The sequence below is a fragment of the Streptomyces sp. ADI96-02 genome (assembly GCF_003846185.1).
In the GTDB taxonomy this organism is placed as follows: domain Bacteria; phylum Actinomycetota; class Actinomycetes; order Streptomycetales; family Streptomycetaceae; genus Streptomyces.
Genome location: NZ_ML123034.1, coordinates 4,433,850 through 4,544,273, shown reverse-complemented (window position 1 = coordinate 4,544,273; position 110,424 = coordinate 4,433,850). Strand labels below are relative to the sequence as shown.

Annotated in this window: 94 protein-coding genes and 2 pseudogenes; 31 read left to right on the top strand and 65 right to left on the bottom strand. The window is 72.7% G+C overall.

The features are described from left to right. Window positions 1-41: 41 nt before the first annotated feature. On the bottom strand, window positions 42-3,059 hold the full coding sequence (locus EES43_RS20165) for a UPF0182 family membrane protein (RefSeq protein WP_124272074.1): 3,018 nt from the start codon (window positions 3,057-3,059) through the stop codon (window positions 42-44). Window positions 3,060-3,186: 127 nt separating this feature from the next. On the opposite strand from EES43_RS20165, the gene EES43_RS20160 reads away from it, so the two are divergent. Next, on the top strand, window positions 3,187-3,756 hold the full coding sequence (locus tag EES43_RS20160) for a PPA1309 family protein (protein ID WP_241192482.1): 570 nt from the start codon (window positions 3,187-3,189) through the stop codon (window positions 3,754-3,756). A 54-nt stretch (window positions 3,757-3,810) separates the two neighbouring features. Here EES43_RS20160 and EES43_RS20155 read toward each other — a convergent pair whose 3' ends face one another. The 4 genes from EES43_RS20155 to EES43_RS20145 all read right to left on the bottom strand — a co-directional run bounded on the left by EES43_RS20155 (window position 3,811) and on the right by EES43_RS20145 (window position 7,018). Further along, window positions 3,811-4,917 carry a YlbL family protein gene (locus tag EES43_RS20155; RefSeq protein WP_124270002.1) on the bottom strand — a complete coding sequence of 369 codons (1,107 nt, stop codon included), beginning with the start codon at window positions 4,915-4,917 and terminating at the stop codon, window positions 3,811-3,813. Window positions 4,918-5,018: 101 nt separating this feature from the next. Continuing rightward, window positions 5,019-5,189: a hypothetical protein gene (locus EES43_RS30720; protein WP_164493208.1), complete on the bottom strand. Its 171-nt coding sequence runs from the start codon at window positions 5,187-5,189 to the stop codon at window positions 5,019-5,021. 128 nt (window positions 5,190-5,317) lie between these two features. Continuing rightward, window positions 5,318-5,779: a molybdenum cofactor biosynthesis protein MoaE gene (locus EES43_RS20150; RefSeq protein ID WP_124270001.1), complete on the bottom strand. Its 462-nt coding sequence runs from the start codon at window positions 5,777-5,779 to the stop codon at window positions 5,318-5,320. Window positions 5,780-5,875: 96 nt separating this feature from the next. Beyond that, on the bottom strand, window positions 5,876-7,018 hold the full coding sequence (locus tag EES43_RS20145) for an SDR family oxidoreductase (protein WP_124270000.1): 1,143 nt from the start codon (window positions 7,016-7,018) through the stop codon (window positions 5,876-5,878). A 190-nt stretch (window positions 7,019-7,208) separates the two neighbouring features. Here EES43_RS20145 and EES43_RS20140 point away from each other — a divergent pair, with 190 nt between their 5' ends. Then, window positions 7,209-8,720 carry a zinc-dependent metalloprotease gene (locus tag EES43_RS20140; protein ID WP_124269999.1) on the top strand — a complete coding sequence of 504 codons (1,512 nt, stop codon included), beginning with the start codon at window positions 7,209-7,211 and terminating at the stop codon, window positions 8,718-8,720. Then, window positions 8,717-9,274 (top strand): NUDIX hydrolase, encoded by a 558-nt coding sequence (locus tag EES43_RS20135; protein ID WP_124269998.1) that lies wholly within the window; start codon window positions 8,717-8,719, stop codon window positions 9,272-9,274. The genes EES43_RS20140 and EES43_RS20135 overlap by 4 nt, the downstream gene beginning before the upstream one ends. Before the next feature lie 144 nt (window positions 9,275-9,418). Here the strand turns inward: EES43_RS20135 and EES43_RS20130 are convergent, their stop codons facing one another. From EES43_RS20130 to EES43_RS20115, 4 genes are all read right to left on the bottom strand, one after another. Next, complete coding sequence (locus EES43_RS20130; RefSeq protein WP_124269997.1) at window positions 9,419-10,174, bottom strand: AIM24 family protein; 756 nt, start codon at window positions 10,172-10,174, stop codon at window positions 9,419-9,421. Window positions 10,175-10,191: 17 nt separating this feature from the next. Beyond that, entirely contained in the window at window positions 10,192-10,872 is a 681-nt protein-coding gene (locus tag EES43_RS20125; protein ID WP_124269996.1) for an AIM24 family protein, read from the bottom strand. Between the two features lie 11 nt (window positions 10,873-10,883). Beyond that, window positions 10,884-12,488: a TerD family protein gene (locus EES43_RS20120; RefSeq protein ID WP_124269995.1), complete on the bottom strand. Its 1,605-nt coding sequence runs from the start codon at window positions 12,486-12,488 to the stop codon at window positions 10,884-10,886. 130 nt (window positions 12,489-12,618) lie between these two features. After that, window positions 12,619-13,284, bottom strand: a complete 666-nt coding sequence (locus tag EES43_RS20115) for a M48 metallopeptidase family protein (protein WP_124269994.1) — start codon at window positions 13,282-13,284, stop codon at window positions 12,619-12,621. Between the two features lie 247 nt (window positions 13,285-13,531). Between EES43_RS20115 and EES43_RS20110 the strand changes: the two genes are divergently transcribed. Both EES43_RS20110 and EES43_RS20105 read left to right on the top strand, forming a co-directional pair. After that, entirely contained in the window at window positions 13,532-14,686 is a 1,155-nt protein-coding gene (locus EES43_RS20110; protein WP_124269993.1) for a TOMM precursor leader peptide-binding protein, read from the top strand. A 64-nt stretch (window positions 14,687-14,750) separates the two neighbouring features. Then, window positions 14,751-16,256, top strand: a complete 1,506-nt coding sequence (locus EES43_RS20105; protein ID WP_124269992.1) for an ABC1 kinase family protein — start codon at window positions 14,751-14,753, stop codon at window positions 16,254-16,256. A gap of 79 nt (window positions 16,257-16,335) precedes the next feature. Here EES43_RS20105 and EES43_RS20100 read toward each other — a convergent pair whose 3' ends face one another. The 5 genes from EES43_RS20100 to EES43_RS20080 form a co-directional block, all read right to left on the bottom strand. Beyond that, window positions 16,336-16,539 carry a hypothetical protein gene (locus tag EES43_RS20100; protein WP_124269991.1) on the bottom strand — a complete coding sequence of 68 codons (204 nt, stop codon included), beginning with the start codon at window positions 16,537-16,539 and terminating at the stop codon, window positions 16,336-16,338. Between the two features lie 159 nt (window positions 16,540-16,698). After that, a complete protein-coding gene (locus tag EES43_RS20095) occupies window positions 16,699-17,058 on the bottom strand; it encodes a hypothetical protein (RefSeq protein WP_241192481.1) in 360 nt (119 codons plus the stop codon). After that, window positions 17,055-17,423: a WhiB family transcriptional regulator gene (locus EES43_RS20090; RefSeq protein ID WP_124269990.1), complete on the bottom strand. Its 369-nt coding sequence runs from the start codon at window positions 17,421-17,423 to the stop codon at window positions 17,055-17,057. Before EES43_RS20090 ends, EES43_RS20095 begins: the two co-directional genes overlap by 4 nt. A gap of 166 nt (window positions 17,424-17,589) precedes the next feature. After that, window positions 17,590-17,919 (bottom strand): hypothetical protein, encoded by a 330-nt coding sequence (locus tag EES43_RS20085; RefSeq protein ID WP_124269989.1) that lies wholly within the window; start codon window positions 17,917-17,919, stop codon window positions 17,590-17,592. 166 nt (window positions 17,920-18,085) lie between these two features. Beyond that, window positions 18,086-20,305 carry an ATP-dependent DNA helicase UvrD2 gene (locus tag EES43_RS20080; RefSeq protein WP_124269988.1) on the bottom strand — a complete coding sequence of 740 codons (2,220 nt, stop codon included), beginning with the start codon at window positions 20,303-20,305 and terminating at the stop codon, window positions 18,086-18,088. Window positions 20,306-20,584: 279 nt separating this feature from the next. Here EES43_RS20080 and EES43_RS20070 point away from each other — a divergent pair, with 279 nt between their 5' ends. Continuing rightward, window positions 20,585-20,839, top strand: coding sequence for a glutaredoxin domain-containing protein (locus EES43_RS20070; protein WP_030113660.1), 255 nt, complete (start codon window positions 20,585-20,587; stop codon window positions 20,837-20,839). Window positions 20,840-20,985: 146 nt separating this feature from the next. Here the strand turns inward: EES43_RS20070 and nudC are convergent, their stop codons facing one another. The 5 genes from nudC to EES43_RS20045 all read right to left on the bottom strand — a co-directional run bounded on the left by nudC (window position 20,986) and on the right by EES43_RS20045 (window position 31,373). Beyond that, window positions 20,986-21,942 carry an NAD(+) diphosphatase gene (gene nudC / locus EES43_RS20065; protein WP_124269986.1) on the bottom strand — a complete coding sequence of 319 codons (957 nt, stop codon included), beginning with the start codon at window positions 21,940-21,942 and terminating at the stop codon, window positions 20,986-20,988. Window positions 21,943-21,986: 44 nt separating this feature from the next. Continuing rightward, window positions 21,987-23,381, bottom strand: a complete 1,395-nt coding sequence (locus EES43_RS20060; RefSeq protein ID WP_124269985.1) for a dipeptidase — start codon at window positions 23,379-23,381, stop codon at window positions 21,987-21,989. 10 nt (window positions 23,382-23,391) lie between these two features. After that, window positions 23,392-27,075 (bottom strand): ATP-dependent DNA helicase, encoded by a 3,684-nt coding sequence (locus EES43_RS20055; protein ID WP_124269984.1) that lies wholly within the window; start codon window positions 27,073-27,075, stop codon window positions 23,392-23,394. Window positions 27,076-27,288: 213 nt separating this feature from the next. After that, window positions 27,289-30,696: an ATP-dependent helicase gene (locus EES43_RS20050; RefSeq protein ID WP_124269983.1), complete on the bottom strand. Its 3,408-nt coding sequence runs from the start codon at window positions 30,694-30,696 to the stop codon at window positions 27,289-27,291. Between the two features lie 212 nt (window positions 30,697-30,908). Beyond that, window positions 30,909-31,373 carry an MGMT family protein gene (locus tag EES43_RS20045; RefSeq protein ID WP_124269982.1) on the bottom strand — a complete coding sequence of 155 codons (465 nt, stop codon included), beginning with the start codon at window positions 31,371-31,373 and terminating at the stop codon, window positions 30,909-30,911. A 221-nt stretch (window positions 31,374-31,594) separates the two neighbouring features. On the opposite strand from EES43_RS20045, the gene EES43_RS20040 reads away from it, so the two are divergent. Further along, window positions 31,595-34,387 (top strand): lysylphosphatidylglycerol synthase domain-containing protein, encoded by a 2,793-nt coding sequence (locus EES43_RS20040; RefSeq protein ID WP_124269981.1) that lies wholly within the window; start codon window positions 31,595-31,597, stop codon window positions 34,385-34,387. Window positions 34,388-34,595: 208 nt separating this feature from the next. Beyond that, on the top strand, window positions 34,596-36,191 hold the full coding sequence (locus tag EES43_RS20035; RefSeq protein WP_124269980.1) for an alpha/beta hydrolase: 1,596 nt from the start codon (window positions 34,596-34,598) through the stop codon (window positions 36,189-36,191). 105 nt (window positions 36,192-36,296) lie between these two features. Here EES43_RS20035 and moeZ read toward each other — a convergent pair whose 3' ends face one another. From moeZ to EES43_RS20005, 6 genes and pseudogenes are all read right to left on the bottom strand, one after another. Next, window positions 36,297-37,475, bottom strand: coding sequence for an adenylyltransferase/sulfurtransferase MoeZ (gene moeZ / locus EES43_RS20030; RefSeq protein WP_124269979.1), 1,179 nt, complete (start codon window positions 37,473-37,475; stop codon window positions 36,297-36,299). A gap of 85 nt (window positions 37,476-37,560) precedes the next feature. Further along, on the bottom strand, window positions 37,561-38,385 hold the full coding sequence (locus EES43_RS20025) for a spherulation-specific family 4 protein (RefSeq protein ID WP_124269978.1): 825 nt from the start codon (window positions 38,383-38,385) through the stop codon (window positions 37,561-37,563). Further along, complete coding sequence (locus EES43_RS20020; protein WP_124269977.1) at window positions 38,373-39,338, bottom strand: NAD-dependent epimerase/dehydratase family protein; 966 nt, start codon at window positions 39,336-39,338, stop codon at window positions 38,373-38,375. The genes EES43_RS20025 and EES43_RS20020 overlap by 13 nt, the downstream gene beginning before the upstream one ends. 182 nt (window positions 39,339-39,520) lie before the next feature. Continuing rightward, a pseudogene (locus tag EES43_RS20015) lies at window positions 39,521-39,763 on the bottom strand (transferase); the annotation flags it as partial. A gap of 339 nt (window positions 39,764-40,102) precedes the next feature. Next, entirely contained in the window at window positions 40,103-41,515 is a 1,413-nt protein-coding gene (locus tag EES43_RS20010; RefSeq protein WP_124269976.1) for a DUF3152 domain-containing protein, read from the bottom strand. Between the two features lie 8 nt (window positions 41,516-41,523). After that, the gene (locus EES43_RS20005; protein WP_124269975.1) at window positions 41,524-42,489 is read right to left on the bottom strand and encodes an alpha/beta fold hydrolase; all 966 of its coding nucleotides are present in this window, start codon (window positions 42,487-42,489) and stop codon (window positions 41,524-41,526) included. 113 nt (window positions 42,490-42,602) lie between these two features. Between EES43_RS20005 and EES43_RS20000 the strand changes: the two genes are divergently transcribed. From EES43_RS20000 to EES43_RS19985, 4 genes are all read left to right on the top strand, one after another. Continuing rightward, on the top strand, window positions 42,603-42,818 hold the full coding sequence (locus EES43_RS20000) for a hypothetical protein (protein ID WP_124269974.1): 216 nt from the start codon (window positions 42,603-42,605) through the stop codon (window positions 42,816-42,818). Between the two features lie 168 nt (window positions 42,819-42,986). Then, on the top strand, window positions 42,987-43,628 hold the full coding sequence (locus tag EES43_RS19995; RefSeq protein ID WP_124269973.1) for a TetR/AcrR family transcriptional regulator: 642 nt from the start codon (window positions 42,987-42,989) through the stop codon (window positions 43,626-43,628). 141 nt (window positions 43,629-43,769) lie between these two features. Then, window positions 43,770-43,997 (top strand): DUF3107 domain-containing protein, encoded by a 228-nt coding sequence (locus EES43_RS19990; protein WP_124269972.1) that lies wholly within the window; start codon window positions 43,770-43,772, stop codon window positions 43,995-43,997. 239 nt (window positions 43,998-44,236) lie between these two features. After that, the gene (locus tag EES43_RS19985) at window positions 44,237-44,509 is read left to right on the top strand and encodes a hypothetical protein (RefSeq protein ID WP_124269971.1); all 273 of its coding nucleotides are present in this window, start codon (window positions 44,237-44,239) and stop codon (window positions 44,507-44,509) included. A 52-nt stretch (window positions 44,510-44,561) separates the two neighbouring features. Here EES43_RS19985 and EES43_RS19980 read toward each other — a convergent pair whose 3' ends face one another. Then, window positions 44,562-45,308: a ferritin-like fold-containing protein gene (locus tag EES43_RS19980; RefSeq protein ID WP_124269970.1), complete on the bottom strand. Its 747-nt coding sequence runs from the start codon at window positions 45,306-45,308 to the stop codon at window positions 44,562-44,564. 474 nt (window positions 45,309-45,782) lie between these two features. Between EES43_RS19980 and EES43_RS19975 the strand changes: the two genes are divergently transcribed. Both EES43_RS19975 and EES43_RS19970 read left to right on the top strand, forming a co-directional pair. Beyond that, window positions 45,783-48,086, top strand: coding sequence for a DEAD/DEAH box helicase (locus EES43_RS19975; RefSeq protein ID WP_124269969.1), 2,304 nt, complete (start codon window positions 45,783-45,785; stop codon window positions 48,084-48,086). A 110-nt stretch (window positions 48,087-48,196) separates the two neighbouring features. Next, a complete protein-coding gene (locus tag EES43_RS19970) occupies window positions 48,197-49,066 on the top strand; it encodes an alpha/beta fold hydrolase (RefSeq protein WP_124269968.1) in 870 nt (289 codons plus the stop codon). A gap of 29 nt (window positions 49,067-49,095) precedes the next feature. Here EES43_RS19970 and EES43_RS19965 read toward each other — a convergent pair whose 3' ends face one another. Then, window positions 49,096-50,034, bottom strand: a complete 939-nt coding sequence (locus tag EES43_RS19965) for an NYN domain-containing protein (protein WP_124269967.1) — start codon at window positions 50,032-50,034, stop codon at window positions 49,096-49,098. A gap of 212 nt (window positions 50,035-50,246) precedes the next feature. Between EES43_RS19965 and EES43_RS30715 the strand changes: the two genes are divergently transcribed. Then, a complete protein-coding gene (locus EES43_RS30715; protein ID WP_164493207.1) occupies window positions 50,247-50,399 on the top strand; it encodes a hypothetical protein in 153 nt (50 codons plus the stop codon). A gap of 105 nt (window positions 50,400-50,504) precedes the next feature. Here EES43_RS30715 and EES43_RS19960 read toward each other — a convergent pair whose 3' ends face one another. From EES43_RS19960 to EES43_RS19945, 4 genes are all read right to left on the bottom strand, one after another. Then, window positions 50,505-51,110, bottom strand: coding sequence for a MarC family protein (locus EES43_RS19960; RefSeq protein WP_124269966.1), 606 nt, complete (start codon window positions 51,108-51,110; stop codon window positions 50,505-50,507). A gap of 274 nt (window positions 51,111-51,384) precedes the next feature. Beyond that, complete coding sequence (locus EES43_RS19955) at window positions 51,385-52,251, bottom strand: PHP domain-containing protein (protein WP_124269965.1); 867 nt, start codon at window positions 52,249-52,251, stop codon at window positions 51,385-51,387. A gap of 161 nt (window positions 52,252-52,412) precedes the next feature. Next, window positions 52,413-53,102, bottom strand: coding sequence for a DUF6758 family protein (locus EES43_RS19950; RefSeq protein WP_124269964.1), 690 nt, complete (start codon window positions 53,100-53,102; stop codon window positions 52,413-52,415). A 248-nt stretch (window positions 53,103-53,350) separates the two neighbouring features. Further along, the gene (locus EES43_RS19945) at window positions 53,351-53,935 is read right to left on the bottom strand and encodes a suppressor of fused domain protein (RefSeq protein WP_124269963.1); all 585 of its coding nucleotides are present in this window, start codon (window positions 53,933-53,935) and stop codon (window positions 53,351-53,353) included. A gap of 419 nt (window positions 53,936-54,354) precedes the next feature. On the opposite strand from EES43_RS19945, the gene EES43_RS19935 reads away from it, so the two are divergent. Both EES43_RS19935 and EES43_RS19930 read left to right on the top strand, forming a co-directional pair. Further along, window positions 54,355-55,470: a magnesium and cobalt transport protein CorA gene (locus EES43_RS19935; protein WP_124269962.1), complete on the top strand. Its 1,116-nt coding sequence runs from the start codon at window positions 54,355-54,357 to the stop codon at window positions 55,468-55,470. A 13-nt stretch (window positions 55,471-55,483) separates the two neighbouring features. Continuing rightward, window positions 55,484-56,008, top strand: a complete 525-nt coding sequence (locus EES43_RS19930) for a hypothetical protein (protein ID WP_124269961.1) — start codon at window positions 55,484-55,486, stop codon at window positions 56,006-56,008. Between the two features lie 78 nt (window positions 56,009-56,086). Here EES43_RS19930 and EES43_RS19925 read toward each other — a convergent pair whose 3' ends face one another. Next, entirely contained in the window at window positions 56,087-56,854 is a 768-nt protein-coding gene (locus EES43_RS19925; protein ID WP_124269960.1) for a hypothetical protein, read from the bottom strand. A gap of 256 nt (window positions 56,855-57,110) precedes the next feature. Between EES43_RS19925 and EES43_RS19920 the strand changes: the two genes are divergently transcribed. From EES43_RS19920 to EES43_RS19910, 3 genes are read left to right on the top strand one after another with little or no spacing between them, the layout of a single operon-like run. Continuing rightward, the gene (locus EES43_RS19920) at window positions 57,111-58,391 is read left to right on the top strand and encodes a magnesium transporter MgtE N-terminal domain-containing protein (protein ID WP_124269959.1); all 1,281 of its coding nucleotides are present in this window, start codon (window positions 57,111-57,113) and stop codon (window positions 58,389-58,391) included. Then, window positions 58,378-58,938, top strand: coding sequence for a DUF1003 domain-containing protein (locus EES43_RS19915; protein WP_124269958.1), 561 nt, complete (start codon window positions 58,378-58,380; stop codon window positions 58,936-58,938). The genes EES43_RS19920 and EES43_RS19915 overlap by 14 nt, the downstream gene beginning before the upstream one ends. 43 nt (window positions 58,939-58,981) lie before the next feature. Next, window positions 58,982-60,115, top strand: coding sequence for an Mrp/NBP35 family ATP-binding protein (locus EES43_RS19910; RefSeq protein ID WP_124269957.1), 1,134 nt, complete (start codon window positions 58,982-58,984; stop codon window positions 60,113-60,115). Window positions 60,116-60,283: 168 nt separating this feature from the next. Here EES43_RS19910 and EES43_RS19905 read toward each other — a convergent pair whose 3' ends face one another. The 5 genes from EES43_RS19905 to sigE all read right to left on the bottom strand — a co-directional run bounded on the left by EES43_RS19905 (window position 60,284) and on the right by sigE (window position 65,273). Further along, on the bottom strand, window positions 60,284-60,967 hold the full coding sequence (locus EES43_RS19905) for a hypothetical protein (protein WP_124269956.1): 684 nt from the start codon (window positions 60,965-60,967) through the stop codon (window positions 60,284-60,286). Between the two features lie 125 nt (window positions 60,968-61,092). Beyond that, window positions 61,093-61,581, bottom strand: a complete 489-nt coding sequence (locus EES43_RS19900) for a sec-independent translocase (RefSeq protein WP_124269955.1) — start codon at window positions 61,579-61,581, stop codon at window positions 61,093-61,095. 119 nt (window positions 61,582-61,700) lie between these two features. Beyond that, entirely contained in the window at window positions 61,701-63,383 is a 1,683-nt protein-coding gene (locus EES43_RS19895; RefSeq protein WP_124269954.1) for a trypsin-like peptidase domain-containing protein, read from the bottom strand. An 88-nt stretch (window positions 63,384-63,471) separates the two neighbouring features. After that, window positions 63,472-64,515: an anti-sigma factor family protein gene (locus tag EES43_RS19890; protein WP_124269953.1), complete on the bottom strand. Its 1,044-nt coding sequence runs from the start codon at window positions 64,513-64,515 to the stop codon at window positions 63,472-63,474. After that, window positions 64,512-65,273: an RNA polymerase sigma factor SigE gene (gene sigE, locus EES43_RS19885; protein ID WP_206430200.1), complete on the bottom strand. Its 762-nt coding sequence runs from the start codon at window positions 65,271-65,273 to the stop codon at window positions 64,512-64,514. Before sigE ends, EES43_RS19890 begins: the two co-directional genes overlap by 4 nt. Window positions 65,274-65,449: 176 nt before the next feature. Between sigE and EES43_RS19880 the strand changes: the two genes are divergently transcribed. Then, window positions 65,450-66,115 (top strand): O-methyltransferase, encoded by a 666-nt coding sequence (locus tag EES43_RS19880; RefSeq protein ID WP_124269951.1) that lies wholly within the window; start codon window positions 65,450-65,452, stop codon window positions 66,113-66,115. Window positions 66,116-66,292: 177 nt separating this feature from the next. On the opposite strand, the gene EES43_RS19875 is transcribed toward EES43_RS19880, so the two are convergent. Further along, window positions 66,293-66,460 (bottom strand): DUF3117 domain-containing protein, encoded by a 168-nt coding sequence (locus EES43_RS19875; protein WP_003966491.1) that lies wholly within the window; start codon window positions 66,458-66,460, stop codon window positions 66,293-66,295. Between the two features lie 313 nt (window positions 66,461-66,773). Here EES43_RS19875 and EES43_RS19870 point away from each other — a divergent pair, with 313 nt between their 5' ends. Then, complete coding sequence (locus EES43_RS19870) at window positions 66,774-67,586, top strand: 2-cyclohexenylcarbonyl CoA isomerase (protein WP_124269950.1); 813 nt, start codon at window positions 66,774-66,776, stop codon at window positions 67,584-67,586. Here the strand turns inward: EES43_RS19870 and EES43_RS19865 are convergent. Together EES43_RS19865 and EES43_RS19860 are read right to left on the bottom strand one after the other, a co-directional pair. Beyond that, window positions 67,571-68,176 carry a DNA-3-methyladenine glycosylase I gene (locus EES43_RS19865; RefSeq protein WP_124269949.1) on the bottom strand — a complete coding sequence of 202 codons (606 nt, stop codon included), beginning with the start codon at window positions 68,174-68,176 and terminating at the stop codon, window positions 67,571-67,573. The two genes, EES43_RS19870 and EES43_RS19865, sit on opposite strands and share 16 nt — an antisense overlap. Then, window positions 68,173-68,604: a cell division protein DivIVA gene (locus tag EES43_RS19860; protein WP_124269948.1), complete on the bottom strand. Its 432-nt coding sequence runs from the start codon at window positions 68,602-68,604 to the stop codon at window positions 68,173-68,175. Before EES43_RS19860 ends, EES43_RS19865 begins: the two co-directional genes overlap by 4 nt. A gap of 212 nt (window positions 68,605-68,816) precedes the next feature. Between EES43_RS19860 and folP the strand changes: the two genes are divergently transcribed. Next, window positions 68,817-69,689 (top strand): dihydropteroate synthase, encoded by an 873-nt coding sequence (folP, locus tag EES43_RS19855; protein ID WP_124269947.1) that lies wholly within the window; start codon window positions 68,817-68,819, stop codon window positions 69,687-69,689. A 78-nt stretch (window positions 69,690-69,767) separates the two neighbouring features. Here the strand turns inward: folP and EES43_RS19850 are convergent, their stop codons facing one another. Further along, complete coding sequence (locus EES43_RS19850) at window positions 69,768-70,553, bottom strand: LOG family protein (protein ID WP_124269946.1); 786 nt, start codon at window positions 70,551-70,553, stop codon at window positions 69,768-69,770. A gap of 83 nt (window positions 70,554-70,636) precedes the next feature. Then, window positions 70,637-71,716, bottom strand: coding sequence for a succinyl-diaminopimelate desuccinylase (gene dapE, locus EES43_RS19845; protein WP_124269945.1), 1,080 nt, complete (start codon window positions 71,714-71,716; stop codon window positions 70,637-70,639). A gap of 59 nt (window positions 71,717-71,775) precedes the next feature. Between dapE and EES43_RS19840 the strand changes: the two genes are divergently transcribed. Beyond that, a complete protein-coding gene (locus EES43_RS19840; RefSeq protein ID WP_124269944.1) occupies window positions 71,776-72,705 on the top strand; it encodes a hypothetical protein in 930 nt (309 codons plus the stop codon). Window positions 72,706-73,003: 298 nt separating this feature from the next. Continuing rightward, window positions 73,004-73,456, top strand: coding sequence for an ATP-binding protein (locus EES43_RS19835; RefSeq protein WP_124269943.1), 453 nt, complete (start codon window positions 73,004-73,006; stop codon window positions 73,454-73,456). An 81-nt stretch (window positions 73,457-73,537) separates the two neighbouring features. Here the strand turns inward: EES43_RS19835 and dapC are convergent, their stop codons facing one another. Both dapC and fdxA read right to left on the bottom strand, forming a co-directional pair. Next, the gene (dapC, locus tag EES43_RS19830) at window positions 73,538-74,632 is read right to left on the bottom strand and encodes a succinyldiaminopimelate transaminase (protein ID WP_124269942.1); all 1,095 of its coding nucleotides are present in this window, start codon (window positions 74,630-74,632) and stop codon (window positions 73,538-73,540) included. Window positions 74,633-74,777: 145 nt separating this feature from the next. Then, window positions 74,778-75,098 carry a ferredoxin gene (gene fdxA, locus EES43_RS19825; protein WP_007446848.1) on the bottom strand — a complete coding sequence of 107 codons (321 nt, stop codon included), beginning with the start codon at window positions 75,096-75,098 and terminating at the stop codon, window positions 74,778-74,780. 117 nt (window positions 75,099-75,215) lie between these two features. On the opposite strand from fdxA, the gene EES43_RS19820 reads away from it, so the two are divergent. The 3 genes from EES43_RS19820 to EES43_RS19810 all read left to right on the top strand — a co-directional run bounded on the left by EES43_RS19820 (window position 75,216) and on the right by EES43_RS19810 (window position 78,032). Continuing rightward, window positions 75,216-76,229, top strand: a complete 1,014-nt coding sequence (locus EES43_RS19820) for a GNAT family N-acetyltransferase (protein WP_124269941.1) — start codon at window positions 75,216-75,218, stop codon at window positions 76,227-76,229. 96 nt (window positions 76,230-76,325) lie between these two features. Beyond that, window positions 76,326-77,207: a transglutaminase-like domain-containing protein gene (locus EES43_RS19815; RefSeq protein WP_124269940.1), complete on the top strand. Its 882-nt coding sequence runs from the start codon at window positions 76,326-76,328 to the stop codon at window positions 77,205-77,207. Window positions 77,208-77,426: 219 nt separating this feature from the next. Beyond that, on the top strand, window positions 77,427-78,032 hold the full coding sequence (locus EES43_RS19810; RefSeq protein ID WP_124269939.1) for a response regulator transcription factor: 606 nt from the start codon (window positions 77,427-77,429) through the stop codon (window positions 78,030-78,032). A 70-nt stretch (window positions 78,033-78,102) separates the two neighbouring features. Here EES43_RS19810 and EES43_RS19805 read toward each other — a convergent pair whose 3' ends face one another. The 5 genes and pseudogenes from EES43_RS19805 to EES43_RS19785 all read right to left on the bottom strand — a co-directional run bounded on the left by EES43_RS19805 (window position 78,103) and on the right by EES43_RS19785 (window position 85,602). Continuing rightward, window positions 78,103-79,905, bottom strand: a complete 1,803-nt coding sequence (locus EES43_RS19805; RefSeq protein WP_124269938.1) for an ATP-binding cassette domain-containing protein — start codon at window positions 79,903-79,905, stop codon at window positions 78,103-78,105. Next, window positions 79,902-81,719: an ABC transporter ATP-binding protein gene (locus EES43_RS19800; RefSeq protein ID WP_124269937.1), complete on the bottom strand. Its 1,818-nt coding sequence runs from the start codon at window positions 81,717-81,719 to the stop codon at window positions 79,902-79,904. The genes EES43_RS19805 and EES43_RS19800 overlap by 4 nt, the downstream gene beginning before the upstream one ends. A 180-nt stretch (window positions 81,720-81,899) precedes the next feature. Continuing rightward, the gene (locus EES43_RS19795; protein ID WP_124269936.1) at window positions 81,900-82,031 is read right to left on the bottom strand and encodes a SapB/AmfS family lanthipeptide; all 132 of its coding nucleotides are present in this window, start codon (window positions 82,029-82,031) and stop codon (window positions 81,900-81,902) included. A 38-nt stretch (window positions 82,032-82,069) separates the two neighbouring features. After that, a pseudogene (gene lanKC, locus EES43_RS19790) lies at window positions 82,070-84,789 on the bottom strand (class III lanthionine synthetase LanKC). Between the two features lie 453 nt (window positions 84,790-85,242). Next, on the bottom strand, window positions 85,243-85,602 hold the full coding sequence (locus EES43_RS19785) for a hypothetical protein (RefSeq protein WP_124269934.1): 360 nt from the start codon (window positions 85,600-85,602) through the stop codon (window positions 85,243-85,245). A gap of 222 nt (window positions 85,603-85,824) precedes the next feature. On the opposite strand from EES43_RS19785, the gene EES43_RS19780 reads away from it, so the two are divergent. Then, window positions 85,825-86,406, top strand: coding sequence for a sugar O-acetyltransferase (locus tag EES43_RS19780; protein WP_124269933.1), 582 nt, complete (start codon window positions 85,825-85,827; stop codon window positions 86,404-86,406). A 121-nt stretch (window positions 86,407-86,527) separates the two neighbouring features. Here the strand turns inward: EES43_RS19780 and EES43_RS19775 are convergent, their stop codons facing one another. The 5 genes from EES43_RS19775 to EES43_RS19750 form a co-directional block, all read right to left on the bottom strand. Next, window positions 86,528-87,031, bottom strand: coding sequence for a DUF4265 domain-containing protein (locus EES43_RS19775; protein ID WP_124269932.1), 504 nt, complete (start codon window positions 87,029-87,031; stop codon window positions 86,528-86,530). A 232-nt stretch (window positions 87,032-87,263) separates the two neighbouring features. Then, window positions 87,264-89,315 (bottom strand): hypothetical protein, encoded by a 2,052-nt coding sequence (locus EES43_RS19770; RefSeq protein WP_206430089.1) that lies wholly within the window; start codon window positions 89,313-89,315, stop codon window positions 87,264-87,266. A 175-nt stretch (window positions 89,316-89,490) separates the two neighbouring features. Next, window positions 89,491-89,958, bottom strand: a complete 468-nt coding sequence (locus EES43_RS19760) for a DUF6113 family protein (protein ID WP_124269930.1) — start codon at window positions 89,956-89,958, stop codon at window positions 89,491-89,493. Beyond that, window positions 89,955-90,875 carry an N-acetyl-1-D-myo-inositol-2-amino-2-deoxy-alpha-D-glucopyranoside deacetylase gene (mshB, locus tag EES43_RS19755; RefSeq protein WP_124269929.1) on the bottom strand — a complete coding sequence of 307 codons (921 nt, stop codon included), beginning with the start codon at window positions 90,873-90,875 and terminating at the stop codon, window positions 89,955-89,957. Before mshB ends, EES43_RS19760 begins: the two co-directional genes overlap by 4 nt. A 135-nt stretch (window positions 90,876-91,010) precedes the next feature. After that, window positions 91,011-91,205, bottom strand: coding sequence for a hypothetical protein (locus EES43_RS19750; RefSeq protein ID WP_015611142.1), 195 nt, complete (start codon window positions 91,203-91,205; stop codon window positions 91,011-91,013). A gap of 166 nt (window positions 91,206-91,371) precedes the next feature. Between EES43_RS19750 and EES43_RS19745 the strand changes: the two genes are divergently transcribed. Together EES43_RS19745 and EES43_RS19740 are read left to right on the top strand one after the other, a co-directional pair. After that, complete coding sequence (locus EES43_RS19745; RefSeq protein ID WP_124269928.1) at window positions 91,372-93,501, top strand: S9 family peptidase; 2,130 nt, start codon at window positions 91,372-91,374, stop codon at window positions 93,499-93,501. Window positions 93,502-94,050: 549 nt separating this feature from the next. Beyond that, on the top strand, window positions 94,051-94,506 hold the full coding sequence (locus EES43_RS19740; RefSeq protein ID WP_124269927.1) for a hypothetical protein: 456 nt from the start codon (window positions 94,051-94,053) through the stop codon (window positions 94,504-94,506). A gap of 209 nt (window positions 94,507-94,715) precedes the next feature. Here EES43_RS19740 and EES43_RS19735 read toward each other — a convergent pair whose 3' ends face one another. The 11 genes from EES43_RS19735 to typA form a co-directional block, all read right to left on the bottom strand. Continuing rightward, window positions 94,716-96,068, bottom strand: a complete 1,353-nt coding sequence (locus EES43_RS19735; protein WP_241192480.1) for an ABC transporter ATP-binding protein — start codon at window positions 96,066-96,068, stop codon at window positions 94,716-94,718. Further along, window positions 96,058-97,035, bottom strand: coding sequence for an ABC transporter ATP-binding protein (locus EES43_RS19730; protein WP_124269926.1), 978 nt, complete (start codon window positions 97,033-97,035; stop codon window positions 96,058-96,060). The genes EES43_RS19735 and EES43_RS19730 overlap by 11 nt, the downstream gene beginning before the upstream one ends. A 13-nt stretch (window positions 97,036-97,048) precedes the next feature. Next, window positions 97,049-98,026 (bottom strand): ABC transporter permease, encoded by a 978-nt coding sequence (locus tag EES43_RS19725; protein ID WP_124269925.1) that lies wholly within the window; start codon window positions 98,024-98,026, stop codon window positions 97,049-97,051. Further along, complete coding sequence (locus tag EES43_RS19720; RefSeq protein ID WP_124269924.1) at window positions 98,019-98,942, bottom strand: ABC transporter permease; 924 nt, start codon at window positions 98,940-98,942, stop codon at window positions 98,019-98,021. The genes EES43_RS19725 and EES43_RS19720 overlap by 8 nt, the downstream gene beginning before the upstream one ends. A 125-nt stretch (window positions 98,943-99,067) precedes the next feature. Continuing rightward, window positions 99,068-100,699 (bottom strand): peptide ABC transporter substrate-binding protein, encoded by a 1,632-nt coding sequence (locus tag EES43_RS19715; RefSeq protein WP_124269923.1) that lies wholly within the window; start codon window positions 100,697-100,699, stop codon window positions 99,068-99,070. Between the two features lie 166 nt (window positions 100,700-100,865). Further along, entirely contained in the window at window positions 100,866-101,987 is a 1,122-nt protein-coding gene (locus tag EES43_RS19710) for an ABC transporter ATP-binding protein (protein ID WP_124269922.1), read from the bottom strand. Window positions 101,988-102,001: 14 nt separating this feature from the next. Further along, complete coding sequence (locus tag EES43_RS19705; protein WP_124269921.1) at window positions 102,002-103,063, bottom strand: ABC transporter ATP-binding protein; 1,062 nt, start codon at window positions 103,061-103,063, stop codon at window positions 102,002-102,004. 10 nt (window positions 103,064-103,073) lie between these two features. Then, complete coding sequence (locus EES43_RS19700; protein ID WP_124269920.1) at window positions 103,074-104,051, bottom strand: ABC transporter permease; 978 nt, start codon at window positions 104,049-104,051, stop codon at window positions 103,074-103,076. A 105-nt stretch (window positions 104,052-104,156) separates the two neighbouring features. Beyond that, window positions 104,157-105,953: an ABC transporter substrate-binding protein gene (locus EES43_RS19695; RefSeq protein ID WP_124269919.1), complete on the bottom strand. Its 1,797-nt coding sequence runs from the start codon at window positions 105,951-105,953 to the stop codon at window positions 104,157-104,159. Between the two features lie 97 nt (window positions 105,954-106,050). Next, a complete protein-coding gene (locus EES43_RS19690; RefSeq protein ID WP_124269918.1) occupies window positions 106,051-107,088 on the bottom strand; it encodes an ABC transporter permease in 1,038 nt (345 codons plus the stop codon). A gap of 1,145 nt (window positions 107,089-108,233) precedes the next feature. After that, a complete protein-coding gene (gene typA / locus EES43_RS19685) occupies window positions 108,234-110,108 on the bottom strand; it encodes a translational GTPase TypA (RefSeq protein WP_124269917.1) in 1,875 nt (624 codons plus the stop codon). Window positions 110,109-110,424: the final 316 nt, after the last annotated feature.

The following is a 110,424-nucleotide window of genomic DNA, read 5'->3' as shown; positions in this document are numbered from 1 at the left end:
TTGTGTCCAAACCGTACCACGACGCGAGGTGGAGCCTCATCTCAGCTGCCCTGGTCGCCGCCCCCGTCCGCCGCGCCGGGCTTCGTGGCCGCCACGTCGTTCGCGCCGGCTTCGTCGGAACCGGACGGCTTGTCGGAACCGGACGGCTTGTCGGAACCGGACGGCTTGTCGGAGTCGGCGCTCTCGCCCTCGGCGCCCGGCTTGGGCTGCGCGGCGGCAGCCCGCTCCAGGGCGTCCCGCAGGTCGTCCTGGGCCTTGCCGTAGGCGGACCAGTCCTGCTCCTTGAGGGCCGTCTCACCGGCCGTGTACGCCGCCTGCGCGTCCGCGATCGCCTTCTTGAGCGCGGCGCTGCCGGTGGCCGGCGGCTGGTCGGTGTCGCCCGGCGGCTGATCGGTGTCGGGCGGGGTCGTGGACGAGTCGCCCTCCACCCCGAAGACGGCGTTGAGGGCCTCCGCGAGGCTGTTCTCGAAGACGATCTTCGACCCGTACGAGGCGGCCACCTTGCGCAGCAGCGGGTAGTTCTGGGTGCCGCCGCGCGTGTAGACGGGCTCGATGTAGAGGAATCCGCCTTCGAGCGGCACGGTGAGCAGGTTGCCGTACTCGATGTCGGAGTCGGTGCCCTTGAGGTTCCTCACGAACTCGGCGACGTCGTCGTTGCCGTTGAGCTCGCTCTGCACCTGGCCGGGCCCCTTCACCGTACTGGTGACTCTCAGCAGCCTTATCGTCCCGTAGTCCTTGCTGGCCGCGTCCGCGTCCACCGCCATGAAGGCCCCCAGGTTGGGGCGGCCTCTCGGCGTGAACGTGGTGGTCAGCGAGAACTTCTGCGCGTCCTGACCGGGCATCTTCATGCTCAGGTAGTACGGCGGGACCGCGCCCGGCTCCTTGTTGGTCGGGTCGTCCGGCACCTGCCACGCGTCGCTGCCGCTGTAGAACTGCGCGGGGTCCTCGACGTGGTAGCGGGTGAGCAGCTCGCGCTGGACCTTGAACAGGTCCTGCGGGTAGCGCAGGTGGTCCAGCAGCTCCCCCGGAATGTCCGCGCGGTCCTTCACCGTGCCCGGGAACGCCTTGCGCCAGGTCTTGAGGACCGGGTCCTCGGTGTCCCACTCGTAGAGCTTGACCTTGCCGTCGTAGGCGTCGACGGTGGCCTTCACCGAGTTGCGGATGTAGTTGACCTGGTTCTGCTGGGCGACGACCGCGCGCTGGTTGGTGGTCAGCGAGTCGGCCGTGGTGTCGCCGAGCGTCGTCCGGGAGGCGTAGGGGTAGCCGTTGGTCGTGGTGTAGGCGTCCACGATCCACTGGATCCGGCCGTCGACGACCGCCGGGTAGGCGTCGCCGTCGATGGTCAGCCACGGCGCGACCGCCTCGACGCGCTCCTTGGGGGTGCGGTTGTACAGGATCCGCGAGCCGTCGCCGATGGCTCCCGAGTACATGATCTGCGGCTCGCTGAAGGCGACCGCGTACGCGGCGCGGTTGAACGAGTTGGAGAGGCTGACCCCGCTGTCGCCCTTGTAGCTGGTGGTCTTCTCGCCGTCCTCCTCGTAGTCGAGCTCCTTCTGGGGCCCGCCGACGATGGAGTACTGCTCGGTCTTCTCGCCGTAGTAGATCCGCTGCTCGTACGTGCCCAGTTCGCCGGTGGTCGGCAGGCCGGACTCGGTGAAGTCCGGGGAGCCGGGCGGATTGGTGCCGGTGGCGGTGCCGCGGGCCGCGATCGCGCCGTAGCCGTGGGTGTACGTGAAGTGGTCGTTGATCCAGTTCCGCTTGGGCAGGCCCTGGAGGTTCAGCTCGCGCAGACCGATGACGGTGTCCTGCTCCTTGCCGTCCTCGCCCTTGTAGCGGTCGACGTCCAGCGTCTTGGGGAACTGGTAGTAGTTCCTCTTCTGCTGGAGCTGCTGGAAGGCCGGGGAGACGACGTTCGGGTCCATCACGCGGTAGCTCGCGGCGCTGCCGGCACTGGCGCGCAGCTTCGCGTCGTCCTGCGTGGTGGCCTGGCCCTCGTAGTCGTCCACCTGCGCGTCGTCGATGTCGTAGGCGTCACGGGTGGCGTCGATGTTCTTCTGGATGAACGGCGCTTCCTTGGCCTGCTCGTTCGGCTGGACCTGGAACTTCTGCACGATCGCCGGGTAGAGCCCGCCGATCAGGATCGCCGAGAGCACCATCAGGCCGAAGCCGATGACCGGCAGCTGCCAGGTGCGGCGCCACAGCGTCGCGAAGAAGAGCACGGCGCAGATCACGGCGATGCAGAACAGGATGGTCTTCGCCGGGAGGTAGGCGTTGGCGTCGACGAACCGCAGGCCGGTCCAGTTGTCCGTGGCCTTGAAGTCGCTCGACTTCACCGCCAGCCCGTAGCGGTCGAGCCAGTACGCCACGGCCTTCAGCGAGACGAAGATCCCGAGCAGCACCGAGAGGTGGCCGGTGGCCGCCGCGGTGGCGCGGGCGCCGGGGCTCGTGATCCGCAGCCCGCCGTACAGGTAGTGCGTCAGGACGGCGGCGATCAGCGAGAGCACGGTCGCGGCGAAGCCGAAGCCGAGCAGGAAGCGGTACCAGGGCAGGTCGAAGGCGTAGAAGGCGACGTCCAGCTTGAACTGGGGGTCCTTCTGCCCGAACGGCACGCCGTTGACGTACATCAGCCAGGTGCGCCACTGGCCGGACGCGGACGCTCCGGCGATGAGCCCGACGAGCGCGGTGACGGCGAGCAGCACCCACTTCTTGAACGGGGCGACGCTCATCCGGTAGCGGTCCAGGCTCTGCTGCTCCAGCGACATCGCGCTCAGCGGCGGCCGGAGCCGGTGCGCGAGCCAGATGTTCACGCCGACGGCGAGCGCCATCAGCAAGCCGAAAACGAGGAACAGCCCGATCTTGGTCCACAGGGTGGTGGTGAAGACGGAGGAGTACGCGACCGACCGGTACCAGAGCCAGTCCGTCCAGAACCCGGCGAACATGACGAACGCCATGGCGAGGACCGCCAGGACGCCCAAGGTCATGAGCAGGGTACGGGCTCGCCGGGACGGGCGGCCGACTCTGATCCGTGGCCCGGTCGGGCCTCCGCCGCGGTCCGGCATCTGGAAAGCCAACGTGCGCACCTCGAAGTTCGCGGTCGTGTGTAACAGGCCCAGCGATCGTAGAGCCCACCTATGCAACTTACTGAGGCTTTACCTAGTTCCCGTTCCCGGGGCGGAAGGAGGCAGGATGTTGCCCATGCCCAACGTTTCCCCCGCAGGACCTCCGATGGCCGCGAGCCCGCTCACCGTCGCCGTCCTCGAAATCGACGCCTACGCCTCCAACCTCGGCTGGGACCAGCCCGCCCGGCTGTTCGCCCTGGTCGACACCGCCCGGCTGCGGGACCAGGAGCCCGGCCTCGCCGCTCAGCTGGGCCTGGACGACCCCGCGTCCTCCGTCGCGGCCCTGACCCCGATCGAGCAGGACGAGCTGCCCGCCGGCACCGCGCTGGACGACTTCCTCGGCACCATCGCCTGGCCCGAGGCCGTGGTCGGCTGCGCGATGACGGTGGAGCGGCTGATGCTGCCCCCGTCCGCCGAAGCGTCCGTGCCCGAGGGGCTGGGCGACAAGCGGCTGGCGAAGTGGGTGGCCGCCCACCCGGACCGGCAGGAGGTCCGGATGACCGTGGCGGTGCTGCGGGACGGTGCGCGCGAGTCCGCCGTACGGCTGCGCGAGAAGGACTCCCCCACCGAGGTGCTGACCGGGGCCGGACTGGTGCCGGGACTGGCCGAGGCCCTCGCGGCGACGTTCGAGTCCTGAGGAGGCGGCCGTCCGCGCCCGGAGCAGCCCCGCGGGCGGCTCCGGGCGCCGCGGTCAGCCGGCCGAGCAGCTCGGCAGGGCGTCGGTCCGGCCGGCGCGGATGTCCTCCAGGGACTTCTTCGCGTCCTCGATGGTCTTGACCCGTACCAGGGTGAGCCCGCTCGGGGTGTCGGAGGCGGCCGACGCGCAGTTGTCGTCGGGCGTGAGGAAGTAGCGCGCGCCGGCCTGGCGCGCGCCGACCAGCTTCATGTTGATCCCGCCGATCGGGCCGACCACGCCCGCGTCGTCGATCGTTCCCGTCCCGGCCACGAACTTGCCTCCGGTCAGGTTCCCCGGGGTGAGCTTGTCGATGATGCCCAGCGAGAACATCAGTCCGGCGCTCGGTCCGCCGACGTCCGCGAGCTTGATGTCGATCTCGAACGGGAAGCGGGGGTCGGAGCCGGCCCTGATGCCGACGATCGCCCGGTTCTCCTCGCCGCCCTGCCCCGTGGCGGGAGCCTTCACGGTGGTGATGGTGATCTTCTGGGTGCCTTCGGGCGCGCGGCGGGCCTTCTCGGCCGCGGCGGCCTCCTTGGCCGGGACGATCGTGAAGGTGACGTCCTCGCCGGGCTTGTGCCGGGTGACCAGCTCGGCGACGTCCTCGGGCTTCTTGACGGCGGTGCCGTCGACGGCCTTGATCACGTCGCCCGCGTGCAGCTTCCCCTCGGAGGGGCTGTCCTTGACCACGGTGGAGACGATGACCTGCGTGGGCACCGGGATCTTCAGCTCGCGCAGGGCGGCCACCTTGGCGCTCTGCTGCGACTCGCTGAACTCCTCGGCGTTCTCCTGCGTGGACTGCTCCTCCGTCTTGCCGTCCGGATACAGGGTGTCGTGCGGGACGACGACGCTGTCGTGGGCCAGCCAGCCGTGGACGGCCTCGACCAGGTTCATCCGGTAGTCCGCTCCGGTGACGCGGACGGTCGTCATGTTGAGGTGCCCGGTGGTCGGGTAGGTCTTGCGACCGGAGATGTGCAGAACGGGCTCGCCGCGCGCCTCGCCGAGGGTGTTCACCGTCGGCCCGGGAGACATCTCCGAATACGGCACTTTGATCAGCACGCCTGCGCAGAGCAGCGCGATGAGGATGAGGGTGGAGGCGAGCATCGTCGCGGTGCGGCGTGGCATGGAACGACAGTACGGGAAGGGCCTGTCAGTGCACCGCCGGGGCCGGTCCGTACGAGCGTCCGGTACGCGGCGGAAGAGAGGTCACGCGGCGTTCGACGGACTCAGAGAGCTCCGGAACCGGAGTGCGATTTCTCCATCGCATCACGGAACTTCGCGTACCCGGCGAGTTCGGTGACGTCACCGGTCGTGCGGTTGCGTGCGGCCCAGCTCCCCCATATCGCAGCGCCGACGGCGGCGAAAAGTGGAATCAGCAGCCAAGCGAGTGCGGCCATCACGACCTCCCTTCCCCTTGAGCGATCGCGGGTCGACGATCAGCAGGTTAGCGATCCGGAACACCAACGCTCACGGCAGGGGGGCGGTTACGCAAATCGGGGCTGATGCGCCTCCGTTCGGTTTGCGCTCAGCAGGCTCCGACCCACTCCTCGGTTCCGTCCGCGAAACGCTGGTGCTTCCAGATCGGAACCGCGTGCTTGAGGTCGTCGATGAGCTTGCGGCAGGCCGCGAACGCCTCGGCCCGGTGCGGGCAGGCCACGGCGACGACGACGGCCGTTTCGCCCACCTCCAGTTCACCCACTCGGTGGACGGCTGCCAGGGCTCGGACCGGGAAGTCCGCGACGACCTTCTCGGCCACTCGGCGCATCTCCTCCTCTGCGGAGGGATGGCAGGAGTAGCCCAGCGCGCCGACGTCCTGTCCGTGGTCGTGGTCGCGGACGGTGCCCACGAAGAAGGCGGTGCCGCCCGCGGCGTCGTCCCCGACCGCCCGGAAGACCTCGTCGAGGGAGAGCGGCGTCTCCCGGATCGCCAGCAGCCGGATGGGGTCCGCGGCGGCGTGCTCGCCGGGGTGGTCAGGGGTGTGTGGCATGCCTCCATCGTGCCGTACGGCCCCCGAACGGCGGAATCGCCTGTTCGACCGGGTGCGGACCGGCCGGGTCGGAGCCTCCTGCACCCGGGCGGCCGGTCAGAACCTGCGGCGGGCCTTGCGGGCGCGGCGGACCAGTGCGGCGGTGCCGAGCAGGGCGACCGTGGCTCCGGCTGCTCCGGCGGCGGTGGCGTCCTTGCGGCCGAGGCGGCGACCGGCGAGCGTGTGGCGGCCCTCCACCTCTTCGAGCAGCGCCCCGAGGACCTCCTCGTTGGTCCACCGGGGGCGCCATCCCGCGTCGTGCAGCCTGCTCACACTGACCACCCAGGGGTGCATGGTGTAGGCCAGGTCGCCGGCCGGGGACGGGGTGAGGCCGATGCGGTGCAGCCGGGCGGCGGCCCCGAGCGCGACGGCGGACGGCAGCTCCATCCGGCGCACGCCGCTCAGCTCCTCGACCTCCTCCTGCTCCAGCCAGCCGTCGCAGCCGACCGCCAGCTCGCCGTCGATCTTCTCCAGCGCGGCGTACTCCAGGGCCGTGACCAGGTCGTCGACGTGGCAGAACTGCCAGGTGGGACGCGATCCGGCGACGACCAGGAGGCGCGGCGACTCGAAGTAGCGGGTCAGCGCGGTGTCGGTGCCGCCGACCAGGACGGCGGGGCGCACGACGGTGACGTTGAGGCCCGGGTGGGCGCGCGGCGCGCGGCGGCCGAGCCGTTCGATCTCCAGGAGGTCGCCGACGCCGGTGGCCTCCGCGGTGGCGCGCAGTTCGGCGTCCTCGGAGAGCGGCACGTCGTTGTCGGGCAGCGCGCCGTAGACCATCGCCGAGGTGCACAGCACGACCCGGTGGACCCCGGCGGCGGCAGCGGCGGTGAGTACGGTCTGCGTTCCGCGTACGTTGTACGCGGAGCGGGCGGCGGGGTCGGTCTCCAGATCGAGGTCGAGCGCCAGGTGCACGACGACGTCCGCGCCCCGCAGCTTCTCGGCGATGGCCGGATCCCGTACGTCCAGGATGTGCCAGGTCGCCCCGGAGACCTCACCGCGCCGCTCGTCGATCGCGACGACCTCCTTGACCTCGTCGGATGCGACGAGGTGGGCGGTCAGCAGCTCACCGACGCCGGTCGCGGCGCCGGTGACCGCGACGACGGGGCCCCGGTTCCTGGAAGGTTTCTTCTCGGGCGTGCTCTCGGGCGAGGGGTCGGTCAGGTTTCGCGCTGCGCGAACCTGCGGATCTGGGGAACTCACCGGGCGTCTCCAGCGGTTGTCTTCAGTACGTACGCGAATGACGCGTACGTACCAGGTGGCGTCCATCCTGCCGCAGGCCGGGAGTCGGCGGAGCACCGAGGCCCGATGCGGGCGTGGTGTCTACGCTGGATGGTGATGTCGGGCAGTCGCCGCCGGTTCGAACCGGCGGCCCTACGAGCCGAGGAAACCCGTGAGTGACACCCCATTCGGATTCGGCCTTCCGCCGGAGGAGCCGGAGAACGGCGACGAGGGCAAGAAGAAGGACCCCACCGAAGGTGGGAAGAGCGCGGGCGGGCCCGGCGGCCCGTTCGGTTTCGGACCGGGCGCGGGCGGCGACAACCCGTTCGCCGCGATGTTCGGATCGATGAACCCGAACGACCTCGGGGCGGCCTTCCAGCAGCTCGGGCAGATGCTGAGCTACGAGGGCGGTCCCGTGAACTGGGACATGGCCAAGCAGATCGCCCGCCAGACGGTGTCGCAGGGCACGGCGGACGGCACCAAGGACGCCAGCGTCGGCCCGTCCGAGCGCACGGCGGTCGACGAGGCGCTGCGGCTGGCCGACCTCTGGCTGGACGGCGTGACGTCGATGCCGTCCGGTTCGGTCTCCACCGTGGCGTGGAGCCGCGCCGAGTGGGTCGAGGCGTCCCTGCCGGCCTGGCAGCAGCTCGTCGACCCGGTGGCCGAGCGGGTGGGCCTCGCGATGGGCGATGTGCTGCCGGAGGAGATGCAGGCCATGGCGGGCCCCCTGATCGGCATGATGCGGTCGATGGGCGGCGCGATGTTCGGTCAGCAGATCGGGCAGGCCGTGGGCGTGCTGGCCGGTGAGGTCGTCGGCTCCACGGACATCGGGCTGCCGCTGGGTCCGGCGGGCAAGGCCGCGCTGCTCCCGCTGAACGTGGCGCAGTTCGGCAAGGACCTGAGCGTTCCGCAGGACGAGGTCCGGCTCTACCTGGCGCTGCGCGAGGCCGCCCACCAGCGGCTCTTCGCCCATGTGCCGTGGCTGCGCTCGCACCTCTTCGGGGCGGTCGAGGCGTACGCGCGCGGCATCAAGGTCGACACCAGCAAGCTGGAGGACGTCGTCGGCCAGTTCGACCCCTCGCACCCCGAGCAGTTGCAGGACGCGCTCCAGCAGGGCATGTTCCAGCCCGAGGACACGCCCGAGCAGAAGGCGTCCCTGGCCCGTCTGGAGACGGCTCTGGCGCTCGTGGAGGGCTGGGTGGACGCCGTGGTCCACGAGGCCGCGAAGTCCCGGCTGACCTCGGCGGACGCGCTGCGCGAGACGATGCGCAGGCGCCGCGCCTCCGGCGGCCCGGCCGAGCAGACGTTCGCCACGCTCATCGGCCTCCAGCTGCGGCCCCGCCGGCTGCGGGACGCCTCGCGGCTGTGGGCCTCGCTCACCGACGCCCGGGGGCTCGAAGGGCGCGACGCCCTGTGGGCGCACCCGGACATGCTGCCGACCGCCCATGACCTGGACGACCCGGACGGCTTCGTGCACCACGAGCAGCTGGACTTCTCCGAGCTGGACAAGCTGCTCGGCGAGGCGGCGAACGGCCCGCGCACGGATGCGGCTCAGGACGCGCCGGAGCGGACCGACACCACGGAGGACGCCGGGGACGACGGCACGGACGCCCCCGCGAACGACGCCGAGGACGACAAGGGCGGCGAGGACGGCAAGGGCGACCAGGACGGGCGCGACCGGTGAGCCTGCACGACGAGGCCGCTCTCGTCCTCAAGGGCTATGCCCCGGCGGACGCCGACGGCGAGCAGGCGGACCTGCGCCGGCGCTACCTGGACCACCTGGCCGCCCATCCCGACGGCATGTGGAAGGCGTGCGGGGCCGGGCACGTCACGGCCAGTGCACTGGTGGTCGACCCGTCCCGCGGCAAGGTGCTGCTGACGCTGCACCGGAAGCTGCGCAAATGGCTCCAGATGGGCGGCCACTGCGAGCCGCAGGACGCCACGCTCGCCGCCGCGGCGCTGCGGGAGGCGACGGAGGAGTCCGGCGTCACGGGCCTGGCCCTGCTGCCGGGCGGCCCGGTGCGGTTGGACCGGCACGCCATCCCGGCGCCCTGCCACTGGCACCTCGACGTCCAGTACGCCGCGCTCGCCCCGGCCGGCGCGGCGGAGCGCATCAGCGAGGAGTCGCTGGAGCTGCGCTGGTTCGACTACGAGGAGGTGGCCGACGTGGCAGACGCGTCGGTCGTGCGGCTGCTGGAGCGCACCCGGGCCCGGCTGGGCGCGACGACGGGCGGCTAGGACGGGCGGCCGGAGGAGCCGTGGTGCGCGGCAGGCGCACCACGGCCGCCCCGACCGGTCGACGAAGGGGCCGAGGGGCGGTCTCCTGTCGGGCCGCCCCTCGGCCCCCTCTCGTTTCCGCTTCTCCTCGCGTGGAGAGTCCGGTCAGTTCCAGGCGTTGTTCTGGTTCTGACCGTGTGCGCCCTGCTGGCCCATGCCGAACTGGGCGGCGGCTCCCTGGCCGAGCCGGGCGTTCTGCGGCGGCATGACCTCGCTCGGCTGGACCAGGGCGAACCCCTGCCCGAGGAAGCTCAGCTCCCAGCCCTCCCCGGTGGTGCCCCGCCGCCGGAAGACGCCCGCGGAGTGCGTCTGGGCCTGCATCTGCACCCGCAGGGAGCTGGACCAGGCGACGATGGCGTCGGCGTCGACATTGACGTACTTCTCCGGCGTGACCTGCATCATCAGGGGCCGGCCCGAGGTCATGAGGGCGACCTTGCCGCTGCCGGAGATGTTCAGCTGGTACTTGCCGCTGCCGGAGATCCCGTACTGGCTGTCCACCGCGATGACCTCGGTGTGCAGCGAGGAGTCCAGGGCGAGCACGTACGCGCTGTCCACCGTCATGCCGTCGCGGTCGACGTCGACGACGTGGATGTGCTGGGCGAGGTTGGCGAAGTAGACGGTGCCCTGGCCGGAGACCCGCATCAGGTCGAGGCCCTCGCCGGTCTTCGCGCGGGCCCGCCGCCGGCCGTGCGACTCGTACTCGCCGTCGAAGTCCATCAGGCCCTGGTAGGCGACCATGGCTCCCTTGCGCGCGAGGACGTCGTCCTGCCCGGTCAGCGCCACCCGCAGGAGCTGCGGGTTCTGGATCGCGTACCGCTCCTGGGTCTGCTGCTCGGTGTGGCTGAAAAGCGGACTCTGCATGGTGTTCTCCCTCCCGTTCAGTTCCGGATCCGCAGGCGGTCCGTGCTGTCCTCGCTCGGCTGCACGACGACGATGCCCTCGCCGGAGAAGGCCATCTGGTACGCCTCTCCGCTGCCGCGGCCGATCAGCGCGCCGGCCTTGAAGCTGCGCTTGCCCTTCACCTTGAGGTTCGGCGACCAGGCGACCAGGGCGTCCGGGTCGACGTACGTCTCGTCCTCGCCGCGTCCGCAGTCGACGACGACCGGGGTGCCCCGGGAGGTGATGGCGACCCAGCCGGTGCCCTGGACGACGACGTTCCACAGCCCCTGTCCGGTGAACTTGGCGAGCCCCTTGACCTTCTCGACGCCCCAGGTGAGGTGGGCGTCGAAGGCGAGGAGGTTGGTGCCGTTGACGGAGATGGCGTCGTTGTCGAGATTGATGACGACGACGTCGGCGCCGTAGTCGGCGAGGTAGAGCAGCCCGTCGCCGGAGCACTTCATGACGGGCGCGCCCTCACCGGTGACCCACTGGGAGGCGGCCTGCCGGACGGCGGGCGGGTTGGGCTCGTACTGGATGAAGCCCTCGTAGGCGATCATCGAGCCGGTGCGCGCGTAGAGGTCCTGCCCGGTGGCCATGGCGACCTTGAGCATGGATGTGCCGTGGTTCTCCATGCGGGCGGTGACGGGGGTCGGGGCGTGGCCCGCGAGTTGCTGGTTCATGACGGGCTCCCTCAGACCTCGTAGGGCTGGACGACGATGAAGTTGCCGGGGGCTCCCCGGAACTGGAGGTTCACGGTCTCGCCGCTGTGTCCCGGGTAGGCGTTGCGGCGCAGCCGGACCTGGCTGGAGATGATCACCTGGGAGGCGGCCGACCAGGCGACTACCGCGTTGCAGTCGGCGAAGGTGGTGGAGGTGACCGGCAGGACGACCGGGGTGCCGTGCGTCTTGACGATCACCGTGCCGGTCCCCTGGAACTGCATGGTGAACAGGGCCCCGCCGGGAATGCCGTGGCCTTCGATCCGGCGGACCTCGTACTGGAGGGACTCGTCGAAGGCGAGGACGCTCTCGGCGGAGACACAGATCGCGTCACCCTGGAGTTCGACGGGATGCAGATGCGCGCCCTCCTCGGCGAGGAAGACCTGACCGCGGCCGGTGCAGCGCATGAGCTGCATCTCCTGGCCGGTGGCGCTGCCCACGGCACGGCCGACGAAACCGGCGCTCTTGTAGCCGAAGTCGACCTTGCCCTGGTACATCACCATGCTGCCCTGGCGCGCCAGCACCCCTCCGCCGCCCATGGTCAGGTCGACCCGCATGAGCTGCTGGTTCTGCGGGGTCCAGCGCTGTCCGGTGGCGGTCTCCTTGTACGGCTGGAGGGCCGCCCGGAGACCGGCGCCGGTGGGCGGGACGCCCTGCGGCACCCCGTGGGAGGCCCCGGGAGGCATCCCGCCGGGGGCGGGCTGCCCGTACGGAGCGGGAGCGGGCTGCCCGTAGGGCGCGCCGGGCGGTGCGCCCTGACCGGGCACTTGGCCGAATTGGGGCTGCGCCTGACCGTACGAAGGCGGCGTCTGACCGTACGGGGACGGGGCCTGGGGCGCGGGTGGGGCGGTCGGCGTCGCGATGGTGGGCGCGGAATGCCCCGGCTGCTGCGGTACGGGAGCCTGCGGGGCGCCGAAGGCGGGCGGGGGCTGCGGGGCCGGTGCGGGCGGCGCGTCGAAGGCGGGCGCGGGCGGCGGGGCGAAGGCCGGGGGCGCGGAGGTCTGTGCCGGCGGGGCGAAACCCGGGACGGCCTGCGGGGGCCCCGGCTCCTCCTCGGCGACCTCGCCGCCGAAGTTCTTCAGGAGGGCGTCGAGGCCGCCGTCGAATCCCTGGCCGACCGCGGCGAAGCGCCAGACGTCCTTGAGGTAGAAGTCGCCGAGCATGACGGCGCGCTCGGTGGTGAACTCCGAGCCGGTGAAGGCGTACCTGACCACCTCCTCGCCGCCCGCGACGATCCGGATGTACCCGGGGCCGATCTGCGACATCTCCCCCGGGCCGTCGAGTGTCGCGGTGAAGGACAGCTTGTGGATACCGGCCGGAACACGGTCGAGCGTGACGCGGAAGGATTCGGTGTCGCCGGACTGCGCGCCGAGGAGCTGAACGGACTCCTCCGGCGATTTCGGCTGGTTGAAGAAGATGAAATACCGGTCGTCCGACAGTTGCTCGTCGGCGTCGAGGCCGAAGCAGCTGATGTCGAAGGTCAGTCCGGGGGCGGCGATCTGTACACCTACGTACAGATCGGTCCCTGGCGTGAGATCACTGATCTTGGCCTTGTGGCCGCGTTGGAATTCCCTGGCCATGCGTAACGACCGTCCCCCATCCCGAAGGTGTATGCGTCGCGTCAGGCTAACGGCAAACGACGGCATCGGGCCAAGCCGGTACACACCCGGTACAGAATCACCGAAAGTGACGTGCCGTCCGCGCCCGCTCCTACTCCTCCCGGGCGGCCGGCCGGCGGGGCAGCTGGTCGGCGGCCACCACCCCCTCCAGGAAGCCGCGGGCCCGCTCGGTGCGCGGGTACGCCTCCAACAGCCGCCAGAACTCCGGCCCGTGCCCGGGGACGAGCAGGTGCGCCAGCTCGTGCAGAAGGACGTAGTCGACGACGTACTCCGGCAACCCCTGGAGCCGGTGCGACAGCCTGATGCTGCCCTCGGCGGGGGTGCACGAACCCCACCGGGTGTTCTGGTTGGTCACCCAGCGCACCGACACCGGGCGGGCGCGGCCGTCGAAATACTGGGCGGACAGGCGCTCGGCCCGCTCCACCAGGCCGCTGTCGCCGAGAACGCGTCTGCCTTCCTGCGCCGCGAGCTTGTCGAGCATCACGCGGACCCAGCGACGCTCCTCCGCCTCCGACATCCGGGCGGGAATGAGCACGATCGTGCGGTCGCCCTCACGGTAGGCGGAGACCGTACTGCGGCGGCGGGTGCTGCGGCGGACCTCGACCTCGCGCGCCGCCGGGGAGCCGGGCGGAGCCACGGGCGGGCCGGGCGGAGCCGCCGGAGAGCCGGGCGGACGGGCGGACGCACCGGACCGATGGCTTCCGGCGCCGAGCGCGCGGGGCTCCCCGGCGAAACGGGATGACGGGTCGGCGGGCACGTCTCGACGTTACCCGCTGTCCGCGGCGGAAGTCGCACCTCCGCAACCCTGCCGACGATTCATACGACTAATGGCACCACTCTGTGGACAACTCGGCGCACATTTCTCCGCGGGCCCGCATTCTGGCCATGCGTCCGCGGAACGGCTTCGCGGATCCTCGGTTCGCGGAGTGCGTCCCGCGGATCGTGCGAGGCGGCCGGGAATCGTCCCGCGCACGTGGTCGCGACACCGATCGGAGGGAGAAGTCATGTATCCGATGTTGAAGCCCGCGCTCCGCCGGGCATGGCGCGGACGGAACACGGTGCAGTTCGGCGTGACGCCCGCGCACGCGGTCTCGCTCGGTCCGATGGACATCGCGACGGGGAGCTTTCTGGAGCTGCTCGACGGCACACGCGGCCTGCCCCTGCTGCGCGAGGAGGCCCGTGCCCTGGATCTTTCGGACCGCCATGTGGACCTCCTCATCGGCCGGTTGGCCTCGGCGGGGCTGCTCGACGACCCGCGGGCGGGCGGGCCGGAGGCGGAATCCCTGCGCCGCCGGGCCGAGGTGATGGATCGTCAACGCCCTGATGTGGCCTCGCTCTCCGTCGTCCACCACGAGCCGGGCAGCGCCCTGCGCCGGATGGTCGCCCGGCGGGCGATGCGCGTCCAGGTGCGGGGCGCCGGGCGGGTCGGGGCTGCGATCGCCGCGGTGCTGTCGGGCTCGGGGGTGGGGCAGGTCGAGGTGCTGGACGGCGGGCGGGCCGAGCCGTGGGACGTGTCGCCCGCGGGGCTGCCGGCCGCGTCGGTGGGCGAGCGGCGCGACACGGCGGCCAGGAGACTGGTGCGCCGGTCGGCTGCCGGGCCGGCTCCCCGGTCCGCCCGGTCGGCGGAGGCGGAGCAGGCGGCGGCCTGTGGACAGCCGGGCCTCTCCCTGATCGTCGTCGCGCCCCGGGACGGCCTCGCGGTGTACGCACCGGCGGCGGACACCGCCGCCCCGTGGATCGCGTCGGGCACTCCGCATCTCTACGCGGGGGTGATCGAGGCCACGGGTGTGGTCGGTCCGCTCGTGCTGCCGGGAGGCACGGGCTGTGCGGGCTGCCTGGAGTTGCGTCGCGCCGACGCGGACCCGCAGTGGCCGCGCATGCTGGCCCAGTGGCGGTCCGGGCGGCGGGGAGCGGTCGCCGCCTGCGATCTGGGGCTGGCCACGACGGTGGCCGGTATGGCGGCGGCGCACGCCCTGTCCTTCCTGGACGGCGAACTGCCCGCCAGCGCGGGGGCGCGTTGGGAGGCGGCGCTGCCCGTGCTGGACTGGCGTTCCGAACGCGTCGGCCCCCATGCCGACTGCTCCTGCGGCGCGGCCGAGCGGACAGAGGGGGAACGGGCCTTCGACAGCGGTACGGCGCAGGACACAATGGCCGGGTGACCGCCGCCGACGGAGAGACACCCGAGGTTCAAGCGGCACGGCAGTCTGGGAACAGGAGGGGCACATGTCTGATCTTCCCCGGAAGGCGGTTACTCGCACCGCCAAACTGGCCGCGCTCCCACTCGGCTTCGCCGGCCGTGCCACGTGGGGCCTGGGCAAGCGGATCGGCGGGAAGTCCGCCGAGCTGGTGGCCCGCGAAGTGCAGCAGCGCACGGCGGACCAGCTCTTCAAGACGCTGGGCGAGCTGAAGGGCGGGGCCATGAAGTTCGGTCAGGCCCTGTCCGTCTTCGAATCGGCTCTTCCCGAGGAGATCGCCGGTCCCTACCGGGCCGCCCTCACCAAGCTCCAGGAAGCGGCGCCGCCGATGCCGTCCCGGACGGTGCACGGCGTGCTCGCCGAGCGGCTCGGCGACGAGTGGCGGGAGCTGTTCCTCGACTTCGAGGACCAGCCGTCGGCCGCGGCCTCGATCGGGCAGGTGCACCGGGCGGTCTGGCACGACGGCCGCGAGGTCGCCGTGAAGGTGCAGTACCCGGGCGCGGGCGAGGCGTTGCTCTCCGACCTCGCGCAGCTCAGCCGCTTCGCCCGGCTGCTGGGCCCGCTGATCCCGGGGATGGACGTCAAGCCGCTCATCAAGGAGCTCCGCGAGCGGGTCGCGGAGGAGCTGGACTACGAGTTGGAGGCCGAGGCCCAGCGGGCGCACGCGCAGGAGTTCGCGGACGATCCCGACGTGGTGATCCCCGGCGTGGTCCACCAGTCGGACCAGGTGCTGGTGACGGAGTGGATCGGCGGGATTCCGCTGGCCCGGATCATCGCCGACGGCACGGAGGAGCAGCGGGACCGTGCCGGGCAGTTGCTGGCGCGCTTCCTCTTCTCCGGCCCGGCGCGCACCGGGCTGCTGCACGCCGATCCCCATCCGGGGAACTTCCGGCTGCTGCCCGCCGACCCGGCCGCCGAGAGCGGGGCGGGCGAAGACGGGGCGGGTTCGGAGGGCGGGGAGGCGGGGGCCTGGCGGCTGGGGGTGCTGGACTTCGGCACGGTCGACCGGCTTCCGGGCGGGCTGCCGCGGACCATCGGGACCTCGCTGCGGATGACGCTGGAGGGGGATGCCGGGGCGGTGTACGCGCTGCTGCGCGAGGAGGGCTTCGTGAAGGAGTCGATCGACCTCGACCCGGACGCGGTCCTCGACTACCTGCTGCCGATCATCGAACCCGCGCAGGTGGAGGAGTTCACCTTCAGCCGGGGGTGGCTGCGTGACCAGGCGGCCCGCATAGCGGATCCACGCTCCCCGGCCCATCAGCTCGGCCGGCAGTTGAACCTCCCGCCTTCCTACCTGCTGATCCACCGGGTGACCCTGAGCACGATCGGGGTGCTGTGCCAACTGGGCGCGGCCGTCCGGCTTCGGGACGAGCTGGCCTCCTGGCTTCCGGGATTCGTCACGGAAGCGGACCCAGAGGCGGAGCAGGAGGCGGAGCAGGAGGCGGAGCGGGACGAGGAGAGTCTGGCGGGGTCCGGTGATGTCGTGGAGTCCGGCGGTGCGGTGGAGTCCGTCTCCGGCAGGGACGGCGTCTGAGGCGGCGGGGAGGCCGCGGCGCAGCGGTGGTTCGTGTGGCCCTCGGCCCCCGTCCGTCCCGCGTCGCAGGGGGCGGCGGTCACCACCAGAGCGAGTCGAGCCTGCTCTCCACCGCTCTGATGTGGAGGCGGGCGCAGTCCTCGCAGAAGTGGAGGCGCCGGCCGTCCTCGACGGAACAGAGCCAGGTCGCCGGTGGAGGGTCGCCTTCGGTGGCGGTGCCGCAGCGGGCGCACACCACGTGTGAAGGGGGTGCCTGTTCGGGGGGATGCGTCTCCTCGTCCACCTCACGACGATATCCCCGCCGCGGACGGCACGGCAGCACAACGCACCGCGGGGCCGTCCGGTCGGAACGGCCCCGCGGTGAGGGTGGTGGCTGCGCTGCTCATCGGGTCGAGCGGTGCCCCGGTGAGTCGAACCGGTGTGACGCGGAGAGGGGAACCTCTCAGTGCATGACCGCCATGGCCAGCGCGCGGCGGGCGCGCAGCGAGGCGCGCTCCGCTCTGCGCTGCATCCGGCGGGCGGCGATCAGGCGCACCGCAGGGCGGTCCGCCTGAGCCTCCCGCAGGCGGTCGTGCATATGAGCACGCGCCAGGGCTTCTGGGATGAGTTGCATTTCGCGGGTCCTGTTCTGACGCGAGTCGTTCGCGCCGCTGATGGTGACGTCGGGGGTGGCGGAGCCGACGGGCTCCTTCGTGGGGGTGATCATCGGTGCCTGATTCCGGGGGTCATGGGTCTGGGGACGGTCGATGGTTCCGAGGCGCTTCACGCGGGTGGGGGTGGGGACCCCGAAGTCGGTGATCACGCTGCGACCGGGTTCTTGCGCGGACGGCCGCGGGGCCGCTTGCGGGCCACGACGACACCCTGGACGAAGAGCTCGCCGCCCCAGACGCCCCACGGCTCGCGCCGCTCCTTGGCTCCGGCGAGGCACGCCTCGACGAGCGGGCAGGCCCGGCAGAGGGACTTGGCGTACTCGACGTCGGCCGGCGACTCGGCGAAGAAGACCTCGGGGTCATAAGTACGGCAGGGGACGGCCACACCGAGGTTCTCGATGGCGTCGTCGAGCGCGGTGAGCGTGGTGAGCGGGAGCAAGGCGGAGTCCTCCGTGGAGCCAGGCGGGGCGATCGGGTCGGAAGGCGGTACTGACGGGGCGTGCGCTTCGAGTTGCACGGCGGGTGATGTCCTCGTCTGGTCGTGCCGGCCTGTGGGCCGGTTGGCGGCTGGTACTGCTGGTCCCGAGGCTCCTTCGTTCCGTCTCGTCCGTTCGGACAAAACAAAAGGGCCGCGGATCCCGAGTGGGGTTCCGCGGCCCTGAAGGCGCCGGCCTGATGCTGGATCAGGCTGGATCGCTCCAGGGTTCAGGCCCACGGAAGGCCCACATCATGTGGTGCTGCTGCGTCTTCTTCTCGGCTCCGGCACCGGCTGCCGCAAAGGCATAGGCCAGGGCCTGCGCTGCCTTCACTCCTGCTGCCACCGGTGCCTCGATCGGTCGCTCAACGCGCTCCCGCACCACAGGGAGGTTCGCCGAGGACAGCGGGCTGACGGCAGGAGTGCCGGACAGACCGGTGCCACGAAGCGAAGACTCCGGGGAGCAGGCGAGGCCGAGTGAGCGTGCGGAGACGACCGAAAGATCGGTCAGTTTGTTGGTCTCGATGATGCTGATCACTTCAATCGCCTCCTCTCGGCGTCTCGGGGGACCGGCCGGGGCCGGTCCTGCGTATTCGGATAAGTACAGCACGGATTCAGGGCTTCAGAGAAGTCGCTGTTCCCGTGGTTAAGAACCTATGGTGACGACTGGTGCGGGCGCAAACCATTTTCTGGACGAGTTTCCCTCAGGTGTCGGCGATACCCTCCCGGGGCTCCTCGGCAACCGTCTCACCTGCGCAGATGGCCAGGACCTCGGTGCCGAAGCGGATCAACTTCCGGTTGCCGACCCCGGGGATGACGACCAGCTCGCCCTCGGTGGACGGGGCCGCCTCCGCGATCGCCATGAGCGTCTTCTCGGTGAACACGCAGTAGTCCGGCTGACTCAGCCCGGCCGCCCGGTCCGCGCGCCAGTCGAGCAGCCGCCCGTACAGTGCCTCGTCCATGTCGGACGGGCACTCCTCGCAGCGCATCAGCTTCACCTCGCCCGCGTCGGTGAGCGAGCGACCGCAGACCCGGCACCGCACCGGCCCGCGGTGCTTGCGCTCGACGGCCGGAGCCCGGCCCGCGCCCGCCGTCGTGCCGGAGCCGCGGTCGATGCCTCCGCCGCCGCCCGCCCCGCCGCGAGCGCCGAGCGGGGCCGAACCCGGCCGGAGCCCGTTCAGGAAGCGCGTCGGCCTGCGCCCGGCGCGACCGCCCGGCGAACGGGCCAGGGCCCAGGAGAGCGAGAGGTGGAGGCGGGCGCGGGTGACGCCGACGTACAGCAGGCGGCGCTCCTCCTCGACCTGCTCGTCGGTCTTGGCGTAGGCGATCGGCATCATGCCCTCGGTGAGACCGACCAGGAACACCGCGTCCCACTCCAGGCCCTTGGCGGAGTGGAGGGAGGCCAGGGTGACGCCCTGGACCGTCGGGGCGTGCTGCGCCGCGGCCCGTTCGTCCAGCTCGCGGACGAGGTCGGAGAGGGTCACCCCCGGCCTGGCCGCCTCGAAGTCCTCCGCGAGCCGCACCAGGGCGGCCAGCGACTCCCAGCGGTCCCGCACCGCGCCGGACCCGGCGGGCGGGCGGCCGGTCCAGCCCTTGGTGGAGAGAACCGCCCGCACCTGCGAGGGCAGGCCCTCCGCTCCGTCGAGCAGGGAGTCGTTGCCCCCCGCACGGGCGGCGCCCCGCAGGGCGGTGCCCGCCTCGCGCACCTCCGCCCGTTCGAAGAAGCGCTCGGCGCCGCGCAGCTGGTAGGGGACGGAGGCGTCGGCGAGAGCCTGTTCGTAGACCTCGGACTGGGAGTTGACCCGGTAGAGCACGGCGATCTCACCGGCCGGGACACCCGCCGCGATCAGATCCCGGACACGCCGGGCGGTGCCCTCGGCCTCGGTGGGCTCGTCGGCATACTCCGCGTAGACCGGCTCGGGGCCCCTGTCGCGCTGCGAGACCAGTTCGAGCCGGTGGTCGGCGGCCCTGCCGCGGGCCTGGCTCAGCAGGCCGTTGGCGAGGTGGACGACCTGCGGGGTGGAGCGGTAGTCCCTCACCAGCTTGACCACCGTCGCACCGGGGTGGCGGGTGCGGAAGTTCAGCAGGTGGTCCGGGGTGGCCCCGGTGAAGGAGTAGATCGTCTGGCTGGCGTCGCCGACGACGCAGAGGTTGTCCCGGTCGCCCACCCACAGGTCGAGCAGCCGCTGCTGGAGCGGGCTGACGTCCTGGTACTCGTCGACCACGAAGTGCTGGTACTGGCCGCGTACGTGATCGGCGATGTCGTGCCGGTCCTGGAGGATGCCGACCGTCAGCAGCAGCACGTCCTCGAAGTCGATCACCGAGCGGTCGCGCTTGAGCTGTTCGTACATCGCGTAGATCTGGGAGAGCACGGCCGGGTCGCGGGGCACGTCGCGCTGGATCTTGGCCACCGCAGCCGGATAGTCGGCGGGGACGGTCTGGGTGACCTTGGCCCACTCGATCTCGCTGGTGACGTCGCGCAGCTCGTTGCGGTCGAGCCGGATCTCGCAGCGGGCCGCGGCCTCGGCGACCAGCTGCACCTTGCGTTCCAGCAGCCGGGGCAGCTCGCCGCCGACGGCCTTGGGCCAGAAGTACTGGAGCTGGCGGAGCGCCGCGGAGTGGAAGGTCCGCGCCTGCACCCCGGAGGCCCCCAGCTGCCGGAGCCGTCCGCGCATCTCGCCCGCGGCCCGGTTGGTGAAGGTGACGGCGAGCACCGTCGCCGGCTGGAGGATCCCCGCCCGCACCCCGTACGCGATGCGATGGGTGATCGCGCGCGTCTTGCCCGTGCCCGCGCCGGCCAGCACGCACACGGGCCCGTGCAGCGCCAGGGCCACCTCGCGCTGCTCGGGGTCCAGCCCGTCGAGCACGGCGTCCGGGGTCTCGGGAACCTGCGGGAAGAGGGTGGAATGCGTTGCTGCTGTCACCCCGCCATGCTGCCAGGTCGTGTGGGACCGGTGCGGCCGTTGTCCACAGGGGCGGACATTTCATCGCACCGGGCGCACCGGGCGCACCGGGCGCACCGGGCGCACCGGGCGTACCGGGGGAAGACGGCTGAGGCCCGACGCCCGTGCGGCCGGGGAATGGTGGCCGCGTCCCGTACGTTCCATCCCGTGCGGGACCGCGGGCCGTGACGCGGCGGCGGGACCGCAGGTGACGCTGCCGGCCGCGCAGCGGGACGGACGAGACGAAGGAGCGCCAGCGACATGGCGGGCACTGTGACGATGTACAGCACCACCTGGTGCGGCTACTGCCGTCGGCTGAAGAGCCAGATGGACCGCGAGGGCATCGCGTACAACGAGGTCAACATCGAGCACGACCCGGAGTCGGCGGCCTTCGTCGAGAAGGCGAACGGCGGAAACCAGACCGTTCCCACGCTTCTGATCGTGTCGCCCTCCGGCACCGAGTCGGTCATGACGAACCCGTCGCTGGCCCAGGTGAAGCAGGCGCTCGCCGCCTGAGGCCGGACCTGGTTCGCCGCCTGAGGGCGGGCCTGGTTCACGATGCCTCCGGTCCCCGGCCGCCGTCTGCGGCCGGGGCCCGGCACGTCCGGTCGGTCGGTCGTCCGGGCGGTAGGTCGTCCGGTCGGTCGGTTCGGGCGGTCGGTTCAGTTCGGGCGGTGCAGGCTGCCCGGACGGGGCAGCGGCTTGCCGTACCAGAGCTCGATCAGGCGGGACGCGATCGAGATCCCGAACGGCGGCATGACCTCGCCGGACGCGAAGGCGGCGGTCAGGTCCTCGCGGGAGAACCAGCGCGCCTCCTCGATCTCCTCACCGTCGACGGTGATCTCGAACGTGGTGGCCCTCGCCATGAAGCCGAGCATCAGGCTGGAGGGGAAGGGCCAGGGCTGGCTCGCGATGTACTCGACCTCGCCGACCGTGATCCCGGCCTCCTCGTACACCTCGCGGGCCACCGACTGCTCGATGGACTCCCCCGGCTCGACGAATCCGGCCAGCGTGGAGAAGCGGCCCTCCGGCCAGTGCACCTGGCGGCCGAGCAGGGCCCGGTCCTGGTCGTCGGTGATCAGCATGATGACGGCCGGGTCGGTGCGCGGGTAGTGCTCGGCCCCGCACGCCTGGCAGCGGCGGATGTGCCCGGCCGCCGCGATGACCGTGCGCTCTCCGCAGCGGGAGCAGAAGCGGTGCAGGCGCTGCCAGTTCTCCAGGGCGACGGCGTGCACCATGAGGCCGGCGTCGCGCGGGCCGAGCAGCAGACCGGCCTCGCGCAGTCCGGCCGGGCGGGCCGACTGGTCCATGCGGCCGGGCAGCGAGTCCTTCTGGAGCGCGAAGTAGCTCACGCCGTCCTCGTCGGTGCCCAGGAAGTAGCGGTGGGTCTCGGTGACCGGGGCCTCGAAGGCCGCCGTCATGACGATCGACGTACCGCCCTCAGGGGTGTCGTCGATCAGCACCTGCCCGCCCGAGACGACGAAGACACGGGTCGTGGGGTGGCTCCACGCCACGGCCAGCCACGCCTCGTCGAGGCGGTGGTGCGCGGCGCGGTCGATGCCGCTCGGCGCGGTGAGACCGATCGGGCGGTCTGCGGTGGCGTTGTCGAAGGTGCTCACAGGTGCTTCCTACTCCCCCGGGATGGATCGGGTGTTCAGAGGATTCAGCGAAGTGCCGAGGCCAGTTCGCTCCACAGGTGGGCGGTCGTCTCCACGCCCTTGAGCAGCAGGTCGAGCTCGACCTTCTCGTTCGGGGCGTGCCAGCCGTCGGAGGGTACGGAGATCCCGAGGAAGAGGACCGGGGCGCCGAGCACGTCCCTGAGGTCGGCGGCGGGGCCCGAGCCTCCCTCGCGGGTGAAGCGGACCTTCGTGCCGAAGGCGCGGCCCATCGCGCGGGCCACGGCCTGGAGCGCGGGGTGGTCCAGCGGGGTCAGGCAGGGGCGGGTGGCGGGCTGGAAGGCGATCCGGTGGCGTACGCCCGTCGGGATGCGGGCCTCGGCCCAGGCGCGGACGGCCCGCTGCACCCGGTCGGGGTCCTGGCCGTCGACCAGCCGGAAGCTGATCTTGACCAGGGCGGACGCGGGGATGACCGTCTTGCTGCCGGAGCCCTGGTAGCCGCCGCCGATGCCGTTGACCTCGGCCGTGGGCCGGGCCCAGACGCGCTCCAGCGTGGAGTACCCGGCCTCGCCGGAGGCGGCCCGCGACTTGGCGGTGCGCAGCCAGGTCTCCTCGTCGAAGGGCAGCTCCGCGAACAGGGCCCGTTCGGCGTCGGTGAGGTCGGTGATCCCGTCGTGGAAACCGGGGATCGCGACCCGGCCGTCCTCGTCGTGGAGGGCGGCGACCAGGCGGGCGATCTCGGTGGCCGGGTTGGGGACGGCCCCGCCGAACGATCCGGAGTGAATGTCCTGCTCGGGGCCGTACAGCTCGATCTCGCATTCGGCGAGGCCGCGCATGCCGGTGCAGACGGTCGGGGTGTCCTCGTCCCACATGCCGGTGTCCGAGACGATCACGGCGTCGGCGGCCAGGCGGGCCGCGCGCTGCTCGACGAGGGCGCGGAAGTGCGGCGAACCAAACTCCTCCTCGCCCTCGATCAGCAGCTTGAGGTGGACGGCGGGAGCGGTGCGGCCGGTGGCGGCCAGGTGCGCGCGGACGCCGAGGGTGTGGAAGAACACCTGGCCCTTGTCGTCGGCCGCCCCGCGCCCGTACATCCGGCCGTCCCGGACCACCGGTTCGAACGGGTCGGTGTCCCAGCCGTCCTCGCGGGCGGCGGGCTGCACGTCGTGGTGGCCGTAGACCAGGACGGTCGGCGCGTCCGGGTCGTCGCTGGGCCACTGGGCGAAGACCGCCGGGGCGCCCAGGGTCTCCCAGACCTCGGCGACCGGGAAGCCGGTCTCCTTGAGCTTGGCGCTCAGCCACTCGGCACTGCGCCGTACGTCCCCGTCGTGCTCCGGCTGCGCGGATACGGACGGGATGCGCAGCCACTCCGCGAGGTCGTCGAGGAAGGCTGCGCGGTGCTGCTCGGTGTACGTACGGACGGCGCTGTCCGGGGTCTCGCTCATGGTCTTGAGCCTATCCGTCCCGCGGGTCCGGTTCGTCCAGCAGGATCCGCTCCAGCCCGGCCCGGCCCGGCAGCCCCTGCGGACGCACGGTCTCGCCGCTGCGTACGTAGAGGAACGTGGCGGTGACCGCGTCGAGCGGCAGGCCGTGCAGTTCGGCCCAGGCCAGCCGGTAGACGGCGAGCTGGAGGGGGTCGGCGGTGCGGTGGCGGCTGGTCTTCCAGTCGACGATCTCGTACTCCTCGCCGGTGCGGTAGACGGCGTCGATCCGGCCCCGGACGACCCGGCCGGCCAGGGTGATCTGGAACGGGGCCTCCACCCGGTACGGGGTGCGCCGGGCGTACGGGGTGCGCTCGAACGCCTCCTTCAGTTCGGCCAGGTCGCGCTCGTCGGCGATCTCCGCGTCGCTCCCGTCGCCCCCGGGCAGCTCGTCGGGGCCGAGCAGGGGCAGCGGCAGCTCCTCGTAGCGCGACTCCACCCAGGCGTGGAACCGGGTGCCCCGGCGGGCCGCGGGCTGCGGCGGACGGGGCATGGGCCGGGCCAGCTCCCGGGCGAACGCGTCGGGGTCCTCGGCCAGGCGCAACAGCTGGGTGGCGGAGAGCGAGGAGGGGATGAGGACGTCGTGCACGGTGGCGCGGGATCGCCGGAGCTCTCCGGCCAGGGACTCCAGGTCCCGGTCCCAGGAGGCGAGGGCACGGGCCTCCTCGGGCGTGAGCGCGCCCCCGGTACGGGCGGGGGCGGCATCCGGTGGCGCGGGGTGACGGGCGGCCGGGATGTGCGGGTTCAGGTGAGAGAGCGGGTGCGGGTGAGAGAGCGGGTGCGGGTGAGAGAGCGGGTGCGGGTGCGCGCCGGAGTCCGGAGCCGGGCCCTGCTCGCCCTGGCCCTGCCCCATCGGGCCCTGATCCGTCCGGCCCTGATCCATCGGGCCCTGATCGACCGGACGCTGATCGACCGGGCGCTGATCCGGAGCGGTGGCCGGGGTGTCGCCCCGGGGGCGCTCGGTGGGGAGGTCGTCCCAGTCGATCGGCGGCGCGTCGGGCTCGTCCCCGTACCCGGGCCCGTCCCCGTACCCGGGCTCGCCCCCGAACCCGGGCTCCTCCTCATCCCCCGGAAGGCCGTCCTCCGGAGGTACGTCCTCCGGGAAGCCGACGGGTGCGCCCGCATCCCGGTGGTCCGACGCGGCCAGGCTCTCCAGGTGCGCCAGCACCGTGTCCCGGGCGGCGCGGCGGCGGGCCAGGGCGTCGGCGTCGAGCGGCAGCGGCCAGGCCAGGTCGGCGTCCCGCTCGGCGAGGGCCGGGTTCTCCGCGTCCTCGGCCGGCTCCTCCGCCCAGACCTCGATCTCGCCGTGGCCCGCGGCGCAGTGCTCGTACAGCGCCTCCAGGAACGCCGAGGGGCCGCGCGTCCGCTTCTGGGAGGGGCCCCACCAGTGGCCGGAGCCGAGCAGCAGGCTGCGCGGGCGGGTGAAGGTGACGTAGCCCAGGCGCAGTTCCTCGGTGTGCTGGTGCTCCTTCATCCGGGCCTTGAACTCCTTCATCGCCCCGGCGTCGAAGCCCTCCAGGCGCGGAAGCGTCGCCGCGTCGCCGCGCAGGGCGTGCGGCAGCACCTTGGCCTGGGCGGTCCAGGCGTCCCGCGACCGGCCGCTCGGGAACTGCCCCGTGACGAGTCCCGGCACGGCGACGACGTCCCACTCCAGGCCCTTGGACTTGTGGGCGGTGAGGACCTTCACCGTGTTCTCGCCGCCGGGCAGGGCGTTGTCCAGGCCCTTCTCGTACTGGGCGGCGGTGCGCAGGAAGGCGAGGAAGGCGAGGAGCGTGGCCTCGCCGTCCAGGGAGGCGAAACCGGCCGCCGTGTCCAGGAAGTTGGCCAGGGTCTCGCGGCGTCGGGCGGCCAGGGCCCGCGGGGAGGCGGACAGCTCGACATCGAGGCCGGTGGTGGCCAGCACCCGGTGCAGCACGTCCATCAGCGGGTCGGCGAGCGACCGTCGCAGATCGCGCAGCTCCCGGGCGAGACGGGAGAAGCGCACCCGGGCCGCCGCCGAGAACGGCAGCCCGTCGTCCCGGCCGTCGCCCGCGATCAGGAAGGTGTCGAGGGCGTCGGCGAGCGATATCACCTCGGCCGGGTCGGTGCCCTCGACGGCCTCCGCGAGCCGCAGGTCCGGGTCGGCTCCGTCGTCCGCCCCGCCGGAGCGGTGCACCAGGAGGCGGGCGCGGCGGCCGAGGAGGGCGAGGTCCCGGGGGCCGATGCGCCAGCGCGGGCCGGTGAGCAGCCGGACCAGCGAGGCGTTGGCCCCCGGGTCCTGGAGGACTTCGCAGACGGCGACCAGGTCGGCGACCTCGGGCAGGTGGAGCAGTCCGGCGAGGCCGACGACCTCGACGGGGACGTCCCGCGCGACGAGGGCGGCCTGGATCTGCGGGAAGTCCCCGGCGGTGCGGCACAGGACGGCGATCTCGCCGGGCGGGGTGCCGGTGCGCACGAGATGGGCGAGCGCGTCGGCGATCCAGTCGATCTCCTCGCTGTGCGTGTCCAGCAGGGCGCAGCGGACCAGTCCGTCGCGTTCGGCCCCCGGCGCGGGGCGCAGCGCCTCGACGCCCTCGTGCATCGCCCGCAGGGGTTCGGCGAGGCCGTTGGCGAGCTGGAGCAGCCGGCCGCCACTGCGCCGGTTCTCGCTGAGGCTGTAGCGGGTGGCGGGGGTGCCGTCGGCGTGCGGGAAGTGCTCGGGGAAGTCGTCGAGGTTGGCGACGGAGGCTCCGCGCCAGCCGTAGATCGCCTGGCAGGGGTCCCCTACGGCGGTGACCGCGTGGCCGGTCGCCCCGGCGGACTCCGTTCCGCTGCCGAAGAGCGCCGAGAGCAGCAGGCGCTGGGCGACGGAGGTGTCCTGGTACTCGTCGAGGAGGACCACCCGGAACTCCTCGCGGAGGATGGTCCCGACCTCGGGCCGGGTCAGGGCCAGCTCGGCGGAGAGGGCGATCTGGTCGCCGAAGTCGAGGACGTCCCGGCCGCGTTTGGCGGTGCGGTAGCGCTCGGTGAGGCCGAGGAGCGAGCGGCGGGCCTCGGCCGCCTCGGGGATTCCGCGCAGGTCGGCGTTGCTGAGCCGGGCCGTCTCCAGGGTGCGGAGCAGCTCGGTGTCGTACCGGGCGAGCTCGGCGGGGGGTACGAGGTGTTCGGCCAGCTCCCCGTCGAGCGCCAGGAGGTCGCTGACCAGGGTCGGGAAGGAGCGGGTGAGCGCCGGGTAGGGGCCGGGGGCCTCGCGCAGCACCTTGGCGGCGAGCTGGTAGCGGGTGGCGTCGGCGAGGAGGCGGGTGGTGGGTTCCAGGCCGATGCGCAGGCCGTGGTCGGTGAGGAGGCGGCCGGCGAAGGCGTGGTACGTGGAGATGGTGGGCTCGCCCGGCGGGTCGTCCGGGTCGATGGCGTCGGGATCGGTCACGCCGGCGGCGACGAGCGCCTTGCGGACGCGCTCGGCCAGCTCGCCCGCCGCCTTGTTGGTGAACGTGAGGCCGAGCACCTGCTCCGGTGCGACCTGTCCGGTGCCGACCAGCCAGACCACCCGGGCGGCCATCACCGTCGTCTTGCCCGAACCGGCTCCGGCCACGATCACCTGCGGGGCGGGCGGCGCGGTGATGCAGGCCGTCTGCTCCGGGGTGAAGGGGATGCCGAGGAGCTGCTTGAGCTGCTCGGGGTCGGTGAGGCGTGGGGACACCCCAGAACGGTAACCGGCCACGCCGACAACCCGTTCCGGCAGCCGGTACGGCAGCCGGGCGCGGGCGGCGGGCCCGGCCCCGACGTGGCCCCGCGACCCGCCGTGGCCCCGCGATCCGCCGGGGCCCCGCGACCCGCAGGTGGGCCCGATCCCCCGATCCCTCGATTTACCGGTGGGCCCCGGCCCCGGCCCCGCCGTCAGCAGGCGGGCCCCTCACTCCACGATCTGGCGGCCCTCCGGCTGCGCGCTGCACGAGGCGCGGAAGGTGCAGTGGGCGCAGTGCTGGCCGGTCGTGGGGGTGAAGCGTTCGTCCAGGACCTTGCCGGCGGCGGTGGCGAGCAGGTCGGAGACCCACTGGCCCGCCGGCGGTTCCTGGGCCTGGACCTTGGGGAAGGCGTCGCCGCCCTCCTTCTTGGGGGCGGGTTGGCGGAGCTGGACGAGTTCGGCGCCGCCGGACTCCGGGCGGCGGCCGCCGAAGACGTCGTCGACCGCGCCTTCCCGGACGGCGAGCTGGTACACCGCGAGCTGCGGGTGCGAGGCCACTTCGTCCTTGGTCGGCGCGCCCTTGCCCGTCTTGAAGTCGACGACGTACGCCCGTCCCTCCGCGTCCTGTTCGACCCGGTCCATGGAGCCCCGGATGCGGACGGCGTACTCGCCCGCCTCCAGCGTCACGTCGAAGTCGTGCTCGCTCGCGGTCGGCGTGCGGCCCGCGCGGTCCAGGACGTGCCAGCGCAGGAAGCGTTCGAGGGCGGCCCGGGCCTGGCCCTTCTCCTGCTCGGACTTCCAGGGGGCGTCGAAGGCGAGGCCGTTCCACACGGAGTCCAGGCGTTCCATGAGGACGTCGAGGTCGGCGGGCGTCCTGCTGGAGGCGACCTCGTCGGCGAGCACGTGGATGACGTTGCCGAACCCCTGGGCGGCGGTCGCCGGGACGTCGGCCTTCACCTCGCGCCCCAGGAACCACTGGAGGGCGCAGGTGTTGGCGAGCTGGTCGAGGGCGCTGCCGGAGAGGGTGACGGGCCGGTCGCGGTCGCGCAGCGGGACGGCCGACCGGGTCGGTTCGTCCAGGCCCCACCAGCGGGACGGGTGGGCGGCGGGCACCAGGGCCTGGCCCTCGTCGTCGGTGAGCGCGGCGAGGCGGGCGAGCCGCTGGGCGGCGGCGTCGCGCAGGGCGTCGGAGGCGGCCGGGTCGACGGTCGTGGCGCGCAGTTCGGCGACGAGCGCGGCGACGGCGAGCGGCCGGCGCGGGCGGCCCGTGACGTCGCGCGGCTCGACGCCCAGCTCGGTGAGGAAGCGGGAGGGCTGGTCGCCGTCGTCGGCGGGGGCCTTGACGGCGGTGACGATCAGGCGCTCGCGGGCGCGGGTGGCGGCCACGTAGAAGAGGCGTCGTTCCTCGGCGAGCAGGGCCCCGGGCGTGAGGGGTTCGGCGAGGCCGTCGCGGCCGATCCGGTCGGCTTCCAGCAGCGAGCCCCGGCGGCGCAGGTCGGGCCAGAGCCCTTCCTGCACCCCGGCGACCACCACCAGCCGCCATTCCAGGCCCTTGGACCGGTGGGCGGTCATCAGGCGTACGGCGTCGGGGCGCGCGGTACGGCGGGAGAGGGTGTCGGCCGCGATGTCCTGGGCGTCGACCTCCTCCAGGAAGTTGAGCGCTCCGCGTCCGCCGGTGCGCTCCTCGGCGCGGGCCGCCGCGTCGAAGAGGGCGCAGACGGCGTCGAGGTCGCGGTCGGCGTTGCGTCCGCCCGCGCCGCCGCGCAGCGCGGCCCGCTCCAGCCGGCCGGGCCACGGGGTGCCGTTCCACAGGGTCCACAGGGCCTCCTCGGCGGTGCCGCCGCCTTCGAGGAGTTCGCGGGCCTTGCGCAGGAGCGCGCCGAGGCGCTGGGCTCCCTGGGCGTACGCCGGATCGTGGGTGACCAGCCGTTCGGGTTCGGCCAGCGCGCGGGCCAGCAGATCGCCGGACGGCGCGGGCACCCGGACTCCGGCGGCCCGTTCCTCGTCGCGCAGGGCCCGGCCGAGGCGGCGCAGGTCGGCGGCGTCCATGGAGCCGAGAGGCGAGGCCAGGAGCGTGAGGGCCGTCTCGGTGTCGAGCCGGACCGCCTCGGGGTCGTCTCCGGTGGTCCGGACGTCGTGGCGCAGGGCCGCCGTGGCGACCGTCCGCAGGGCGGTCAGCAGCGGGGCCACGGCCGGTTCGTGGCGCAGCGCGAGGTCGTCGCCGTCGACCTCCAGCGGAACGCCCGCCGAGGTGAGGGCGCGGCGGACGGCGGGCAGCGAGCGGCCCCCGGCCCGTACCAGTACGGCCATCTCCTGCCACGGCACCCCGTCCTCCAGATGGGCGCGGCGCAGCAGGTCCGCGATGTTGTCCAGTTCGGTGGAGGCGGTCGGGTACGTGTACGCCTCGACCCGGCCGCCCTCGCGGACGGCCTGCGGTTCGCGGTGGGCCCGGACGGTGTCGGCGGGCAGCCGGGTCAGCGGCATGCGGCGGGTGAGCAGCCGGGTCGCGGCGAGCAGTTCGGCCCCCGAGCGTCGCGAGGTGGTCAGCACGCCCACGGGCGCGGGCGTACCGTCCGCGCGCCGGAAGGCGTCCGGGAAGTCGAGGATGCCGTTCACGTCGGCCCCCCGGAACGTGTAGATGGACTGGTCGGGGTCGCCGAAGGCGATCAGCGTCCGGCCGCCGCCCGCCCCGGCCCCGCGCCCCTGGTTCGCTCCCGTCCCGCGCCCCTGCCTCGCTGCGGACCCGCGCCCCCGGTTCGCTCCGGCCCCGTGCCCCCGGTTGCCGGCCAGCGCGTGCAGCAGCCGTACCTGTGCCGGGTCGGTGTCCTGGTACTCGTCGACGTACACCGCGTCGTAGCTCCGGGCCAGGAGCGCGGACACGTCGGGCCGCTCGGCGAGCAGGACGGCCCGGTGGACCAGCTCGGCGTAGTCCAGCACGCCCTGGGCGTCGAGCACGTCCAGGTACTCGGCGAGGAACTGGGCCGCCGCCGTCCAGTCCGGGCGGCCGGTGCGCCGGGCGAAGGCGGCCAGCGCGTCGGGGCCGAGGCCCAGTTCACGGCTGCGCGCCAGCACCGCGCGCACCTCGTCGGCGAAGCCGCGCGTGGTCAGGCAGGCGCGCAGCTCGTCCGGCCAGCGGACGTGGGCCAGGCCCTCCTTCTCCAGCTCGACCTCGCCCGCCAGGAGTTCGCGCACGGTGACGTCCTGCTCGGGCCCCGACAGCAGGCGCAGCGGATCGGCGAACAGGTCGGCGTCCTGGTGGGCCCGGACCAGGGCGTAGCAGTACGCGTGGAAGGTGGTGGCCTGGGGGGCGCGGGCGGCCCCGAGCCGGTCGGCCATCCGGTCGCGCAGCGCGGCGGCGGCCTTGCGGCTGAAGGTGAGGACGAGGACGCGGGCGGGATCGGCCCCCCGGTCCACGCGGGCCGCGACGGACTCGACGAGGGTGGTGGTCTTGCCGGTGCCGGGACCGGCCAGGACCAGCAGCGGTCCTTCGCGGTGCTCAACCACGGCGCGCTGGTCCGCGTCCAGGAGAGGAGGGTCCACGGAGCCCGGCGGGGTGCGCACCAGGCGGTACGCGCCCGTGGTCCGCCGCCGCGTCGCGCGGTGCGGACTGTGCCGGGTGGTGGAGGAGGAACTCACGTGGATCGCCGGTTCTGGTGGAAGTGCGGGTGATGGGGGAGCGGAGCGCGCCGCGCGGTGACGACGCTACTCCCGCGGTGACGCGGCGGGCGGCGGGTGCGGCGCGTCCTTCGTCACGTGGCCGCTCCCCCGCACCAGCCGTGACGCCTGCCGTGACGCGAGCGCCGTACGGGCCGGGCGCCGGTGTGCGGCGGGGCGGATGGCGGAAGCTGTCAGGTGTGAGCCTTCACGCCCGAACCGCCGGATCCGCCGCCCCGCGGACCGTCGCCGCCGCCTCCGCCGCCTCCGCCCCCGTCCAGGTCCTGGCCGCCGGTGCCGTCCCAGCGCGCGCGGCGCATGTCGAGCCGCGGCAGGTGCCCGTCCGCCCGGCTGGACGCCTCCTTCAGCGGGGTGCCCTCCACGCGGTAGTGGTCGAGCGCGCGCAGCTCGTGGCCGGGGAGCAGCGCCCCGTCCGCCCGCACGACGCGCCACCACGGCACGGCGGAGCCGTACAGCGCCATGGCCCGGCCGACCTGGCGCGGCCCGCCGTCGCCCAGCCACTCCGCGACGTCGCCGTACGTCATGACCCGGCCCGGCGGGATCAGGTCGGCGACGTCGAGCACTCGCTCCGCGTACTCCGGCAGCTCGCCGGTCGGGGCGGCGGAGGCCCCGCTCCCGTCCGTCTGGTCCTGGCTCATCCGCTCCATCCTGCCGTACGCCACCGACACCGCGCTCGAATCCGTGTCCGCCCCGGTACGGAGCGTGCGCGCGCGGGCAAAGCAGCGTATGTTGCGCATCCCGCGCCCGTGCGACGCACCCTGATGCCCTGCTCCGTCTACGGGCCGTGCCACCATCATGCGGGCGGTGACCGGTGATACGAGAAAACGAAGACGAACCAGAGGCGACGAAGGAGCAGGGCGTGCAGCCACCGAAGGCGGCGGACGCCTCCGATGCCGGGGAGCGCCCCGAGGACGCGCCGGAGCCGTCGGACGCGCCCCGTGCCGAAGGCCCCGCCGAGGCCACGGGCGGCCGGCTCGCCGGCTCGACCCTGGCTTCCGCGAAGGCCGCCCTCTCCGACCGGGTCTCCGGCGACGAGCCGCTGCTCCCCGCCCGGGTGCACCGCCCCTCGGACCTGCTGCGGCTGCTCATCGGGATCGCCGCGATCGTCCTGCTGTTCACGATCGCGGCGTTCGCCCAGGGCACCACGACGGGCCTTGAGGACGACATCTCCAAGGGCACCGAGCAGGCGCCCGACCTGCTGATCAAGATCGCCGGTCTGGTCTCCAGCATCGCCGTGCTGCTCGTGCCGGTCGCCTTCGCCATCGAGCGGCTGATCAAACGGGACGGGCTGCGCATCGCGGACGGCGTGCTCGCCGCCGTGCTCGCCCACGGAGTGACCCTCGCCACCGATCTCTGGGTCTCGCGGTCCGCGCCCGGCACGATCCAGGAGGCGCTGACCCAGCCGCAGCCCGGCGCGGGGCTGACCGACCCGGTCCACGGCTATCTGGCGCCCGTGATCGCGTACATGACGGCGGTCGGGATGTCGAGACGGCCGCGCTGGCGGGTCGTGCTGTGGGCGGTGCTGCTGCTGGACGCGTTCGCGATGCTCGTCGGCGGCTACACCACCCCGTTCTCGATCGTCCTGACCGTGCTGATCGGCTGGACGGTGGCGTACGGCACGCTGTACGCCGTCGGCTCCCCCAACGTGCGTCCCACCGGGCAGCATCTGATGGCGGGTCTGCGGCACGTGGGTTTCCGCCCGGTCGCCGCGATGCGCGCCGACGACGCGCTGGAGAACGCGGACCAGAGCGACCGGGGCCGGCGGTACCTGGTCACCCTGGAGGAGGGCGCTCCGCTCGATGTGACGGTCGTCGACCGGGAGCAGCAGGCCCAGGGGTTCTTCTACCGGGCCTGGCGCCGGCTGACGCTGCGCACCCTCACCCAGCGCCGCTCGATCCAGTCGTTGCGCCAGGCGCTGGAGCAGGAGGCGCTGCTGGCGTACGCGGCGATCGCCGCCGGGGCGAACGCGCCCAAGCTGATCGCCACCTCGGAGCTGGGCCCCGACGCGGTGATGCTCGTCTACGAGCACATCGGCGGGCGGTCGCTGGACGCGATGGAGGACGAGGAGATCACCGACGATCTGGTGCGCAGCGCCTGGCGGCAGGTGAAGGCCCTCCAGTCGCGGCGCATCGCCCACCGCAGGCTGACCGGGGACGCCATCCTGGTGGATCGTTCCGGCAAGGCGTTCGTGACGGATCTGCGCGGCGGCGAGATCGCGGCCGGGGACCTGGTGCTGCGGATGGACGTGGCCCAGTTGCTGACCACGCTGGGGCTGCGGGTCGGCGCCGAGCGGTCGGTGGCCGGGGCGCTGGCCGTACTGGGGCCGGACGCCGTCGCGGACTGCCTGCCGCTGCTCCAGCCGATCGCGCTGAGCCGGTCCACCCGGGCGGCTCTGCGCCGGATCGCGCGCGAGCGCGCGCAGCGTGAGCGCGAGGCGGTCATGGAGGCGTCGCACGCGGCCAAGCAGGTGAAGGCCGAGGAGGCCGCACGGGCCGCCGCCGAGCGGAGCCCGGAGCCGCGCGGCGCGGAGCCGAAGGCGGAGCGCCGGGCGGAGCAGAAGGCCGAACGCAAGTCGCAGCGGACCGAGAAGCAGGCCGAGAAGCGCGCCATCGACGACGCGATGGACGAGGCGCGCGAGGAGGACCTGCTCGCGCAGATCCGCCGCGAGGTCCTGCTGATCCGCCCGCTGGCGCCGGTCGAACCGGTCCGCCTGGAACGCATCAAGCCGCGCACCCTGTTCAGCTTCATCGCGGGCTCCATCGCCGCGTACTTCCTGATCTCCCAGGTCACCCAGGCCGACTTCGGGACGGTCGTGGAGCAGGCGGAGTGGGGCTGGGTGGCGGCAGCCCTCGGCTTCTCGGCGCTCAGCTACGTGGCGGCGGCGATGAGCCTGCTGGGCTTCGTGCCGGAGCGGGTGCCGTTCCGCCGGACGGTGCTGGCGCAGGTGGCGGGCTCCTTCGTGAAGATCGTCGCCCCGGCGGCCGTCGGAGGCGTGGCGCTGAACACGCGCTTCCTCCAGCGCGCCGGAGTGCGCCCCGGGCTCGCCGTCGCGAGCGTCGGAGCCTCGCAGTTGTTCGGACTGGGCTGCCACATCCTGCTGCTGGCCCTGTTCGGCTACCTCACCGGTACGGAGAAGACCCCGGACTCGCTCACGCCGTCCCGTACGGTGATCGCCGGTCTGCTGACGGTCGCGGTGCTGGTGCTGGTGGTGACGGCGATCCCGTTCCTGCGCAAGTTCGTGGTGACGCGGGTGCGTTCGCTGTTCGCCGGTGTCGTGCCGCGCATGCTGGACGTGGTGCAGCGACCGCAGAAGCTGATGACCGGCATCGGCGGGATGCTGCTGCTGACCGGCCTGTTCGTGCTCTGCCTGGACGCCTCGATCCGGGCGTTCAGCGGCCCGGACGTCCCGCAGCTGAGCTACGCGAGCATCGCGGTGGTCTTCCTCGCCGGCAACGCGATCGGCTCGGCGGCTCCCACGCCGGGCGGGATGGGCGCGGTCGAGGGGGCCCTGACGCTGGGGCTGATCGCGGTCGGCCTGCCGAAGGAGGTCGCGGCCCCGGCGGTGCTGCTGTTCCGCGTGATGACGCTGTGGCTGCCGGTGCTGCCGGGCTGGATCTGCTTCAGCCAGCTGACCCGCAAGGGCGAGCTCTGAGAGCTGTTTCCGCCGTCCCCGGCCACCGGTCGGCGCGCGGGGCTGAGACGCGCGTACCGTCGGGCGCGTGCGGCGTCGGACGCGCGTACCCGTCCGGCGTGAGACGCGCGTACCGTCCCGCGCGGCGCGCGCTCCCGGCGTCCGGAGCGCACCACCCGCATGGACCGCGCCCCGCGCGCTCACCGGTGCGCCGACGCACGATGAGGTCATGAGGTCCTCCCCCGCCCTGCGCGCCGCCGCCCTCGCCGCCACCGCCGCCGTACTGCTGCCGCTGGCCGCGTGTTCGGACGGCGACGACGGCGCGGAGGGCCGGTCGACGCCCACCGGCGCGTCGACCGCCGCTCCGTCCTCGACGGCGCGGGAACTGGCCTCGCAGAAGCTCGACTGGTCGCCCTGTCCGCCGCCGAGCACGGCGCAGGGCGGCGGGGAGTCGCCGTCCCCGCTGCCCGGCGGCAGCGTCTGGGAGTGCTCCTTCATGGACGTGCCGCTCGACTACGCGGAGCCGGACGGGCGGACGATCGAGCTGGCCCTGGTCCGCGGCAAGGCCCGGGACCAGAGGCGGCGGATCGGTTCGCTGGTGTTCAACTTCGGCGGCCCCGGCGCCTCCGGGGTGGCGACTCTGCCCGCCTTCGGCACCGAGTACGACTCGCTCCGCACCCGGTACGACCTGGTGAGCTTCGATCCGCGCGGGGTCGGCCGCAGCGAGGGCGTGGAGTGCGCGGACGACGCCCAGCTGGACGCCTTCTACCAGGAGGACTCCACGCCGGACGACGCGAAGGAGGAGAAGGAGTTCACCGACGGCCAGCGGGACTTCATCGCGGACTGCGAGAAGAACTCCGGCCCCGAACTCCCCTTCGTGGGCACGACGAACGCGGCACGCGACATGGACCTGATGCGCACGGTCCTCGGCGACGACCGGCTGCACTACTTCGGCATCTCGTACGGCACCGAGCTGGGCGGGGTCTACGCCCACCTGTTCCCGGACAAGGTCGGCCGGGCGGTCTTCGACGCGGTGGTCGACCCCACCGAGGACGCCGAGCAGTCCTCGCTCGGCCAGGCCGAGGGGTTCCAGCTGGCCTTCGACAACTTCGCGAAGGACTGCGCGGAGCGCGACGACTGCGCCCTGCCCGGAGCGACCGGCAAGGAGGTCGAACAGGGCGTCGCCGACCTGCTGAGCCAGTTGGAGGAGGAGCCCATCGACGGCCTGGGCGACCGGGCGCTGACGCAGACCCTGGCCACGACCGGCGTCGCCTCCGCCCTCTACTCCAAGGAGACCTGGCCGCTGCTGGAACAGGGACTGGACGAGGCGGACGGCGGCGACGGCGGGCTGCTGCTGGCGCTGGCCGACTCGCTCAACGGCCGTTCCGAGGACGGGCGGTACGACAACTCGAACGCCGCCAACATCGCCATCAACTGCGCCGACGGCAAGCAGCGTTTCACGCTGGAGCAGACGAAGGCGGCGCTGCCCGCGTTCCGCAAGGCGTCCCCGCTGTTCGGCGACTACCTCGGCTGGGGCCTGATGAGCTGCACCGGCTGGCCGGTCGCCGGCGCCTGGGAGACACCGGACGTCAGTGCGAAGGGCGCGGCCCCGATCCTGGTCGTCGGCAACACCGGGGACCCGGCGACGCCGTACGAGGGCGCGCGGGCCATGGTGCGCGAACTGGGCGCGGGCGTCGGCGTCGAGCTGACGTACCGGGGCGAGGGCCACGGGGCGTACAACAGCGAGAACAGGTGCGTGCAGCGGGCGGTCGACGGCTACCTGTTGGACGGCGCGGTGCCGAAGTCCGGCACGACCTGCTCCTGACCGGCCGGCCAGGCGACGCGCGGAAGGGGCCGGTCCGCGCGGCGCGGTCCGGCCCCGTCAGCGTAGGGAGGTGTCCCGTTCGTCTCAGTAGACGGGCTTCTCGGTTCAGTAGACGGGCTTCTCGGGCTCGATCTGGTTGACCCAGCCGATCACGCCTCCGCCGACGTGCACCGCGTCGGCGAATCCGGCCGACTTGAGGACCGCGAGGACCTCGGCGCTGCGGACGCCGGTCTTGCAGTGCAGGACGATGCGCCTGTCCTGCGGGAGGTCCTGGAGGGCGTTGCCCATGAGGAACTCGTTCTTCGGGATCAGCCGGGCGCCGGGGATCGAGACGATCTCGTACTCGTTCGGCTCGCGGACGTCGATGATCTCGATCTTCTCGTCCCCGTCGATCCACTCCTTGAGCTGCCGGGGAGTGATCGTGGAGCCGAGCGCCGCCTCCTGGGCCTCCTCGGACACGACGCCGCAGAACGCCTCGTAGTCGATGAGTTCGGTGACGGTCGGGTTCTCGCCGCAGACCGCGCAGTCGGGGTCCTTGCGGATCTTGACCTGGCGGTACTGCATCTCCAGCGCGTCGTAGATCATCAGGCGGCCGACCAGCGGGTCGCCGACGCCGGCGAGGAGCTTGATGGCCTCGGTGACCTGGATCGAGCCGATGGACGCGCAGAGCACGCCCAGCACGCCGCCCTCGGCGCAGGAGGGGACCATGCCCGGCGGCGGGGGCTCCGGGTAGAGGCAGCGGTAGCAGGGGCCGTGCTCGGACCAGAACACGGACGCCTGGCCGTCGAAGCGGTAGATCGAGCCCCACACGTACGGCTTGTTCAGCAGCACCGCGGCGTCGTTGACGAGATAGCGGGTGGCGAAGTTGTCCGTGCCGTCCACGATCAGGTCGTACTGCGCGAAGATCTCCATCACGTTCTCGGCTTCGAGCCGCTCTTCGTGAAGGACCACGTTGACGTACGGGTTGATGCCGAGCACCGAGTCCTTGGCGGACTCCGCCTTGGACCGGCCGATGTCGGCCTGGCTGTGGATGATCTGGCGCTGCAGGTTCGACTCGTCGACCTCGTCGAACTCCACGATGCCCAACGTGCCGACTCCGGCCGCGGCCAGGTACATCAGGGCCGGCGAACCGAGACCGCCCGCGCCCACACAGAGCACCTTGGCGTTCTTCAGGCGCTTCTGCCCGTCCATCCCGACATCGGGGATGATCAGGTGACGGGAGTACCTGCGGACCTCGTCGACGGTGAGCTCGGCGGCCGGCTCGACCAGGGGTGGCAGCGACACAGGAACCTCAACAATGCAGGTGGTCGGATTCTACGTACTTCGACTACGTACGGTTGTTCTTGCCGTAACACTGCCACGCCCCCTCTCATTCCGAGATACCGGGTCCGATCCGCGAGACGATTTCGTCCCAGTACCTGGGCAGCGCCGCGTATGGATCGGTTTGTCCGCTTCGGTCGTCCCGGTCGGTGAAGAAGATCGTCCCGGCCCCCTGCCAGCGGGCGATGCGCATCGCCTCGTCGAGGTGGGTGCGCGGGACGCCGTGGACGAAGTGGGCGAACCGTCCCGGCGGGTAGTCGGCCGTCCACTGCGCCACCTGCGACCAGCGGTAGTCGGCCCACGGGCCCTGGAAGGTGACCAGCTGGTCGGCGGCCTCGGCGTAGCCCGGATACGGCTGGACTCCGTGGCCCAGGACGATCCGGCCGCCCTCGCCGGCGCTGCCGCGCTCCTCCAGCAGCGCGTACAGCGTGCTGGTGAGACGGCGTACGGCGGCGAGGCCGGCCCGTTCGGCGGGACAGCGCGCGAGGTAGAAGCCGCCGACCCGGTACCAGTCGGCGAACGCCCGTGCGTCGGTGATCAGCTCGTCGAACGGCCGCGCGCCGAAGGCCAGGTCGAGGTGGCCGAGGAGCCGGCCGCCGCAGGCCCGCACGGAGTCGTCCGGGGTCTCGCCGTGCAGCGCGCGTTCGCGGGCGTTGCGGAGCCGGCCCGCGGCCTCCAGGCAGTGCGGGTCGGGCCGGGTGCCCGGACCGTCGGCGATGTTGAGCACCGCCCAGTGCAGCGGGGTGCCCGGCCGGACCAGCTCGGCCCATTCGGCGGGGGCCAGCAGCGGGTGGGCGTATCCGGGGACGCCGAAGCCCAGCCGCTCGCCGCCCGCGGTCCGGCGGGCGGCGTCCGGGACGGTCAGATGCGGCACGCCGCCTCCATCCAGATGTCCGCCAGGGACTCCTCCAGATTGATCCGGGGCCGCCAGCCGAGCCGGTCGCGCGCGGTGCGGACGTCGGCCTGCTGCCAGGCGCCGCAGCCGTCCGGGTACGGGGACGGGGTCGCCGAGAGGTGTTCCATGACGGATTCGGCGGAGGTGCGCGGGGCCCCGATCGGGAGCCGCGGAGGCGGTGAGTCCAACTCGTGGAGCGCGCCCGCGTATCCGGCGACCCGGGCCAGTACGGCGGCGGTGTCGCGCAGCCGGACCGCGCGCCCGGTGCCGATGTTGACGACGCCCTGGGCCGCAGAGAGCGAGGCGGCGTGCACGGCGCGCGCGACGTCGCGCACGTCGACGAAGTCCCGCTGCACGCCCAGGCCGCTGAGCTTCAGCTCGCCGTCGCCGGACTGCATCGCGCGGCGCATCGCCTCGGCGAGCCGGCCGAGCGGGGATCCGGCCGGGGTGCCGGGGCCGACGGGTGAGAAGACCCGGAGCACGACGGCGTCCAGGCCGGAGCCGAGGACCAGCTCGGTGGCGGCGAGCTTGCTGACGCCGTACGGGCCGCCGGGGCGGGGGACGGCGTCCTCGGCCGTGGAGGAGCCGGGCTGCGAGGGCCCGTATTCGGAGGCGCAGCCGACCTGGACCAGCCGGGCGCCGCAGCCGCTGCGGCGCAGGGCCTCGCAGACGGTGGCGACGGCGACGGTGTTGTGGCGGGTCAGCTCGCGCGCGCCGCCGCGGGTCGCGCCCGCGCAGTTGACGACGACTCCGGGGTGGACGGCGTCCAGGAAGCGGGTGAGCGCTCCGGGGCTGCCGCCCGCGAGGTCGAACCGTACGTCGGCGTCGTCGCCGCGGCCCAGGGCCGTGAGGTGGACGGCGGGGTCGGCGAGCAGGCGGTCGGCGACGAAGCGGCCGAGGAATCCGTTGGCTCCGAGCAGCAGCACCCTCATCGCGCACCGCCTCGGTGCCGACGGCGGGCTGCCGGTGCGGGGGATTGGGGGGTCATGTCCGGTTACTCCTTGAGAAGTCGCGGTGCTGGGATGAAGGGGCCGCGGCGTCGGCTCCACGGGTCCGGGCCGTGCCCGGCGACCAGGAGCGGCACGCCGAAGAAGCGTTTGGCCAGGCGTCCCGGCAGCCCGCGTGCGCCGCTGCCGCGCAGGGTGGCGTCCTCCGGCGTCCGGAGCGGGGCGGTGCGGGCCAGGCTCACCCGTTCGGGCGGCCGGAGCCGGCCCCGGTCCTCCTGGCGGGCAGAGCGGCTCAGGGTGAAGGGGTCGAACTCACGCTGCGGCAGACCGCGCACCAGTCGGTCGCACCGGAGTCTGAACTCACCTTTCGCACACGGGTGGCCACCTTCGGTGAGCAGTCCGATCCGCACGAGTACACCCCCGATCTCCCTTGTGGCAGCCGCCGTTGGAATGGCGACCCGCAGCGGAACGACCGTAAGCGGATACGCCGGTGACACGACGGACGGTTGTCCGTCACGCCACCGAAAGGGGTGAACCGTCGTAACTTTCCCGCACCCGTCGCGTTCCGTCGCGATATAGCGGCCGGTCATGACGCAGGGTCAGGCTGCGGCCAACCCCTGGCGGACCGCCGGACGCGCCGCCGGACGCGCCGCCGGACGGACCCCCGAGCGGGTGGGCCACGGCGAAGGGCCGCCCCGTCGCCGCCGGAGCGGGGACGGGGCGGCCCTCTCACGCCCGGGAGGCGGCGCTCAACCGCCGGGGTGCGCCCACGGGTTGGGCTCGCACCGGATCCCCTCCAGGTCGAGGGACTTGGTCTGCTGCTGCATGACCGGCGCGAGCGTGCCCGGCGTACGGCAGCTCACGTGGTTGTGCCCCAGGCGGTGGCCGACCTCGTGGTTGATGAGCATCTGACGGTAGGACAGCATCTTGTCCGGGCCGAACGTGGCGGAGCCCTGCGCCCACCGGTAGGCGTTGATCATGACGCGGTCGGTCGCGGCGGAGTCGCAGGAGACGTTGTCGATCGTGGTGTCCAGACCGGACTTCGCGCACCACGCGCCGGTGGTCCCGGGGCTGGCCAGCGTGATCACGAAGTCCGGGCTGCCGGTGGAGATCCGCTCGAAGGTCATGGCCCCGTCGTGCGCCCAGCTCCGGTCGTCGTTCAGCGTCTTCTGGACCGCTTCGGCGAACAGCCCGGCGTCGAGGCCGAGCCCCTCCTCGACGTCGACGCGATAGCGGTACTTCCGGCCCTCCCCGGGCGCCTCCGCCAGCCCCGGAACGGCGTCGAACTCGCCGTCGGCGGTGAGGTCCGCCGAGAGCGGGTAGGGCCGCGCCATCCGGTCCGCGTACGACAGGGGCTTGACCTCGGGAGGCCGGGAGGCGGGGTGCTCCGGGGCCGACCGCGCGTCCGAGCGCGAAGCGTCGGAGCTGCCGTCCCGGTCCACTCCGGTCGCCCGCGCCCCGGCCGTCCGGCGGGCGGAGTCGTCCGCGACCTGCCCGGCCACGACGACCGCGAGCACCGCGGTCACGACAGCCGCGGCGATCCCGGTGAGCGTCCGGCCCCAGCCGCCCCGGGCGTCCCGGCGCGGGCCCGGTCCGCCCGCGACGCCGTCCGCGCCGGTTCCGGGACCCTCTCCGGGCGCGTCCGGCCCGGTGGTGGGCGCGTCGGCGTCGAAGGCGTCGATGAACTCCCGGCGGGGGCCCGGCATCACGCCGGCGTCGGCGGCCGGCTGCTGCGCGGTCCGCCCGTCGGAGACACGCTGCGCCTCCCGCTGCGCGGACACCTGGCGGGCCACGGCACGCTGCCGGGCGGTGGCGTCCCGCTGCGCGGCGGGCGCGCCGTCGCCCGGCGCGGGACGCGGGTGCGGCCGGTCGTGGGACGGCGCTCCGGCCGCTGCGGCCGGAGCGCCGTACACCTCGCCCGCGCGGGGCTGCGGCCCGGTCCCCCATCCGCCGCCGGGCTCGTGCTGCTCGGGGTGGCCGCCGCGGACATGCGGGGCGTCGGGGAAGGGGGCGGAGGGGCCGCCGTTGGGCGTCGCCGGGGCGACGCGCCTGCGCCGGCCGCTCCCCGCGGCGGGCGCGGACGCCCCTCGTTCACCGCCCGGTTGCGCCGTCGACGCGTCCGGGCTGACGGCCCCGGGGCCCTTTCGACTGTGTCGTCCCACGCCCCGGATCAGCTCCCGCCGCAATCGTCCAGCAGTTCCCGGAACGCCTGGGCGACCGTCTCCGGGTACTCCATCATCGCCACGTGCCCGGCGTCGGGCAGCGTCAGCAGCCGGGCGTCGCGGAAGGCCGCGGACGCCCTGCGTGCCATCCGGTACGAGACGAGCTGGTCCCGTCCGCCGTACACGAGTTGGGTCGGTGCGAGCACCCGCTCGGCCTGACGCCACAGCCCGTGCTGCCCGCCCAGTGTGTAGGCGTCGACGATGCCACGCGCCGAGCGCGTCATCGCGTCCCAGAAGTACGGCAGTTCCAGCCGTCGCTCCATTTCCGCCACCGCGTTGCGGAAGGCTTCCTCGGAGACTCGCGCCGGATCGCCGTAACAGAGTGCCATGACTCCCCGCGTCCGCTGCTCGGCGGTCAGCCCCTTGGTGAGCCGGGCGAACAGCGGGGCGACCCCCGGAACGGCCAGCAGCCCGGTGGGCACGGCGGGCCGCTGGACCCGCCACTCGGGCAGCGCGGGCGAGATCAGGGTCAGGGTGCGCACCAGGTCGGGGCGGACGGCGGCCACCCGGGTGGCGACCGCTCCGCCCAGGGAGTTGCCGAACAGGTGGACGGGGCCCCGCCCGCCCGCGTCGAGCAGCCGGATCACGGCGCGCGCGTGGCCGGTGACCGAGTAGTCGCCGTCGTCCGGCGGCGGCGAGTCGCCGAATCCGGGCAGGTCGACCGCCTCGCCGTCGACCAGGTCCGCGAGCAGCGGCATCAGCGCCGACCAGTTCTGCGAGGAACCGCCGAGGCCGTGCACGTAGAGCGCCGGCGGCAGCCCGGTCCGCTGGGCCGGCCGGCAGCGGACGGTGAGACTGAGCCCCGGCAGCGTCGCGGAGCGCAGCCGTTCGCCCTCGGCGACCCGGACGGCGCTGACGGTGGGAGCCAGCGCCGCGGCGGCGGCTCGGGTACCGGGCAGCTCGGTCGAAGACATGCGGGCAATGTTACGAGACGATCACGCGCCGGTTCGTGTGTTCGCGGTCACAGGCCGCATCGCGGGGTACGCGGGATGCTCCTACGCTTCAGAGGACGGAAGGGAGCCCACCCATGACGGTCGACCCGAGCGACCCGGAGGTCTTCGAGAACGGCGAGCCGGAGGCGCCCGGCCCCGAGGCCCCGGAGGCGGACGCGGCGGAGCAGCGGACGGACGTGCGCCCCGAGGACGACGAGCCGGCCGAGGGGACGGAGCCGGGTCTCGCCGACGAGGCGGATGTGGCGGAGCAGAGCCGGGTCGTCCCGCTGGACGAGGACGATTACCGGTAGTACGTCCTGGTTGTGCCGCCGATCAGGGCGACCTGCGGCTTCCGCAGCCGTCCGGTCCGTGAAATTCTGCGTCCGCGCCGCGCGCTCCGGGGTTACCCGAAAGTACGATGGCTGTACGGCGCGGCATGTACGGATCGGCTGTGCTGGAACACACATTTGGGAGGCGGCGTGACAGCCATCGAGCAGACAGAGGCGGCGCGCCCGCGGGGCACCCGCCTGCCCCGCCGCGCCCGACGCAATCAGCTGCTGGGGGCCGCGCAGGAGGTCTTCGTCGCGCAGGGCTACCACTCCGCCGCGATGGACGACATCGCCGAGCGGGCCGGAGTCAGCAAGCCCGTGCTCTACCAGCACTTCCCCGGGAAGCTGGAGCTCTACCTCGCCCTCCTGGACCAGCACTGCGAGTCGCTGCTGCAGGCCGTGCGCACGGCGCTGGCCTCCACCACGGACAACAAGCTGCGCGTCGAGGCGACGATGGACGCGTACTTCGCGTACGTGGAGGACGAGGGCGGGGCCTTCCGGCTGGTGTTCGAGTCCGACCTGACGAACGAGCCCGCCGTGCGCGAGCGGGTCGACCGGGTCTCCCTCCAGTGCGCCGAGGCGATCTCCGACGTGATCGCCGGCGACACGGGCCTGTCCAAGGAGGAGTCGATGCTCCTCGCGGTGGGCCTCGGCGGCGTCTCGCAGGTGGTGGCCCGCTACTGGCTCTCCAGCCGCTCCGCGATCCCGCGCGACACCGCGGTCCAGCTCCTCACCTCGCTGGCCTGGCGGGGCATCGCGGGCTTCCCGCTGCACGGCGCCGAGCAGCACTGAGCCCTTCGCCGGACGTCCTGGCGCGCCGTGTTCGCTGCGGGCGTTGCCCACTGGGCCGTGAGCGCTGGTTCCCCCGGGCTAATGTGGCTGCGTACGGCGCGGTTTCGCCGCGCAGGGACTGACCGTCGGAGGGACATAGCCGTGGAGGTCAAGATCGGGGTGCAGCACACGCCCCGCGAGATCGTTCTGGAGAGCGGGCTTTCCGCCGAGGACGTCGAGAGCGCGGTCGCCGCTGCACTGGGCGGCAAGGCGGAGCTGCTCAGCCTCACGGACGACAAGGGCCGCAAGGTCCTGGTGCCGGCCGACCGGATCGCGTACGTGGAGATCGGCGAGCCCAGCACCCGGCGTGTGGGGTTCGGCGCGCTGTAGTCCACGCGACGAGGTGGTCACAGGAGCGGCCCGGCGGGATGTCCCGCCGGGCCGCTCCTGTGTGCGCGCCGCACCCGTGCGCGGGCCGCTCCTGTGCGCGCTCCGCGCGGATCGTGCCTGGCCGGGCGGCCACCCGGAAGGGTTTCCGCAGCGTGGCGGAGGGTTGCGCGGAGTGACCTGCGGGTAGTACGGCCTACGACCGATTTGCCCGCCCCGCACACCCCGCGAGGTGATCGTCTGTGATCTGGGAATCCTTCGGCTCCGCCGTGCTCGGCCTCGCCCTCTCCTGGGCGGCGCTCCACTCGCTGGCCGACCGGCTGCCGTCCGGCCGTGCCGTTTATCTCACCGGAGCCCTCGGTGCGCTCTTCGGGGCGTTCCTGACGCACATGGCGCTGGGTCCCGGTTCCGTGCTCGCCTCGCTGATCGGCGCGGCGGCCGTCGCCTCGGTGACGCTCTCGCTGCTGATCCGTCCGCGGGGCCGCCGCCTGACCAGGTCGGCGCCGGCCCAGTAGCCGCGAGGGCCGGGCCCCGAGCGGCCCGGCCTCGAAGGTGGTCCCGCAGGCCCTAGGCGGCCAGTCCCAGTGCGGCCATGCGCTTGGTGTGGGCCTCGGTGATCCGCGAGAACATCCGGCCCACCTCGGCCAGGTCGAATCCGTCCGCGACGCCGCCCACCAGCATCGTCGAGAGGGCGTCGCGGTCGGCGACCACCCGCTGGGCCTGCGACAGCGCCTCGCCCATCAGCCGTCGGGCCCACAGCGCGAGCCGGCCCCCCAGCCGCGGATCGGCCTCGATCGCGGCGCGCACCTTCTCCACGGCGAAGTTCCCGTGGCCCGTGTCGTCGAGCACGGCGAGGACGAGGGAGCGGGTGTCGGTGTCGAGCCGGGCGGCGACCTCCCGGTAGAAGTCGCTGGCGATCGAGTCGCCCACGTACGCCTTGACCAGGCCCTCCAGCCAGTCGGACGGGGCGGTCTGGCGGTGGAAGTCGTCGAGCGCCTTGGCGAACGGCTCCATCGCCGCGGTGGCGTCCTCGTCGACGGCGGTCAGCCGGTCGGACAGTTGCTCGAAGTGGTGGAACTCCGCGGCGGCCATCTTCGCCAGCTCCGCCTTGTCGCCGAGGGTCGGCGCGAGTTTCGCGTCCTCGGCGAGCCGCTCGAAGGCCGCCAGCTCGCCGTAGGCGAGGGCGCCGAGCAGGTCCACGACCGCGGCGCGGTACTGCGGCTCGGCGGAGGCGGTGGCCCAGTCCTGGGCGGCGATCCCGGTCGCTTCGGGAGCTTCTCCGGGGTGTTCTGCGGCGTTGTCAGGCGTCTCCATGAAGCGCACAATAGCCCGCTCGGCGGGTGGGGTAAGGGCCTGGTCAGCCGGGGCCGTCACACCGTTCCGATGAATTCGTCCAACACACATGCGCGAATCCGGGGTACAGTGGTATTGCGCTTGCTGAGCATTTTCCTGTGCCAGAGGCGCGCCCTTGAATGAGGATGCCCGGTCGGTGGCCCGATCGGCTCCGACCCGACAGCCCTCCAGGCGGGGCGTACGAAACGTACGACCGCAGATGAGGGGCCCCCTCAGCGGCACGAGCGCTCGAGCGACGGCAGTGGTCCCGCGCCACCCGGCCCATCCACGGCCGGATGACCAACCCCGGCACGGTACGACCCCCAGCGTTCGCCTCGGACCGCGTCTCACAGAAGAGGCAGCACCCTGACTACGTTCCGCGACCTCGGGATCCTTTCCGAGACGGCCGAAGCCCTTGAGGCCGTCGGCATCACGTCCCCCTTCCCCATCCAGGAGCTGACGCTCCCCGTCGCCCTCTCCGGCTCCGACGTCATCGGCCAGGCCAAAACCGGCACCGGCAAGACGCTCGGCTTCGGTCTGCCGCTCCTGGAGCGCGTGACCGTCCCCGCCGACGTCGAGGCGGGCCGGGCGACGCCCGAGCAGCTGACCGACGCGCCGCAGGCGCTCGTCGTCGTCCCCACCCGCGAGTTGTGCCAGCAGGTCACCAACGACCTGCTCACCGCCGGCAAGGTACGCAACGTCCGGGTGCTCGCGATCTACGGCGGCCGGGCCTACGAGCCCCAGGTCGAAGCCCTCAAGAAGGGCGTCGACGTGATCGTCGGCACCCCGGGCCGGCTGCTCGACCTGGCGGGCCAGCGCAAGCTGGACCTCTCCCACATCCGCGGACTCGTCCTCGACGAGGCCGACGAGATGCTGGACCTGGGCTTCCTGCCCGACGTCGAGCGCATCATCACGATGCTGCCGGCCAAGCGCCAGACGATGCTCTTCTCGGCCACCATGCCCGGCGCCGTCATCAGTCTCGCGCGCCGCTACATGTCGCAGCCGACCCACATCAACGCCACGTCGCCCGACGACGAGGGCACGACCGTCAAGAACACCGTGCAGCACGTCTACCGCGCGCACTCGATGGACAAGCCCGAGATGGTCTCGCGGATCCTCCAGGCCGACGGCCGAGGACTGGCGATGATCTTCTGCCGGACCAAGCGCACGGCCGCCGACATCGCCGAGCAGCTGGAGAAGCGCGGCTTCGCCTCCGGCGCGGTCCACGGCGACCTCGGCCAGGGCGCCCGCGAACAGGCGCTGCGCGCCTTCCGCAACGGCAAGGTCGACGTCCTGGTCTGCACCGACGTGGCCGCGCGCGGCATCGACGTCGAGGGCGTGACCCACGTCATCAACTACCAGTCGCCGGAGGACGAGAAGACCTACCTCCACCGCATCGGCCGCACCGGCCGCGCGGGCGCCAAGGGCATCGCGATCACGCTGGTCGACTGGGACGACATCCCGCGCTGGCAGCTGATCAACAAGGCGCTGGACCTGAAGTTCCCCGACCCGCCCGAGACGTACTCCACCTCGCCGCACCTCTTCGAGGAGCTGGGCATCCCGGCGGGCACCAAGGGCGTGCTGCCGCGCGCCGAGCGGACCCGCGCGGGTCTGCGCGCGGAGGAGGTCGAGGACCTCGGCGAGACCGGCGGCCGAGGCCGCAAGTCCGCCGCCCCGGCCCCCGTCCGCGAGGAGCGCGAGCCGCGCACCCGCACGCCGCGCCAGCGCCGCCGCACCCGCGGCGGAACCGGTGCGGAGGACGCCGCAGCCGTGCCGGCCGCCGTGCCCGCCCCCGCCAAGGAGGCCGCTCCGGTCGCCCCGGCCGGTGACGAGGCCCCGGCGGAGCCGCGCACGCCGCGCCGCCGCCGCCGTACGCGCGTCAGCGCCCCCGAGGGTGTGACCGAGGCCGCAGTCGCCGTCGCCGAGGCCCCCGCGCCCGCGGCTCCCGCCGTCGTGGCCGTGGCCGAGCCGGTCGCGGAGGCCGAGCCGGTCGCGGAGGCCAAGCCGCGTCGCCGCCGCAGCCGCGCCGCCGTGAAGCCGGTGGCCGAGGTCGCGGCGGAGCAGCAGACCGCGCGGGTCCCGGCCGCCGCGGCGAACGCCGTCGCGGAGTTCCAGACCGTGGCCGTCGCCGCGGGCGTCGCCGAGCCGGCCGCCGAGCCGGTGGCCGCGGTCCGGCCGCGCCGCCGCGCCCGGATCGTGAAGCCGGCCGACGAGGTCGACTTCCAGATCGCCCCCGCCTCAGAGCCGGAGCCCGAGGCGAAGACGCGTCGCCGCCCCGCGCGCGCCACGACGAAGCCGAAGGCGAAGGCGGAAGCCAAGGCGAAGGCGGAAGCCAAGGCGAAGACGGAAGCCAAGGCGAAGACGGAGACCAAGGCCGAGGCGAAGACGAAGACCGTCGCCGAGGCGGAGTCCGAGCCCGTGGCCCAGACCGAGTCGCCGGCCGAGCCGAAGATCGCGTCCAAGCCCCGGACGGCCGCGAAGAGGTCCCGGGCCAAGACGGCCGCTCCCGCCGCCGAGGCCGAGGCCGAGGCCGTGGCCGTGGCCGTGGCCGTGGCGGAGGCTCCGGCCGCCGAGGCCGTGGCGGAGGCCAAGCCGCGCCGCCGCCGGGCGACACGCAGCGCCACGTCCGCCGCGGCGACGGAGGCCGCCGTGGTCTCCGAGGCCGAGGCCGTGGTGAGCGAGGCTGCCGCCGAGGCGAAGCCGCGCCGCCGCCGCGCCACCCGCGCCGCCGGGGCAGCGGCGGCCACCACCGAGAGCTGAGGCTCCCGCTCCGGATGCACCACGGCCCCGGCCCCCGCGACACAGCGGGGGCCGGGGCCGTTCGGCTGCCCGGCCGTGCCCTCGCCGGGCCCCGGCGATAACCTCGGGCCATGAGCCGGCCGCCCACCTTCACCCCGCCTCCCTGCGCCCGCGCCCGTGTGCTGGACACCGCGCGGGGCGCGTTCGCCGTCCTGGACGCCCTGCCGCCCACCCCGGCGCGGGCCACGGCCCTGCTGCTGCCCGGCTACACCGGCAGCAAGGAGGACTTCATCGCCCTGCTCGAACCGCTCTGCGCGGCGGGCTACCGGGCGGTCGCCGTCGACGGCCGGGGCCAGTACGAGACGGAGGGGTCGGACCGCCAGGAGTCCTACGCGCAGGAGGAGTTGGCCCGTGACGTGCTGGCGCAGGCCGCGGCGCTGGCCGGGCGCGAGCGCGGTCCGGCCGCGCCGCTGCACCTGCTCGGGCACTCCCTGGGCGGTCAGATCGCCCGCGCCGCCGTGCTGCTGGACCCCGCCCCGTTCGCCTCCCTGACGCTGATGTCCTCCGGCCCGGCGGAAGTCGTCCCCGCTCAGCGGGACAAGGTGAAGATGCTGAGCGACGCGCTGGCTGTGCTGTCCATGGAGGAGGTGTGGCAGGCGATGCGGGCCCTGGATCCGCCGCAGGACGCGGACACCGGGGACGGCGAGGAACTGCGCCGCCGCTGGCTGCGGCACCGTCCGGCCCAGCTGATCGCCACCGGGGCCCAGTTGGCGGCCGAGCCGGACCGGGTGGACGAGCTGGCCGCCCTCGGCCTGCCCGTGCACGTCCTGTCCGGCGAGCGCGACGACGTATGGCCGGTGGAACAGTTCGACGCGATGGCGCGCCGCCTGCGGGCCCGGCGCACCACGGTCGCGGGGGCCGAGCACTCCCCCAACACCGCCCGGCCGCAGGAGACGGCCTCGGCGCTCGCCGCGTTCTGGGACGGCCTGCCCGGCTCCTGACCTCGCGCCGTGGGTACGGCGACCGGGTGTCAGTACTGCGACTGGAGGTGCTGCCAGAATCCGTCGCGCAGCGCCCGGCGCAGATGCGCGTGGCCGCGCAGGGAGTGCTGGAGCAGCCGCTCGGCCTCCACCAGCAGGTCCTGGTCGACCGAGCCCGGCAGATAGGGGTGGCCGGGCAGCAGGTCGGCGAGCGAGGCTCGGCCCCGGGCGGCGAGCCAGGCGGCGGCGATCTGCGCGCCGACGAAGCGGACGTCCTCGCGGGAGGGGGCCGGGGTGTCGTCCTCGTACGTCGTGACCGGCCGCCTGGTGACGTAGGGGCGGCAGAAGTCGAGGTCGAAGGTGCGCTGGCTGTCGACCTCCCACAGCAGGGGCTCGGCCTGGTTGCGGCCCTCGGCCGCCTCGATGCCCCAGAGATGGACCCGGGCCCCGTAGCCCTGCGCCGCCTCGACGGCCGAGACCAGGTCCTCGTCCCCGCCGACCAGGGCCGCGTCGCTGATGGCGCGGTGCCGGGCGAGGGATTCGAGGTCGGTGCGGATGAGGGAGTCGACGCCCTTCTGCTGGTTGTTGGCGTTGAGGTTGCCGAGCCGCACCTTGACGTCGGGGAGTTCGGCGATCGCCTGCTGCTCGGTGGTGTGGATGCGGCGCCGGGCGCCGTCGTACCAGTACACGCGCAGCAGCCTGCTGTCCGCGAAGATCGTGCGGGCCCTGTCGATGAACGCCTCGATCAGTCCCTCGGCGTCGAGGTCGAAGGAGCGGCGGTCCTCGGTGCCGGTGACGAGCAGTCCGGCCGCGGCGTAGACGTACCCGGCGTCCACGAAGATCGCGTGGGTCGAGGGCGTCTTGGATACCTCGCCGAGCACGCGCTGGAGCAGTTCGTTGGTGCGGTCCAGGCGTTCGGCCACCTCGGCCAGGTCGACCGCGTCGGCTGCGTCGGCCGGGTCGGGGGACTGCGGGTCGGCCTGGTTCATACGGGCCTCGGGGTCTGTGCGGGCACGGCTGCCGGTGGGTACTTAGACATCCAAAAAATTTCCTTAGCGTAGGGAATGTTTGCATGGGGCACGCCGTTGTACCCCCTGTGGAGCGCGAGGCGAGGACGCCGTGCGCTCCCCATCCTCGTGGACGGGTGGACCCGTTCTCACCAGTAGTTCTCCAGCAGGAGGATCAGACGAAGGGAAGCCGTATGCGCTTCGAGATCATGCGACTCGACGATGTCGACGGTACCGCCGTGGACAGCACCGTCGTGGACGCCGCCTCCGTCAACCGGATCGTGCGGCAGGCCGCGGCCATAGGCCAGCGCATCTACATCCGGCCGGCCGACACCTCGGCCTCGTAACGCTCATGGGTTGATGACGCCCGGCCGCCCAAGGCGCGGCCGACGACGAAGCGCCCCCGCACGCGAAGGTCCGTGCGGGGGCGCCGTGGTGTCCGCTCGCGGGCCTCAGGAGCCCTGGACGACCTGGGTGACGCCGTTGATGATCTGCTGCACCGCGATGGCGGAGAGCATCATCCCGGCGAGCCGGGTCACCAGCACCACACCGCCGTCCTTGATGATCCGGATGATCACCAGGGAGTAGCGCATGGTGAGCCAGAGGACCACGTGCATGGCCACGATCGCGGACCACACCGAGAGCTGACCGCTCACGCCGTCGGCGTGCTGCACGGCGAGGATGACCGAGACGATGGCACCGGGCCCGGCCAGCAACGGCATGCCCAGCGGTACGAGCGCCACGTTGACGTCCTTGGTCTGCGTCGGCTCGTCGGTCTTGCCCGTCAGCAGATCGAGCGCGATGAGGAGCAGCAGGAGACCGCCCGCGATCATCAGGGCGGGCACGGAGACGTGCAGGTAGTCGAGGATCTGCTGGCCGAGCAGACCGAAGACGGCGATCACGCCGAACGCGACCATGACGGCCTGCAGCGCCATCCTGCGCTGCACCTTTACTGGGCGGCCCGCGGTGAGGGCGAGGAAGATCGGGGTGATCCCGGGCGGATCCATGATCACGAAAAGGGTGAGGAAGAGGGATCCGAAGACAGCGGCGTCGAACACGGTGAGCCTTGCGAGAGAGGTGCGGGCGGTACGGGAGGGATGGCGCGGGCCGGGCTGAAGTCCGGCCCGGTCCGGCCCGGTTCGGTCCGGTTCGGTCCGGTTCGGTCCGAGGTCCGGACGGACGGACGGCGGGCGCGGGTTGCCCAGGGCACCCCGTTCGGTGATCGGCCGGCCGTAGGGGTCCACCCCAGGGCCTGTCTGACCATTCCCGTCGTCGCCCGCAGGGCGGCCGCGCGGCGTCAGGTGCGTGCTCTCGGCGTGCCGGCCCCAGGCCCTAGAGGCGGGCGGCTCCGCCCGCGCCCGGCACCGGGAAGGCTCCCGTGGCGCGCCGGATGATCTCGCCGTAGATCTCGGGATCGGTGGTGTACGCGCCGAGTTCCACGGTCTTGCGGCTGCCGTGGTAGTCGCTGGAGCCGGTCGTCAGCAGCCCCAGCTCGCGGGCGAGGCCGCGCAGCCGGGCCCGGGTCGGTCCGTCGTGGTCCATGTGGTCCACCTCGATGCCGTCCAGGCCGGCGGCGGCGAGGTCGGCGACGGTGGCCTCGGGCACCACGTCGCCCCGCTTCACGGCGGCCGGGTGGGCGAAGACGCTCACGCCGCCCGCCGCCTTGACCAGCCGTACGGCCTCGAACGGGTCGAACTCGCGCTTCTCGGCGTAGGCACGGCCGCCGTTGCCGAGCCAGTCGGGCGTGAAGGCGTCGGAGACGGTCGGCACCACGCCCAGTTCGACGAGCGCGGCGGCGACGTGCGGGCGGCCGACCGAGCCGTCCCCGGCGATGCGGGCGACCTGCTCCCAGGTGACGGGCACGCCCAGGGCCCGGAGCTTGCGGACCATCTCCTGGGCGCGGGGCACGCGGTCGTCGCGCACCAGCTCGCGCATCCGCGCCAGTTCGGGCTCGTCGGGATCGAAGAGGTACGCCAGCAGGTGCAGGCCGACCCCGTCGATCCGGCAGGACAGTTCCGCGCCGGTGACCAGGGTGAGCCCGTCGGGCAGTGCGGCGGCGGCCTCCTGGTGGCCGGCGACGGTGTCGTGGTCCGTGAGCGCCACCACGTCGAGGCCCGCCGCCGCGGCGTTGGCCACGAGTTCGGCGGGGGTGTCCGTGCCGTCCGAGGCGGTGGAGTGGGTGTGCAGGTCGATGCGCACGACGCGTGACTCCGGGGGCTCGCGGGCGGACGGGGGACGCTCAAGCGTAACCGGCGCGCGTCCCGACGCCCGCGCGCACCCGGCGGCGGCCCCTGGCGCGCCCCGGCGGCCAGCCCTGGTGCGCCGGTCTCCCGGTCCTCACCCGGCTCGGCGCGCGGCGCTCATCCCGCGCCGACCTCCCCGCCGGTCTCCCCGTGCGCCGGCGGCTCCGGGGCGGCGAGGAGGCGCGGGGTGAGGGCTCCGCACGGGACGAGGTCGACCTCCGCCCCGGCGTCGCGCAGGTCGGTCAGGACGAGTTCGTCGTAGAGGAGGACGCCCGACTGCTCGGGCCACAGGATCGCCCACAGCCACAGGCCCCGCGCCTCGCCCGCGAAGACGGCGCGGTCCGCCGGGGCGTTGCGGACGTGCCACAGAGGGGTGGGCCGGCCGGCCGCGTGGACCTTCGCGTCGGGCGCGCCGCCGACGTCGAGATGGCGGCCGGGGTCCGGGCCGTCGATCCCGGCGTAGCGGGCGCCGAGCCCGACGCCCAGTTCCTCGGCGACGAGCAGCAGCTCTCCCATGCCGCCGAGCGGTCCGGGACCCGAGCAGGCGACGGCGGTCGCCCGTCCGCCGCTGCGGTCGTCGCCGGCGCCGGCGGCTCCGGTGAAGAGCCAGCCGACCGGGAGCGGCCAGGGCATCCATACGGGCACACGGGCGCGGTGCACGACGACTCCGAGCGCTTCGACGCTGGGCGGGACCACCGGCTGCATCGGGTGGACCTGGCCGTGCTCGGAGCACTGCCAGGCGTCGGCGAAGAGGCCGGGCGCCCTGACCCGGCCACCGCACTTCGGGCAACTGGGTTCGCCCCTCATACCCGTCAACGGTCCTCCCCGCCGGTCTCCGCGTCAAGGACGATCACCCGTCCGCAGTGGGCGGAACCCCGCCACGCCGCCGAGGACGGCCTCGCGGTCTCCGCCGGCCGAGGCCGCGCACCACCGCGTACCGGCCCGCCCGCGGCGCGCTCCCGGCCGTGCGGCGGGGTTTCCCGTGCGCGGGCGTGCGCCCGGAGCCCGGACCGCCTTCGTCCCCGGCCTCGGCCCTGGCCCGTGCCCCGGCCCGCTCAGTCCAGGGCCACGGACGTACGCAGCGGGTCGCGCAGGTCCGTACCGCGCGAGAGCCACCGCTCCTGGAGCTCCTGTGCGCCGTGCACCCGCTTCCAGGCCGCCTCGTTGGGCGTCATCGGCAGCAGCGGCAGGAAGCGCACGGGCTCCATCGGCTCCGCCAGCTCCAGGTCCTCCACCAGCCCGCCGGGCTCCGCCACCAGCACCGAGGTGAACGGGGCTCCCGTCCACAGCGGCTGCCCCACGTCCAGCGACGCGCCGGGGGCCACGACGACCCCCTCGACCTGCGGGGACGCGGCCAGCACGGCGAGCGGGCGCAGCACCTGGTCGGTGTCGGCGAGGCCGGCCCGCACCGACAGGACCAGCTCGGCCCGGGGGCCCTTCACCGGGTCGGCGAGCGGCGCGGTGGGATCGGCCATCGGCTGCCCCGACATGCCGAGCGTGGCGTAGCGCACCACGTCGCCGTCGACGAAGCGCAGCACCTCGACGCGGTCGGTGCCGAGGAACGTCACCTGGGCGCGGGCGTCCGGTTCTCCCAGCGCCGAGCGCAGCCGCGCCTCGACCAGAGCAAGAATTTCTCCCATGCCGCGAGCATAGATCGACCAAGGAATGGGCAATGTAGGGGATTGGGCTCGGGCGACTGGTAGCCTGGCCGCCGGTCGGGACAGCGCGCAGAAGCGTCGCTCTCTTGTCCCGACGACACGTCGTCCCCCACGGGGGACCGGCCGGAGGAGGTGGGGACTGCCATGGATCCAAGTCGACCGTGCAGTACCGACCGCTCTTCCGCTCCTCGCCTTTCCCGTTGATCCGACGCTTCGTCGGTCATCCCCGGATGACGTCCCAACAGCGGTTCGCGACGGAAGAGCCTTTCGTCTTTCCCTGTCTGTAGCGAACGCCGTCATCGCGCCCGCGCGGTGCCGCCCGCTTTGCGGACGTGAGCGCACGTCCCCATTCCGGGCTGTTCCACGCCCTCGCCCGACGGCCCTCCGTGAAGGAGCCAGCCATGTCGATGATCCGTGACCTGCGCGCAGCCGTGCGCCCGACCTTCCGCAAGAACAGCGCCCCGTACAGCGGTTACGACACCACCCGCGACCCCTCGGCCTCCAGCGCGGTCGTCGACTGCGCCGTCTACCGAGGCGGTCACCGGCTGGTGGCGCCCGCCTGCCCGACGCCGCACGAGGCGATGCTCCAGGTACGCGAGAAGGGCGGCTTCGCCTGGATCGGCCTGCACGAGCCGACGGAGGAGGAATTCGCGGGCATCGCCCGGGAGTTCGGCCTGCACCCGCTCGCGGTGGAGGACGCCGTACACGCCCATCAGCGGCCCAAGCTGGAGCGGTACGACGACACGCTGTTCACCGTCTTCAAGACCATCCACTACGTGGAGCACGCCGAACTGACCGCCACCAGCGAGGTGGTGGAGACCGGCGAGGTGATGTGCTTCACCGGCCGGGACTTCGTGATCACCGTCCGGCACGGCGGGCAGGGCTCCCTGCGCGCCCTGCGCCACCGCCTCCAGGAGGACCCGGAACTGCTCGCCAAGGGCCCCTCCGCCGTCCTGCACTCCATCGCCGACCACGTCGTCGACGGGTACATCGCGGTGGCGGAGGCCGTGCAGGACGACATCGACGAGGTGGAGATCGACGTCTTCTCCACACCGGCGAAGGGCTCCCCGCGCGGTTCGGACGCCGGGCGGATCTACCAGCTCAAGCGCGAGGTGCTGGAGTTCAAGCGGGCCGTCTCGCCGCTGCTGCGCCCGATGCAGCTGCTGAGCGAGCGGCCGATGCGGCTGATCGACCCGGACATCCAGAACTACTTCCGCGACGTCGCCGACCACCTCGCCCGCGTCCAGGAGGAGGTCATCGGCTTCGACGAACTGCTGAACTCGATCCTCCAGGCCAACCTGGCACAGGCCACCGTCACCCAGAACGAGGACATGCGCAAGATCACGTCCTGGGCGGCGATCATCGCCGTGCCGACGATGATCTGCGGCGTCTACGGCATGAACTTCGAGTACATGCCCGAACTCCGGTGGACCTACGGCTATCCGATGGTGCTGGGCGTCATCGGCGTGGTCTGCTTCTCCATCCACCGCATCCTCAAGCGCAACGGCTGGCTCTAATAGGCTCCCGCCCATGACTGCTTCTGCTCCGGACCCGCTGCTGGACCTGGCCCTCGTCGAGGAGGCCGTCAAGAAGTCCGGCCTCATCTGGGTCCGGGCGACCGGGCCCTCGCGCGCCGTGTGGCACGTCTGGCACGACGGCGCGGCCCACCTCGTCGGGGACGGCCCCGGCGAACAGCCGCTGCCCGCCGGGCTCGCCGGGGCGGACACCGCCGGGGTGACCGTGCGCAGCAAGGACAAGGGCGGCCGGATCGTGGAGTGGAGCGCCGCCGTGAGCGTCCTCGCCCCGCACTCCGAGGAGTGGGAGGCGGCGGTCGCGGAGCTGAAGGGCAAGCGGCTCAACGCGCCGGACTCCGAGCGGATGACGGAGCGCTGGGCGCGGGAGTGCACGGTGGTGCGGCTGACGCCCGGTGAGATCAGCACCGACCTGCCGGACGGCTCGCTGGCCGCCGTCCCGCTGCCGACCGACGCCACCACCCGGCGGCCGGCGCCCGCCGCGCTGCCCCGGCTGCTGCTGAAGCGCCGCCGCGCGCGCTGACCGCCGCCGCCGGGCTCCCGCGTGGGCAGGGCCGGGCGGCCGTCGAGAGGCGCGGCCGGTCCCGCCGGCGGCCCGGCCTCAGCCCGAGGACTTCGGGAGCTGGCCGCCGTAGTCCACGGTGTCGTCCTCCGCCGGAGGCTCCAGATCGAAGGCGCGCCCCCAGTCGGCGAGCGACACGGTGCCCCCGCCGCCGCCCCTGGCCACCCGCATCGGGTACGGCTTGTCCTCCAGGGAGACGTCGAGCGCGCCGCCCTCGCCCTTGCCGCCGAGGATCTGGATGGTGCGGTGCCCGGCGACCGTGGCGCGGCTGCCCTTGTTGACCGTGCCGTGCAGTGCGAGCAGTCCGTCGAGCAGCACCTTCTTGTCGGTGAAGCCACGCAGCTGGCCGTAGCTGGGGTCGCCCTCGGGGACCTTCACGTACTTGCCGCCGAGCTTGTCGGCGGCCTCCTCGTCGGCGGGCCCCGTGCCCGCCTCGCCGCCCTCCTCATGGCTCCAGAACTCGGCGTCGGCCTTGAGGTAGAGCTCGTCCCCGATGCGCAGCAGGGCGAAGCTCCGCTTCTTGGAGGAGACCGAGCCCACGCCGCCCTTCGCGTTGAGCCTCATGTTCAGCAGGTAGGTGCCGCCCTTGCTCACCAGCGTGCCCGCGAGCCGTACCGCGTCGGCGCCGTCGGCCGCCGCCCTGGCCTTCTGATCGATCTGCTCGGCGGAGAGTTTCGCGACGCCGTTGGTCCCCTTGTCCAGGTCTTCGCCCGCGCAGGCCGTGAGGGCGGCGGTGAGCCCCCCGCAGAGCACGAGAGCGAGGGCGGTCCGGCGGAGGTTCCGGACGGCGGGGGCGAAAGAGGTCACGGGCGCACTGCCTCTCAACGGCGATCGTGGGTGGCAGACCGCAGCGTACCCGGGCGGCCGGGGCCGTCCCGCAGCCAGCCGTACGGACGGGTCCACCCGGGCGCGGTCCGACGCCACGGGCTAGCCTGATCCCGCACGTACCCGCGAAATCCGCTGGTCGGCACGGGCCGCCGACCCGACCGGCCGGACCGCTGGACACCCGTACGGGCGGTGCACGGACAGCAGGCGGACAGCGCACGGAAAGAGGAGGCGGAGCATGGCGGCAGGTGCCCCGAGGGTCTTCGTCTCGCACCTGTCCGGGGTGCCGGTCTTCGACCCGAACGGAGACCAGGTCGGCCGGGTCCGCGACCTGGTGGCGATGCTCCGGGTCGGCGGACGCCCGCCGCGCATCCTCGGCCTGGTCGTCGAAGTGGTCAGCCGGCGGCGGATCTTCCTGCCGATGACCCGGGTGACGGGCGTCGAGTCGGGACAGGTCATCACCACCGGCGTGGTCAACATGCGGCGCTTCGAGCAGCGGCCCACCGAACGCCTGGTCCTCGGCGAGTTCCTGGACCGCCGGGTCCTGCTGGTGGAGAGCGGCGAGGAGGTCACCGTGCTGGACGTGGCCATCCAGCAGCTGCCCGCCCGCCGCGACTGGGAGATCGACAAGTACTTCGTCCGCAAGGGGCGCGGCGGGGCGCTGCGCCGCAAGGGCGAGACGCTGACGGTGGAGTGGTCGGCGGTCAGCGGCTTCTCGCTGGAGGAGCACGGTCAGGGCGCCGAGAGCCTGGTCGCCACGTTCGAACGGCTGCGCCCCGCCGACGTGGCCAACGCCCTGCACCACCTCTCCCCCAAGCGCCGGGTCGAGGTCGCCGCCGCGCTGGACGACGACCGGCTCGCCGACGTACTGGAGGAGCTGCCCGAGGACGACCAGGTGGAGATCATCGGCAAGCTCAAGGAGGAGCGGGCCGCCGACGTCCTGGAGGCGATGGACCCGGACGACGCGGCCGACCTGCTCTCCGAGCTGCCGGAGGAGGACAAGGAACGGCTGCTGGCCCTGATGCGGCCGGACGACGCCGCCGACGTGCGCCGCCTGCTGTCGTACGAGGAGCGGACGGCGGGCGGTCTGATGACGACCGAGCCGATCGTGCTGCGCCCGGACGCGACGGTGGCCGACGCGCTGGCCCGGGTGCGCCAGTCGGACCTGTCGCCGGCGCTCGCCGCACAGGTGTACGTCTGCCGCTCGCCGGACGAGACGCCGACGGGCAAGTACCTGGGCACCGTGCACTTCCAGCGGCTGCTGCGCGATCCGCCGTTCACCCTGGTCAGCTCCATCGTCGACAGCGATCTGGTGCCGTTGTCGCCGGACACCCCGCTGCCGACGGTCACCAGCTACCTGGCCGCGTACAACATGGTCTCGGTGCCCGTCGTGGACGAGAGCGGTTCGCTGCTGGGCGCGGTGACCGTGGACGACGTGCTGGACCACCTGCTCCCCGACGACTGGCGCGAGACCGACCTGCACCACGGCGAGGAGGGGATCGGCGATGGCGGGCGATGACCGCGCCAAGGCGGCGTCGAGCGGCGCGTCCGGGCTGGTGCGTCCGCCGCGCGCCCGGATCGACCAGCCGAAGGATCCCCGGCGGCGGCTGCTGCCGGAGTACGACCCGGAGGCGTTCGGCCGGTTCTCGGAGCGCATCGCCCGCTTCCTGGGCACCGGGCGGTTCATCGTCTGGATGACGCTGATCATCATCCTGTGGGTGGTGTGGAACGTCTTCGCGCCGACGGCCCTGCGCTTCGACGAGTACCCGTTCATCTTCCTGACGCTGATGCTGTCGCTCCAGGCGTCGTACGCCGCTCCGCTGATCCTGCTCGCGCAGAACCGGCAGGACGACCGGGACCGGGTCACCCACGAGCAGGACCGCAAGCAGAACGAGCGCTCCATCGCCGACACCGAGTACCTGACGCGGGAGATCGCCGCGCTGCGGATGGGCCTGGGCGAGGTGGCGACCCGCGACTGGATCAGGTCGGAGCTCCAGGACATGGTGAGGGACATGGAGGACCGGCGGGTCCCCTCCCCGTCCGAGAGTGACGAAGGCGACCGCTGAGGGACTGCCCGCACGTACGGCCGCGCGCCGTAACATCGTCGGTATGGCTACGGAAGACGCGGTGCTTGAGGCACTGGCGACAGTGAACGACCCGGAGATCCACCGCCCGATCACCGAGCTGGGCATGGTGAAATCGGTCGAGATCGATCCTGACGGTGTGGTCGCTGTCACGGTGTATCTCACCGTCTCCGGCTGCCCGATGCGCGACACGATCACGAGGAACGTCACCGACGCGGTGGCCCGGGTCGAGGGCGTCTCGCGCGTCGAGGTCACCCTCGACGTCATGAGCGACGACCAGCGCAAGGAACTGGCGAGCTCGCTGCGCGGCGGCACGGCCGAGCGCGAGGTGCCGTTCGCCAAGCCCGGCTCGCTGACCCGGGTGTACGCGGTCGCCTCGGGCAAGGGCGGCGTCGGCAAGTCCTCGGTGACGGTGAACCTGGCGGCGGCGATGGCGGCCGACGGGCTGAAGGTCGGCGTCGTGGACGCGGACATCTACGGCCACAGCGTGCCCCGCATGCTGGGCGCGGACGGCAAGCCCACCCAGGTCGAGAACATGATCATGCCGCCGTCGGCGCACGGCGTGAAGGTCATCTCCATCGGGATGTTCACGCCGGGCAACGCGCCCGTGGTCTGGCGCGGGCCGATGCTGCACCGGGCGCTCCAGCAGTTCCTCGCCGACGTGTACTGGGGCGATCTGGACGTGCTGCTGCTCGACCTGCCGCCGGGCACCGGCGACATCGCGATCTCGGTGGCGCAGCTCGTGCCGAACGCCGAGATCCTGGTCGTCACGACCCCGCAGCAGGCCGCCGCCGAGGTGGCCGAGCGGGCCGGGTCGATCGCCGTGCAGACGCACCAGAAGATCGTCGGCGTCGTGGAGAACATGTCCGGCATGCCGTGCCCGCACTGCGACGAGATGGTCGACGTGTTCGGTTCGGGCGGCGGCGCGCGGGTGGCCGAGGGGCTGACGCGGACGGTCGGCGCCGAGGTGCCGGTGCTCGGCTCCATCCCGATCGACGTACGGCTGCGCGAGGGCGGCGACGAGGGCAAGCCCGTGGTGCTGTCCGACCCGGACTCGCCGGCCGGCAGCGCGCTGCGGGCGATCGCCGAGAAGCTGGGCGGGCGTCAGCGCGGCCTGTCCGGCATGTCACTGGGCATCACGCCGCGCAACAAGTTCTGAGCGGCACGGCTCCCGGACGGCCCCGGGCCGGGAGCGCCGGACGGACCGGATGATCACGGTCCGCCCGGCGCCCTCCCGGCGTAGGAGGGCTTCAGGCCGGTACGGAGGGCTTCAGGCGTACGGCGAGCTCCAGGCGTACGGAGGGGGCTTCAGGCGTACGGAGGGGCTTCAGGCGTACGTGGCGATGTCGTCGATGACGGCGAAGCCCAGACCGTAGGCGCTCATGCCCCGGCCGTAGGCCCCGATGTGCACGCCGGTCCGCGCCGATCCGGCGAGCACCCAGCCGAACTCGGACTCGCGGTAGTGGAACTCCACCGGAACCCCGTCCACCGGCAGCGAGAGCGTCGACCAGGGCGCGCCGCCGAGGTCGTCGGCGAGCGTGAACGCCGTCTCGGTCTGCTGGTCCAGCCAGTCGTCGCGCCGGGTGTGGTCCATCTGGGGCGGCCAGGTGTACGCCAGGAGGCCGGAGCCGGCCAGCCAGGCCGCCGAGGAGGCCGTGGTGGCGTCCAGGACGCCCGTACCGTCGCCGCTGCGGCGCACCGGGCTGGCGGCCACCGTGATCACGGCGGCGAAGCGCTCCTTGTCGCCGGAACCGTCCGTCTTCACCGACGGCTCGTCGCCGTGGCCGGTCGCGCCGTGCTGCACGGTGCCGTCCGCAGCGGTGCCGACCTGCATCAGCCAGCGCGGACCGGTGAAGGCCTCGTCCAGGCCGTACCAGGGGAAGGGCGCGTCCCGGTAGCCGTCGAGTGAGCGCCGGGACGCCGGCGCCGCCTCCTCGGTGACGGTGTCCGGCGCCTCCTCGGCGACGGTGCCCGGGGCACCGTCCGTATCCACCCGACTCGTCGTCTCCATCTGCGCGGCCGCCTCCTCGATCAGTCAAGATCCGGAGCGGCCCGCCCCCCGCGGGCGTGGGCGTCCTCGCAACCGGACAGATGGAGAATAGCCATACCGTCCCGGCGAGTCGGGATTGACCGGGGTCAGGTGGCGTCTGCGTCGAACGGCGGGCGCTCGGCGCGATCCGCCTCCGGGGCCTTCTTCAGCAGGTCAGGAGTGCTGTCAGCGGTCTTGGCCAGGCTCGTCGCGGCGACACCGGCCGAACCGTTCGCCGCACTGTTGGCGGTATCGTCCGCGGCTGCGGAGCGGCCGTTGACCGCGTCGGTGACGTCGGCCAGATCCTTGCGGAGGTCGAAGCTCTCGCGGATCTCCTTGAGCCCCAGGTCGTCATTGCCGTCCATCAACTGCTTGCGGACGAACGTCTTGGGGTTGAGGTCCTCGAACTCGAAGTCCTTGAACTGCGGACCCAGCTCCGAGCGGATGTCCTCCTTGGCGCTGTCCGAGAACTCACGGACCTTGCGGATGGTCCGCGTGACGTCCTGGATGAGCTTGGGCAGCTTGTCGGGGCCGAAGACGAGCACGGCCAGCACCCCGAGCGTGAGCAGCTCCAGTGCTCCTATGTCATTGAACACCTTGCTGCCTCCTCGTGTTCTCCGCGTGTTCTCCGTGGGATCCCGACCAGGTCCGACGCGCGCCCGGACCGGTCAAAGGTACCTGTCGAACCTGTCCGGGCGGTACCTTGCGGTGGCCGTCAGGTGCCGCTCGCCGAACCGAGCGTCAAGGTGACCGACCGTTCCTCGCCGCCGCGCGTCAGCCGCAGGGCGAGCCGGTCGCCCGGCCGGTGGGCGCGGATCTTCACGATCAGCTCCTCGCCGCTGTGCACCCGTTGGTCCTGCACTTCGGTGATGACGTCGCCGGGCTTGATGCCCGCCTTGTCCGCGGGTCCGTCCACGGTGACCGCCGGTCGGCCGTCGGCCCCCTCCGTGCCGACCCTGGCCCCGTCGCCGTTGTACTTCATGTCGAGCGAGACGCCGATGACCGGGTGGGTCGCCCGGCCGGTGTTGATCAGCTCCTCGGCGACGCGCTTGCCCTGGTTGATCGGTATCGCGAAGCCCAGGCCGATGGAGCCCGACTGGCCGCCGGACTCGGGTCCGGTCCCGCTGTCGGCCGCGCGGATGGCGCTGTTGATGCCGATGACGTGGGCCCGTGTGTCGACCAGCGGACCGCCGGAGTTGCCGGGGTTGATGGGGGCGTCGGTCTGGAGGGCGTCGACGTAGCTGACGTCGGTGCCGTCGCCCTTCTCGCCGCCCGCGGTGATCGGCCGCTGCTTGGCGCTGATGATGCCGGAGGTGACCGTGTTGGAGAGGTCGAAGGGCGCGCCGATGGCCACCACCGGGTCGCCGACCCGCACGTTGTCGGAGTTGCCGAGGGGCAGGGGCTTGAGGCCGGAGACCCCGGTGACCTTGACGACGGCGAGGTCGTAGCCGCTGTCCTTGCCGACCAGCTCGGCCGTCGCCGTCTCGCCGCTGCTGAACGTCACGGTGATGTCGCCGCCCGGTCCGGCCGGGGCGACGACGTGGTTGTTGGTGAGGATGTGGCCTCGGTCGTCGAGGACGAAGCCGGTTCCGGTGCCGGACTCCGCGGTGCCGCTGACGTGCAGCGTGACCACGCTCGGCAGGGCGCTGGCCGCGATGCCCGCGACGCTGTCCGGGGCCCGTCCGCCGGTGTCGCGGCCGGCCTGCGGCAGTTCGACCGCGGTCAGTCCGCCGTTGCGCTCGACGTACGCGCCGATGCCGCCGCCGATGCCGCTCGCGACCAGGGTGAGCAGGAGCACTCCGGCGAACGCGGCGCCCTTGCGACTCCTGCGGCGGACCGGCTCGGCCCCGGGCGGCGGGCCCGGCCGGGTCAGCGGCTGTCCCGGCGCGCCCCACGGGTCGTACTGGAGCCACTGCGCGGGCTGCTGCCCGGCGGGCTGCTCGTGGACCTCCGGCGGGGTGCCGGGCCGGGCGGGCGGCGCCTGCTGCCCGTGCGGGGGCGGGAAGGCGTCGGCGGGTGCCGCGCAGGGCGCCGGAGCGGGAGCCGGGATACCCGCGCCGTCCACCGCCCCGTACGGCCCGGAGGGCGGCGGGGCCTGCTGCGGTACGGGAGTGCCGTGGGCCGGTGTGGGCCGCTGCACCGGCGGTGCGGGCGCCCACGGGCCGGGGCCGCCGTAGGGCGGGGTGCTGTACGAGTCGGGCTCGTGCAGCGGCTGCGCGGGTGGCTGCGGCCGGTGCTGCGACTCCGCCGCGCCGGTGCTCGCCGCCGTGTCCGCCGCACCGGCCGCGGACGGGTCCTCGACCGCGGCCCCGCCCTCCGGCTCGGTGCGGGCGGAGCGCGCCGTCGTGGGGCGGCTCCACCACTTCGCCTGCGGCCCGGTGGGCTTCCCGTCGTCCATGCTCTCTCCGCAACTGGCCTCTGCACGCCCCACAGAGGCGTCCTCCCCGGAATTCAACCAGGTTTGCGAACGGGCGCGCAGGGTCCGGTCAGCGCCGAGGGGGAAGCCGGCTCGCGAGGTCGGCGGCGGACGAGTCCTGGACCGGCGCCGAGGGCGTCGGCGCGGCCTTCTTCGGCGCGGCGCCGCCCGCCGTCGCCGCGAGCAGCGGTGTGCCGGCCTGGCGTATCAGGGGCGGCGCGGACACGTTCAGCACGGGGAGCGTGAACGGGTGCCCGCCGAGCGCGGAGCCGCCGCCGAACAGCGAGGGCGTCGTCGTCAGCACCTGCGGCTTCAGCGGCGGCGCTCCGACCGGGACCAGCACCGAGGGCGCCTTGCCGAGCGAGGGGGGCACGGCGTTGGAGGCGGCGGGGACGGGCTGCCGGACGGCCGGGCCCTCGCCGCCGACCGCGAGCGCGCCGCCGCCCTGCCGGCTCGCGGTGCCGGTGCCGCCCGTGGCGCGGGTCTCCGCGTCGAGCGGGGTCATGGTGTTCCCGCTGCCCTCGGCGCGCGGGGCGGGCTCGGGACCGGTGTCCAGCGGGAGCGTCCCGCCGAGGGCGATGGCCGCCAGGGAGACGGCGCTCGCCGCGGCGAAGGCGAAGCGGCGACCGCGCCAGGGGGAACGGTCCGCCTCGCGGGCCACGTCGTGGATGCGGAAGAAGTGGCGGGAGCCGCCGGTCAGCACGGCGGTGGAGCCGTGCACGGCGGGGAGGTAGCCGAAGCCGTCCAGCGGGGAGGAGGGCGCGCCGGAGTCGGCGCGGGTGCTGCCGCCGGGGGTGCGCACGGACGGGAAGAACTCGTCCGCGAAGGGCCGGCCGTCGCCGAACGGTCCGCCGGGCCGGGAGCCGTCGCCGCCGGGACCGCCGGGAAGGCCCTGCAACCGGGCCAGGAACCCCTCGGAGGGCGAAGGTGAGGCGGACATGGCGAAGGCGCTCTTGAGGCGGCGCTGGGCGTCGGCCTCGGCCTTGCACTTGGCGCACGTCGCCAGGTGGGCCAGGACCCGCTCTCGGGCGTCGTGTTTCAGCTCGCCGTCCACCAGGGCGGCGAGCCGGTCCCCCAGATGAGCCTCCGCGGGGGTCGGGCCTGTGCCGCTCACGCCGAGCCTCCCTCCCCCGCCAGGACCGCGTCCGCCAGCGAGCGCTGCTCGGCGCGGGCCTCGGGCGAACGGTGCTTGAGCGCCTTGCGCAGGTGCGACCGGCCGCGGTGGATGCGGCTGCGCACGGTGCCGAGCTTGACCCCGAGGGTGGCGGCGATCTCCTCGTAGCTGAGGCCCTCGATGTCGCAGAGGACCACGGCCGCGCGGAATTCGGGCGCGAGGGTGTCCAGCGCCTGCTGCACGTCGGCGTCGAAGTGGGTGTCGTTGAAGACCTGCTGCGGGGAGGGCTCGCGGCTGGGCAGCCGCTCGGCCGCGTCGTCGCCGAGGGAGTCGAAGCGGATGCGCTGCTTGCGCCGGACCATGTCCAGGAAGAGGTTGGTCGTGATGCGGTGCAGCCAGCCCTCGAACGTGCCGGGGGTGTACGTCGACAGCGATCGGAACACCCGGACGAAGACCTCCTGGGTGAGGTCCTCGGCGTCGTGCTGGTTGCCCGTCAGCCGGTAGGCGAGGCGGTACACGCGACCGCTGTGCGTGCTGACGATCTCTTCCCAGGAGGGCGGGGTCCACGCCGGGGATTCCGCATCGGATGCGAAGGTCGCGGTTGGTGCGGAGTCGGTGGAAGAACGGTCAGCGATGTAGGTCACGGATTTCGGCTCACCCGCCGACCTGAGCAAGCGCCTCAGCACTCCTCCCCGGTCCACAGGCGCAGCCGCACCTCCCCTGTCGGCTCTGGTGGTGTCCAGCGGAGCCCCTACCATAGCCACCTCGCCCGTTAGCTCCGGATAAGCCTTTTCCCTGATGGGGCCGGGCGTCGCCCGGAACTTCCCGCCCCTCGCCGGTCCGATCCGCGGCCCGGTCCGCTGCGCTTTCCCCACTCCTTGCACAACGCCCGGTCCCATCTGCGGGTTCCCGGGTCCAGCGGATACAGTCACCGTTGCGCCAACTATGGGGACGGGAGAGGGTCATTACCGCCAACCGGCAGACGAGCTGGGCGTTCGCCGACGCCTTTGTCGCCGAGGACGAAGCACTGCACCGGGCCCGGGAACGGGCCCGTGAGGCAGGGCTGCGCTCGGTGTCCCCGGGCACCGGCGCCGCGCTGCGCCTGCTGGCTGCCGCCGCGGACGCCAAGGCGGTGGCGGAGATCGGGACCGGCACCGGCGTGTCCGGCATCTACCTGCTGCACGGCATGCGGCCGGACGGGGTGCTGACCACGGTGGATCCGGAGCCCGAGCGGCAGCAGTTCGCCCGGCAGGCGTTCCGCGAGGCGGGCTTCGCCTCCAACCGGGCGCGCTTCATCCCCGGTCGGGCGCTGGACGTCCTGCCCCGGCTCGCGGACGGCGGGTACGACCTCGTCTTCTGCGACGGCGACCGGCTGGAGAGCCTCGACTGCCTCGCTGAATCGTTGCGCCTGCTGCGCCCCGGCGGGCTGGTCTGCTTCGAGGGCGTCTTCGCCGACGGCCGCACGGTCGACTCGGCGGCCCAGCCGGCCGAGGTGCTGAGGCTGCGGGAGCTGCTGCGCGCGGTGCGCGAGAGCCAGGAGCTGATGTCGACGCTGCTGCCGGTCGGCGACGGGCTGCTCTGCGCGGTCCGGCGCGGCTGACCCCGTACGGTCGCGGCTGACCCCGTACGGTCGCGCGGCTGACCCCGTACGGTCGCGCGGCTGACCCCGTACGGTCGCGCGGCTGACCCGTGCGGTCGCGCGTCCGGGCCCGGACGCACCACTGCCCCGGCACGTCATCCGTGCCGGGGCAGTGGTGCAGGTGATGGGCGTTCCGCGTCAGCCGACGACCTTCTTCAGCGCGTCGCCGAGGGCATCGGCCTCGTCCGGAGTCAGCTCGACGACAAGCCGACCGCCGCCTTCGAGCGGAACGCGCATGACGATGCCCCGCCCCTCCTTTGTCACCTCGAGCGGGCCGTCGCCCGTCCGCGGCTTCATGGCCGCCATGCTCGTTCCCCTTCCTGAAACCAGCTCATCGCAACCGGCGGCCCCATGACAGGCGCTGCCTCACCGGCATCGAACACATTGCTTCTTCGCCATTATCCCGCATCAACGACCCCGATGACCAACATCGGTCTGCATCGCTTCCGCAACGCACTCTCTCAAAACCACTCAATTCGGCGATCCGGCTGCGATACTGCGCCACCCCGCACCCCTGGGCGGAAGCCAATTGTTAGACGCAGGTCACATCTCCGCCCCGCCCGCGGTCGGCCATGCTTGCGTGCAGGGCAACGATGCCCGGCAGCGAGGGGATACCGCAATGGCAGACGAACCGGCGACCAGCGTGCTCTACGACGTGAGCGACGGTCTCGCGACGATCACGATCAACCGGCCCGACGCGATGAACGCGATGAACACGGCGGCGAAGGCGGCGCTCCGGGACGCGCTGCGGGACGCGGCGGCGGACCGGGGCGTGCGGGCGGTCCTGCTCACCGCTACCGGGCGCGCGTTCTGCGTCGGCCAGGACCTCAAGGAGCACGTCGCCACCCTCGCGGCCACCCGTGAGGCGGGCAGCGGCAACGCGCTGAGCACCGTGCGCGAGCACTACAACCCGATCGTCCGGGCGATCACCGAGATGCCGAAGCCGGTCGTGGCCGGGGTCAACGGCGTCGCGGCGGGCGCCGGGTTCGGCTTCGCCCTGGCGGCCGACTACCGCGTGGTGGCCGACACCGCCTCCTTCACCACCTCCTTCGCGGGCGTCGCGCTGACGGCCGACTCGGGCGTGTCCTGGACGCTGCCCCGGCTGATCGGCCAAAGCCGCGCCGCCGACCTGCTGTTCTTCCCGCGTTCGATCTCCGCGCAGGACGCCTACGACCTGGGCGTCGCCAACCGGGTGGTGCCCGCCGCCGAGCTGGCGGAGCGGGCCCGGGAGGTGGCGCGGGCGCTGGCCGAGGGGCCGACGGTGGCGTACGCCGGGATCAAGGAGTCGATGGCGTACGGGGCCGGGCACACGCTCGCCGAGACGCTGGAGAAGGAGGACGAACTCCAGACGCGGGCGGGCGCCTCGCTGGACCACACCATCGCCGTGGAGGCGTTCCTCGCCAAGGAGAAGCCGGTCTACCGGGGCGAGTGAGCGCCTTCGGGTCCGCCGCGCGCCACGCAGTCGGCGAGGTGGTCGTCGACCAGCCCGCACGCCTGCATCAGGGCGTAGGCGGTGGTGGGGCCGACGAAGCGGATCGACCGCTTCTTCAGCTCCTTGGCGAGCGCGATGGACCCGGGGGTGACCGCGGGGACGTCGGCCAGGGCGCGCGGGGCGGGCCGGCCGGCCGGGTCCGGGGCGTAGGACCAGATCAGTTCGTCCAGCTCCCCGGCCGGCCAGTCGGCGAGCACCTTCGCGTTGGCGAGGGTGGCGTCGACCTTGGCCCGGTTGCGGATGATGCCGGGGTCGGCCAGCAGCCGCTCCCGGTCGGTGTCGGTGAAGCGGGCGACCTCGGCGATCCGGAACCCGCTGAAGGCCGCCCGGAAGGTCTCCCGGCGGCGCAGGATCGTGATCCAGGAGAGGCCGGACTGGAACGCCTCCAGGCTGAGCCGTTCGAACAGGGCGTCGTCGCCCCGGACCGGGCGGCCCCACTCGGCGTCGTGGTAGTCGAGGTAGTCCTCGGTGGACAGGGCCCACGGGCAGCGTAGGCCGCCGTCGGGTCCCGCCACGGCGTCGCCGCTCATCGTCCGTCCTCCTCGGTGCGGTCCGGACCGCCGGACGGGCCGTGCGGCGGGGCGGGCCGCTCGTCGCCGCGGCCCGCGCCCTGCCCGCCGGGCTGCTCGAAGAGGTCGGGTCCGGTCACCGCGGACGCCTGCGCCCCGGCCAGCGCCGACTCCAGCTCCGCGATCCGGGCGTCCCGCTCGGCCAGCTCCGCGCCGAGCCGCGACAGCGCCTCGTCGACGTCCGTCATCCGGTAGCCGCGGACGGTCATGGGCAGGCGCAGCGCCTCGACGTCGGCGCGGCCCACCGGGCGGTTGGCGGGCAGTGGATCGGTGAACCGCTCGGGGGTCACGTCCTGGAGCACCGCGCTCCCGCCGCCGCCGACCACCGCGAGCGTGACCGCGGTGACCACCACGACCATCGTGAGCAGCAAATACCAGAACACGCGCATCTCCTCGGGGCGGAAACCTCGTCGGCCCCGATCGTGCCATGCGGCGTCGGCGGTGCGTGTCTTTCACCCGGATCGCGGCGGCCGGCGGCGGTGGGGGCGGCCGGGCCGGGGCGGGTGCGGGGCGCGCGGTACGGTTCCGGGGCACGCGGGCCCGGCATGATCCACAGGGGAGACTTCGAGGCGCTGCCGGGCCACTGAGGAGGAGACAGGGGATGCGAGAGGGTGCGCTGAGGCTGGGGCGGCGGGAGTTCGGCCCGCACGAGCCGGTGATCATGGCGATCGTGAACCGGACCCCGGACTCCTTCTACGACCGCGGCGCCACGTTCCTCGACGAGCCCGCGCTCGCCCGGGTCGAGCAGGCGGTCGCCGAGGGCGCGGCGATCATCGACATCGGCGGGGTGAAGGCCGGGCCCGGCGACGAGGTGACCGCCGAGGAGGAGGCGCGCCGCACGGTCGGGTTCGTCGCCGAGGTCCGCCGCCGCCACCCGGACGTGGTGATCAGCGTCGACACCTGGCGCCACGAGGTGGGCGAGGCGGTCTGCGAGGCGGGGGCCGACCTGCTGAACGACGCGTGGGGCGGGGTCGACCCGCGGCTGGCGGAGGTCGCCGCCCGGTACGGGGCGGGGCTGGTGTGCACGCACGCGGGCGGCGCGGAGCCGCGGACCCGGCCGCACCGGATCGCGTACGAGGACGTGATGGCGGACGTCCTGCGGGTGACGGTGGGCCTGGCGGAGCGGGCGGTGGCGCTGGGCGTGCGGCCGGACGGGATCATGATCGACCCCGGGCACGACTTCGGGAAGAACACCCGGCACTCGCTGGAGGCGACGCGGCGGCTCGGCGAGATGGCGGAGACGGGCTGGCCGGTGCTCGTCTCGTTGTCGAACAAGGACTTCGTCGGGGAGACGCTGGACCGGCCGGTGAAGGAGCGGGTCGTCGGCACGCTGGCGACGACGGCCGTCTCCGCCTGGCTCGGGGCGCGGGTGTACCGGGTGCACGAGGTGGCGGAGACGCGGCAGGTGCTGGACATGGTGGCGTCGATCGCGGGGCACCGGGCTCCGGCGGTGGCGCGCAGGGGGCTGGCGTAGGGTCCGCCGCCCCGGCCGGGCGGGGGCCGGGGCGAGGCGCGCCGGGGCGAGGGCGGGGCGCGGCCGGAACGGGGCGGCCTAGCGGCCGACCTCCTTCGTCACCATCATGACCGCCTCCTCGACGTCGTCGGTGACGTGGAAGAGCAGCAGGTCCTTCTCCGACGCCTTGCCCTGGCCCACCACCGTCCCGCGCAGCCAGTCGACCAGGCCGCCCCAGTAGGCGGAGCCGAACAGGACGATGGGGAAGCGGGTGACCTTGCCGGTCTGGACGAGGGTCAGCGCCTCGAACAGTTCGTCCAGGGTGCCGAGGCCGCCGGGCAGCACGACGAAGCCCTGGGCGTACTTCACGAACATCGTCTTGCGGACGAAGAAGTAGCGGAAGTTGACGCCGATGTCGACGTGCGGATTGAGCCCCGACTCGAACGGCAGCTCGATGCCGAGTCCGACCGAGACGCCCTTCGCCTCCCGGGCCCCCTTGTTGGCGGCCTCCATCGCGCCCGGTCCGCCGCCGGTGATCACCGCGAAGCCCGCGTCGACCAGGGCGCGGCCGATCTCCACGCCCGCCTCGTACTCCGGTGTGCCGGCCGGGGTGCGGGCCGAGCCGAAGACGCTGATCGCGCTCGGCAGTTCGGCGAGCGCGCCGAAGCCCTCGACGAACTCCGACTGGATGCGCATCACCCGCCAGGGGTCGGTGTGCACCCATTCGGAGTCGCCCTCGGAGTCCAGCAGCCGCTGGTCGGTCGTGCCGGGCTGGACCTGCTCCCGGCGGCGCACCACCGGGCCCAGCCACTGCTCCTCGGGCCCGACCGCGCCGTCGGGGACCTCCGCGCCCTCGGGGATCCGTGCGTCCTCGGCGTTGCCCATGTTCCGCTCCCTCCACCGACCTGCGTGTGCTCTGTCCGGCCAGCGTAGATCCACGGAGGTGGCGTGCGGGGGAATGCCGGGTGTCAGCCCGTGAGCCAGGAGCGCAGCCGGTCCTCGCAGTGGGTGATCTTCTCGACGGCCACGTGCTCGTCGCGCTTGTGGGCGTACATCGGGTCGCCGGGGCCGTAGTTCACCGCGGGGACGCCGAGGGCGCCGAAGCGGGAGACGTCGGTCCAGCCGAACTTCGGCCGGGCGGTGCCGCCGACGGCGGTCATGAACGCCTGGGCGGCCGGATGCGAGAGGCCGGGCATCGCGGCCCCGGAGTGGTCGTCGACGACGAACTCGTCGACGCCGCAGTCCGCGAAGACCTCGCGGACGTGGGCGACGGCCTCCTCCTCGGTGCGGTCGGGGGCGTAGCGGTAGTTGACCACGACGGTGCAGGCGTCCGGGATGACGTTGGTGGCGACCCCGCCCTCGATGCCGACGGCGTTCAGCCCTTCGTGGTATTCGAGGCCGTCGACGACCGGGCGGCGCGGTTCGTACGCGGCGAGCCGGGCGAGGACCGGGGCGGCGGCGTGGACGGCGTTGGACCCCATCCAGCTGCGCGCGGAGTGGGCCCGCTCCCCCGTCGTCCGCAGGTGCATCCGGAGTGAGCCCTGGCAGCCGCCCTCGACCTGCGCGTCGGAGGGCTCCAGCAGCACGGCGAAGTCCCCGCTGATCCAGTCGGGGCGGGCGGCGGCGATGTGGCCGAGGCCGTTGAGGTGCCCGGCGACCTCCTCGTTGTCGTAGAAGACGAACGTGAGGTCGCGGTTGGGCTCGGGCACCGTCGCGGCGATCCGGAGCTGCACGGCGACCCCGGACTTCATGTCGGAGGTCCCGCAGCCCCAGAGGATGCCGTCGCCGTCGAGCCGGGAGGGGACGTTGTCGGCGATCGGCACGGTGTCGATGTGCCCGGCGAGCACGACGCGCTCGGCGCGGCCGAGGTGCGTGCGGGCGACGACGTTGTTGCCGTGCCGGTCGACGGTCAGGTGGGGCAGGGCGCGCAGGGCCGACTCGATCGCGTCGGCGAGGGCCCGCTCCTCTCCGCTGACCGAGGGGAAGTCGACCAGCCGGGCGGTGAGCGCCGGGCCGTCCAAGGTGAGGTCAAGCGTGCTTTCGGCCATGCCCCCGACCCTAGCGACTTCTACGGCGGTCATCGCGCGCCCTCCAGTACCGTGAGCGCGTGCCCCGGACAGCGAGACCCGCCCGACGCAGCCGTCTTCTCCGCTGCCTGGCGGGCCTCGTCGCGCTCGCCGCGCTCGGCGGTTATCTGGCCGCGCAGTACGCCACCGGTACGTGGGACCCGCCGCGTTGCACCGTGCGCGGGCCGGACGGCTCCGGCGACGGCGCCCGTACGCACGAGGTGACCCTGGAGCAGGCGGGGAACGCGGCGACGATCTCCGCCGTGGGCACCACCCGGGGCCTGCCGGAACGGGCGGTGACGATCGCGCTGGCGACGGCCCTCCAGGAGTCGACGCTGCGCAACCTCCCCTACGGGGACCGGGACTCGCTGGGCCTGTTCCAGCAGCGGCCGTCGCAGGGCTGGGGCAGCGAACGGCAGATCATGGATCCGGTCTACTCGGCCGGGAAGTTCTACGAGGAACTGGCCGAGGTCCCCGGCTACGCGCGCCTCCCGCTGACGGTGGCGGCGCAGCGCGTCCAGCGCAGCGCCTTCCCGCTGGCGTACGCGCGGCACGAGCCGGACGCGGCGCTGCTGTCGGCCGCGCTGACCGGGCGCAGGCCGGCGGCGCTGGACTGCACGCCGTCCACGGCCGCCGCGGCCGGTCCGGGCGACGCGGACCGGGTGCGGGCCGAGCTGGTGCGGGCCTTCGGCAGGGAGGTGCTGCCGGCGGCGCGGGCGGCGGGTTCCGCCGCGGCCGGCGCGGTGTCGGTGCCGGTCCCGGCGGAGGCGGAGGCGCGGGCGAAGAGCGGGACCTCGGTGCGGCGCGGCTGGGAGCTGGCGCACTGGGCGGTGGCGCGGGCGGACGCGCTGCGGATCGAGCGCGTCAGCTACGCGGACCGGGTCTGGGACGCCGCGTCGGGCTGGCGGACCGAACGGACGAAGGATGAGGAACCGGGCACGGCGGCGGTCGGAATCCGGCTCGCTCAGTAGTCCGTCCCGTCACCCGTACGGACCCTTGGGAGCGGGCCCTCGGACCTTCTCGGGGGCGCTGCGCGCAGCTCGCGCCTCCACGACCGTTCTCCTTGGCGCCCAAGGGAAGTGACGGTTCTCCCGGCGGCTGCGGAATGCATTGTTTGCCCGGGTTCTTCCGCTGCGGATTATCGGACGCATTGCTCAGTCTTTACCTTCGTTCACCGCAACCTCCCCCGCCCCCGGACCGGTTGTCAGGGCGTCCGAGTCACCGGACAGAGCCAGATCCCGAACAGCTGAAACCCGTCGAAGGAGCATCATGTCCCTCCCCCTGACCCGTCGGATCGCTCGTACCGCGCTGCTGATCGCCGCGGGTGCGGCCCCCGTGGTCGGTGCGGCCGGCGCCGCCGGCGCCGCAGAGCTCCCGCAGACCTCGGACCTGGGCGGCCTCACCGCGCTCGACGGGGCCGGCCTCGGCAACACCGTGGACAGCGTCGCCCAGCAGAGCACCAAGGCCGCCGGCGACACCGGCGGGCGTCTCGTCGGCACCGCCCTGCCGGCCGCCGGCAAGGCCGTCGGCAGGACCGCCGCCGTCGCGGCCCCGGCCGCCCAGGAGACCGTCGGCAAGACCGCCGGCCAGGCGGGCGAGCTGGTCGGCGAGGCGGCCGGCGCCGCCACCGAGGGCGGCGTGGTGCCGGCCAAGGGCCTCGGCGGCCTGCCCACCGGCGGTCTCGTGGGCGGTCTGCCGCTCAACGGCCTGCCGATCGGCTGATCCACCGGCCCACCTCGTGCCGAGGGCCTCGGGAGCGCGCTCCCGAGGCCCTCGGCATGTCCGCGCGCGGGCGGGCGGCGGTCAGGACAGGCGCTTGACCGCCGCGGCCACCCGCTCGTCGGTGGCCGTGAACGCCACGCGGACGAAGCGCTCGCCCGCCGGTCCGTAGAAGTCGCCGGGCGCCACCAGGATGCCCAGTCCGGCCAGGTGTTCCACGGTCCGCCAGCACGGCTCGTCGCGCGTCGCCCACAGGTAGAGGCTCGCCTCGCTGTGCTCGATCCGGAAGCCGTGCGCCTCCAGGGCGGAGCGCAGGGCGAGGCGGCGGTCCGCGTACCGGGCGCGCTGCTCGGCCACGTGCACGTCGTCGCCGAGCGCGGCGACGGCGGCGGCCTGGACCGGGGCGGGCGTCATCATGCCGCCGTGCTTGCGGATCGCCAGCAGCTCCCCGAGGACGTCCGCGTCACCGGCGATGAAGGCGGCCCGGTAGCCGGCCAGGTTGGAGCGCTTGGAGAGCGAGTGGACGGCCACGACGCCCTGGTGGCCGTCGCCGCACACGTCCGGGTGGAGCACCGAGACCGGTTCGGCGTCCCAGCCCAGCTCCAGGTAGCACTCGTCGCTGAAGACCAGCACCCCGTGCTCGCGCGCCCACGCCACGATCCGGGTCAGCTCGTCCTTGGCCAGCACCCGGCCGGTCGGGTTCGACGGCGAGTTGAGCCACAGGAGCCGCAGCCTCGCCGGGTCCAGCTCGGTGGGGTCGTCGTAGACGACGGGCTCGGCCCCGCAGAGCCGCGCGCCGACCTCGTACGTCGGATAGGCGAGCCGCGGGTAGGCCACCTGGTCGCCGGGGCCGAGCCCGAGCTGGGTCGGCAGCCAGGCCACCAGCTCCTTGGAGCCGACGACCGGCAGCACGTTCTCGTGCGTCACCCCGACCGCGCCCAGGCGGCCCTCCAGCCAGCCGGTGATCGCGTCGCGCAGGGCCTCGGTCCCCCACACCGTCGGGTAGCCGGGGCTGTCCGCGGCGGCGGTGAGCGCCTGCTGGACCACGGCGGGCACCGGGTCGACCGGCGTGCCGACCGACAGGTCCACGATGCCGTCCGGATGGGCCTGGGCGGTCTTCTTGTAGGGCGCGAGCCTGTCCCAGGGGAAGACCGGGAGGCGGGAGGAGACTGCGGACACGGGACTCTGCTTTCTCGTGGTTCTCGTGCTTCTCGTGCTTCTTCGGCGGGCGGCCACCGTGCGCCGGGGCGCGGGCCCCGGGAACGCCTCGGTCCCGTACGGTGACGAGCCGTACGGGACCGGACTGCGCGGTGGTGGTGGCCGACTACTGGTTCTGCGGCGGCAGACCGGCGATGAACGCGTGGTCGCGCTCGATCAGGCCGAGCTTGGAGGCGCCGCCGGGCGACCCGAGGTCGTCGAAGAACTCCACGTTCGCCTTGTAGTAGTCCTTCCACTCCTCCGGGGTGTCGTCCTCGTAGAAGATGGCCTCGACCGGGCAGACCGGCTCACAGGCTCCGCAGTCGACGCACTCGTCCGGGTGGATGTACAAGGACCGCTGGCCCTCGTAGATGCAGTCGACGGGGCACTCTTCGATGCAGGCCTTGTCCTTCACGTCGACACAAGGCTGCGCGATGACGTAGGTCACGCTGTCGTTCCTCCTCGGTAGGGCGTTGGCTCTCGCGCGGGAGCGCGGCGTCGTCGATGCCCGCCTCTAGTATCTCCGTTCTCCGGCACGATCCGAACATGAGGGGCGGACAGAGCTGTGGAATTCACCATCGGCGGACGGCTGGAAGTCCGTGTGACACCGGCTGACGTGGGCAAACGCGTATCTGTTCGACGGCGGTCCGCGGGGGGCGGCGCGGGCGCCGGGTTCACCGATACGGTTGGCGTTCTCACATCATGGGACGACGGCGTGCTCTCCATCACACGAAGGAACGGAGAGTCTGTCACCATCGCGGAATCGTCGCTCGTCGCGGGCAAGGCGGTGCCGGCCGCGCCGGCCCGCCGCCGGGGCCCCGCCGCCTCGTTTCCGGAACTGGCCGCCGTCACGGCGCGCGCCTGGCCGCCGGTGGAGAGCGAACCGCTGGGCGACTGGCGGCTGCGGGCCTCCGGCGGCTTCACCCGGCGGGCCAACTCGGCGCTCGCCCTCGGCGATCCGGGCCTGCCCGCGGCCGAGGCGTTCGCCCGGGTCCGCGCCTTCTACGAGCGGCGGGGACTGCCGCCGTACGTCCAGGCGGCCACCGGGGCCGAGGGGACGCAGGAGGTGCTCTGCGCGGAGCTGGAGCGGCACGGGTGGCGGCGCGAGGTCTCGGCCGAGGTCCGGATCGCCGCCCTGGCGCCGGTCGGCGACCTGGACGCGGACGTCTCCCCGGTGCGCCTGACCCGGACGCCGGACGCGGCGTGGCTGGCGCGCTACCAGCGCCTGGGGACGCCGGGTCCGCACGTGCTGCGGGTGCTGGGCGGCGGGCCGTCGGTCTGGTTCGCCGCCGTGCCCGGCGAGGCGGCCGACGGCGCGTCGGGCACGGCCCCGGCGGCGATCGGCCGGATGGTGGTGGACGGGCGCTGGGCGGGCTTCATGGCCGTCGAGGTCGCCCCCGAGCACCGGCGGCGCGGGCTGGCCACCGCGGTGATGGCGGCGCTGGCGCGCCGGGCCCTGGAGGAGGGCGCCTCGGCGGCCTGGCTCCAGGTGGAGGAGGACAATGAAGGTGCGCGGGCGCTGTACGACGGCATGGGCTTCGCGGCCCACCACCGCTACCACCACTTCCGCGCCGGGTAGCCCGCAGGGCGGGCGTCGTACGTCCGGCGGGGAGCACGGGCGGCGTCGAGGACGGCGCGGCCGGACAGCGGGGACGAGCAGGAGCATGGGTCGCATATGAGTGCGCAGGATTCCGGCAGGGCCGAGCGGCGGCGGCAGTTCACCGAGGAGGCCCGGTCCGAACGGCCGGACCTCGCCCTGCTCTGCCTGCTGCTGGGCGCGGAGGCGGGGCCGGTGGACCCGTCGGAGCCGCGCCCGGTGACGCCGGGCGAGGTCGCGCCGGACCCGTACGGCATCGACGCCGCGCAGATCGAGCTGGACCGGCTGGCGGGGCTCGTCCCGTACGGGTCCCGCTCGGCCGCCGACTGGGCCTCCTCGCTCGCCGAACTCCTCGGCGGGCGCTGCGGGTTCGCCGGGTCGTCGGCGGACTACCAGCGGCTGGACTCCTCGCTCCTCCAGCAGGTGCTGCGGCGGCGGCGCGGGCTGCCGATCCTGCTGTCCGTGGTCTGGATCGAGGTCGCGCGCCGCGCGGGCGCGCCGGTGTACGGCGTGGCGCTGCCCGGCCACTTCGTGGTGGGTTTCGGCGATCCGGCGCGTCCGGTGCTCGCCGACCCGTTCGCCGGCGGGGTCCCGTTGACCGGTGGGGACGCGGAGTCGCTGGTGACGGCGGCGACGGGTGCGCCGATGGATCCGTCCCTGCTCGTGCCCGCCCGGCCCCTGGAGGTCGTGCTGCGCATCCTGAACAACGTCAGGGCCTGGGCGGCGGCCCGGCCCGAGCGCACGGACGTCGCGCTGTGGGCGCTCGACCTCTCGCTCCTGCTGCCCGCCCATCCGGCCCGGCTCCGCTACGAGCGGGCGCAACTCCTGGTGCAGCGGGGCGAGTTCCTGCACGGGGCGGCCGAGATGGAGGAGTACGCGGATGTGCTCGACGGCATCGAGCCGACGATGGCCGCGACGATCCGGCACAAGGCGCGGGCGGCCCGCTCCCTGCTGAACTGAGCCATCCCCGCCGTACGGGGGCGACGGCACGAACCGGCCACGTGCGCTCCCGGTGTACCCCTGAGCGCCCCCTTCCGCGCCCACAAGCCACGTCAATCCGCCATTTCCTCGGCGTACCCGAATGGCCGTGCGTTCCACTGGAAACCCGTCACCGGACGCACACGCGCCATCGCGTTCTGCCATGCGCGCATGCCACGAGAGAACACCGAGGGCAGCTTCATGACTACCGTTCTGCTGGTCCACACCGTGCCGCTGTGGCGCGCTTCGCTGGCCTCCCTGCTCGGCACCGGGCAGGGAATCGACGTACGGACGGCCGAACGGGAGGAGATACGTTCGGCGCTGACCGGAAAGGACGCCGACGTGCTCCTGACCGATCTCGACTGTCCGGACGCGATGGACGTCCTCCAGGAGATCGGTTCGCTGACCGCGCCGCACGGCAGACGCTGCTCGCTGGCCGTGCTCACCGAGGGCCTGCGGCCCCGGGGGCTGCGACGGGCGTACGAGGCGGGCGCCCGCGGTTACATCGACAAGTACCGCCCGGCCGACGACCTGTGCGAGGTGATGCACAAACTGGGCGACGGCGGGCGGCACATCGACGAGTCGCTGGCGTTCAGCCTCTTACAGGTGGCCGACATGCCGCTGTCGCCGAGGGAGTTGAGCGTCCTCTCGCTGGCCGAGGGCGGCGAGACGGTGGCCGGGATCGCGGCGCGGCTGCATCTGACGGCCGGAACGGTGCGCAACTACCTCGCCGCCGCCATCCGCAAGGCGGGAGGGCGCAACCGGCTGGACGCGATCCGGCTGGCGAAGGAGGCGGGCTGGATCTGAGCCCGCGTGCGGCCTTCGGCGTACGGCCTTCGGCGTCGGGCTTCGGCGTGCGGGCTGCGGCGTCGGGCCTTCAGTGTTCGGCCACGTGGGTCCGGGCGCTCGCGTCCAGGCCGGTCCGCGCCCCGCCGTCGGGCGTCCAGAGCCCGGCGAGGTCGCGGTAGAGCTCGCTGGAGTCGAGCAGTTCGGCGGCGGTCCCGCACTGGGTGCGCGGGCCGTCCACCACCAGGATGCGCCCGGCGCGCTGGGCGGAGCTGAGCCGGTGGGCGATGACCACCAGGGCTCCGGGGCGTGCGGCCAGGGCGAGTTCGGCGCGGGTCTCGGCGACCGGGTCGAGCCGGCTGGTGGCCTCGTCCAGGATGAGGAGCGGCGGGCCGGCCAGGTAGGCGCGGCCCAGCGCGACGAGCTGGCGTTCGCCGTGGGAGAGCCGGGCCGGCTCCACCGGCGCGTCCAGCGAGCCCAGCCGGGTCAGCAGCGGGTCCAGGCCGAGCGCGTCGATCATCGCGGCGAACTCCCGCTCCCGGGCGTCGGGGCGCAGGTAGCCGAGGTTCTCCCGCAGCGTGCCGGTGAACACGTACGCCTGCTGGGGCAGCAGGACGCGCAGGGCGGTGGCGTCGCACGGGCGCGCGGGCCGTCCGCGCCAGCGCACCGCGCCCTCCGTGGGCGGCTCCACGCCCGCGAGGACGGCGGCCAGCGTGGACTTGCCGCTGCCGCTCGGCCCGACGACCGCCAGGTGCTCCCCCTCGCCGACCGCCAGCGAGAGCCGGTCCAGGACGGGTTGCGCGCCGGGGCCGTAGGCGAAGCTCACCCGGTCCAGCTCGGCGACCGGGGCCCGCCCGTCCGGTACGCGCGCGGGGGCGGCGGCCCGAGGCGGGTCCTCGGCGGGCGGGCCCGGCGCGTCCGTGAAGCGGTCCAGGACCACCACGAGGCGTCCGCCCACGGTGGCGAGCACCGTCATCAGCGCCTGGACGGCCGGGGCGAGGGCCTGGGTGAGATAGGTCAGCGCACCGGCCAGTTCGCCGGCCGTGAGCCCGCCGCGCAGCAGCCAGGGCGCGGCGAACAGCAGCAGGAGCGGCGGGAAGCGCCCGCACACCGTGAGGGCCAGCACCCGCACGGCGGACCAGCGGGCCAGCGAGCGGGCGGCGCGCACCTGCGTGTCCGCCAGGTCCCGGGACTCCGCCAGCACGCGGTCCCCGGCCCCGGCGGCGGCGACGTCCCGTACGCAGGAGGCGAGTCGGCCCGCGTGGGCCGCGTACCGCTCGTCGGCGGTGAGGTAGTCGCGCTGCCGTGCGGCCATCGGGCGGAGCGTGGCGAGGAACAGCGCCGCGCCGAGGAGCAGCGGCGGCAGGACGACAGCGAGGAGGGCGGGGGCGAGGGAGAGGAGGCCGGCGACGGCTCCGGCCGCCGTGAACACGAACGACCGGAGGGTCAGCACGAGTCCGGCCCAGCTGTCCCGGGCGATCTCGCTCTGGTGGGTGACCTGGGAGAGCGACGCGGTGGTGGCGTCCGTGCGGTGCGGGGCGGCGGCGAGGGCGCGGGAGACCGCGCGGCGCACCAGGCCGTCCCGCAGCGGCTCGACCAGGTCGGCGAGGCGGCCGAAGACGCCGCGGGTGGCGAGTTGGGCGGGCAGGACGGCCGCCGCGGCGACGCCCAGCCAGAGCAGTCCGGTCAGCGGGCGGCCGGGGAGGAAGCCGTCGTCGAGCGCGCGGGCCACGCCGTATCCGGTGAGGAAGGTCTGCGCGAACTCCAGCAGCGACCAGCCGGAGAGCCGGGCGACGGCTCCGGCGCGGGCCCGCAGGAAGGGCCGCGCGTCGCCCATGACCCGGGCGAGCGCCCCGTCGCCCTTCCGCCGCTCGGCGGCCTCGGGTGCGGTCATCGGGGCTCGCCTCCGAGGGCGGGGGCGGGGCGGAGCGCGGCGGTGGTCGGGCCCGCAGCGGTGGTCGGGCCCGCGCCGGGGGCGGTGGCCTCCCGCTGCCGCGGCGCGTCCGGCGGGGCCGTGCGGAAGACCGCCCGGTACTCCGGGTCGGCCCACAGCTCGTGGTGCGGGCCGGTGGCCCGTACGCGGCCGTCCTCCAGCCATACGACGCGGTCGGCGCGGGCGGCCGAGGAGAGCCGGTGGGTCACGACGATCCGGGTGGTGCGGCCGTCCCTGCGGTCCAGCGCGCGCTGGACGTGGTGCTCGGTGAGCGTGTCGAGGGCGCAGAGCGCGTCGTCCAGGATCAGCAGCCGCCCGGGGTGGGCGAACGCGCGGGCCAGGCCGAGGCGTTGGCGCTCGCCGCCGGAGAGCGGGGCGTCGGCGAGCGCGGTGGCGTAGCCGTACGGGAGCCGGCGGGCGAAGTCGTCCGCGCGGGCCTCGCGGGCCGCGGTGCGCACGGCGTCGGGCGGGGCGGTCCACGGGCCGAAGGCGATGGTGTCCTCGACCGTCGCGCCGGGCAGGGCGGGCCGTTCGAAGGCGTAGGCCACCTCGCGGCGCAGCCGGGCGGGCTCCATGCCGTCCAGCGGTACGCCGTCCAGCAGCACGGTGCCGGTGTCCGGGTCGAGCAGGCGCCCGGCGACGGCGGCGAGCACCGATTTGCCGGAGCCGGAGCGGCCGACGACGGCCAGGGACGTACCGCCCGGAACGGTCAGCCGCACTCCGCTCAGCAGCGGCCGGCCGTCGTGTTCGACGCCGACGTCGCGCAGTTCCAGGCGGCCGGGGCCGTCGGGCGGCGGGGCCAGGGAGCGGTGCGGCAGGGGCGCGAGGGCGAGGAGCGGTTCCAGCGTGCGGGCGGCGGCGCGGCTGCGGGCCAGGGCGCCCAGCGCGCCGGTCAGGGGGCCGACGCCGACGGCGAGGCCCGCGTAGCGGGAGGCGGCGATCAGGTCGCCGACGCCGATCGCTCCGGCCGCGAGCCGGACCCCGGCGATGGCGAGGACGAGCAGCATGAGCAGCGGCAGCAGCAGGGCGCTCTGGCCGGTGGCGCGCCCGTACACGCTCCAGGTGCGGCGGCCGTGGTCGGCGAGCGCGCCGAGCGGTTCGAGGATGCGCCGGTATTCGCGGGCCCCGGTGCGGGCGGCGCGGATGGTGTCGGCTCCGTCCAGCGCCTCGGTGAGCCGGTGGGCGATGAGGGCCTGGGCGCGCTGGTAGTCGGATCCGGCGTCGGCGGTGCGGCGGGTGAAGGTGCGCAGCAGGACGAAGAGCAGGGGCGCGCCGAGGAGGAGGGCCGCGGCGGTCCACGGGTCGATGAGGAGGAGCCCGACGACCGCGCCGGCCGGGAGCAGGACGCCGGCCGCGGCGGTGACGGCGGTCACGGGTGCGGCGGCGGCGTCGGCGGTGCGCGCGGTGAGGCGGGCGGTGAGGTCGCCGGCCGGGACGGCCAGCACCTTGCGGGGTTCGGCGGCCAGGACCCGGCCCGCGGCCGAGGTGCGCAGCCACGCGGTGAGCCGGGCGGTGGTGCCGGCTCCGACGACGGCGGCAGCCGCGTCGAACCCGGCCTCGCCGAGGGTGAGCGCCGCGCACAGCAGCAGTCCGGACCAGGGCACGGGACCGCCGTCGATGAGGCCGTCGACCGTGCGGCCGAGGGCGGCGGGCAGCGCCAGGGCGGCGAGCGCCCCGCCGGTGGTGCAGAGGAGGAGGACCAGGAGGGCGGCCGGACGCCGCCGGGCGAGCTGCCCGGCGGAGGACGCCGCTTCGGGGCGTGGGCGGTCCCGCACGTGGTTCCCTTCCGCCCCGGGCCGGCGCGGCCTGCGGCTGTTCGTGTTCCGGGGCGGCGCTCCCGGGGAGCGGTGGCCGGGTACGGCATGCCGCCGGTCCCGGGCGAACGAGCCGCGCGGGACCGGCGGTGCGCCGTCCGGTCGGGCGGTGGGATCACCGCGCGGCCGGACGGCCGGGTGTCACGGGGTGCAGAGCGTCACGCTGAGCGAGCTGAACTCGCAGATCAGCAGGGAGACCTGGCTTCCGGTGGCCAGCTCGCCGAAGGTCTCGTCGGCCGGGGTCTCCATCGCCTGCAGGTCGAGAAGCGCCATGATGGTGTCCTTTCTGGACAGTTGTGTCGGACGGTGCGTTACGACCCCTGAGGGGGCCGGTTCATGGGGCCGCGTGCGCGGCCGGGGCGGGCCGCCGGAGCGGCAGGAAGGGAAGCGTGGCGGGGGTGCCGTGCGCGCTGCCGAGGGCGAGCAGGCAACCGGCGGTGCCGGTCGCCAGGTCCATGGACAGGCGCATCAACTGCTCCCCCGGGAAGGCGAGTTCGCCCGCGTACGGTACGGCGTGGCTGCCCAGCAGCTCGGAGTGGAGCCGGAGGGCGCGCTCTCGCTCCGCTTCGTCGCACAGCGGTGTCGTCGCCAGGTGCATGAGGAGTCCGGCCGCGCCGCGCAGGAGTCCGGGCTGGATGTAGAAGGCGGAGAGCGCGGCCGGGAGCAGGGCGCGGCCCGCGGCTTCGAGGTCCGGGTCCGGGCGGTGGGCGAGGTAGGCGTCGATGACGGCGGCGATGCCGACGCTGCCCGAGGCGAGGTACGGCATGAGCCGTTTGCCCTCGACGACGAGGAGTTCGCCGTCGTGTCCCGGGCGGCACCGCTCCAGATCGCGGCGCAGCGCGGCTGCCGCCAGGTCGAGCAGGGCGGTGTCGCCGGTGGTCTCGTAGCGGCGGACGAGGAGCAGGGCGATCCCGCTCGCCCCGTGCATCAGGCCGGTGCGCGCGGACGGCGGGCCCTGGACGAGGGCGCGGGCGGCGAGGGCGGTGCAGCGGGCGGCGGCTGCCGCCAGCTCGGTGGCGTCGGCGGCGGAGGCGTCGGCGGTGGAGGCGTCGCGGGCCAGGTCGTCGAGGGCCAGGCCGATACCGGCGTATCCGCTGTGCAGGCCGGGCGGCAGCCCCTCCAGGGGCTGTTCGAGGACGGTGCGCAGGAGGTCGGCGGCCTCGGCGGTGCGGCCGGTCCGGTGCAGGGTCCAGGCGATGCCGGTGAGGCCGTCGTAGAAGCCGAGCGGGCTGCCGGAGGCCGGGGCCTTGGCGTGCCGCAGCAGCCAGTCCTCGGCGGGCGGGCACGGCGGGGCGCCGGTCTCGTGCAGGGCGTAGAGCACGCCGGCCGCGCCGTAGCCGAAGGACTGGCCGCCGGTCACCGTGGCGAACTGCGCGATGTCGCCGGGGAAGCACCGGTCCTCGCGCTCCGGCGTACAGGAGGCGGCGATGGCGCGGGCCATCGAGTCGCGGCTGCGCGGCCAGTCGCCGGGCGCGGGCGGGGCCTCGGCCGGGGCGGGCCGGTGCGGGGAGGCGGCGGGCGCGGAGGGGAGCGCCGAGGTGCGTTCGGCGGCGGGCCCCAGCGTGCCGGACGTGCCGGACGCGCCGGTGTCCGCGCCGCGCAGGATCTCCTCCACGGCGGGCCGCAGGACCTCCTCGCCGACCGGGAAGATTCGCGCCACGTCCCGGGCCAGGCCCACGGCCTTGGTGCGGTCGATGCCGAAGAGGGTGGTGAGCGGGAGGTGGAGGGCGAGCCGCAGGCAGGCGAGGGCGTAGCGGTCGATCTCGGTGCCGCGCCGGTCGGACGGGGCGACGAAGGCCGGGTTGGCGACGATCTGGCGGCGCCGGTCGGCCGCCGGGGAGGCGGCCTCGAAGTCGAGCAGGACGACGCGGTCCGGGTCCTCGTCCACCATGACGTTGCTCATGTGCAGGTCGCTGATGACGACGCCCCGGGCGTGCACGGCCTCGACGGCGCGCTCGACCGCCGTGTACGTCCGGTCGGCCCAGGCGGCGTGTTCGGCGAGCAGTTCGGGCGCGGGCCGCTGCCGGGCGAGCGGGAAGCGGCGGGCGAAGACGGTGTTGAGCGTGGAGCCCGGGATGTGCTGGAGCACCAGGAAGTGGTGGCCGCCGGTCTCGAAGACGTCGTGCACGGCCGGGACGCAGTCCAGACCGGCCAGGCGCTCCAGCGCGGTGCGCTCGCGCTCCAGCCGGGCGACGGCGTCGGCTCCGTCGGCGGCCAGTCCGGCGTACGGGCGGGCCTCCTTGAGGACGACCTGTTCGCCGGTACGGGTGTCGCGGGCGAGGTAGACGCCGCCTCCATTGGAGAAGTGGAGCGCCTTCTCGACGGTGTAGGGCAGGCCGCCGAGGCCGACGGCGGAGCGCGCTTCGAGATACGGGCGCAGCATGTCGGGCGGTGTCACCCAGGCGGGTATCCGGAAGGACGGGCCCCGCTCGTCGGGCACGAGATGGCCGTGCGGGTCGGCGACGGCGGGCACGGGCCGGCCGTCCGGACCGGGGCAGAAGCGGGCGGCGAACGCCCCGTACCGGGTGTAGACGGGTCCGTTCCCGCACCGCAGATCGCTCAGGATGTACGGGCCGTGCTCGCCGTCCAGCAGGGCGGTGAGCGCGGCGCACACCTCGGGGAACGCCTCGTCGGAGTGCGGGTAGACCGTGATGAACTTACCGCTGCCGGCCCGGTCGGCGTACTTGGCGTTGCGCAGGTGCAACAAGCCGGGCGACGGCACGCACTTGAAGGGCAGCCGGTGCTCCAGGCAGTGGTCGGCGACCCGGCGCAGAACGGATTCGGCGTTGTCCAGGGCGGCCGATATGTGGATCTTCCAGCCCTGGGCCGGGAGCCGGAGCCCGTCGGGGCTGTAGGAGAGCCAGTCGCCGCGCCGCGAGCGGGTCCACCCCGCGGGGGCCGTGCCGCGGACGGGGGCGTAGAACGAGCTGTCCGCGTCGGCGCTTTCGGGCGAGGAACCGGCGGGCGAGCGGTGCGGTGCGTCGTAGAAGTGGCGGTCCGCCTGGCAGTACGCGGCGTACTCCGGATTCACGCACGTTCCCCTCGCTCAGGCTTCCTTCGTGGCGAGGGAAAAATTGTCACAACGAGGACGGCCGCCAATAGTCACCGTTGTCACGACTCATACATGCGCGCGATGCATGCGGACCGCATCGCGGCGCGGTGCGGTGACCGCTGCGGAAGCGTGCGCGGCGGCTGCGCCGGACCGTCGGGCCGAGGAAGGCGGCGCGAGGGGAGGCGGGCGCGTCGGAGCGGTCGGCGCGTCGGAGCGGCGGCCGGGACGATCCCGATCCCCGGCCGCCGGCTGTCCGCCGAAAAGCCACCGAGAATGGCACCGCGCGAAAGGCGCGCCCGAAATGCGCACACCGAATGAGCGTTTGCCGGCCGGGGCCGAGAGGCGTCCCGTAATTACGCGGGAGGGATAGGCGCCAGGGAATTCATGGCCGCAACGGAATTCGACGGCGGCCGGAGCGACCGGCCGGAAGGGCTATCTGTCCGCCGGGACCTTGGTCCGCAGCAGCACGACGGCCAGCCCGACCGAGAGGGCGACCACCAGGAAAGCCCCCGGCACATGCACGTTCAACGTGTCACCGCTGCCGAAGGAGGACTGGACGAACGAGAATCCGAAAAGCAGCACCGCCGCCGCGGTCAGCGACCAGCCCACCGCCCTGCGGTACGACAACGCCGCCGTGACCGCCGCGAGCAGACCGGACGTGACGTGAAGGACGACGGCCCCTGTTCCGTGAAGATCCTCGGCCTGGTGTTCCTGCACAAGAACACCGGCCGTCCCGAAAATGAGAGTAACGGCGGCGACGGTCAGGACGGCGAGTCCTCTGGCGACTGCCATCAGCCGACTCACCGGGGGAAAGTGAGCTTTTCTTTCGGTGGTAGTCATGGAACACAGTATTGCCGATCGCAAGCCCATTCACACGGCCTGGAAGGGAAAAGCCCGACCGGCAGGGCCCAGGGTCGTTCCGCGGTCCGGGGCACACTGCTGAGCGCTGTCCCGTAATCCATCACCTGAGCGCTGTCCCGTAACCCATCACCCGGACCGAGGGAAGACGACCTCATGACCAGCCAGAAGGAAGCCATGCTCGCCGGCGGACCCTACCTCGCCGACGACCCGGAACTGGCGGCCGACGCACTGCGGGCCGCCCTGCTGAGCGAGCGCTTCAACGCCACCTCCGCCGCCGACCCCGAGGCCCGCCGCGCCGCCCTGGCGGAACTCCTCGGCGAGGTGGGCGAGGGCGTCGAGATCCGGCCGCCGCTGCGGGTCGACTACGGGCACCACATCTCCGTGGGCCCGCGTACGTTCATCAACTTCGGCGCGGTGCTCCTGGACGTCGGCCGGATCACCATCGGGGCCGACGTGCAGTTCGGCCCGAACGTCCAACTGCTCACCCCGACCCACCCCATCGACCCCGAGCAGCGCCGCGCCAAGTGGGAGGGCGCTCGGCCGATCACGATCGGCGACAACGTGTGGCTGGGCGGCGGGGTGATCGTCTGCCCGGGGGTGACCATCGGCGAGGACACGGTGGTCGGGGCGGGGGCGGTGGTGACCAGGGACCTGCCGGCCGGAGTCGTCGCGGTGGGCAATCCGGCCCGGGTGATCCGGCGGATCGGCGAGGAGGCCGGCGAGGAGGGGTCCTGAGGGCGGCCGGGCCGTCCGGCGGCCGGGCGCGGCGGGCCCGTGCGCGGCGGGCGGTGCGCGGCAGGCCCGTGCGCGGCGGGCGGTGCGCGGCAGGCCCGTGCGCGGCGGGCCCGTGGGCCGGTCAGGCGTCCCGCCACTCCTCGGTGGCGCACGAGACCTCGAAGTGCCACCAGCCCTCGTCCCGGCCGCGCTCCAGCAGCTCCTTGATCGCCCGGAGGTCCGCGCCGCCCGGCACGGTGAGCGCCACCAGCGGAAACTCCGCGCTGAAGACCTCGCCGCCCAGCCCGAACGGCGACAGCCGCTCGTGCACGGCGCGGGCGTCGCGCCCGAGCGGGCCGTCCGGCACGGGCAGCACCCGCACGGTGCAGTTGCCCGACTCCGCCACGCGTCCGGCCGCCCGGTGGACCCCGTCCGCGTCGGTCGTGAACCGTACGGTCTCGCCCTCGGCGACCCCGTCCCGGAGGAAGGGCACGTTGTCCAGGCGCGCGGTGTCCGCGCCCAGCCGCGTCGCCCACAACCCCTCGCTCGCGTACGGCGACCAGCCCTCGCGCGGCGCGCAGCGGAACCAGATCTTGATCCGGTCGGCGTCGCCGGCCGCGCGGCCGGGATCGGCGGGCGGGGTCATGGCCCCATGGTCCCCCCTGCGCACCGCAGCCGCCCGTCCGGGAGGCGGGCGGCTTCCGGTGCGTCGCGGGCGCGCAGGCCCCCGTACGGGGTCGCTCAGCCGCGCAGGACCGGCGCGCTCCCTCCGAGGAGCGCGGGCGTTCGCGCCGCCGCCCCCGCCCGGAGGTTCCGGACGGGGGCGGCGGGCAGGCGGTGGCGCGTCGGGCGGGGGTGCTGCGGCGCGGTGCGCGGGGTCAGCCCTGGCCGGTCAGGTCGATGGTGACCGTCCGCTCGGCCTCGGTCTTCCCGGTCAGCGCGGTCTTCATGGCCTGCGCCACGTCGTCCGGGCCCACCGGGTGCTGCTTTCCGTCTCCCTTGACCGCCGTGATGCCGTCGAAGACGCCGTCCAGAAGGGTCTCGATGGCCTTCTTGTCGTAGACGTCGACCAGTCGGCCGTCGACCGGCTTCATCGACAGGATCTGCGGCAGGGACCTCGCCGGACCGAACTGGATCTGCTTCGGCCCCGCCTTGATGGTGATCAGACCGGACATCGCGGGCTCGGCGAACTCCTTCATCGCCCGGTCCAGTTCGGCCTTGGTGATGGTGGGTTCCGTCCTGGCGACGGGGAGTTCGACGACGTTGGCCCGGCCCGTCTGGACCTGGGCGCGGTAGGCGTCGCGGACGGAGACCAGCGACTGGCCGACGTCCAGCGAAGTGCCGGGCTTCCCCGGCACCGCCACGGCCTTGTTCGGCTCGAACCGGATCGTGCCGTCGTTGGCGGAGCCGGAAGCGCCCGCCAGACCGGCCAGCGCGACGCCCAGCTTCTCCTCGTCGACCGGGATGACCGGGTCCGCGGGGCGCGCCCCGCCGAAGAGCGAACCGATCACCGAGACCGGGTTGTAGTCGCTGCCCGCCGCGCCCCGCACGGTCTCCTGGCTGTCCAGGATGAGACCGGCCTTCTCCGGGTCCAGCTTCTGCCGCTTGCCGCCCACCGAGAGCTGGAGGGGGGCCTGAGCGCGCTCGGCGAGTGCGGTGTCGAGCTTGGTGACCGCCTCCTCCTTCGTGCCGCCGCCGATGTCGACGCCGAGCACGGTGGTGCCCTTGGGCACCTCGGAGTGGTTCAGCAGGAGGCCCGCGCCGTAGGCGACACCGGCCAGCACGACGGCGGCCACGCCGAGGAGGACCAGCTTGGAGCGGCCCTTCTTCGCCGGGGCCGGAGCCGGCTGCGCCGGACCCGCGGCGGCGGATCCGGGCACGGGCGCGCCGGGAGCACCGCCCAGCGGGCCGCCCGGACGGCCCGGGAACGTCGAGCGCGGTTCCCCGGGCACGACCGGGATGCCGCTGGTCAGCGTGTCGCCCGAGACGGGCCCGTGGCCGGGCTCGGGCGCCGGGGACTGCGGCGTCAGGATCGCGGTGTCGTCCGACATCCGGGGCGGTCCGGGCGGTCCGCCGGCGGGCGCGCCCGGGACCATCGGACCGGGACCGCCGAGCCCCGGGACGCCGCCCAGGTTCGGGGTCAGCGACGAACTGCCCGTGACCGGGCCCGTGGTGGGGCCGGAGGGTCCGGGCGTACGGACGCCGAGGTCCGGCGTGGACCGGGGGCCGGGGGCCGGGGGCGCGGTGCTGTAGCCGTCCAGCGCGCTGCCGCCGCCGGAACCGCCCGCGCCCGGACCGTCGCCGGACTGCGGGGCGTCCGAGAAGTACGGCAGGTCGGGACGAGGCCTGCCCGCGCCGCCGTCCGGGCCGGGGCCGCCGCCCGCCGCCGGGGAGCCGCCGCCCGCGCCCGGCGCGCCGCCGGTGGCCGCCGGAGCGGTCGGCGGGGCGGCGGGCGGGGCCTTGCGCGGTGCGAACCAGTCGCTGCCGCTCTTCTCCTTGGCCGGGCGGTCGCCGGCCGCCGGTTCGCCGGACGGGCCGCCGTCCCGCGCCGGAGCGGACGGCGCGCCGGGCGCGCCGCTCGCCGGGGGCGCCGGGGGCGGCGTGCCGGGGCGCGGCGCCGGACCGGGGCGCTCGGCGTCGGGACGGCCGCCCGGTACGGCGTCGCCCTCGCCCATCGGCGTGCGCATCACGACCGGTGGGATGGGGCGCGACCCGGGGATGTTGATCCGGATGCGCGTCGTCAGCGTCGTCTCGGTCCTGGGTTCCTCGGGCCGGGGCGGTTCCACGGATTCCGGGGTCTCGTCCGAGCCGTCCTGCGACGGGTGCAGCGACGGATACTGGCGTGATCCGTACGGCGGCGTACCCGACGGGTACGCGGCTCCACCGCGCCCCTGGGGCCCGGAGGACGAACTGTCAGTTTCACGACTCAAAGCAGGTTCTCCCGATTGGCTCCGCCGCCCGTACTTCCCCCATGCCGCAGGCCAGGGGACGGCTCGGCGCGCGCACCACCATACTGGCCGTGGCCGCCGGGCACGCCGCGACCGGGGGAAACCGCTCCCCTCGCGTCATGTGCGCGGGGGCGGTCGCGGGCTGGGACATGGCACTTCAGATGACGGTCCGGCTGTTGCGGATGGCTGATTGCGGCACTCTGGACGTGGTGGCGCACATCACAGCGACGCCGGTTCCGCCGAGCATGAAGAGCACCAGGCCGAGTTCGTCGCCGAACACGTAGTCGCCTTCCGGCCGTCCGCTCAGCAGCAGGAAGACGGTGACGAACCAGCCGGCGGCCGGGGCGAGCGCCCCGATCTGGGTGCCGGTCAGGATACGGCCACCGTAGAAGAGTCCCGCGGCGGCGGCCAGGGCGAGGACCAATCCGCCCGGGAACCAGGCCGCTTGGACGAGCGTTCCGGCGATCGCCGCGAGCACGCCGAGGACGGCGAGGCCGCAGTATCCGGCGATCCGGGCCGCGTTGAGCGGGGCGGCGGCTCCGGTGCGTTCGGGAGCGCGCGAGGGCGCGTCGGTACGGGGCGCGTGGGCGCGGTCGCGGCCCCCGCCGCGGGCTGCGGCGCTCATCCGGCCGCTCCCGCCGGGCCGCCCGCCGCCTCGGCCTCGGGCAGGCCCGCGAACAGGTCGTCCTCGTGGTCGCCGGCGGGTACGCCCGCGACGCCCCGCGCCAGCTCGTAGTACTCGGTGGTCAGCAGTGGCTGGCCGAGGCCGTTGGAGAGGGCGAAGAAGGGGCCGTCCACCGCGATCTGGGTCGCGTGGGCGCGCATCGCCGCGGACTTGGCCCCGGCGTACGCCGTTCCGTCGATCCGGGCGGTGATCCGCTCGGCGTCGACCACGCCCGGCACGTCGTCCACGGCGGCGACGCCGGGGAAAACGTCCGGCGCGGTGGCGCGCAGCCGCTCGAAGGCGGCCTCGACCGCGGAGCGCTCCGCCCGGTTCCAGTAGATCTTCGCCACGGAGTGCGGCGCGCCGGAGCCGTACGACGGGTCGGCGGCCAGGTCGGCGGCGCGCATCGCGACGCGGTGGGCCTGGATGTGGTCGGGGTGGCCGTAGCCGCCGTCGGGGTCGTAGGTGACCAGGACCTGCGGGCGGACCTCGCGGATCACCTCGACGAGGTGGGCGGCGGCCTCGTCGACCGGCGCGGCCCAGAACGCGCCGGGCCGGTCGTTCTGCTCGGCGCCCATCATCCCGGAGTCCCGGAAGCGGCCCGCGCCGCCGAGGAAGCGGTGGTCGGCGACCCCCAGCTCCTTCATCGCGGCGGCCAGCTCGCCGACGCGGTGGGGGCCGAGCGTGTCGTCCCGGTCGGCGGCGAGGGAGGCGAGGGCGGGCGGGATGACCTCGCCCTCCTCGCCCAGCGTGCACGTGACCAGCGTGACGTGGACGCCCTCGGCCGCGTACCTGGCCATGGTGGCGCCGTTGTTGATCGACTCGTCGTCCGGATGCGCGTGCACCAGCAGCAGACGGCGGGCGGGAAGGTCCTTCATGGGGACCACCCTACGAGTCCCGCGGACGCGCCCGGTCGTCGGCGGCGGGCGGAGCGGTCAGGACTCGGTCGGGACGTGGTCAGAACGCGGTCGGGGCACCGTCAGGGGCGCGGTCAAGGCGCCGTCGACGCGCGGTCAGAACTTGATGCTCCCGATCATCCCGGCCACGTTGGACGTGAGGTCCGAGATGGTCGGGGCCACGGACGAGCTGGCGATGTAGAACCCCAGCAGCATGCAGACCACCGCGTGTCCGCCCTTGAGTCCGGATTTCCGGATCAGCAGGAAGACGATGATCGCCAGCAGCACCACCGCCGAAATCGAAAGCGCCACGGCGGTTCACCTCCATCAGTACGGTCGGGACGGTCAGCACATGCGGAGCCAGCAGGTTCTTACCCACCGAGCGCTACGGATCATAACTATCCGTGCCAACGCATTGTTCGGAGCACGGCAGCACAAGGGGGCGCACAGACCGCGCCGCGGGGCTAGGTTCAGAGCCATGACCTCGCAGAAGCTGTCTTTTCCCCGTCAGAACGCACGGACGCAGCGGTTCACTCTCGGCGCACCGCGGGCCTTCACCGTCTCACCGGATGAGACGCGGGTGATCTTCCTGCGGTCCGGTTCGGGCGCCGACCGGACCAACCGGCTCTGGGTGCTGGATCCGGCGACCGGCGAGGAGCGGGTCGCCGCCGATCCGGAAGCCCTGCTGGGCGGTTCGGCCGAAAAGCTCTCCCCGCAGGAGCGCGCCCGGCGCGAGCGGGCCCGGGAGGGCTCGTCCGGCATCGTCGGCTACGCGGTGGACGCCGCCGCCGAGTTGGCCGCGTTCGCGCTGTCCGGAAAGGTGTACGTGGCCGAACTGCGGGCCGGCACGGCGCGGGCGCTTCCGGTGCCGGGGCCGGTGCTCGATCCCCGCCCCTCCCCCGACGGCCGGCACATCGCGTACGTCGCCAGGGGCGCGCTGCGGGTCGTGGACGCGGGGGGCGGCGGGGACCGGGCGCTCGCCGAGCCGGAGGACGCGCATGTCACCTACGGCCTGGCGGAGTTCATCGCGGCCGAGGAGATGCGCCGCACCCGGGGCTTCTGGTGGTCGCCGGAGTCGGACCGGCTGCTGGTCGCGCGGGCCGACGACCGTGCCGTGCGGCGCTGGTGGATCGCGGATCCGGCGCACCCGGAGCGTCGGCCGGCCGAGGTGGCGTACCCGGCCGCCGGGACGCCCAACGCGGAGGTGCGGCTCTTCGTCGTGGACCTGGAGGGCGACCGCACGGAGGTGGTCTGGGACCGGGCCGCGTTCCCGTACCTGGCGCAGGTGCACTGGTCGTCGGCGGGTGCGCCGCTGCTCCTGGTGCAGGCCCGCGACCAGCGCAGCCAGCGGTACCTGGCGGTCGACACGGCGACCGGGACGACCCGGACCGTCCATGTCGACGAGGACCCGGTGTGGCTGGATCTTTTCCCCGGGGTGCCCGCCTGGGCGCCGGACGGCCGGCTGGTGCGGATCGCGGACGAGGGCGGCGCACGGGTGCTGGCGGTCGGCGACCGGCCGCTGACCGGGGCGCAGTTGCACGTCCAGGCGGTGCTGGACATCGGCGAGTCCGACGTCCTGGTCTCCGCCGTCGCCGGCGAGGACGCGGCCGAGCCGGAGACCGGGCAGGTCCATGTGTACCGGGTGAACGAGCTGGGAATCGAGCGGATTTCCGAAGGGGTGGGTGTGCATTCGGCGGTCCGCTCCGGCGGTCTGACGGTGCTGGTGTCGGCCTCCCTGGACGAGCCCGGCACGGCGGCGTGGGTGGTGCGGGACGGCAAACGACTGGTCCGCGTCACGAGCACGGCCCAGGAACCGGTGCTCTCCGCCCGGGTCACCCTCACCGAGGCAGGCGCACGGCGGATTCCGTGCGCCGTGCTGCTCCCCGCCGGGTACCGGGAGGCCGACGGTCCGCTTCCGGTGCTGATGGACCCGTACGGCGGTCCGCACGGCCGCCGGGTGGTGGCCGCGCACAACGCCCATCTGACGTCGCAGTGGTTCGCGGACCAGGGGTTCGCGGTGGTCGTCGCGGACGGGCGGGGTTCGGCGGGCCGCTCGCCGGGCTGGGAGAAGGCCGTCCGGGACAACCTGGTCCTCACCATGGAGGACCAGGTGGAGGCGTTGCGTGGGCTCGCCGGGCGCTTCCCGCTGGATCTGTCGCGGGTGGCGATCCGCGGCTGGTCCTTCGGCGGCTATCTGGCCGGGCTGGCGGTGCTGCGGCGGCCGGACGTCTTCCACGCGGCGATCGTCGGCGCGCCGGTCACCGACCAGCGGCTGTACGACACCCACTACACGGAGCGCTATCTCGGCGACCCGGCCGAGCGGCCCGAGGTGTACGCGTACAACTCGCTGGTGACCGACGACGGGCTGTCGCAGGCGGCGGACCAGGTCCGGCCGATGATGATCGTCCACGGACTGGCGGACGACAACGTGGTCGTCGCGCACTCGCTGCGGCTGTCCTCGGCGCTGCTGGCGGCCGGGCGTCCGCACGAGGTGCTGCCGCTGAGCGGCGTGACGCACATGACGCCGCAGGAGCAGGTCGCGGAGAACCTGCTCCTGCTCCAGGTGGACTTCCTCAAGCGGTCGCTGGGGATGTCCGGGGCGGCCTGAGCCCCGCCGGCGCCCGGGTGACCGGCCGGGGCGACAAGACGACGCCCCGACCGGCCCACGGCACCCGCACGGCCGTACGGTGTTCATCATGGGGCGTCCGTATATCGGTGCGGCGTCGGTGGAGTTGCCTGCTTGTTAACCTCGCCGACCGCCGCGGTCCTGCCGAGTCATCGTGCTCCCCGAGCGACCGCTCCTCGGTTTCCGGCGCGGCTCCTCCGGCGGCTGTGTCTATCGCCGACCCGCCCCGGAGACGCGATTTCGCGGGCGGCTGCCATCGCGTTGCCGCCCTCACCGAACCTGTCGGCCGGCCAAAAATTGTCCCGATCTCTCGACGGCTGAAATTCAACGGCGAACCATCAGACGCGGAACGACCGTTTCAAGCCCCGCTCAAGAAACCCGTTGATCCACATTCGCAGATCCTGGAATACTCGGCGACGCACCGGGGCCAAAGCCCTCGGCGTGCAGGAGTTCCGGACCGCCCGAGCAGGGGATTGACCGGCCGAACTCCTGCTGCCTTTGCACCATTTGCGAGAGGTCGCGAGGAGAAATATGCGCATCTTCAAGAAGAACACCCTCACGAGCGCTGTCGGTCTGACGACCACGGCCGTCGCATCGCTCGTCCTCACGGCACCGGGGACGGCGCAGGCCGCGCCCGTCCCGGCTGCCTGGAGCGTCGACTGCGACAAGTGGACCGCCCCCAACGATCCTGGCGCCAACGACATGGTCGCCTCCATCTGGAGGTCGAACGACTCGACCAAGGCCGCTCGCGCTTCCTTCAAGGGCAGCAGCGAGAAACTGTCCATCAGCAACTGGTCCGGCGCCATGATGGGTTACCAGCTTCAGTGGACAACGGCGAACGGGTCGACGATCGAGAAGAACTGGGAGCTCGACCTCGGCTCCGGCAAGTCGGATGAGATCGACTTCAATATCCCCGACGGCCGTACGGTTTACTTGTCCGTCGGGACCCCCGGCGGAAGCACGGCCTACTGCACGGGCAAGGCCTGAGTTCCAGGCCTCACCGCTTCGATCGGTGCGAGATCGAATGCATAGCCACATTATGAAAGCCCCTTCCCCGTCGACACGATAACTCTCTTCAAGAGTTCCTTTCGGCCGGACAGAAGGATTTCCACAGAAGGAATTTCTCACATGAAGGAGATTCCGCTCTCGCCGCACACCCCCTTCATCGCGGCCAGTTGAAGGAACCGTGGACCGAGTCACGGGTTCGAGGGGTCGTCCCGGCCCGCGGAGGGCGGCCCGGGGGGACCGTCCTCCGGGGTGGACAGGGGGCCGGTGTCGGCCCGGCCCAGCGGCTCGGGCGGGGGCGGGGGGACGTCCTGGACCGGTCGGCCGCGGGTCGTCGTGCCCGGGGCCTCCACGTCCGGGCCCGGCGTCCGGCCCGGGGCCTCCCGTTCGCCCTCCGGCGGCACCACCCGCTTCTCCTCGGCGAAGTGGCACGCCGAGTCGTGCCGGGCCGGGGTGTCGACGAACCGGAACTCCGCCGGGACCGCCAGCAGCGGCACCTCCAGCGTGCACCGCTCCTGAGCCTTCCAGCACCGGGTGCGGAAGCGGCAGCCGGAGGGGATGTTGGCGGGCGAGGGCACGTCGCCGTGCAGGATGATCCGCTCCCGGTACGCGCGGGCCGTCGGGTCCGGCACGGGCACGGCCGAGAGCAGCGCCTGCGTGTACGGGTGCGTCGGGTGGTCGTAGATCTCCTCGTCGGTGCCGATCTCGACGATCCGGCCCAGGTACATGACGCCGACCCGGTCGGAGATGTGCCGGACGATCGAGAGGTCGTGGGCGATGAAGAGGAAGCTCAGGTCGAACTCCGCCTGGAGCCGTTCCAGCAGGTTGACCACCTGGGCCTGCACCGACACGTCGAGGGCGGAGACCGGCTCGTCGGCGACGATGATCTCGGGGTTGAGCGCGAGGCCGCGGGCGATGCCGATGCGCTGGCGCTGGCCGCCGGAGAACTGGTGCGGATAGCGGTTGATGTACTCCGGGTTGAGCCCCACGACGTCCAGCAGGTCCTGCACGCGCTGCCGCCTGCTGCCCTTCGGGGCGACCTCGGGGTGGATCTCGTACGGCTCTCCGATGATGTCGCCGACCGTCATGCGCGGGTTCAGTGAGGTGTAGGGGTCCTGGAAGACCATCTGGATGTTGCGCCGCACCGCCTTGAGCGCGCGTCCGGAGAGCTTGGCGATGTCCTCGCCCTTGTAGCGGATCACCCCGGCGGTGGGGCGCTCCAGGTGGACGAGCATCTTGGCGACGGTCGACTTGCCGCAGCCGGACTCGCCCACGATGCCGAGCGTCTCGCCCGCGTGCAGGTCGAAGTCGACGCCGTCGACGGCCTTGACCGCGCCGATCTGCCGCTTGAAGAGGATGCCCTGGGTGAGCGGGTAGTGCTTGGCGAGGTCCCGGACCTCCAGGATCGGTTCGCCGTCCCCACGCGGCGCGGCGCCCTTCGGGGCCCGGGAGACCATCGTGGAGCCGCCCGCCCCGGCCTCCGCGCCCGCCCCGGTCCCCGCCCCGGCCCCGGTCCCGTCGCTCCTCCCACCGTCAGCGTGCATCGAGCGTCTCCTTCCAGAAGTGGCAGGCGCTGCGGCGGTGCTCGTCGACCTCGTAGAGCGGCGGCACGTCCGTACGGCACACGTCCTGGGCCAGCGGGCAGCGCGGGTTGAACGCGCAGCCGGGCGGGATGTGGAGCAGGTTGGGCGGCAGGCCCTTGATCGCGTACAGGTCCCGGCCCTTCTGGTCCAGGCGCGGGATCGACTGGAGCAGGCCCTTGGTGTACGGGTGGGCCGGAGCCTTGTAGATGTCGTGGACGGGGGCGGTCTCGACGATCCGGCCGGCGTACATGACGGCGATCTTGTCCGCGACGTCGGCGACGACGCCGAGGTCGTGCGTGATGAGGATGAGCCCCATGTTGAACTCGCGCTGGAGCTCGGCGAGCAGGTCCATGACCTGGGCCTGGACGGTGACGTCGAGGGCGGTGGTCGGTTCGTCGGCGATGATCAGGGACGGTTCGAGGGCCATCGCCATGGCGATCATGATGCGCTGGCGCATGCCGCCGGAGAACTGGTGCGGGTAGTCGCCGACCCGCTCCTTGGCCGCGGGGATGCGGACGCGGTCCATCAGCTCGACCGCCTTGGCCCTGGCGTCCCCGCGGGACATGCCGCGGTGCACGACGAACATCTCGCCGAGCTGCTGGCCGACGGTGAGGACCGGGTTCAGCGAGGACAGCGCGTCCTGGAAGACCATGGCCATCTCCCGGCCGCGGATCTTGCGCCGCTCCTCGGGCTTGAGCTTCAGCAGGTCGCGGTCCTTGAAGCGGATCTCGCCGCCCGTGATCTTCCCGGGCGGCATGTCGAGGATGCCCATGACGGCCTGCGCGGTGACGGACTTGCCGGAGCCGGACTCCCCGAGCACGGCGAGCGTCTCGCCCTCCGCGACGGAGTAGTCGACCCCGTTGACGGCCTTGGCGACCCCTTCGCGGGTGTGGAACTCCACGTGCAGATCGCGGACTTCGAGCAGCATGGCAACGGGCTCCTCAGCGCAGCTTGGGGTCGAGGGCGTCGCGTACGGCGTCGCCGAGCATGATGAACGCGAGCACGGTGACCGCCAGCGCCCCGGCGGGCCAGAGCAGCATGTGCGGCGCGTTGCGGATGTAGTTGGACGCCGCGGAGATGTCGATGCCCCAGGAGACGGCGGGGTCCTTGAGGCCGACGCCGAGGTAGGAGAGGGTCGCCTCCAGCGAGATGTACGTGCCCAGCGCGATGGTCGCCACGACGATGACGGGCGCGATCGCGTTGGGCGTGATGTGGCGCAGCAGCATCCGGGAGTTGGAGGCGCCGAGCGCGCGGGCCGCCTGGACGTAGTCGTTCTGCTTGGCGGTCAGGACCGAGCCGCGGGCGATGCGGGCGATCTGCGGCCAGCCGAGCAGGACGATGAACCCGACGACCGGCCACACGGTGGAGCTGGTGACGACGGAGAGGAAGACCAGGCCGCCGAGGACCACCGGGATGCCGAAGAACACGTCGGTGAGGCGGGAGAGGACCGAGTCCCACCAGCCGCCGAAGAAGCCGGCCAGGCCGCCGAGCACGCTGCCGAGGATCGCGACGCCGAGGGTGGCGCAGACGCCGACGGTCACCGAGGTGCGGGCGCCGTAGACGACGCGGGTGTAGACGTCGCGCCCCTGCGGGTCGAATCCGAAGGGGTGGCCCGGTTCGGCGCCCTTCTGGGCGTCGTCCAGGTTGGCCTGGAGCGGGTCGCCGCTCGCGATCAGGGAGGGCCAGATGGAGATGACCACGAGGAAGAGGATGATCAGCGAGGAGATGATGAAGACGGGGTTGCGCCGCAGGTCGCGCCAGGCGTCGGACCAGAGGCTGCGGGGTTTTCCGGCGGGTCCGGTGCCGTCGGGGCCGCCCGGCGTCTTCTCCAGCGTCTCGCCCTCGTCCAGGGCGAGGTCCATGGTGCCGCCGGTCCCCGCCGGGGAGATCGCTCCGTCCGATGGCTGCGGCTCAGGCATAGCGGATCCTCGGGTCGAGTACGGCGTACAGGAGGTCGACGATCAGGTTGGCCGCCAGGAAGACGAGGACCAGGATGGTGACGAACCCGACGACCGTCTGGGAGTTCTGGCGCAGGATGCCCTGGTAGAGCTGGTAGCCGACGCCGTGGATGTTGAAGATCCGCTCGGTGACGATGGCTCCGCCCATCAGGGCGCCCACGTCGGTGCCGATGAAGGTGACGACCGGGATCAGGGAGTTGCGCAGCAGATGGCGTACGACGACCCGGCGGCGGGGCAGGCCCTTGGCGACGGCGGTGCGGACGTAGTCGGCGCGGGCGTTCTCGGCGATCGAGGTCCGGGTGAGCCGGGTGACGTAGGCGAGCGAGACCGAGGCGAGGACGAGGCCGGGGACGATCAGTTCGCCGAAGGTGGGGTCGGCGGAGACGGAGGGCTCGATGATGCCCCACTTGACGCCGAGCAGGAGCTGGAGCAGCAGGCCCGTGACGAACGTCGGGACGGAGATGACGACCAGGGTCAGGACGAGGACGGAGGTGTCGACGGGCCGGCCGCGCTTGAGGCCGGTGACGACTCCGAGGGTGATGCCGATGACGACCTCGAAGAGGATCGCGACGATGGTGAGCCGGATCGTGATGGGGAAGGCCGTGGCCATCAGCTCGGTGACCTTCTGCCCGTTGAAGGCCGTGCCGAAGTCGCCGGTGAAGACGTTGCCCATGTAGGTCAGGTACTGCTGCCAGACCGGCTTGTCGAGCCCGAACTCGGAGCGCAGCTGGGCGGCGGTGGCCGGGTCGCACTGCCGGTCGCCGCAGAGGCCCGCGACGGGGTCGCCCATCACGTTCACCATGAGGAAGATCAGCAGCGTGGTGCCGAAGAAGACCGGGATCATCTGCAGCAGCCGCCGGATCACATAACGTCCCATGCGGGGCTCCGGGGGTCGTGGCGGGCGGGCGGACGGCCGGCGAGGACGGGGCGGGCCCGGCGGCGGGCTGTGCGGGTGGCCGGGAGCCGCCCTGCGCGGGCGTCCCGGCCACCGGCCTCAGCGCCTCACTTGACCGTGATCTCTCCGTAGACCGGCACGCTGAAGGGGTTGAGCTCGACGTTCTCGATCCGGTCCGAGTAGCCGGCGCTGCCGTTCTGGTACCAGAGCGGGATCACCGGCATCTGCTGGACGAGGATGCGCTCCGCGTCCTGGAAGGTGCTGACGGCCGTCGCCTTGTCGCTCTCGGCGTTCGCCTTGTCGACCAGGTCGTCGAACTGCTGGTCGCTCCACTTGCCGTCGTTGGAGGGGGCGTTGGTGTAGTAGAGCGGCTGGAGGAAGTTCTGGATCAGCGGGTAGTCCATCTGCCAGCCCGCGCGCCAGGCGCTGGTCAGCTTCTGGCTGGAGACCTGGCTGCGGAAGTCGGCGAAGGTGCCGACGGGGCCCCCGATGCACGCCTCGTTGTCGCCCATGACGTTGTTGATGCTGTTGCAGACGGCGTCGACCCACTCCTTGTGGGAGCCGGTGTCCGCGTTGTACGAGATCTTCAGCTGGCCGCCCGGGATGCCGCCGCCGTCGTCGATCAGCTTCTTGGCCGCCGCCGCGTCGTACGTGCACTCCTTGCCGCAGAGCCCCGCCCTGAAGCCGCCGTCCTTGCCGAGCACCGGGGAGGTCCAGTCGGTGGCGGGGGTGCGGGTCTTCTGGAAGATCTGGTCGGTGATCTGCTGGCGGTTGATCGCCATCGACAGGCCCTGGCGGACCTTGCGGGCCCCGGCCGTGTTCCACCGCTTCTCGTAGAAGGGGAAGGCGATGGTCTGGATGATGCCGGCGGGGGTGTTGATGTAGCGGTTGCCGAGGTCCGCCTTGACGTTGCGGAGCTGGGAGGCGGGCACGTCGTCGACCAGGTCGAGGTTGCCCGAGGTCAGCGAGGTGTAGGCGGTGTTGTTGTCGGTGAAGACCTTGAGGTCGACGCCGCCGTTCTTCGCCTTGTCCGCGCCCGGGTAGCCGTCCCAGCGGCGCAGGCTCATCTGGGAGCCCTTGGCGTACGAGTCCACGGTGTACGGGCCGTTGCCGATGGGCTTGGACAGCCAGGCGTCGTGGTCGTCGTAGAAGGCTTTGGGCAGCGGTACGAAGGCGGCGTAGCCGAGGGTGTCCGGCCACAGCGAGAACTTCTGCGTCAGCCTGGCGGTGAAGGTCCGGCTGTTGACGACCTTGAGGCCGGAGAGGGTGTCGGCGGTGGCCTTTCCGGTCTCGGGGTGGACTTTGTCGTAGCCCTCGATGTACTGGAAGAAGTAGGCGTTCTTCTGGTTGTTCTTCAGGGCCGCGCCGTAGTTCCAGGCGTCGACGAAGGACTGGGCGGTGACCTTCTCGCCGTTGGAGAACGTCCAGCCGTCCTTCAGCGTGATGGTGAAGTTGCGGGAGTCCTTCGACTCGATGCTCTGGGCGATCATGTTCTGCGCCTCGCCGGTCTTCGGGTCGTACCGGATCAGGCCCCGGAAGACCATGTCGAGGACCTTGCCGCCCTGGACCTCGTTGGTGTTGGCCGGCTCCAGCGGGTTCTGCGGGTCGCCCCAGGAGGAGCTGACGATCCCGTCGGCCCCGCTGCCTCCGCTGCTGCCTCCGCCGCCACCGCAGGCCGTCGCCGCCAGGGCGACGGCCACCGCGCATGCGGTCCACCTGACCGGTGTGGCTCCGCGCATGGAGTGCCTCCTAGAGTCATCGAGTGCTCAATGCCTCATACCACCCCATATGCCGCATGGGCGCATGTTCACGTCGCCCGTCCGGGAACGCCGGACGCCCGGCCGGAAGAACCCGGCCGGGCGTCGGCGTACCGCTCACGGACCGACGACTCGGCCCGCGCTTCCTTCACTCGCCGGAGCCGGGCTCCTCCTCCAGCGCCACGAGCGCCGGGTCCATCACGACGTCCTCGCGGCGGCCGTCCGTGGTCGGCTCCTCGGGGAAGTGGCAGGCGGTGAGGTGACCGGGCTTGTTGCCGCCGATCTGGACGAGCGGCGGCTCCTCCGTCGCGCACTTCTCCTGCGCCTTCCAGCACCGCGTACGGAAGCGGCAGCCGGACGGCGGCATGATCGGCGAGGGGACGTCGCCCTCCAGCCGGATGCGGTCCTTGGTGTCGGTGTCGACGTTCGCCTCGGGCACGGCCGAGAGCAGGGCGTGCGTGTACGGGTGCCGGGGCCGGTTGTACAGGGAGTCGCGGTCGGCGACCTCCACCACCTTGCCCAGGTACATCACCGCGACGCGCTCCGAGAAGTGCCGGACGATCGCCAGGTCGTGCGCGATGAAGACGAAGGCGATGCCCATCTCCCGCTGCACCTTCTGCAGGAGGTTGACCACCTGGGCCTGGATCGACACGTCGAGGGCCGAGACCGGCTCGTCGGCGATGATCAGCTTCGGCTGGAGCGCGAGCGCGCGGGCGACGCCGATGCGCTGGCGCTGGCCGCCGGAGAACTCGTGCGGGAAGCGGTTGTAGTGCTCCGGGTTGAGACCCACCAGCTCCAGCAGCTCGCGCACCCGGGCCTCACGGCCCCCGGGCGGCTTGATCCCGTTGACCTCCATCGGGCTCTTGATGATGGTGCCGACGGTCTGCCGCGGGTTGAGCGAGGAGTACGGGTCCTGGAAGATCATCTGGATCTCGGACCGGATCGGGGCCAGCTCCTTGCGGCTGGCGTGCGTGATGTCCTTGCCGGAGTACGTGATCTTCCCGCCGGTGGGCTCCAGCAGCCGCGTCATCATGCGGCCGGTGGTCGACTTGCCGCAGCCGGACTCACCGACGAGGCCCAGGCTCTCGCCCTCGTACACCGTCAGGTCGATCCCGTCGACCGCCTTCACGGCGCCGACCTGGCGCTTGAAGGGGAACCCCCCGTAGATCGGGAAGTGCATGGCCATCTTCTCGACGGTGAGCAGCTCGCGCCGCCCGCCGGCCTCTTCCGTGGAACCCTGCTGTTCCGGCAGAGTGACGTTGTTACTCATGTCTCTGCGTCTCCCTAGCCGAGCCGAGGCTTGATCTGATCGATGAAGATGGACTGCTTCTCCCCCGGGGTGAGGTGGCACGCGGCGGCTCTGCCGTCGGCCAGCAGCGGCTTCTCGTCGCTGCACCGCGCGCCCTCGACCCGGTCGGTGAAGGTGCAGCGCGGGTGGAAGGCGCAGCCCGACGGCCGGTTCAGGAGGCTCGGCGGCGATCCGGGGATCGGCACGAGCTCCTCGCTGATGTCGCCGCCCAGGCGCGGCATCGAGCTGAGCAGGCCCCAGGTGTAGGGGTGCTGGGGCGCCTTGAGGACTTCGCGGACGCTCCCGCGCTCCACGGCCCGTCCGGCGTACATGACCAGCAGGTCGTCCGCCATGTTGGCGATGACCCCGAGGTCGTGCGTGATGAAGATGATCGCGGAGCCGAACTCCTGCTGGAGGTCCTTGAGCAGGTCCAGGATCTGGGCCTGCACGGTGACGTCCAGCGCGGTGGTCGGCTCGTCGGCGATCAGGAGGTCGGGGTCGCACATCAGCGCCATGGCGATCATCGCGCGCTGGCGCATACCGCCCGAGAACTGGTGCGGGTAGTCGTCGAAGCGCGTGGCGGGCTGCGGGATGCCGACCTTGGTCAGCATCTCGATGGCGCGCGCCTTCGCCTCCTTCTTGGAGGCGCCGGTGTGCTTGCGGAACGGCTCGGCGAGCTGGCGGCCCACGGTGTAGTACGGCGAGAGCGCGGTGAGCGGGTCCTGGAAGATCATCGCGACCTTGTTGCCGCGAAGCCGTTCCATCTCCTTCTCGGAGGAAGCCAGGAGGTTCTTGCCCTCCAGCAGGATCTCCCCCTCGACCTGCGAGCTCTGTGGGTTGTGCAGGCCCAGCACGGCGAGGTTGGTCACGGACTTGCCGGATCCCGACTCTCCGACGATCCCGAGCGTCTTGCCTCGTTCGACGTCGAAGGAGAGTCCGTCGACCGCCTTGACGATGCCGTCCTCGGTGGAGAACCGCACCCGCAGGTCGCGTACCGAGAGGAAGCCGTCGGGCCCGGTCGGGGCCGGCTTGTCCTCGGTCTTGGTGAGTGTGGTCACGGTCGTTCTCCTAGGCGAGGCGCACGCGCGGGTCGATGTAGGCGTAGGCGAGGTCCACGACGATGTTCAGGAGCAGGATGAAGAAGGCTCCGAACAGCATCACGCCCATGGTCAGGGGGAGGTCCTTGGTCAGCGAGGAATCCACCGCCAGGCGTCCGATGCCCGCCAGGTCGAAGGTGAACTCGGTGACCACGCCGCCTGCGAGGAGTCCGCTGAGGTCCATGCCGAGGATGGTGACGATGGGCGCGAGCGAGCCGCGCCAGGCGTAGCGGAAGAAGACGTACTTGGCCGGCATGCCCTTGGCGCGCGCGGTGCGGACGTGCTCCTCCTGGAGCTGCTCGATCATCGTGGAGCGCGCCATACGGGTGTACTGCGCCGTGAAGATGGTCGCCATGACGGCCCACGGGATCAGCAGGCCGACGGCCCACTTGACCGGGTCCTCGGTGAACGGGACGTACGAGGGGTTCTCCATCCAGCCGGTGCTGTAGACGAAGATGCCGAGGACGACCGGACCGAGGAAGTAGATCTGGAAGGAGCTGAGCAGCATCGACGCGCCGCTGACGGCCTTGTCGACCGCGGTGCCGCGCTTCCAGGCGGCGAGCAGGCCGGAACCGAGACCGAGGATCAGGAAGATGATCAGGCCGCCGATGGTGAGCGACAGGGTCAGCGGGAACCGGTCCATGATCGAGTCCCACACGAAGTCACCGGTCTTGAAGGACTGCCCCAGGCACGGTGCGGAGCAGTGCCCCACCGCGAAGTCCCGGCCGACGAAGATGCCGGACATGAAGTCCCAGAACTGGGCGGTGATCGGCTTGTCGAGGCCGAGGTTCTCGCGGATGACCGCAATGTTCTCCGGCGAGCAGTTCTTGCCGCAGGAGAGCTGGGCGAAGTCCTGAGGGATTGTGTAGAACAGGAAGAACGTGAAGGCGCCGATCAGGAACATGATGACGGCTGCGCCGGTCAACCTGCGGATGAGGAACTGAAGCATCGCGGGAGGCTGCTCTCTTCGGAAGCGGCGGGTAGTGAGGGGTGGAAGTCCACGGGGGCGCGCTCCGCCTGGCGCGCGCCCCCGTGGATCAGGCCTGGTTCCTGGTTACGGCTTCTTCAGGTACAGGTCGTTGATGTTGATGTAGCTGGAGTTGGTGCTGTACCGGGCACCGCCGATGTTCGAACCGAAGAGCTGGATCTGCTTCGAGTAGTACATCGGGGCGGCGGGGTTGATCTCCTCGACGATGCGGTGGTGAGCCTCTTCCCACGTCTTCGCCGCGGCCTCGGGCTCCTGCGTCAGGGCCTTCTGGATGAGCTCGTTGACCTTGGCGTCGTTGATGTGCGAGTAGTTCGACGCACCGTCGGCGACGAGCGAACCGTCGTAGACCGGCGTGATGACGGTCGACGGGGAGGACCAGTCCTGGCCCCAGCCGGTGGCGTAGATGTCGAACTGGTTGTCGACCTTGCCGATCTGCTCGTAGAAGGTCGCGGAGTCGATCTCCTTGGCCTGGACGTCGAAGCCGATCTTGGCCAGCGCGTCCTTGATGATGACCTGCTGCTTCTGCGAACGCGGGGTGTTGGAGTAGGCGTAGCTGAGCTTGGTGCCCTCCTTGATGCCCGCCTCCTTGATGAGCTGCTTGGCCTTGGCCAGGTCGCCGTTGGGCTTCTTCTGCTTGCCGAACGGGTCGTAGTTCGGGTCGTAGCCCGGGAGCGTCGGGGCCATCAGACCGCCGGCGAGCTCACCGCCGTACTTGCCGCCGTCGGCCTGGATGATGCTCTGGTTCGGCAGCGCGTACGTGATGGCGTCGCGGACGCGCTTGTCCTTGACCCGGTCCAGGTTGAAGGAGAGCTGCCACACGTAGGGCTGGTAGCCCTTGATCGTCCGCTTGTTGACGGCGGGGTTGGTGACGACGTCCTGGATCTGGCCCGGGTCGACCGAGGTCGTGAACTGGATGGCGTTCTTGGCCTCGCCCTGGTCGGCGATCAGACGCTTGGTCTGGCTGGACTGCTCGATCGTCGTGGTGAAGTCGTAGCCGTCCACGTACTGGTGGCGCACGGCGTCCGTCTTCGGGTCCCAGTTGGTGTTCTTCACCAGCTTCATGGACTTGCCGGCCTTGTACTCGACCAGCTTGTACGGACCGAGGGCCTTGGGGGCCTTGTCGTAGTTCTCCTTCGTGTCCTGCTTCTCGGGCACGATGGCGTAGCCGGCCATGGCGAGGGCCTGCGGGAGGTCCGGCTGCGGCTTCTGGAACTTGAAGACGACCGTCTTCTCGTCCGGGGTCTCCAGGACGGTGTCCGGCAGGTGCTTGCCCTTGTACGGGCCGTCCGGCAGCGCCTTGCGGTAGTCCGAACCGGAGAGCCAGGTCTGGATGAACGACGGGCCGTCGAAGATGACCTTCGAGTACAGGCGCTCGATGGAGTGGCGGACGTCGGCGGACGTGATGACGTTGCCGTCCTCGTCCTTGATGCCGTCCTTGAGGGTGTACGTCCAGGTCTTGCCGCCGTCGGTGGACTTGCCGGAGTCGGTGGCTATGTCACCGACGACCGTCAGGTTGCCCTTGGCGTCCTCCTGGTAGTTCGTCAGCTTGCGGTGGATCAGGTTCGCGAACTGGCCGGCGTCGCTGACGTAGATCTGGCCCGGGTCGAGGTGGGTCAGGTCCGACTGGAGGTAGACGTTGATGTTGCCGCCGGGGGTGGCGCCGGCCACGTCCTTGGCAGGTCCGGTCGAGCCGGCAGCGTCGGCGTACTCGACGGGCTTCGACTGCTGGGCGGCGTCGTCCTTGGACTTGGACTCGTCCTTGGTGCTGCCGCCGGTGTTGGAGGAGCAGCCGGTGAGCGCCAGCGAGCCGGCCGCGATGGCGACGACGACCGCGCGTGCGGAGCGCGTTCTGATGGACTTCATGAGACTCGTGTACCTGCCTGTCGGTTGATATCCAGAAGTGCTGCCTGACCAGCCGGTTGCCCGGCGCGGGGGCGGCAGCCGTCCCCGCACGTGGACGTCATCGTCCGGTCTTGGGGTCGAACGCGTCGCGGACCGAGTCACCGAGAAGGTTGAAGGCCAGGACGAAGATCACCAGGGCGACGCCGGTGAAGAGCATGAAGGACGGGTTCTGCTCGTAGTTCTTGGCGCCGATGGCGAACATCCGGCCCCAGTCCGGGGTCGGCTCGACGAAGCCGACTCCGACGAACGAGAGGAAGGCGATGGAGAGGATGGCGCTGGGCAGCATGTAGGTGCCCTGCACCAGGATCGGCGTGACGATGTTCGGCAGGATCTCCTTGCGGACGATCCGCCAGCGCGACGCGCCGGAGACCTTGGCCGCCTCCACGAACTCCCGCTCGCGCAGGGAGAGTACGGAGCTTCGCACCAGACGCGCCATACCCATCCAGCCGAGGACCCACATCACCAGGATGATCGCGACGACACGGAGGTAGGTGGGCGTCTCGTCCGTGGGCGAGACGAACATCGCCGTGACGACGGGCATGAACGCGATGAAGAACAGCTGGCTCGGGAAGGCGAGGAAGAAGTCCGTGATCCGGCCGAGCCAGTAGTCGACCTTACCGCCGAAGTAGCCGCTGACCATGCCGATGATGACCCCGGTGCCCACGCTCAGCAGCGTCAGAGCGACCGCCATGTAGAGCGAGGTGCGAATCCCGTACAGGAGCATGGTGAACACGTCCCGGCCCAGGTAGGGCTCGACACCGAACCAGAAATCGCCGGAGACCCCGCCGAAGGCGCCGGTCGGCATGGCGAAGTCGTTCAACAGGAAGGGGTAGTCCGGCTCCTGCGCGTACAGCGTGTACGGGTCCTTGCCGTACAGCGCCGAGATCACGGGCGCGAGCAGGGCGATGACGAAGTACAGGATCACCACGACCGCGGAGATCATGCCGGTGCGGTCGCGCCTGAAGCGCATCCACATCAGCTGACCCGGGGAGCGGCCGATCGGAGTCTCAGCGTCCGCGGCGGTGGTCTTCGCCGCGGGGTTCTTGTCCAAGGCGACAGAGGCCGTGGCGTCCTCGGCCTCAATTGGACTGGTCATGATGTGTCCATTCACAGATGTCGGGTACCGGCGCTCCCAGCAGGCCGCGACGGTTGAGTCAATGCACTCGGTGCGTCGTGCCTGATGCGCGGCGGTCCCCCGATGCCACACGTCACCCAGGGGTGACAGCCATGGCATGGTCGCCGTCCGACGGAGATCACCTCGGAGCGGTACGACCGGCAGGAGCGCCGACAGGAGTGGGTTTCACCCCCGGGAACGCGAGTTGAGCGGTTTGGACGGGCCGAGACTCGTCAGAGGTCGCTGACGGCGGGGCCGGACGGTGCTCGATGAACGAAACCGGCCTGGCGCTTCGTCCAGGACGTCGCGCCCCCACAGGTGCTCAGGGCACCGCACATGGGTTCCTCCTCGTGAGTCCACGTAAACAGTTCTGGCACCTGTCGTCCGTCGACACCCCTGCAGACGGAGAGAGCGGTACCCCGTGCGCTCGTGAGTCGGCACTCCCCACAGTGCGTGACTCATTGACCCGAGCTCAATGGAGCCAACTATTAAGTACGACAGGGCCGTAAACCACACTCAAAGGGTCTCGGTTTGACAACATCAATCCTGCGCGTAGACCCGATATACGGACAAAGCGATACCAGACAGACACCCCTGAAACGGACCGTTAACACATGTTCCGGAGAGCCGTGCCCGATAATCGGACGCATCGCCGTCGAAATCAGGTTGCGCGCAGACCGCTCCCGCGTCGACTCTCTCCCCCGAGGTGCGCGACGGCGACCGCCCGACGATCGGGCTCGCGCCGGGGCCGGGCCGGCGGTGAGCGTGTCCCCCGGTCCGCCGCCCCGAGTATCCCCCCTCCGACTCCTTCGCGGGAGCGAACCCGACTGCCGCGCGACGCCCTTTCGCGCACCCGCGACGCGGCGCGGCCGCACAGCCCCTACCACTCAATTGCCATCTCTTGCCAGCCATTTGAGAAATCCTTGACGTTCCGTCAAGGCCGACGCGGGCGCGGGCCCGGCCGGACCATACGGAATCCGCCGTTCCCCATCGCACAGAACGCAGCATCCTCGCGTCGCCTGGCCCTCGCGACAGCGAGGAACGAAAGAGGTCCGGCCCCCTCCGTGCTGCCGGTGGAGGGGGCCGGACCGAGGTCCGCCGGGCGCCCCGCGAGGCGCCCGCGCGGATCAGCCGTGCTTGGCGCGGGAGGCGGCGCGACCGCGCTCCTTCTGGTCGAGGACGACCTTGCGGATGCGCACGGTCTCCGGGGTCACCTCGATGCACTCGTCCTCGCGGCAGAACTCCAGGGACTGCTCCAGCGACAGCTTGCGGGCCGGGACCACGTTCTCGGTGGTGTCCGCGGAGGCCGCGCGCATGTTGGTGAGCTTCTTCTCCTTGGTGATGTTGACGTCCATGTCGTCGGCGCGCGAGTTCTCGCCGACGATCATGCCCTCGTAGACCTCGGTGCCGGCCTCGGTGAAGATGACGCCGCGCTCCTGGAGGTTGACCATGGCGAACGGCGTGACCGAACCCGAACGGTCGGCCACCAGCGAGCCGTTGTGACGGGTGCGCAGGTCGCCGAACCACGGCTCGTGGCCCTCGAAGATGGAGTGCGCGATGCCGGTGCCGCGGGTCTGCGTCAGGAACTCCGTACGGAAGCCGATGAGGCCGCGGGAAGGAACGATCCACTCCATGCGGACCCAGCCCGAACCGTGGTTCGTCATGGTCTCCATACGGCCCTTGCGGGTCGCCATCAGCTGCGTGATCGCGCCGAGGTGCTCCTCGGGGGAGTCGATCGTCATGCGCTCGATCGGCTCGTGGGTCTTGCCGTCGATCTGCTTGGTGACGACCTCGGGCTTGCCGACGGTCAGCTCGAAGCCCTCGCGGCGCATCTGCTCGACCAGGATCGCCAGCGCCAGCTCGCCGCGGCCCTGGACCTCCCAGGCGTCGGGGCGCTCGGTGTCCAGGACGCGGAGCGAGACGTTGCCGATGAGCTCACGGTCCAGACGGTCCTTCACCTGGCGGGCGGTGACCTTGTGGCCCTTGCCGCCCTTGCCGACGAGCGGCGAGGTGTTGGTGCCGATGGTCATCGAGATGGCGGGCTCGTCGACCGTGATCAGCGGGAGCGCGATCGGGTTCTCGGGGTCGGCCAGGGTCTCGCCGATCATGATGTCCGGGAATCCGGCGACCGCGCAGATGTCGCCCGGACCGGCCTTCTCGGCCGGCTTGCGGGTGAGCGCCTCGGTCATCATCAGCTCGGTGACGCGGACGTTGGACATCGTGCCGTCGCGCTTGATCCAGGTGACCGTCTGGCCCTTGCGCAGCTCGCCCTGCTCGACGCGGCAGAGCGCGATGCGGCCGAGGAAGTTGTCGGCGTCCAGGTTGGTGACGTGGGCCTGGAGCGGCGCGGACTCGTCGTACTCCGGGGCCGGGACGTGCGACAGGATCGTGTTGAAGAACGGCTCCAGGTTCTCGCTGTCCTGCGGGACGGTGCCGTCCTCGGGCTTGGTCAGCGAGGCGACGCCGTCACGGGCGCAGGCGTAGACGATCGGGAACTCGATCTGGTCCTCGTCCGCGTCCAGGTCCAGGAACAGGTCGTACGTCTCGTCGACGACCTCGGCGATCCGGGAGTCCGGGCGGTCGGTCTTGTTGATGCACAGGATGACCGGCATCCGCGCGGACAGCGCCTTGCGCAGCACGAAGCGGGTCTGGGGCAGCGGACCCTCGGAGGCGTCGACGAGCAGGACGACCGCGTCCACCATCGACAGGCCGCGCTCGACCTCGCCGCCGAAGTCGGCGTGGCCGGGGGTGTCGATGATGTTGATCGTGATCGGGTCCCCGCCGTCCTTGGGGTGATACTTCACCGCCGTGTTCTTGGCGAGGATCGTGATGCCCTTCTCACGCTCCAGGTCGTTCGAGTCCATCATGCGATCGTCGAGGTGCTCGGCGGCGTGGGCGGCGAACGCTCCGGCCTGCTTGAGCATGGCGTCGACCAGCGTGGTCTTGCCGTGGTCGACGTGGGCGACGATGGCTACGTTACGGATGTCGTGGCGCGTGGGCATGGGTGGCTTGCGCTTCTCTCGGATCGTGGGATCAGGCGTCTCAGTCGGTCTTCGAGTCCTCGTACGCCCGCCGGGCGGCACGCCACGGCTCGTCCCATGGTACGGGCCTTGCGCGTGCCGGGCTTCCCCGGCCGATCCGGGGGATCGGTGTTCGCCTGTGATTCACGCGATATTCAGGGGGTTCCGGGGCCTTCGCGACCGGCGCCCGGCAGCCGATCGCAATCGATCCGCTCCGCTCCCGGCACGGTCGGGGCCGGGAGACGACCGGGGCGTCCGCGGCTCGCGGAGGGCCGTGGGGTGGGGGGCCGTGGGGTGG

What these genes read in the sequence shown, in the direction of transcription:
- EES43_RS20165 (WP_124272074.1), bottom strand. Translation starts at nt 3,059, where the DNA reads ATGCCGGACCGCGGCGGAGGCCCGACCGGGCCACGGATCAGAGTCGGC.
- EES43_RS20160 (WP_241192482.1), top strand. Translation starts at nt 3,187, where the DNA reads ATGTTGCCCATGCCCAACGTTTCCCCCGCAGGACCTCCGATGGCCGCG.
- EES43_RS20155 (WP_124270002.1), bottom strand. Translation starts at nt 4,917, where the DNA reads ATGCCACGCCGCACCGCGACGATGCTCGCCTCCACCCTCATCCTCATC.
- EES43_RS30720 (WP_164493208.1), bottom strand. Translation starts at nt 5,189, where the DNA reads ATGGCCGCACTCGCTTGGCTGCTGATTCCACTTTTCGCCGCCGTCGGC.
- EES43_RS20150 (WP_124270001.1), bottom strand. Translation starts at nt 5,779, where the DNA reads ATGCCACACACCCCTGACCACCCCGGCGAGCACGCCGCCGCGGACCCC.
- EES43_RS20130 (WP_124269997.1), bottom strand. Translation starts at nt 10,174, where the DNA reads ATGCAGAGTCCGCTTTTCAGCCACACCGAGCAGCAGACCCAGGAGCGG.
- EES43_RS20125 (WP_124269996.1), bottom strand. Translation starts at nt 10,872, where the DNA reads ATGAACCAGCAACTCGCGGGCCACGCCCCGACCCCCGTCACCGCCCGC.
- EES43_RS20120 (WP_124269995.1), bottom strand. Translation starts at nt 12,488, where the DNA reads ATGGCCAGGGAATTCCAACGCGGCCACAAGGCCAAGATCAGTGATCTC.
- EES43_RS20110 (WP_124269993.1), top strand. Translation starts at nt 13,532, where the DNA reads ATGTATCCGATGTTGAAGCCCGCGCTCCGCCGGGCATGGCGCGGACGG.
- EES43_RS20105 (WP_124269992.1), top strand. Translation starts at nt 14,751, where the DNA reads ATGTCTGATCTTCCCCGGAAGGCGGTTACTCGCACCGCCAAACTGGCC.
- EES43_RS20070 (WP_030113660.1), top strand. Translation starts at nt 20,585, where the DNA reads ATGGCGGGCACTGTGACGATGTACAGCACCACCTGGTGCGGCTACTGC.
- EES43_RS20060 (WP_124269985.1), bottom strand. Translation starts at nt 23,381, where the DNA reads ATGAGCGAGACCCCGGACAGCGCCGTCCGTACGTACACCGAGCAGCAC.
- EES43_RS20045 (WP_124269982.1), bottom strand. Translation starts at nt 31,373, where the DNA reads ATGAGCCAGGACCAGACGGACGGGAGCGGGGCCTCCGCCGCCCCGACC.
- EES43_RS20035 (WP_124269980.1), top strand. Translation starts at nt 34,596, where the DNA reads ATGAGGTCCTCCCCCGCCCTGCGCGCCGCCGCCCTCGCCGCCACCGCC.
- EES43_RS20020 (WP_124269977.1), bottom strand. Translation starts at nt 39,338, where the DNA reads ATGAGGGTGCTGCTGCTCGGAGCCAACGGATTCCTCGGCCGCTTCGTC.
- EES43_RS20005 (WP_124269975.1), bottom strand. Translation starts at nt 42,489, where the DNA reads ATGTCTTCGACCGAGCTGCCCGGTACCCGAGCCGCCGCCGCGGCGCTG.
- EES43_RS20000 (WP_124269974.1), top strand. Translation starts at nt 42,603, where the DNA reads ATGACGGTCGACCCGAGCGACCCGGAGGTCTTCGAGAACGGCGAGCCG.
- EES43_RS19980 (WP_124269970.1), bottom strand. Translation starts at nt 45,308, where the DNA reads ATGGAGACGCCTGACAACGCCGCAGAACACCCCGGAGAAGCTCCCGAA.
- EES43_RS19970 (WP_124269968.1), top strand. Translation starts at nt 48,197, where the DNA reads ATGAGCCGGCCGCCCACCTTCACCCCGCCTCCCTGCGCCCGCGCCCGT.
- EES43_RS19965 (WP_124269967.1), bottom strand. Translation starts at nt 50,034, where the DNA reads ATGAACCAGGCCGACCCGCAGTCCCCCGACCCGGCCGACGCAGCCGAC.
- EES43_RS30715 (WP_164493207.1), top strand. Translation starts at nt 50,247, where the DNA reads ATGCGCTTCGAGATCATGCGACTCGACGATGTCGACGGTACCGCCGTG.
- EES43_RS19950 (WP_124269964.1), bottom strand. Translation starts at nt 53,102, where the DNA reads ATGAGGGGCGAACCCAGTTGCCCGAAGTGCGGTGGCCGGGTCAGGGCG.
- EES43_RS19945 (WP_124269963.1), bottom strand. Translation starts at nt 53,935, where the DNA reads ATGGGAGAAATTCTTGCTCTGGTCGAGGCGCGGCTGCGCTCGGCGCTG.
- EES43_RS19935 (WP_124269962.1), top strand. Translation starts at nt 54,355, where the DNA reads ATGTCGATGATCCGTGACCTGCGCGCAGCCGTGCGCCCGACCTTCCGC.
- EES43_RS19930 (WP_124269961.1), top strand. Translation starts at nt 55,484, where the DNA reads ATGACTGCTTCTGCTCCGGACCCGCTGCTGGACCTGGCCCTCGTCGAG.
- EES43_RS19920 (WP_124269959.1), top strand. Translation starts at nt 57,111, where the DNA reads ATGGCGGCAGGTGCCCCGAGGGTCTTCGTCTCGCACCTGTCCGGGGTG.
- EES43_RS19915 (WP_124269958.1), top strand. Translation starts at nt 58,378, where the DNA reads ATGGCGGGCGATGACCGCGCCAAGGCGGCGTCGAGCGGCGCGTCCGGG.
- EES43_RS19910 (WP_124269957.1), top strand. Translation starts at nt 58,982, where the DNA reads ATGGCTACGGAAGACGCGGTGCTTGAGGCACTGGCGACAGTGAACGAC.
- EES43_RS19905 (WP_124269956.1), bottom strand. Translation starts at nt 60,967, where the DNA reads ATGGAGACGACGAGTCGGGTGGATACGGACGGTGCCCCGGGCACCGTC.
- EES43_RS19895 (WP_124269954.1), bottom strand. Translation starts at nt 63,383, where the DNA reads ATGGACGACGGGAAGCCCACCGGGCCGCAGGCGAAGTGGTGGAGCCGC.
- sigE (WP_206430200.1), bottom strand. Translation starts at nt 65,273, where the DNA reads ATGGTAGGGGCTCCGCTGGACACCACCAGAGCCGACAGGGGAGGTGCG.
- EES43_RS19875 (WP_003966491.1), bottom strand. Translation starts at nt 66,460, where the DNA reads ATGGCGGCCATGAAGCCGCGGACGGGCGACGGCCCGCTCGAGGTGACA.
- EES43_RS19870 (WP_124269950.1), top strand. Translation starts at nt 66,774, where the DNA reads ATGGCAGACGAACCGGCGACCAGCGTGCTCTACGACGTGAGCGACGGT.
- EES43_RS19865 (WP_124269949.1), bottom strand. Translation starts at nt 68,176, where the DNA reads ATGAGCGGCGACGCCGTGGCGGGACCCGACGGCGGCCTACGCTGCCCG.
- EES43_RS19860 (WP_124269948.1), bottom strand. Translation starts at nt 68,604, where the DNA reads ATGCGCGTGTTCTGGTATTTGCTGCTCACGATGGTCGTGGTGGTCACC.
- folP (WP_124269947.1), top strand. Translation starts at nt 68,817, where the DNA reads ATGCGAGAGGGTGCGCTGAGGCTGGGGCGGCGGGAGTTCGGCCCGCAC.
- EES43_RS19850 (WP_124269946.1), bottom strand. Translation starts at nt 70,553, where the DNA reads ATGGGCAACGCCGAGGACGCACGGATCCCCGAGGGCGCGGAGGTCCCC.
- dapE (WP_124269945.1), bottom strand. Translation starts at nt 71,716, where the DNA reads ATGGCCGAAAGCACGCTTGACCTCACCTTGGACGGCCCGGCGCTCACC.
- EES43_RS19835 (WP_124269943.1), top strand. Translation starts at nt 73,004, where the DNA reads ATGTCCCTCCCCCTGACCCGTCGGATCGCTCGTACCGCGCTGCTGATC.
- EES43_RS19815 (WP_124269940.1), top strand. Translation starts at nt 76,326, where the DNA reads ATGAGTGCGCAGGATTCCGGCAGGGCCGAGCGGCGGCGGCAGTTCACC.
- EES43_RS19810 (WP_124269939.1), top strand. Translation starts at nt 77,427, where the DNA reads ATGACTACCGTTCTGCTGGTCCACACCGTGCCGCTGTGGCGCGCTTCG.
- EES43_RS19805 (WP_124269938.1), bottom strand. Translation starts at nt 79,905, where the DNA reads ATGACCGCACCCGAGGCCGCCGAGCGGCGGAAGGGCGACGGGGCGCTC.
- EES43_RS19795 (WP_124269936.1), bottom strand. Translation starts at nt 82,031, where the DNA reads ATGGCGCTTCTCGACCTGCAGGCGATGGAGACCCCGGCCGACGAGACC.
- EES43_RS19785 (WP_124269934.1), bottom strand. Translation starts at nt 85,602, where the DNA reads ATGGCAGTCGCCAGAGGACTCGCCGTCCTGACCGTCGCCGCCGTTACT.
- EES43_RS19780 (WP_124269933.1), top strand. Translation starts at nt 85,825, where the DNA reads ATGACCAGCCAGAAGGAAGCCATGCTCGCCGGCGGACCCTACCTCGCC.
- EES43_RS19775 (WP_124269932.1), bottom strand. Translation starts at nt 87,031, where the DNA reads ATGACCCCGCCCGCCGATCCCGGCCGCGCGGCCGGCGACGCCGACCGG.
- EES43_RS19760 (WP_124269930.1), bottom strand. Translation starts at nt 89,958, where the DNA reads ATGAGCGCCGCAGCCCGCGGCGGGGGCCGCGACCGCGCCCACGCGCCC.
- mshB (WP_124269929.1), bottom strand. Translation starts at nt 90,875, where the DNA reads ATGAAGGACCTTCCCGCCCGCCGTCTGCTGCTGGTGCACGCGCATCCG.
- EES43_RS19745 (WP_124269928.1), top strand. Translation starts at nt 91,372, where the DNA reads ATGACCTCGCAGAAGCTGTCTTTTCCCCGTCAGAACGCACGGACGCAG.
- EES43_RS19740 (WP_124269927.1), top strand. Translation starts at nt 94,051, where the DNA reads ATGCGCATCTTCAAGAAGAACACCCTCACGAGCGCTGTCGGTCTGACG.
- EES43_RS19735 (WP_241192480.1), bottom strand. Translation starts at nt 96,068, where the DNA reads ATGCACGCTGACGGTGGGAGGAGCGACGGGACCGGGGCCGGGGCGGGG.
- EES43_RS19730 (WP_124269926.1), bottom strand. Translation starts at nt 97,035, where the DNA reads ATGCTGCTCGAAGTCCGCGATCTGCACGTGGAGTTCCACACCCGCGAA.
- EES43_RS19725 (WP_124269925.1), bottom strand. Translation starts at nt 98,026, where the DNA reads ATGCCTGAGCCGCAGCCATCGGACGGAGCGATCTCCCCGGCGGGGACC.
- EES43_RS19720 (WP_124269924.1), bottom strand. Translation starts at nt 98,942, where the DNA reads ATGGGACGTTATGTGATCCGGCGGCTGCTGCAGATGATCCCGGTCTTC.
- EES43_RS19715 (WP_124269923.1), bottom strand. Translation starts at nt 100,699, where the DNA reads ATGCGCGGAGCCACACCGGTCAGGTGGACCGCATGCGCGGTGGCCGTC.
- EES43_RS19710 (WP_124269922.1), bottom strand. Translation starts at nt 101,987, where the DNA reads ATGAGTAACAACGTCACTCTGCCGGAACAGCAGGGTTCCACGGAAGAG.
- EES43_RS19700 (WP_124269920.1), bottom strand. Translation starts at nt 104,051, where the DNA reads ATGCTTCAGTTCCTCATCCGCAGGTTGACCGGCGCAGCCGTCATCATG.
- EES43_RS19695 (WP_124269919.1), bottom strand. Translation starts at nt 105,953, where the DNA reads ATGAAGTCCATCAGAACGCGCTCCGCACGCGCGGTCGTCGTCGCCATC.
- EES43_RS19690 (WP_124269918.1), bottom strand. Translation starts at nt 107,088, where the DNA reads ATGACCAGTCCAATTGAGGCCGAGGACGCCACGGCCTCTGTCGCCTTG.
- typA (WP_124269917.1), bottom strand. Translation starts at nt 110,108, where the DNA reads ATGCCCACGCGCCACGACATCCGTAACGTAGCCATCGTCGCCCACGTC.